Below are 108,616 nucleotides of genomic sequence, written 5' to 3'. Positions count from 1 at the left end.
ATATTGAATCGACATCAGGTGTCGCCGCTGGTGGTCGGACTGGTTTAACTTCCCTAACAGTAGCTGTACTGTTTATTCTCGCCGCTTTCTTTGGGCCGCTCGTTAGTGCTGTGTCAGGACTTTCCGCCATTACCGCACCTGCGTTAATCATTGTCGGTAGCCTGATGATGGGCAGCATCGCAAAAATTCGCTGGGATGAACTTGACGAAGCCTTCCCTGCGTTCTTGACAATTCTAAGCATGCCGCTTACTTCCAGTATTTCAACGGGGATTGCACTCGGTTTCATCAGCTATCCGATTCTAAAGTTAGCAAAAGGAAAATGGCGTGAAATTCATCCACTTCTTTATGTTTTTGCCATCTTATTCTTTATTCAACTCGCCTTTTTGCAGCATTAAACGGGAAAAACTCTCTATTATCAGATTCAGGGAGTGTCAGGCACCATTTATGCATATACTGTATAAAAACTAATTCAGGTGATCTAAGTTGAAAAAGCTTGTTTTTATTCGTCATGGTCAAAGTCTTTATAATCTTGAAAATCGTTTTACTGGTTGGGTGGATATTGATCTCACCGAAGATGGCTATAATGGGGCACGGGAGGCAGGAGAAATTTTAGCAAAGCATGGATTTACCTTTGACGTCGCTCATACTTCTGTTCTCAAACGTGCGATTCGGACGCTATGGATTCTGCTTCATGAAATGGATTTAGTGTGGATTCCCATCCAAAAATCCTGGCGGTTAAATGAAAGACACTATGGAGCCTTGCAGGGGATGAACAAAGACGAGATCATTTCACAATACGGAGAAGAACAGGTCAATGAGTGGCGGAGGTCAGCCAGTGTCCGGCCGCCAGCCATTTCTCAAGAGAAACACGCATGCGACCAATCCGACCGTAAGTATAGAGGAATCGGCACAGAAAATATCCCTCTAACAGAAAGTCTGCTCGATACCGAAAAACGCGCATTAGTTTATTGGCAGCAACAGATTGTTCCTGACTTAATAGAAAACAAACATGTCATCGTCTCCGCACATGGAAATACGTTACGGGCACTAGTAAAATATCTTGATCACATCCCTGATGATGGCGTGGCAAGTCTAAATATTCCCAACAGCATTCCGCTCGTCTATGAGTTGGATCATGACCTGAAACCAATCCGCCACTACTATCTGCACCATGATGGAGAAGTAGCAGACGGCACGATACCGCGACATATGGATTTGGATCATCCAGAAAACTACGACTGGATTGGTTAAAAATAGAAACGAAAACTAGAGACAATCATCCTGATACAAAAAAACATCTAAATTATCGCATGTAGTAAAAAGCGACGATAGGATGCAGGTTAGTCTTTAAAGCCCTGCGAAAAAAAAGAAGAAACCACGATTATCTTGTCTGATAGATTTCCGTGGTTTTTTCATTTATCGATATAAGGTGGGTGGATTAAAAGCTCCGCCTCCTCCGATTATTCCTTCATACTCATAAAGGGAGGCCTTGGATGGGCCCTTCGCTTCTTCAATATAGTTCACACATTATACATATAACATTTTTTTGACTAAAAGAATGAGGCAGAACGTAAAAAGGCAGAAAGTGTTTACTCTCCGCCCAACGTTTAAACCTAAATCTCAGAATTGTCATTCATATTTCTTAATTTCATGTTTAATAAAACACCCAGATACTATATGATTATTCTATATTTTAATTTGTAGGGTCTTCAGCCGGTTTAACGCATTCATAAGGCATTATATATTATGAAAAAAAGTCATCCGATACTCATTCAAAAACTAGCAATGGAGGGTGAAAAAAATGGGTCAGAAAACACTAAAGGAAGAATTACTTTTTGAAAGTTTACCAACGGCGGAAAAAGAAATCGCTTTAGATAGCAATCAATCTGAACTCCAAAAACAACTTTCAATTATTGAATTAACGACACGGGACTTGGCTATCGCCAAAACCATCCAACCATTTTTAAACGAACATTTGGATTTGATTGTAACCAACTACTACAACAGTATTCAATTAGAGCCTTCACTAAAAAAAATCATTAACGAAAATTCAACAGTAGAAAGATTAAAAGTCACTTTAAAGAAACATATATTTGAGTTATTTGATGGGAAAATTGATGATAAATTTATTTTGCAAAGAAATCAGGTTGCCCATGTTCATGTCCGGATTGGTTTAAAAACAAAATGGTATATGGCTGCTTTTCAAAGTTTATTTACAACTATCGTTTCCGTCTTACAACAGTATATTGCAGATTCGAACGAACTTTTAGAAGCCATTAATGTGGTATCTAAACTATTAAACCTTGAACAACAGCTTGTATTGGACGCTTACGAAGAAGAAATGGAACGAATCAAATTAGAAGAACAACAAAAGAAACAACTTCGAGAACGAGTTACACATACAGCCGCAGACTTATCTGTCATTACTGAGCAAACAAGCACTTCTGTATCCCAACTGACTCAAAAGACTGAATCATTGGTGGATTTGGCAACTTCAGGTGTTCGTTCAGCAGAGAATGTCCAAACTCGCTCTATGCAGGGAAAAGAGCGGATTGATCAACAGCAAGCACAAATGGATAATATCCTAGTACATACCCAAGATATTACATCGGAAATTAAACACTTAGAGGAAATTTCAGCTGAAATTAAAGAAGTTTTAGGTATTGTAAAGGGAATTGCTAATCAAACCAATCTTCTTTCTTTTAATGCAGCCATTGAATCGGCCCGGGCTGGAGAACATGGTCGTGGTTTTGCGGTGGTTGCAAATGAAGTCCGAAAATTAGCCGAACAAACGAAGCTTTCTGTTTCTAATGTGACCGAGTTAATTCAAAAAACAAATACACAAATAATAAGCGCCACCTCTAAGACCGTTCAAGTGAATGAACTGGTTCAAGATGGGTTCCAAAAGATGAATGAAATTGCTGATTTCTTTAACCAAATTTTAAATGAAGTGAATCAAAGCAAACAACAAAATAAACATATTGAGAACGAATTGGAATCTTTCGCCGGTTATTTTGAGGAAATCAACAGTGCGGTTGGCAACCTTGCCAATACATCTAAGGAATTAGCTCAAATCGTCCAAGATTTATAAGAAAAAGCGAAGGCGTCTTGCCGCTAGGGCGCTGGAGCTGGACATTTCTCAAAGTCAAAATGCTTTCTTATCCTTTTAAAAAATGGTCCATCTCATTTATCGACCGAGATGGACCATTTTTTATTTTTTATACCTACTAAACAATCGCTTCACTCGGCTGTTTTGCTTCATGACGCTGCTCCTTAATTAGGAAGCAGCCAATTAAACCAATCAGCGAGAACATGACGGGAATAATGAAACCGTAAAGGTATCCAATAGTAGAAGAAGCAAGTTGAAAATGGTCTAAAACCTTGCCAAAAATAATTGGCAGAAGGACGGCACTTAAAAAGCCGCCGGTATTGGCAAATCCTGATACGACACCGACTTCTTTGATATCAAAGGACTTCCGCACAACCGCAAACGTTAACGAGCTGGCACCATTTCCATATCCCATGACTAGAAAAATGATCACAAGCATAAAGTATGGCGGCTTGCCACTAAAGAGAAGAAAAGCCACCCAGCTAGAAAAAACAAACAGATGCACAACCAAATAGGGACGTTTAATAGAGTCCAGGCGGCTTGAAATCCAGCTTGTCAGCGGTGCGCCAATAATCGCCCCAAAGAGACCAATCATAATAAGCTGACTCGCATCCGACCGGGTCATTCCATACACATGCATTCCAAATGGAACAGCCCACGAGCCGATAAATCCAACATATGTACCCACAACGCCAAAATGGCAGAAGAATGTCGCCCATGCCTGACGCTGGGTAAACATACGCCGTAAGATCACAAGCGTCTTTTCCTTCTTTTTTTTCTGTATACCCGTTCCAGCAGCATCATGTCTAAATAGCAGTTTCGGCTTCCTCACCAGTACATAATAGAGAAGAATTCCGCACAAACATAACAAAATCCCGGTTGTTAAAAATGGGGCTCGCCAACCTGAAAGAGCAATCCATGCTGAAAATGGAACGGTTGCCAGTAGGAAACCAAAACTCCCGGATACAGCCGCAAAGCCAAGTAAGCCCACAAATTCCCTTACTTTAAACCATTGGCTCAAAATGATAACCAAATTGACCCAAATAGCCGCATCTCCCGCTCCCACTAATAATCTGGCAAGAAAAAGCACAAATTCATTCTGGGCCAGACTATAAATGAGTGTGCCTAGTCCATTAAGTAACGTCCCAACTACCAGGAACAGATTGGGGCCGTAACGGTCAGATAAAATCCCGATTGGAACTTGCAAACCTGCATATGCTAAAAATTGAATACTCGTCAGTAAGCCGATGGTAGAGGCAGTGAGGCTGAAATCGTTCATCAATTGATCTGTTATTAATCCCGGTGCTGTTCTTTGACTCACAATTAAAAAATACGCAAACAAAACCGTGGCAAAAACAACCCATCTATACCTGCTAATTTGTTTTTCCAATGTTCTCTACTCCTGTTAGCTTTTATCTTCATTACATTATACGTTATTTTCCTTATATGATTTTACTAATTTTTGATGGAGGCGTTTTCATTTATAATTTCTGAAAAATAAAAAAAAACGCTCTATCTTCGACAAAATTTGTAAGTATGAAAGACAAAAAGTGCAAATTTATAGTACAATAGGTAAAGATACCCATGTTTCTTTTATAACCTCTGTTCTAGGTCCAATTTGCACAAAGATAATGATAAACCTCAAATTTCATGAATAAGGGTGAGAGAGATGAAAGTAATCAATGGACAAAGCCTAGTCATCACTAACAACAAAAACAAACCACTCTATTTTTTTATTAAACAATTAATCGATAGTTTAGTTTGTCTTTGTTCATTAATCATCCTTTTCCCCTTATTGATGATGGTTGCTATTTTCATTAAGCTGGATTCTCCGGGTCCTATTTTTTACAAGCAGGAGCGGACCGGGTTGAATGGAAAGTCCTTTTTCATTTTAAAATTTAGGACGATGCAAATCGACGCTGAAAAGAATGGACCGCAATGGGCAAATCTAAATGATTCGCGAATTACAAGGGTTGGCTATTTTTTACGCAAATATCGGATTGATGAAATTCCTCAATTTATAAATATCATCCGCGGAGAAATGTCAATTATTGGCCCTCGTCCAGAGAGGTCCATCTTTATCAAGAAGTTTGAAAAGGATATTCCTGATTTCCGCAGGCGCCTTCAGGTAAAACCTGGAATTACAGGATGGGCACAAATTAACGGAGGATATGAGATTGATCCAAAGGAAAAATTAGAGTTGGATTTATACTATATACACCATTTTTCAATTTTACTAGATTTAAAGATTATCTTGAAATCAGTTCCCGTTATTTTATTCGCCAAAGGATGGAGATAGACAGTGAAGCGGATTCTTTTTTACGAAAGCCGTCCAGAATGGGGTGGAGCGCAAAAATGTGAGCTGGAACTTCTTACTGCGCTTGATCACGAATCGACAGCAACGTATTTTGTGACTTCAACGATCGGGCCGATGAACAATCGTATTAACGCTGCGGGTAAATCGGTGACGCTCATTCCCATCCACAATAGCGTAGATAGGATTCGAAAAGGACAAGTGAGAACCGGGGCATTTTTTTTCATATCGCAAGGATTCAATATGCTCCCACACTTCTTTAAGGTTATTTCCTTTATCCGAAAGAATCGGATTGATCTTGTCTATACGAGTCAATTCCGCTCCCAGTTAATCATGGGCTGGCTGGCAAAAATGCTAGGACGAAAGGTCATCTGGCATATCCATGGTGAAGAACAACTGAATAATCTCTTAGGAAAAATAAGTGTAGCCACTGCCGATCAAATAATTGTCGTCTCTAAAACGTTATCAGAGCGATACAAAGAACAATTCCCAAAACAACAGTTCAAATTCAACGTTGTTCATAATGGAGTTGACCTAACAAAACCTGAACGAAAAGAACCAAATCCTATATTTACTTTAAGTATGGTCGGAACGATTATTGAAGGAAAACGACAGGACCTTGCCATTTTAGCTGTAGCCGAGTTAATGAAATTGGGCTATACGGTTCAGCTAAATATTATCGGCGAAAAACCCACATGGCATACGGATGATTATAAAGATTCCTTGCATGAACTAGTGACTCACTTGAATCTCAAAAACTCCGTTAACTTTCTTGGATGGATGGAAAATCCATGGGAGCCATTAGTAAATTCAACTGTTTTTGTTTTACCCTCAGACACAGAAGGATTGCCGCTTTCCATTATTGAAGCCATGTCTCTAGGGCTGCCGTGTATTTCCACCAATGTGGGCGGCGTACCGGAATTAATTGAGGATGGAAAAACCGGTTTTATCATCCAGCCGGGGAGTATTGAAGAACTAGTCGAAAAACTAACGCTACTTCTCGAACATCCCGCGCTTTGTGAACAGATGGGACTGCAGGCACTAGAAAGGTACGAGAACCATTTTACGAAGAAATCATTTGTTAAAGGAGTTGCAGGTGTCATCAACACCATTGCCTAATGAAAATCCTCTATTGTCTAACTGGTGCGGATATTGGCGGGGCTCAGAAGCATTTACTTTATTTGGCTGATTGGTTTTCTAAAAAAGGACATGATGTCCATGTGGTTCTTGGTGAAGATGGTCCTCTCATAAACGAACTTGCAAATCAAAACATTGAGACCACTGTGATTCCGATTCCAAGAACCATCAAGTTATCGAAGGATCTCAGGGCGTTATGGAATTTGTTTCTTTTTATTAAAAAAGGAAACTATGATCTTGTTCACTCACACAGTTCAAAAGCGGGCATCATCGCCAGGCTAGCTGGTTTTTTAAATAGGATCGATAAAAATATTTTTACTGCCCATGGCTTTGTCTTCACAGACCCAACTTTATCAATGAAAAAGAAAAGCTTTTTTCTATTGCTTGAGAAGGTATTCAGCTTGGTATCTACCGATATCATCACGGTGTCTTCCTTCGACTTTCAGCAAGGTAAATCCCTCGGGATTAATGAGAGGAAAATGTCTGTCATCCATAATGGCATTCCCGATAATAACATTATTTCTTCTGCCGATTGGGAAAGCAAGCAGCAAAGGCTTCGCGCTTGTGATACAAAGGTCATTGGCTTTGTCGGCCGCTTTGCCTCTGAAAAGAATTTGGATATGCTCCTTAGAGTGGCTACACACTTTATCGGTCAAGATGTGAAGTTTTGGCTGATTGGCGATGGTCCGTTGTATGGTCATTATCAAAACGAGATTAAAAAGCGAAACCTCGAATCGATCATCAAATTAAAAGGAAATCAGGACAATGTCCTCGAATGGATGGATCAGATGCATGCCATGGTGATCACCTCCCATAAAGAAGGGCTTCCCTACGTCTTGCTTGAGGCCTGCGGCAGGGGACTTCCCGTCATCAGTACGGATGTTGGTGGGGTCAAGGAAGTAATCGACCCTATGGGAGCCAATAATTTCCTAGTTGAGATTAATGATGATGAAGCCATGTACCAGCTGCTTACTTCATTACTAGCAAATGACTTATATCGTGAGGAAACGGGGAAGTATTTAATAGAGATGGTGGGCAGGTTTACCGTGGAGCATATGTGCACAGAAACAAGTAAGGTCTATTTTGGCTAGGAAAAAGGAAAAAGGAAAACGATATCGTTTTCCTTTTTTATTAATTATTTGTTTGAGTTACCATCTCAAAAATCTTCATATCTTTAATCCAAACTTCGCTTACTTCTCCCCTTAAATCAATACCCCTTACAACAAAAAAGGGTCCTAAATCGGGGTGTTTTTCATTGGTACGCTTACTTATACTGGATATTTGTACCATTCTAGTATTATTTAATACAAAGTCAGTAACCTCTTTATCTCCGACTGTTTGGTCTTTAGAAGGATTTGGGTTTGCTTGTTCAGTATTTTGTGTGGTTTTCCCACTATTAGTGCTTTGAGGTGCCTTATCTATCTTTTTATTAGTTTGGGATGTCTTATTCCCTTTATCAGTACTTTGAGTTGTCTTTTTTTCTTTACTAGTACTTTGCGAGGTATGATCCGCTTGATTTGTGTTTTGAGATGCCTTGTTTGTTTGATCCGTACTTTGCGTTGTCTTCTTCTTTTGATCAGTGCTTTGGTTCTTTTCAGTTGCTTTATCGGTACTTTGAGTTGATGCAACTGCCTTCTTTTCAGCAGCATTCGACTCTTTCTCTTTCCCAAAACAGCCGCTTAAACCAATTAACGAAAACGATAACAGCAAAACTAAGACGATTTTACTATAACTCTTCACCATATTCCCCCCTACTAAAATTTTCTAACTAACTAGATTATAAACTTTGAACCCGCTTACATCAATGATAATTGATGACAGTCTTTTTAAATCGAGCGGTGACAGGCATCACTTTTTCCCATATAATGAAAGAAGTAAGAAGATTTTGGTTTTTGGAGGTAGTTCTTTGGTCCCGTTGTCGCTTAAAAGGAATGTATCTTATATGTTGATAGGAAATTTAATTTATGCATTATCCCAGTGGGGGATCATTATGGTACTAGCAAAATTAGGATCTCCTAAAATGGTTGGGGGATTTACGCTAGGATTAGCGGTAACAGCACCCATTATCTTAATCTTTGACCTTCAATTACGTTCTGTGTTAGCAACAGATACAAAAGAGGAATTTTCATTCCGACACTATCTTGCCCTTAAAGGAGTAAATAGTTTCCTAGCCATACTTGTGCTTGGAATCGTTATCATAATAGGTGGATATAAAGGCAAAGCTGCCTTTGTTATTTTTCTAGTGGGAGTAGCAAAACTGATAGAATCCGTTATTGAACTTCATTATGGACTATTTCAAAAACAGGAAAGAATGGACATAATTGCAAAATCCCTTATTATTAGGGGATGCACGTCACTATTCATCATTGCATTACTTATTACCATTACAAACAGTCTTTTGATCGGGGTAGCAGGCTTCTGTTTATCATGGTTATGCTTATTGTTTATTCTTGAAGTCCCAAAGGCAAAGAGAATGGCAGCTTCCCAGTCGTCCCCATTAAAACTCGTGTCGGTAAAAAAGCTTTTTCTTACCAGCTTTCCGCTTGGGTTAGTCATGATGATGATGTCTCTTTATACAAATATTCCACGGTATGCAATCGAACATGTGATAGGGACGGAAGCTGTCGGCTACTATTCTGCCCTATTTTATATTGTGACAGCAGGTAATCTAGTGATTAATGCCATCGGGCAAACGATTAGCCCGCGATTGGCCAATTATTTCACCAAGGAAGAGTACATACCATTTTCAAAGCTTTTAACGAAATTTGTCTGCTTTGGATTCATTTATGGGTCGGCTGGTGTCTTACTTACCCTTTTGATAGGGAAACAGGTACTTGGAATCATTTACACGCAGGAATATGTGCAATTCCAAAAGCTTTTTGTTTTACTGATGATCGCCGGGACATTGATGTATGCAGGTTCTTTTTTTGGATTTGCGTTAACGGCGATGAGGAAATTCTCAATCCAACCGATTCTTTCTATTTTATGGGTCATTTCAACCATCCTGCTAAGTTTCCTATTAATTCCAAGCTATGGATTAACAGGTGCGGCCATTGTGACCATTATTACAACTGCAATACAGCTTTTTACACTTGCGCTAGCAGTGATGTGGTATCTCCATCAAGCGAAGAAACAACATCAACTAACAGCCTATGCCTCTAACTAACGGAGTGATATCAATGACGAATCGAGTTCTTCATGTGTTTACTGCCATGAATGTGGGCGGCGCCGAAACCATGATTCTCAATTTATACAGAGCGATGGATCGGGAAAAAATTCAGTTTGACTTTTTAGTTCATTCGGACGAGGTGGGCTATTATGAAGAGGAAATCCTAGCCTTGGGAGGGAGGATTTTCAGGTTGCCTAACCCGCAGTTAAAAAATCTACGAGCCTATCAAAAGCAATTATTAGAGCTTTTAAGATACAACCAATTTTGTGCGGTCCATAGTCATACACATTCTTTTAGTGGTTTCATCTTACAAGCTGCTAAGAAGGCTTCCATCCCCATCAGAGCCGCTCACAGTCATACCACCTCTGATGGGAAAAAGGAGACACTTTTTCGAAGATTCTATCTATCATATATGAAGTGGATACTTCAAAAGAATACAACACATCGCTTTGGATGTTCTATCGCAGCTGGAGATTCACTGTTTGGAAAAAGTGCTGATACGATTGTTTTACCAAACAGTTTCAATCTTCAAGAATATGAACTTCGTTTGCTGGAAAATAGTTCCCAACCAAAAGATACCATTATAATTGGCCATGTTGGCCGCTTTGACACCGTCAAAAATCATCCATTTTTTTTAGAAACATTCTATCATTTTAAGAAAAAACATCCGAACTCTTCAGCCGTACTCGTAGGCGATGGTCCGGAAAAGGATAAGATTCAAGATTTGATTTATGAGTTTCAATTACAAGATTCCGTGAAGCTGCTAGGAATCCGCTCGGATATTCCAGAAATATTGAGCACATTCGATGTGTTTCTTTTTCCTTCCTTCTATGAAGGGCTAGGCAATGTTGTCATTGAAGCTCAAGCTGCTGGCATCCCCTGCTTAGTATCAGATACTGTTCCGAAAGAAGTCGATTTAGAAATGAGCCTCGTGACCTTTAAAAATTTAATGATTGGCGCAAAGGCATGGGCTGAGGTATTAGCAGAAATGAGTGAGATTAAAGAAAGACCAAGCTGGGATGAACGAAAACTCAAACTGAAAATGTTTGGGTATGACGTTACGGAAAACTCAAAATTCTTAGAGAAAATTTATAGTGGATCCTAATATGAAAATAATTAATTTTATTCTATTTACCGTCATATACTTTGCTGCTTCGATAGTGCTAATGGGGAATCAATATCGTCCTCTTACAACAGAACTGATCTATGTAAGATATGCACTCATTTTATTTAGTTTTTCCACCATCATCATCATTTATTTTAAAAAAAATGGATTAACCAATATTCGATTTCCTTCCTTTTTATCGATATATCTATTTATTATTTGGATATTATTTAGTGTATCAATTATTCTATCAGAAGTGATTCATCAATCATTTCCTTTTCAAGGATTGTTTTTTTTACTTTTTGTCCCTTTTATTTATTTTTCAGTCATGCCCTTTTTAACAAAAATAGGGGGTCCTGTGATTCACCAATCATTATTTGCCGCCAATTTGTTTTATTTATTAATCTCTTTTGTAACTACACGAGTGGAATACTTACCTTATTCAGGAGTTGCAGCAAATCCAAATGGCTTCGGACAAATAGCCGCAATCACAGTGATCTCTGGTTTTTTTATCCTACTATCTCTTCCTAAAAAAAGAAAACTAGCAAAGGTTCTGCTAATTTCAGTACTGATTCTCTCCCTTGCTAGTGTGACTCTTTCGTATAGCCGAACATCTTTTATCGTTGTAGGAATTATCACCCTTATCCTGTCTGTTCATACTATTGTGGTTAAGCGAAATTTCAAACCAATCCTTATTATCATCCTAGTTGGTTTTATTGGATGGTTTTCTCCTTTAAAAGAGATGTTTGTACATGGACTGCTAGAAAAATTCGCTTCGTTAATGGAAGAAGGGAATCTCTTTAATGGACGGACGGGTACATGGCAGGCAGTTGTTAAGGAATCTTCTTTATTCGGGAATGGACAAGACTATTTTGAAGGTTTTATTGAAGGGGCACATAACAGTCTAATAAATATTTTAGGGGTTAATGGAATTATTCCGGCACTTTTATTAACAACTTTTCTCATTTTGGTGATTTTATCAGCATTCCTTCATTATATTCAAAATAAAAAGGATACATTAGCCATTTTTCCATTTATTATCATTGTTACATTTACCTTGTTCAGCATGACAGAGGCAATGTTTGGATTAGTTGGAAATGGCATTACAATCGCATTTTATCATGTTGTAGGTTCATTGCTATTTAAGCAGGATTTAAAGACAGATTCCTGATTTTGATTGATTGTACGACTGCTTTTCATAACCAGTCGTATTTTTTTATTATAGAAAGGTCTTTCTTTTTTGACTTTTCTGAAAAAATATTATACTTCCTATTAAAAGGAATGGATAACGTATTTTAATAGACCAAAATGCAAAAAGCACCTGTATCAAGTTGATATCAGGTGCTTTTTTACTTGTGGTTTAGCTAGCAGGCCAAATCAGGTCTACCCATTCAGGGTGATCGATGAATGGATTGCGATTTCCTTGAATAGATTGAATGACATCGTTTCTGTGCTTTTCAAAGGCATCCGGTGGATCCATTTTGCTCCATTGAAGAAGGACAGATTTCTTGCCGTGGAATGGTGTTGGATACGTATTGACCTTATCAGCAAGTTCAAGATCAATCTCGCCTCCGTCACCTTCATAACGAACAGCCATGTACATAAGCATTCTGGCAATGTCACCTTTAACACGATTAGGTGGCTCAAACGAATCACCATCATATTTACATTCTGCACACTCACCTTGTGGATTGCCGCCATTATCAAAATCTAAATGGCCTCGTGTGCTGTTAACAGATGCATCCGCTGGGCGTAAATGGTGAATATCTGTTCCTGGTCCAACACTTGTCCCAAAATTACCATGAGATTTTGCCCAAACGTGCTCACGATTCCAGTCGTTGACACCCGAACCGAACGTTGTTTTTGCTTGTGAACGGCCCGTGTAAAGAAGAATCACGTTGTTTGGATTGTTTGGATCTTCATCTGTTTTCTTTAATGCTTCTGTAACTTGAGCATACGTTAATTTTGTTTGCGTTTTAATAATATTGTGTAACGCTAGCTTTAGATCAGCACCTGTTTTCCCAGCTGCAGCCTGGTAATAGGCTTCCACTTCATTCCCTGGTCCTGATACAGCGGTTACCGTTACAGTAAATGAAGCACTAACTGTCTTCTTGCCATCATTTGCTGTGACTGTCACGTTTACAGTACCTTCCGTTGCGGTTGGAATGGTTAAGGTAGAACCTTGAATGGTGCCTGCAGTTGCTGTGTATGTTAGAACATCACCATCTGGGTCGGAAAAATGGTCATTTAAATTAATCGAAACGGGTGATCCTACTTTAACTGAAACATTTGATAGTGCTTTTGCTACCACTGGAGCTTGATTCACTTTTGGTGGAGCTATAGGAGCCGGGATCACTTCTCCGCTTACCTTAGTAAATTTAATGTTAGACGTGTCTACACCGTCTTTGACTGTCCATTTTTGAACCTTTTCAACGCCTCTGATTTGACTGATATTCGCATTATCGATGACGACTTCTTTTACCTCATTGCCGCCTAGGTCAATCACAGCACTAGGTGTTGTCGGGCTAAGTGTAATCACGGTGTTCTTTAAGCCTGCGCCACTTAGCTTCGCATAAGAACCTTTTAATACAATACCTTCTGTAATCACAGAATCTGCGCTTACCGTAATATCAGCACCTTCATTGGTTACCGTTAACTTCTTCGTTTTGAAGCCGTTTAAGTTGTAAACTTTTGTTGATGCCGGCGGTGTAACTGGTGGTAAAATTTCGCCGCCTGCCGCTTTTAATTGTGTTTGAATGATTATTGGATCGTGGTCACTTGCACGTCCGTGTACTTCCATGAAACCAGAGTTAATGTGTAAAATGTCGACTGTTGTATTCGGTACCATATTGTTGGTAACCAGGATTTGGTCTAGTACTTGAGCATTACCTTGGTAAGAATAATTGTAACGCTCATTTGCAGGAACTTTGTCGATCATATCGGTCATTTCGTTCCCTTTAGCAATTGCTATGGTTTTCGTGAATTCAAAATCATTGAAGTCTCCTAATAAGACAACATTTGCGTTTGCGTCTTTTGCTTTCACATCTTTAACGAAGTTATTGACAATACCCGCAATTTTATGACGTTGAATTTCACTGCTTAATACTGGCGGCTGGTTTTTACCTAATAACGGTTGGTCTCCGCCTTTAGAGTTGAAGTGGTTGGCCACGACGATAATGCTTTGGCCTTGGAAATCAAATTGAGCAGCAAGTGGCTTACGGCTTGAATTAAACGCAGAGTTTGTTGGATCAATCCGTCCTGGGTTTAATGTTAATTTTCCGTTTGTAAAGCCAACTGCTTGTGTTGATGTACCTTTTGGTGCTCCTGTTGTTAAAGATACGCGGTCTTTATTGTAAAGGAAGGCAACACGAATGTTCCCGCCAGGTGCTCCACCATCTTGATTATTGACTGGTGCGATCTCTGCGTAAAGATAAGTTGGTCCTCCAAGAGCCTTAACCTTATCAATAATTTTTTGAGCACTTTGTGTTCCATCGACTATACCAGTATCTGTTTCACCGTTGTTATCTTGTACTTCGTTTAATCCGATAATATCAGGATTTTTCATTTTATTGACAATTGCATCGCCAATTTTTGTTACCTTATCGTCTGGAGTAACAGTTGAAAAGTTTTCAACGTTATACGTTCCAATTGTTAGCTTGTCAGCTGCTGGAGTAATTTTTGTTGCAGGGCGAACAATTGGTGTTTCCGTTAATTTTGGAAGTGTTGGTTCTTGCGTCATCACTTTAAAGTTGCTGTAACCGTAGTTGACAATTCCCTTAATGGCGCCAGTATAGTAGTCACCCATTTTTGCCCGGTAATTTTTATTTGCTGTAGAACCATTTCTTACATCGACACCAATACGATCTGGATTATAGTCATTATCTGAGATACGTAAACCGCCAGGATTGACGTTGGTTGGATACTCTTTTGGTACCACCCAAACTAATCCGTCTTTTTGCAGCGCAATAACTTTTCCGTCATCAACTTGGACATACATGCCTTCTAGGCTTTCCCAGAAATCAATCGCATCTTCTTCTGGATCAAACGCAGCAAATTGATCGTTGTCAATAATTTCTGGTGGACATATACGGTCAACCCCAAGCTTAATTGGTGCTGGAAGTGGAGCAGTTCCATTTTTCGTAATTGTTGTTGCTTCAATTTCAGTAATCGTTAAGTCTGTTGATGCTTTCTCGGCATAGCCTTCGCCGTAATATTCTGTTACTTTTCCTGTTACTTTTACCCGGTCACCAATGGATACACCGTGAGCGGATTTAAATACTAAGACACCATCAGAAGTGCTATTATCACCGTCACCTACTAGGTCTTGGATGAAGAAGCGACTAGTGCCATCAATATACGTAACAACACCTTCAATATCCGTTACGGTCTTCCCGTTAAAAGGTGAAGTGTGCGATTTACCTTGGATATCATAGATGTGAATCGCACCATCTTGGATCACATAATCAAAGGTTGCAACAGGACTATTGCTCATTCCTGCTTTAACGGCAACTGCTTTAATTGTCGTTGCTTTGTTAATCACGATTGGTTGTGTAAAAGCCGGGCTAGCAGTAGTTGGTACACTACCATCGATTGTGAAGTGAATCGTTGCACCAGCGGTACCCGATGCTAATGTAACTTCTGTTCCTGCTTTTACCATACCAGCTCCTGGAGTGGCTACAACAGATTGAACAATGCTTGTATCTTGAATAATGTCGCCTTCATTACGTGGAAGTAATTGGTACACTCCGTTAAATGCACTAAGGACTCCAGTAATTTCTTCATAGGTTGTACCTGTAATCAGCATTGTCGAGCTTGGCGGGCGAACTTGGAAGCTTGTCCCATCGGCATCTGTAGCTGTATAGTTGCCGCCGGAGAATGCACCGACTGTCACATTTTTTAGTTTTAAAAGTTTCGCTTCTTTACTTTCTTGCAAATCAGTTGCTTTTACTAGTTCAGCAGCCGGAACTGCTCCTGTACCAGTTACCACAATGTTTTCATGATTGGCTTCGATTTCAAGTAGCGTGGAATATTCCGTTAGTTTACCTGATACCGTAATTTTATTTCCTGGTTGAATCGTTGTGCTGTCAGTTGGTGTGTACGCCACAATTCCAGCTGTAGCATCTTGGAAGTAAATTGCTCTTCCTAAAACGGCTGTAACCACACCGCTCGTTTGAACGTTGGATTGTAAAGCCATATCCCTGACTTCCGCAATCGTACTTTCTTGTAAAATGGTATATGCAAATGTAGCGATATCGCTGTTATCTAAGCCAGCTTTAGTGCCAAGTGCTTTGATTGTTGTAGCTTTATCGATTTTAACTGGAGCTTTGTATTCTGTGCTTGTTGTGGTTGGCTCAGTGCCATCTGTGGTGTAGTAAATTTTTGCATCAGCTGTAGCTGTCGCTAAAGTAACAGTTGTTCCAACTGCTACTGCTCCTGCTGCAGGTGTTGCAGTTACATTGGCGACCTTCGTTTCTACTGGTGTCGAACCGCCATCCATGGTGTGAGAACCAAGGAAGGTAAATACATCCTTGCCCTTGTTTTCCCATTCAATTGCTGGGTCAAATGCGTCATCTGGATTACTATCACCAGAGGTAACAGAACTCTTACGAACCAGCGTTTGGTCAATGGTTTTTACTGTTGTTCCCCAATTAACCTTTTCGCCAATTTTTCCGATAACATCAATGATGGTTCCGTTATGCTTTAACACAACAGCGTCATCACCATTAAAGTTAATAACTGTTTTTGCTGCATCCAATAAGTTTGTTTTAGCCACGATTGCTGGATCAGCATCACTACGTGAAATAACAAAAGTGGTTCCATTGGCAAGCTTTGCGGACGGATCCGATGATAATGCCAATTTGAAAGTCGTTGTTGTTGCACCATTAGCGTATTGTTCAAGTGTGTATTCACTTAACTTAACGTCAGCGCCTGTCCCGTTATAAACTTCAATGGCTTTGTTAAAGCTGCTGCCTTCAATATATTCAGAGATGAATAGATCGGACGCTTTTGTAGCTGCTGTGACAGGTTGAATGTAGAAGTTTGGTAACACCAAACTGATTAACATTATGGCTACAAGCAACATGTTAAATTTCTTTTTACGATTTCTAGTCAAAACTGCACCTCCTGGTAGCATATGTTTCGATTATTTTCATATAGGTTAGTAAATTCTCCCAACTAGCAAGCTAGGAGAATTTACCCTTTACTATTTATTAATCTTCAAAAAAAGTTTCGCCTTCAACTGTTACGTTTGAAAGTTCGACCCCAGTGTTGCCTTTCAAAGTAAGGTTGCCTTTTACTGTTGCGTATTCAAGCTTGGCAACACCTGTTACATCAACGATTACGTTTCCGTTGTATACTTTTGGATTTGCTGCTGTTCCACTAAATGATGCAGCTGGAACTACTTGTGGAACTATGTTTACGATACGACCTTCCACTTGAGCATTAACCGTTTTGTTCGGTTGTGCTGCGATGTAGTCGTTAAACATTTCCCAATCTACGAATCCAGGCTCACTTACACGGCCTTCTCCGTAAGCTTTGGCAAACATTGTGAATCCATCTCCACCTTTAGCTGTAAAGATGTTTGTTGCCACATAATAGTGTTTAGTAAGGTCTAAGGCTGTGTAGCTTCCATCCTTACCCTTTACTACGATGGTTTGAATCTTTTGACCAACTGGTTTTGAGCTGTCATAAGTAAATTTCAAACCAGACACTTGTAAGAAACCGCCGAAGGCAGTTGGAGCATCCTTCACACTGTATTCAAGTGCTGCTTTAATTTCATCACCCTTTAAATCCATGATGCCTAAAGCGTTTCCGAATGGTAATACTTTGAATACATCTGCTAATGTAATATTTCCAGCCTTAAGCGTTGTCCGAACTCCGCCACCATTTTGAAGGGCAATGACAGTATCAGGATTGATGGTTTTTGCTTTTGCAAGCATACCGTCAGCAATGAAGTTACCAAGGTTTGTTTCCCCTGTACGTGCAGGAGGATTTCCACCTATTAAATCAACAGCAGCTGTACCAACTACGGTATTTTCCTTTGCCTGAATGGCAGGCTTGTATTTTGTATTTAGAATTTGAGCTGTCGCTGCATCTTCTGCGTACTTGCTAATATCAAGTAATTTACCAGCTGTTTCAGGAATGATTACTTTACCAGCTGCATCAAACGTTACATCCAATGTACCTAAGAACTTGTTGTATTCATTTGCTTGAACGATAACGGTTGGCTCATCGCCAGTTTTATCAAACACAGGGGCATCAAGCTTTGTATGTGAGTGACCGCCAACGATAACGTCGATACCCTCAACTTGTTTCGCTAATTCTAAGTCATTATCCCATACAACTGAATCATCGTAGCCAATATGTGTTAGGGCTATAATTTTATTAACACCTTGTGCTTTTAGGGCATCAACCGATTTTTGTGCTTCTGCGATATAATTTTCGAAGACAACACCGGCTCCAGGACTTGAAATCGTCGGTGTCTCTTCTGTTGTTAAGCCAAAGATACCAATTTTTTCGCCATTCACAACTTTAATGATACCGTTGTAAATCTGGCCGCCTGCAGGGTTATTTGTTGTTAAATCATTATGAAAACGAGATTTCAAATTAGCGTCATTCGTAAAGTTTACGTTAGCGCTGACAAATGGGAAGGAAGCCTCTTTGACAAAGTCAGCTAATACAGCCGTTCCCACATCAAACTCGTGGTTCCCAAACGTCATGGCATCATAGCCGGCTAAATTCATAAACTCTAAGTCTGCTAAACCTTTAAACTCATTGAAATACAATGTTCCTGAGAACACATCACCTGCATCAAGCAATAATGCACTAGGTTTTTCTGCACGAACAGACTTAATAGCGGTCATTTTTTTAGCCACATTAATATTATTCGTCGCATTATCAACGTTTGCATGTGTGTCATTTGTGTGCATAACATTCAATGTAAATTTCTCGTTCGTTTGTCCACCTAAAACATCGATATTGAATTCTGTTGTACCATTTACGGTAAATTCTTTTTGTAATTCATACCAATGATTTTCAGTGCCGAGCCAGATACCTTCCAGCACATAGCTTCCATTAGGTAATGTTGTGCTATAAATGCCATTTGCATCTGTTTTCATGTCATACCATTTTGTATGGTCGGAAGTGCGGACACTGAATATGACGTTTGGTAACACTTCTTTACCTTTCTTTAAAACACCCGTTACGTTCGGTGAAACGACGCCAGTGCCATCTTTTAGCACATCAATGTTCAATTGTAATAAGCCATTAACCGTGAAGTCTTTTTTGAGCTCGTACCATTTTCCTGCAGCACTGTCCCAAATTCCGTCAATGGTGTAAGTACCATTTGGAAGTTTTAATTCAAAGTTTCCATTTGCATCTGTTTTCGTGTCATACCAAATGACTTCGCCAGATTTTGTGTGGAGACTGAAAACAGTATTACTAAATGCTGCTGTTCCTTTTGTAAGTACTCCAGTTACATTGAAAACACCGGCAATATTGATGTTTAATTCAGTTGCCCCTTCAAGTTTTCCGTCCTTCATGGTGAACGTTTGATTGAGCTCATACCATTTCCAAGCTGCTCCGTCCCAAATACCATCTACTTGGTAGCTGCCATCCGGTAACTTAAAGTTAAATTTGCCGTTTTTATCTGTTGTTGCATCATACCATTTTCCATCTGTGCTATGGAGACTGAATGTAAGATGGTTCAATGTTTTCGAACCATTTTTAACATATCCAGTTAGATTCCAAGTGCCTTCAGCTGGATTTAGGCCATCGATTAGTAATTCATGTAATCCATCTACTAAACCATTTTTTATCGTAATAGTTTTACCTAGTGGATACCATGTTGGTGCAACCCAAAGACCTTCAATCTTGTAAGTACCATCTGCTAGATTAAAAGTAAATACACCGTTGGCATCAGATGTGTAATCATGCCATTGATTGGTTGTTGTATCTTTAAGGCTGAATGTGAGGTTTGCTAACGGCTCGCCTCCCAATACTACCTTCCCTTGACCAGCTACTGCACCTGGATCCGGCTGTGGTTCTTGAGTTGAAAGGGCTTCACCTTTAAACTCAATTTCGCCCATGCGGTTAGTTCCGCCAGCTGCAACTGTAGCTCCACCTATTGAGGTATCTGAGTTTTTTAACCATCTTACATGGACTAAATCTTTATCATTTACCTCTTTAGGTAATGCAACATTCGTTAAAACTCCACTTTTCCAGTCCCCTGCTACCACTACCGTAGCACCTGGAACATCCACCCATGTAGTGCTGTCTAAGCTATATTGAACCTTGAAATCTTTTGGTCCTGTACCGGATCCATACTGTTTAGATGATAGAGTTATATTTTGATGGCCCTTAGTTGATATGGACACCTTCCAAAATGAAGGATTAGCTGTCCAAGTATTAGCGTTCGGAACCGAAATCCCTGTTGTAGGGCCTCCCGCATATGCTGACTGAATGACCGCTCCTGTTGTGGACAATGCTTTGTCTAGATTCGCAGCTGTTCCTGAAGTTGCTATAAGGTTCCCCTTACTAAAATCCCACTTCGCCAAAGATACCGGCGTGGTGTCTGCGCTTACATTAAGTGGAATGATCAACGCTAACAGCATAATGGCTGTCAATAGCATGCTAATCCACTTTTTTGACCTATTGAATTGTCGATTCACAGATAAATTCCCTCCAATTCTAAGAATATATAATGTTTGAAATTAAGTGCTTGCTTCTAGTTGTAGAATTCCACTTCTTCCAAACCTTCCCTCACTTTCCATTAGGTATATATTACTATTACTAGTTTATAATTTTTTTTGTCATAATTCTACATAATTCTATGAATATCCCAAACTTTACATCAATTTAATAAATTTACACTCTGTTTCTACCATTTAAAGGTAAATAAGCAATTGTACCTAAGTACAAATGTGAAAGATTACACAATATATTCCTAGTAAAAACGGTGCCTGACATCACAATGGTGTCAGGCACCATTTTCTGTAAGGAAATCATACACAAAGAAATATTTAATAGCTCTCATAGAAAAACTGCCGCATCCAAAAGATGTGGCAGTTTTTTTAGACTCTTATTAAATTCAGCTTTTGATCAGGTTGAAGATAGGCAAGTAGCAGCAAGTCTGCTTCCACTACCCTCCCGACCACATTGACTCGCTCATCAGCGGGCAGGTCATGAAGCGTGATTTGGATCTCTCCGCGATAGCGGCCATAGTGGTCATTATCTCTGGTAATGGATCCGACTGGACGAGCACCAGTATTCTCAGGCACCACCGCCTCAGCACTTCGTGTATCCATCAACCGAAGAACGTCACGGGAAAAATCAGGACGGAGATGGAACTCCCCTTCTTGAAACCCTTCGACTCGAATCGAAACCCGACGATCACGGTCAAACTCCATTAATTTTTCTAAGAGGCCAACACTTATTTCTGGATCGCCGATGTACACATCCTCGACCCCAGCCCGGAACAATTCCAACGCCGCCATAAAGGGATCCACTTCACGATGCATTTCCAAGGTAGGCAGCCCTTCAAACAACGGACCACGTTTTTCTCCGTCTCCTGGAATATAGGCACTAACAGGGATGCCATATCGTTTATAAAGTTCATTTTGTGAGTCAAAAAACAATTCAGCTAATCCAGTTTCACGCCGTGGATAGAAATTATGCCATGCAATCAGCTGATTAGCTGTTAACCCGCCTTCCAGCAAGGCACGTACATCTTCTTCAAACAAAATGCTGGCATTCAAGGCAAGCTTGAAATCCTTCGCCAAGCTCAAAATCGTATCGTGATCAAAAAAGTCATCCAAGCGCAACCCCATTACCCCTAAGGATTTTAACTCAACTAAGCTAGCCAATCCCAAGTGTTCAGGTGTTCTTAACGATACATCCGCATAAACCTCTATTCCTGCTTCCTTCGCCGTCTGTAGCAGCTTTTTCGCGCGGCTGGCTAAATCCCCGGACTCTTCAGGAATGTGAAGCGAGGTAAATGCCCGCTTCACACCCATTTTTCCTGCAATAGCAATCCGTTCTTCTGCACTTGAATCATTCAAGTAAAAGGAAATACCGATCAATCAAATTCACCAGCCATTTCATCTTTGAAACCAAATAGATATGTGAAGGCAAAACCAGCCGCATAGGCGATCAATACCCCTGCTAAATAAAGCAGAACTTGACCAGTTACCACAAGGAAGGCAAGTGGTAAACCGGATACCCCTACAGCAACGGTAGCGACATGAAACGCTGCTTGAAAAGCACCGCCTACGCCAGCTCCTAAACAAGCCGTTAAAAATGGACGACCTAATGGCAACGTTACACCGAAAATAAGCGGCTCCCCGATACCAAGAATACCTGCAGGCAGTGCTCCTCCAATGGCTCTTCTTAAGCGAGTCTTTTTGGTTTTAAAGTATATCGCAAATGCAGCTCCTACCTGTGCTGCCCCACCCATTGCTAAGATAGGAAGAAGCGGGTCAATGCCCGTTGAGTTAATTAACTCAAGGTGTATTGGTGTTAATCCTTGATGTAAACCAGTAACAACGAGCGGCAGGAAGGTTGCCCCAAGGACAAATCCGGCAACTACACCGCCAACATCGAGTAATGAAGTTAAACCTTTTGTAATAATATCGGAAATGAAACCGCCAATCGGCATAAAGACAAGATAAGTTACAATACCAGTAATCAATAAAGCAACCGTTGGCGTTATAAAAAGATCAAGAGATTGTGGAACATAACGGCGTACCCGTTTTTCGACAAGGGCAATAAATATGGCCGCAAACAGAACGCCAATCAAGCCGCCTCGTCCAGGAAGCAACGGCGTACCAAACAATACGATTCCCGCAGCTGCTGGGTTAATGATTAAGATACCTGCAAGGCCCCCAAGTGCAGGTGAACCGCCGAATTCTTTCGCCGCATTGATACCAACGAGAATACCTAAGTAACCAAACAACCCGCTTCCTATTACTGTCAAAATCATGGCAATTTGCGAATCCGCCGCTAACCATCCAGCCTGGATAATCGCTTTTGATACACCTGTAATTAACCCTGATGCCACAAGTGCCGGGATTAAAGGAATAAAAATACTAGAGATTTTTCGTAAAAACAACTTAAATGGAGTGGCATTCTTTTTGTTTATTTCTGCCTTATTACTAGCTGCCTTCTCTTTTAAATCGATGCCACCTGAAGCATCTATTAATTTACCAAACTCTTCTGTCACTCTATTTACTTTTCCAGGTCCAAGAATAATTTGCAATGTCTCTTCTTCAACAACTCCAAGTACCCCGTCAATTTTCTTAATAGCCGCCTTGTTGACAATCGTGTCATCCTTCGGTGTAACACGTAGTCTAGTCATACAATGTGTGTAATGGCCAACATTCTCTGGACCTCCTAAAAGTTCCAGAATCTTTTCGGCTAAAATTTTATTCTCTCCTGCCATGCTAATTCCCCTCTTCTCTGTTGTTTTATGGTGTCATAATCTTCTGATTTATTTCTCCAGTCAACCTTGTTATGAAAAAAAGAAACGGAATGGTGTTCACATCACCCCCTGCAATATTATTTCCCTTCTTTAATAAACCGGATGGCTTCTCTTGTTTTATCTATCGAGTGAATCGTCTCATCATATTGAACGGTCGCCATCGATAAAAACAAAATGTCGATTAAATATAACTGCGCAAGGCGCGATGATGTGGCCGCACTTCGAAACGGCGCCTCCCCGGAATAAGCTGTAAACAACTTAATATCTGCTAGGGTAGAGACCGATGATTGTCCGTATTTCGTTAAACTAATCGTTTTAACGCCACGCTCTTTCGCTAGGGCCATCACTTTAATGACCTCGGGTGTTTCCCCTGAATGAGAGATTCCAAACACCACATCATCCTTATTCGCATTAGCTATTAAAGTAGCGACAAGATGCGTATCGGTAAAAGCGGTTGCATTTTTATGAATCCGTAGGAATTTCTGTTGTGCATCCTTGGCGATAATATTAGAAGCACCAATTCCAAAAAAATGAACATTTTGAGTAGGTAACAAGGTTTGTACAGCACGTTCCAATTCATCATAATTGATCATCTCTTCCGAATCACGGATGCTTTGGATACTATTGCTGGTTGTCTTTTGAACGATGGAGAAGAAGGATTCACCAGGTTCAATATCGCGATACCCTTGTTCAACAGGCTTCACTAAATCACTTGCAATTCTTACTTTTAAATCCTGAAACCCATTTAAGCCCAAGGACTTACAAAGCCTAATAACAGCTGCACCACTTGTATTTGCTTGAATCCCGATGTCATTGACTGTACTGTTTAAAATACTTTGGGGATTTTCAAGAATAAACTCCGCAATTTTCCGTTCCGAAGTCGGAAGCTGTTCAAGCATATTTTGAATCATTTTTAAACCGCCTGCTGCCACACAAAAGACCACCTTTTCATCCCATTCATTTTTCAACATTTTGGACTGCTTTTTTTACATACCCATTCGCTTCAGATAATAATGTTTCTGCTTCCTGTTTTGTTGTATCCGTCTTAATCATGACGATCGCCGTTTTGACTTGTAGATCTGCCTTTTCTAAAGTCTCCAAGGCCATCTCATAAGAAACCCCGGTAATTTTCTGGATGATTCCAATCGCCCGTTCCTTTAATTTTTGATTACTCACATGAACATCCACCATTAAATTTTCAAAGGCTTTCCCCAAAAGAATCATCGAGGAGGTAGAAATCATATTCAAAATCATTTTGTGGGCTGTCCCAGCTTTCAAACGAGTCGAACCAGTTAGTACCTCCGGACCGACAATCACCTCGATGCTTTGATCCGCTTCCTTACTAATCGCCGCATTTTTATTACATGAAAGGGCGACGGTTTTAGCGCCGATACTTCGTGCATAGCGAAGTGCTCCCATCACATAGGGTGTTCGACCGCTGGCAGCGATGCCAATAACCGTATCGTCATTCGTTAGTCCCAATGCTTTCAATTCACTAACACCGAGATCGGGATCATCCTCCGCTCCTTCCACCGCTTTTATAAAGGCACCTTCGCCCCCTGCCATAATACCTTGAACCATTTCTGGATCAGTGCTGAAGGTTGGCGGGCATTCGACTGCATCAAGCACCCCTAACCTGCCGCTCGTGCCTGCACCTAAATAAATAAGTCGCCCTCCCTTTTGAAAGGATTCAAATACAAACTGAACCGCTGCTTCTACATCTGGTAAGACATCCTTTACAGCTAGCGCCACTAATTGATCTTGCTCATTCATGATTCGTAATATATCCATTGGCTTTGCCGTATCAATCTTGATTGATTGTTGATTGCGCGATTCTGTTGTTAATAATTCAAGATTTTCTTCCATAGTATAGTTGACCTCCTATTGGTCTTTTCTACGCTGTAAGCGGTTACTCATATACTTATTATATTCTCTTTGAAATAACATTTCAATATTTTTATAGAAATACTGAAATGTTATTTTAAAAAATCTTTTTCCCTACTGTAACAGAACAATCTAACAAAGCGGATGGCACTAATCCAGTAAATAACGGCGGATGGCCGTCGCCACCCCTGCATCATTATTATTGCCCGTCACCTGATCTGCCAATAATTTCACTTTATCAGGTGCATTCCCCATCGCAATTCCTAATCCTGCCGCGGAAAGCATAAGGGCGTCATTATAGTTATCGCCAATCGCAACGGTATGTGAGATAGGGATACCTAACTGCTCAGAAAGCTTTAACAGTGCGGAGGCCTTGGTCACACCACTCGGAGAAATTTCTAAATTGATGAAATTGAAACTGCTGCTAATCTCCATATCCTCTATCTGTTCCCCAATCCGTTTGGAAAAATCTTCGAGTGCATTGCTATCATCAAAAACGGCTATTTTTGTAATCTCAGGTTGATTTTCCTTCAGATATTGGTAAAAATGCTCAATGACATGAACCTGGCATTTTTCCCGAAAGCTTTGACAGTTTTTGAACTCGCCGCCTGATCTTTTAAGAGAGGGAATATTATTTTCAATCCAGGTCTCATTCCATTTATTTACCTTTGGGACTAGGAGCGTATCCCCTTCATAAAAATGAGCATAGATCCCTTCCCTTTCGCATAATTCCCAGAAACTCAATAGAGATTCATGCTGGAAAACCGATTGTTCGCTAACCTCTCCATTCTCATCAAGCAGGATGGCGCCATTGTAAGCAATGATGGGCTCTCCCTTTAGGCCGATGGTATTGGCAATCCATCTTGTTGAAAGTGGGGAACGTCCGCTGCAAATAACCACCCTTCCCCCTCTTCGACGGTACTCTTGAATCGCCTCTATTGTTTCAATATCAATCTCTCTTTGATCGGTTAATAATGTCCCATCGAGGTCAGTCGCTAATAATGGATATTTCATTTTTACCTCTCCTTATGAAGTCATTTTTTAATATTATTATATTTTTTTTGAAATTATATTTCAAAATTGTTTTTCTATTTCCTATTTTTTCAATGAGTATGTTCGTTTATGTTAAATCAGGGCCTGGATTTAGATATAATGAAGGTAAGGGAGGTGCTTACCTTGCTTCAACCCGATCTCGCGGAAAAAATTGTCAAGGAAGTCCGGAAATTAATCGGTGAAGAAATCATTGTCGTTAACACAGATGGCCATATTATTGCTGGCACCAATCGGGAGAGAGTCGGTGCTTTCCATGAAGGAGCATTAATCACTTCACAAAACAGGAAAAAGCTGATCATCACAGAAAAAGAGATACCGCAATTAAAAGGGGTAAAGCCGGGAATTAATCTTCCTATCCTGTTTCAAAATGAGGTCATTGGTGTGATTGGGATTACTGGGGACCCTGAAACCATCACCCCATTTGGTGAAATCATTCGCAAAATGACGGAGCTGTTAATTAGTGAAAACTACTATGCCGAACAATTTGATTGGCACTCTCGAACAATCGAAACCTTCGTAATGGAATGGCTGCAAACAAAAGAGCCAAGTCCTGAACTAGTGGATAAAGCTCGAACGCTATCCATCAATCTTGAACTAGATCGAACGGCAGCCATTATTGAGTTTGACAAAAGAAACTATCCACTTTCAAGGGATGTTTGGTCCTCTATTTTGAAATCATTTTCTCAAAGTAAGCATGATGTCACAGCACGGTCCGGAAATGAACGAATCATTCTCTTAATCGATAGTTCCGCTACTGTTCATCCAACAACTATCAAAAAACGGCTGAATCATTTTTTGCAATTTTTAAAGAATACCTTTGGAATTTCCGCTTATGCAGGGGTTGGACAAAAAGGAGAAGGCAATCTGATACGCCATTCCTATGAGCAGGCCGAACGAGCGCTGAAAATTGCTAGATGTAAACGAGAGATTATATTCGATGAGGAATTAATGCTTGAAATGATCACTGAGGAGCTTCGTCCTGAGGTAAAATCAGCTTACATCCAGCGAACCATTGGTTCGATATTATCTGAAAGTGAATTGCTCGAAACACTAACAGAACTATTTAAGCAAAACCACTCCTTAAAAAACACGGCCCAATCCTTGCATATCCATATAAATACACTGCATTATCGCCTAAAAAAGGTCGAGGACATGACACATTTAAAACCAAGCAAGATTCACGATTTACTCTGTCTGTACCTAGCCATTCTTTTTTTAGAAGAACAGCCAATGCTTGAAAAATAATAGGCTTTAGCTACCATCTTTTTAGATAAACAACCAAAAACAGAATAATAATATACTTTTTTTTTAGATGTTTATCCATAGCAGGTAGACTTCTTTTTTTTTATACTTTAAACAGTATGAAAATAGTTTACGCAGCACGGAGAGGATGGGGGAAACAAAATGCTTATTAATGAAGTGAAAGAAAAATTGATTGCCATTGTGACCAATGCTAATTATGATGATTCCAAAACTGAACGATTAGTTTACTCCTATGATGCCACGCCAAACTTCCAGTCAATGCCGGATGCCGTTGTCAGCCCGAGGAACACAGAGGAAGTTTCACAAATCTTAAAGGTTTGTAATCAATATAAGGTTCCAATTGTGCCACGCGGCTCGGGAACGAACCTTTGTGCCGGAACATGCCCAACTGAGGGCGGAATAGTCCTGCTTTTTAAACATATGAACAAGATCCTCGAAATTGATGAAGAGAATCTAACCGTAACCGTTCAGCCTGGTGTCATCACGCTTGATATGATTCATGCCGTGGAAGAAAAGGGGCTTTTCTATCCTCCTGATCCAAGCTCGATGAAAATCTCCACGATTGGTGGCAACATCAATGAAAACTCTGGTGGTTTGCGCGGACTCAAATACGGAGTAACCCGCGATTATGTTATTGCACTTGAAGTGGTGTTGCCTAATGGCGATATTATTCGGACTGGCGGAAAGCTGGCAAAGGATGTCGCTGGTTATGATTTGACCCGTCTGTTTGTCGGCTCTGAAGGAACACTAGTTGTTATTACTGAGGCCACACTTAAATTGATTCCGATGCCAGAAACGAAAAAAACGATGCTTGCCCTTTACCAAGACCTATCCGCTGCCGCCAAGTCGGTGTCAGCGATTATTGCGAATAAAATCATTCCAACAACACTTGAGTTTCTTGACCAGCCCACCTTACAGGTAGTTGAGGATTTTGCCAAAATCGGACTGCCAACTGATGTGAAGGCCGTCCTTTTAATCGAGCAGGACGGACCTCCTGAAGTCGTCGAACGTGATTTAACAAGAATAGCCGATATTTGTAAGCAGGAACAGGCAGTCTCGATTCAAATTGCCGCTTCTGAAGCAGAAGCTGAAGCACTGAGGACTGCACGACGCACCGCACTATCTGCGATTGCCCGCTTAAAGCCGACGACAATCCTCGAAGACGCGACGGTCCCGAGGTCAGAAATTGCCAATATGGTGAAAGCCATCAATGAGATTACTGACAAATATCAGCTGACCATTTGTACCTTCGGCCATGCCGGGGATGGGAATCTCCACCCTACCTGTGCAACCGATGCCAGGAATCACGAAGAAATGGAACGAGTTGAAAAAGCCTTTGCCGAAATATTTGAACACGCGATTGCCTTAGGCGGAACGATTACCGGGGAACATGGAGTCGGCGCAATGAAAGCCCCCTACCTCGAATGGAAGCTAAAAGAAGAAGGAATCGCAGCAATGAAAGCCATTAAGCACGGGTTTGACCCTAATAATATCATGAATCCAGGGAAGGTTTTTGCCAAAGACAGCAAGAAACGCGTGGTGGTGACAAAATGACAACCATGAAAGAGCAAGAAAAGATCCAAGAGCAATTTAAAGCCCGAATGAACGAAGATGATTTGCTAAACTGTATGCGTTGCGGTTTTTGCCTGCCAACTTGCCCAACGTATATTGAATCAGGCTACAAAGAATCCCATTCCCCTAGAGGTCGAATTGCCCTGATGAAGGCGGTCGTCGATGAGGTGATTGAGCCGGATGAAGATTTTGAACGTTCACTCGAACTTTGTCTCGGCTGCAGGGCCTGCGAACCAGTCTGCCCCTCTGGTGTGAATTATGGTCATTTATTAGAAGATGCTAGGGATATCATCAATCAAAACAAGAAACACTCTTTACCAGCACGGATCGTCAGAAAAACAGTTTTTCAAGGATTATTTCCGCACCCAAACAGGATGCGCGGGACAGTAGGCTTACTGGGCTTCTATCAACGCTCCGGAATTCAAACGATTGCACGAAAAATTGGTTTTTTGGGACTTTTACCTGAAAGTTTGGTGACAATGGAAAAAGTACTGCCCAAGGTGCCGACGATGAAAGAGATGAAAAATCGTCCTGAATATCTTCCGGCAATCGCTGAAAAAGTTAACCGGGTAGCTTTTTTCAGCGGCTGTTTAATGGATACGATGTTCCTAAAGACAAACGATGCCACCATGAAATTGCTACAATTAGCCGGCTGTGAGGTCGTTATTCCACAGAATCAAGTATGCTGCGGAGCCTTGCATGGACACAGCGGCGAAAAACAAACCGCCAAGGATCTGGCTAAAAAGAATATCATCGCCTTCGAAAACTTAAACGTGGACTATATCATTACCAACGCTGGCGGTTGTGGCGCATTCCTAATCGATTATGATCATTTACTGAAGGATGATCCTGTTTGGAAAGACCGAGCCAAAGATTTCAAGGAAAAGATAAAGGACATTTCCGAAGTATTGGTAGCAGTCGACTTTCATCAAAAGGTGAAATTAGAGCTCCCGCCACAGGTTATCACCTATCAGGATTCGTGCCATCTAAGAAATGTGATGAAAACAGCATCCGCACCAAGAACCCTTCTTACAGGGATTCAAGGTGTGGAATATAAAGAAATGAAAGACGCCGACCGCTGCTGCGGATCTGCCGGAATTTATAATATTGTCGAGTCGGAAATGTCGATGGTGATGCTTGACTACAAAATGGTTCAAGCGAAATCTTCCCATGCGACCACCATTGTCACCGCTAATCCTGGCTGCTTGTTACAAATGCAGCTGGGAATTGAAAGGGAAGCGCTATCGTCAAAAATGAGAGGGGTTCATATTGTGGACCTATTAATTGAGGCTGTAAAACAAGCATAAAAAGAGGCTGTCCCAAAGGTTCACTGAAAAGTGATCTTTATTGGGACAGCCCTTTTTCACCACTAAATTAATTTACTGCCCTCCATTACTTTAGCTAAGGCGATAGCAATTCATCTTCATCTGAACATGGGTACGAACGAAAAATGATTTTCCATTCTCAGAAATGTTACTGGCATTATTCTTTATTAGAAAGCAGCTCCGATACACTTACGAATTGATACCCTTTTTCCTTAAGGGCTGGCAGAAAAATTTTTAAAGCCTCAACAGTTTGGCTTCTGTCACCACCGCCATCATGAAGGAGAATAATGTCCCCATTCCTGGCATGCCGAATGACATGATTGGCAATGACTTGTGCACCAGGTAGGGACCAATCCTTTAATTCCTGATGATAGGACCAAAGCACGACTTTATATCCTTGTCTTTTTGCCTCCTGTAGTAAGTCATTGTCTAAATATCCTCCTGGGGGCCGGAACAACTTAGGATGGTTTGGCTGGTACTTTTGGATAATGCGTTCAGCCTGAATGATTTCAAAGTGCATCTGTTGAAAGCCAACTTTATTTTCATACGGATGTGTCATCGAATGATTGCCCAATTCATTACCGGCCTCGACAACTTGTTGGACAACCTCCGGATATCGCTCCATTCGATTTCCAATCTGAAAAAATGTTGCGTTGGCATTATACTTTTCCAGGACGGCCAGAACCTGTGGTGTATAGATAGGATTTGGTCCATCGTCAAACGTTAAAGCGATGACCTTTTTCTTAGTAGTGACATCCCAAACAACCTGCCCGGTTGGCTCTACTTGCTTTCGCTTGATCATCCCTGCATTTGCATTCGTGTAGATATTGGTATAGAAACAGATGAATACAATAACGAAGAGCACCCATTTCATCACTTTAAAGCCCCTTTATCAATCCTTTTCTTACCGAGAACGTAAGTCTTTATATTTTGCACCATTATGATGATTACTATGTTGAGATATTGCTCAATTTACCATTTATATCATTTCATCTTCTACCATATCTCTGGCTCAGCAGACAAGAATCTTTGACGTTGATGGTTTGCCCGTCCGTCACGTCCTATCTTTAAGTATCCGGGTTAACATCTTGATTCCAATATGGTACGGTATTGATGTTTCAGAATAATATATAGAGATTTCAATCTAGCGGTTTTTTGGAGGAATATTATGTCATTCTTTGATTTTTTAAATAATAAATGCATAATCTGTAAGCGGAAAGTAAAGCCTCTAAGAAAATACATCGATGACAAAGGAAGGGTAATCAAGGTCTGCATTCCTTGTTCAGAATATGCTGAGCGGAGAGCCTATCGAGTCAAAAAATAATGAATAAATATAATGAAAGCTCCTTGACACGGTCCGGTTTTTTTACTTCAATTCGAATATTTCAGAATTTATTGAAGTCCTTCTTAGTGCACTTATACGTTCAGAATTTATTGATATTCTGATTAGCCAAGAAAAACCGAAGGAATTCCCTCGGTTTCTTTTGGAAAGTTGATTATTCTTTTATTGCGGCATCAACAGTAGTTTCTTCAGCGTTTTCTACAGCTGCTACTTCTTTTGTTGCTTCTTCAGATTCAACTTTAGTTGCTTCGTCTGTAGTTTCTTCAGCTGCTACTTCAGTAACTTCTTCTTCTGTTGTTTTTTCAGTTACTACTTCAGTACTTTCGTCTGTCACTTCCGTAGTTTCCTCAGTTACCTTTTCAGCTTCCTCAGTTACTACATCTTCAGAAACTTCTTCGCCAGCTAGGACAGCGGAGTTTGCTGCGGCATGAGCTTTTGCAGCCTCACTTGCATGTACGCTCGCTTGAGATTTTGCTTTGTTAGCAGCAGAAGGATTTACCTTTGCTTCTTTCTCAGCATCTGCTTCAGGAGCATCCGCTTCATCGTCCTCATTTGTTTTTACTACTGCATCAGTAACAAAATTGACTTTCTTGGAATTGGAATTAGAATCTGAATCATCAGCAGCATCTTCTTTATCCTCATTTTTTACTGCAGAATCAGAATCAAGATTTGCAGTTTTTTCATCTTCTTTAACTGCCACTTCATTATCGTCAACTTTTACAGCAACATCGTTTTCAAGAGCAGCTGTTTCTTTCGTTTCAGAATCTGAATCAGTATCATTAGTTACCTCATTAGGGACAACAGTAACTACTTCTTCTGCAGGTTCTTGTGCTGGAGTTTCTTCAGTTATTACTTCTTCTGTTATCACTTCTTCAGCTTGTTTTCCCTTACCATGAACCGCTGAATTTGGAGCAGCATGCATTTTTGCTGTCTCACTGGCATGCACACTCGCCTGTGATTTATTAACCTTTTCTTCTTTAGACTTCACAGTTTCTTTCGCTTCTACTTCTTTCTGTCCCTTTATAGCTGGTACCGCACAATGGGCAGACTTTTCTTTTTCATTTTCTTTTTCGTTTTCTTTTACATTAGCTTTTTTATGTGCTTTTTCGTTTTCTTTTACATTTTCGTTTTCGTAATTTTCACTTTTTATATGAACGCTATGTTCTGTTTTTGCTTTATCATGGCCTGCTGCTTCAGTTAAATGGCCTCCGGTAAAAATTCCAAAAGACAATGCTCCTGTCAGTACTAAAGATTTAACAACATTATTCGGATTAAGGTAGTGTTTCATTATTTAATTCGCTCCTTTAATTATCGTGTTCCGTGGCTTTTTGCTGCGGTAAACGGTTTATAAAAAAGGAGCTTCCTGCGGCGGTGGTGCAGGCGGCGCATTCACCCATTGGTTATTTAAAAATGCATCTCGAGAGAGGTAAGGCTGGACAAGTTTGATTTCATAGTATTTATTCCATTCAAACCATTTTTCCATCAAGCTTAATGTGCTTAATCCGCTGCTGATCCGATCATTTGAATGACCTCCAGAACCGTTCGTCCTTTGCGTTGAGTTAATCTCCTGGCTCATCTTTGGAATTTCTCCCTGACTAGCAGGGTCCTGTCCCTGTTTTTGCGGCTCTGATTCAATGAGTTCAAAACTATCTTCCTTTTTTGTACTTGATACGTGTGGCTTGAACGCATTAACCAATCCCGCCGATTGGCCTTTGTTTTTAACTTCAATATGAGCATTAGGCAATGAATCAGAATTCCCGGATTTATTTTTTGGAGCCGCCTTATTCTTTCCTAACCCACTATTATTTTCCTGTCTCCCGTCTACTTTTTCTGACAAGGAAGATTTAGCTTCCTTCTCAGATTTTTTTATCGCAGACCGCATGTTACCTTTCGCCTGTTCTGGCAAATCTCTCGCTGCTGCTTTAGGTTTCTGGGAATCTGATCGTTGAATTGAACCGTTAGATGCCGACTGTTTTGCCCTAGCTTGATTTTTAACAGCTGGTTCAGGTAACACCACAGTTTTTTCTATGGATTTTGCATTTTTGGCTTTTGGCGAAACGTTAGTTTGTACAGCTTCGTTATCATTTTTTAATGAGCTATTTGCATGTATTGACGCTTTTTGAGAATGCTGCTGTCCACTTAGTTCGTTCTTTTCGGCAAAGGCATTGCCCGGTAAAAACACGGCCGCTCCAACCATAAGACCTGTTATAAGAATATAGCGGAAGTGCAAGATGTCACCCCCTTTCATCTCATCGTAATGTTCATGAACAGCATTCGAGGTAATAAGACATTTTTTGGCCGTTTTCAACTCTCCCACTAGAAAACGATGCTATTCACCTAAGAACACCTGATTCAGATGGCCCTTCTTTTTGGTACTTTTTATTAATTTCTGACTATTTTGGACTATTCGATAGTTTATTGAAAACCAAGTTCATTAATTTTAAAAACTGATTATTAGTAAATATTTCACTGATGTGGATAGTAAATTGCTTATTATCGAACGACTTCAAAATAATAAATTATAAAAAAAAGGAGCACTGCCACAAAAAAGTGGAGAGCTCCATTTGATATAAACGATTCTACCTATTCTTTATTTCTTTTTCTTCACATTAATATACAATTTTCCGTCAGCTGCTTGTCTTGACTCATTACCATAGGAATCCACAGCCTTCACCTCAATGACGGCACCGTCGGCAACCATGTCCTTCGTAGCGGTGTAATATCCGACATAATATCCTGGTGACACCTCCATCATTGGAAGCTCTGTTGCATTTGCTAGTTGCGATGTTTTCGTTTGTGTCAACGGCATATGAATGAAGAAAGATGTTTTCAAGCCAGGTTCACTCGTGAACTCAATCTTTACACTTTCGCCTTTCTTCAATTCCTTATCTTCAGAAGGTTTTACATTTTTAATCAATGGTGGCGTGTATTTCACGTCAACTTTTAACGATTTTTCCGTCGTGTTTCCTGCCTTATCCTTGGCCAAAACCTTGATTTGATTGATTCCTTCATCCAGCATAATTCTGGCGGAATAGGTTCCATTTTCAACTTTTGCTGTTGTTCCATTGACAAGGACAAAATTTAAATGATCATCTTTCACTTTTCCTTTAACCGTGACCGTTTCCATATTCATTTTACTTCCATCTGTTGGTGTATCAATGGTTAATTCCGGCGCTTCGGCATCAAAGGTTACCGTAACTGGCGCAGATGCATCCGTCATCCCTTGGGACGTGGAAGCCTTAGCCGTTAATTGATTCTCACCCTTTTTGAGTTTCACGTCAACAGCATAGCTGCCATCATCCTTTGTATTAACGGAAGCGACTTCTTCGCCTTTATTAAATATATGAACCTTTGTCGTTGGTGCAGCTTCACCTTTCACAGTTACTGTTTCAACGTTCGTGAACGTTCCATCAACAGGAGAGGTAATCGATGGTTCTGTTACTTCATAATCAACCACGGCACGAATCATATAATTACCCTCAGCTTCTGGAGAAGGTGTCCATGCGCCACCAACTAGCTGCCAGCTTCGTTTCGCATTTGGACCATTCTCATCTGTTGCTAGACCAGGAGAGCTTGTATTTGCTGCAGCTTGGATGTAGACCATATAGAAATCTCCTTCAACAAGGATACCATGGCTGTTCAAATCCACTTTTGTCCACTGACCATTTCGAAGTGCAGTAGCATCAAATGGACCGGCTAGTTTTTTACCAGGTGCACCGTCAGGACCTGAAGCATCATATACGGCTACTTTGAAGGCAGTGCCGCCTGGAACTGGCCATTCTGAAGTCCAGAAGCGGAACAAGCCGCCTGTCACTAATGCCTTTTTCTGCCCTTTTGCTAATGACATTTTTACAGCCCAGCCATTTCCGGCATCGTAAAAAGCTCGCGCATTTTCCGCAGTGCCATCGTCATAACCAATCTCACTTGGGAAACCGATGAAAGGCTTAATATCGAAATTTTTCTCAATATTTCCTTTAAGTTTAATCGTTGCTTCCTGACTATAATAGTGAGGTGCAATGACTTTAAGCGTATAATCCCCTTCATAGGCAGTGATCGTAAAATGCCCGTTTGCATCCGTTTGGACAGGCTGAACAGCTGCATCTTCAATCACATAAACAGTCGCCCCAGCAACTGGCTGTCCTGATGCCTTATTCTTGATCGTTCCTGAAACAGTTCCCTTCGCTTTTTCCTGAAGTGTAAAGTTCGCTGTTGCTTCTCCGTCCTGTGCAATCGTTACTGATTTAGTTTGCGAGTGATAGCCATAGCTTTCAGCAATGACCGTAAATGTTCCTGCTGCATGTGTCATCTCAAAGCTTCCATTAGCCGGATTGGTGGTTACAGAACGACCGGATTCCACAACCGTTACTTGAGCCTGCATAGGTAATTGCATTGGAGCAGCCTTTTCAGTGGTTGCTTCCTTTTTCACCTCAGGCATCATCAGAGTGAACTTATCCGGATTGACCTTTTCCTTTTTAACAGAATCAGTTGCAGACTCCTCTTTTTCAGTAGTGACGTCCACCTCTGCTTTTTGTGGTGCAGCAAGTGGTGTATTCGATAGACGAACATCATCTAAATACCAGCCAAGTTTTGTTACACTGCCATCTGTTTTTAGGTTGAAGGCAATGTAAATTCTTTGGCCCGCATATTCACTTAAATCGACTTGACCGTCAATCCAACCATTTGACACATCATTGACACGAAGCTTTTGAACCCAGTTTACCGCATCTGTTGAAACATAAACATGGCCGAAATCATAGTTTCTCTCAAGTTCGTACCATTGCTTGAATTGCAGGTAGCTGCTTCCTTGCGGTAAATCAATTGGCGGCATCTGTAAGGAAGCATTTGCGTTGCTCGCATAGGCTCCGCCAAGATTGGTCGCATAGACTTTCTCACCAGAGAAGGCCTTGCTAGGGCCGCTCGTTGGCTTACCCCACTGCCATGAATCATTGGCCCCGTATGAAGACCATCCGCCCGGATTACTTTCAAAATCTTGCACATAACCGACTGTAATTCCCGGAAGCACGGTGATCCGATGTTCACTCACCGTTTCATTTCCACCAAAGTCAACTGCTTTCCATTTGTAATTGAATGCATTGCCTGAAATCTCTGCACCAGGAATATTCACGCGGTACGTTCCATTTTTATAATCCCCGCTAGTCCGTTCGGCAGCAACAGTCGTCCATGAACCATTTTGCTTTTGATATTGTAACGATACATTTGTTACACTAATATTGTCGGCAGCTGAAGCTTCTAACGTTAGCGGCATTCCTGCAAAAACCGTGGCAGGTTGGGAATGCGTTAACACCGGTGCTTCACTGTCGGTTCCATCTTTTGTTACTTGGCCTTTCAGTTTCCCTAAACCAGAAACAACAGAAGATACGGCATCAAATACATTCAATAATCCTGAGCCATAACCGTTATTTGGTGATGTTGGGTATTTGTTGTCTGTTAAAGGAATAGCTGATGTTTGTAAAATTCTTTCTAAATCATCAACCGTTAAACTTGCATTTGCTTGCTTTAGTAAGGCAACTGCCGCTGATACATGCGGACCAGCCATCGAGGTTCCATTCCAGCCGCCTTCATAGCTGCCGCCAGGGACGGAAGAACGGATATTGACACCAGGTGCTGCAATTTCTGGTTTGATTTCCCCATATGGAGATGGTCCAAGTAAGGAAAAGCTTCCAAGTTTGTTGTTAATATCGGTAGCTCCTGTCGCGAAGGATTCTGGATAGTTAGCAGGGTTGGCAACAGATCCAGGACCTCCAGGATTACTTAACGTTGTATTTCCAGCAGAGAATTCTGGGAAGATTTCTGCTGCTTTCCATGCCCGAACCATTGGACGGTACCACTCATCAAGTCCAGGACCTCCGCCCCATGAATTATTAATAACATCTGGTGCCTTATCAGGGTTTCCACCTGGGGCAATCATCCATTCGCCAGCTCTTAACAAATCTGCATCTGTACCGCCAGCTGCTGTGAATGCCTTTGCCGCAATCCACTTTGCACCTGGTGCGACACCGATGATATTGGAACCATTTGGCTCTGAACCAACCATCGTTCCTGTTGTATGTGTTCCATGCCCGTGGTCATCATATGGTGTAGTTTGACCACGAGTTGCATCAAACCAGCTATACGTATTATCCGCTTGACCTGTTGCTGGATTATAACCGCGATATTTTTCCTTTAATGCCGGATGATTCCATTGCACTCCGGTATCAATCGAACCAATGACAACCCCGCTGCCATCGATCCCCATTTCCCAAACTGCAGGGGCTCCTACACGATCAATATTCCATTCGATCGAATTGGTTCCTGCTGCCGGTTCTTGTACAGCTGTACCTGAGGATTTTTCCGGAACGAACAATTGTCTTGTTTCGTTCGGGAGGATTTTTTCAACCTCTAGAAATGCTGCTGCTTTTTCCATTACTTCTTGTGTTGCTGTAACCGCAATCGCATTCACGATATAGTAGGAATGAACATCCTTGGCCTTTCCAGCCTTCACTTGCTCTTCAAGAAACGCTAACACGTCAGACTGTGTTTCTTTTGCCGTTGCTTTTAACTCGGAAACAATTGTGTTTCGCTTTAATGATTTTGTTTTTGCAGGTGTCGCCTTCTGCTGCTTGGCTTTATCCTCAGCTGCCTTGGCAACTTTAGCTGAATCCACCTGCTCTTTCATTTTGATAAGAAAGGTAACTTTATCTTGATCAGCAAATTGCTTGTACAACGAATTCGTTACTTTTTGCTTTGGTGTTGGCAGCTCATCCTTGGCTGAAACACTTACTCCTTTTGTAGCAGCGTCAGCATTCATTTGCGGTTGCAAGAGCAACGGCAATACTAGAATGGCTGTAAGTAGAATCGATAACCATCGGCGTTGTTTTCTTTTCATCCTCTTACCCCCCTAAGTATTTTCCTTCATCAATGAATCTACTACCCTCCTTTCTCGTGCACACTATATGTCAATAACTAGGTGCTACTTTAAAAATAGCCCTTTAAAACTGGCTTTTGTGTCGAATCTCGTCATATAAATTAGAATATTCAGAAATTGATAGTTTAGTTGTTATTGGGAAAATTGGAAAATTAGTCCGAAGTAATGTCGACAGTGCTTGTTTCATATTTCAGCTATATCCTTTTTACTAGTTCCACCATCTTTTTCGAGGATAATATTCCATTTTTTTCTAAAAATAATTCAATGGTCCTAGTTTAATTGATACATAGAAATGGACAAATTTTCACATTCAGTAATTTAATAGTTTTATTTTCCCCACTTCCACATGAAATACGTAAATGCCATTCTACACGTTAATGAATGCCAGGGTAGTGACTAAAAGGACCGCTGTACGCGGCGGCGGAGAAAGCAGGGCATATAGTGACCAAAACAAACAACCGCAAGCCCCTACATTCATGTATGGGGTGAGGTTGTTTGTTTTTTTTAGAACAAATGTTCCTAAAATATTGGAATTAGTTTGGGGTTTTTGATATAATAGATATATGAAAAGTCTAATCCAGTATAAAAGCAATAATAACGTAGTATATTCCTGCAAATATCATGTAGTTTGGTGTCCTAAATATAGAAGAAGTGTCTTAATAAACAGAGTAGATGAAAGGCTTAAATCTATTATTTTTGAAGTTGCAGAAGAAACTCATTCTGAAGTGATTGAAATGGAAATCATGCCTGATCACGTTCATCTCCTTGTTGAATGCGATCCCCAGTTAGGAATTAATAAACTCATTAGAATGATGAAAGGAAGAAGTTCTCGGTACTTACGCAGTGAATTCCCGTGGTTAAAAAGTAGAATCCCTTCCCTTTGGACGAATAGCTATTTTGTTTCCACTGTAGGTGGCACTACACTTGAAGTGGTGAAACAGTACATAGAAAACCAAAAAGGAGTGTAATCCCATGGCAACATCAAAAGATAGAACCCCTTCTTTTGTGGCGACGATTCGATTGAAAACGAATTTGAAGGAAGAGAAACAGCTTTTGGTGTTGTCTGATTGTGCAAGGCTGCTATACAATGCCTGTCTTGGCGAATGTTTGAAAAGACTTAAGATGGTTCAAGGAACGGAATTATATAAGGAAACTTTCAACTATCAAAAACATCAGAAGCAGATGTAGAAAAACGCAGAGGTAATTTTAAATATCTCAATGAGACATTTGGATTTACGGATGCATCCATCCAATCCTTTGGGACAAAAACGAAAAATGATTCTAAATTTATTGCAGAACATTTAGGAACTCACGTATGCCAAAAAGTATCTACCCGAGCTTTTAAAGCCACTCAAAAATATGCATTTAAACGTGCCAAAAAGGTGAGGTTTAAACGGAAGGGTGAGTTTGTAACAGTAGAAGGGAAAAATAATAAAACATTTCTTACGTATTCAAATGGATATGTTTTCGTTGGTAAAAACCTTACATTGAAATGCTTATTAGATCCGAAAGATAAATGGATGCAGTATGCTTTAAAACAGAAAATAAAATTTTGCAGAATTATAAAAAAGGAGGTTAAAGGGAAAAACCGTTTTTATGCCCAATTAATTTTGGAAGGAAATCCATATCAGAAATATGAATTAGGAAAAGAGAATATAGGACTGGATATTGGCCCTTCTACGATTGCGATTGTTGGGGAATCGATAGCAGAATTAAAAGAGTTTTGCGAAGAAGTGGTTTTGATAGATAAAGATAAAAGAAGAATAAACCGCAAAATGGACAGGCAACGTAGAGCCAATAACCCTAGTAACTATCAAAACAATGGAACGGTAAAAAAAGGGAAAAAGAAATGGGTTTACTCCAATCGCTATCTCCATACTCGTTCAAAGCACCGAGAATTGGAGAGAAGGATCAAAGAAGTAAGAAAGCAGCTGCATGGACGAGACACGAACCAAATCTTACAACGCTCATCCTCTATACAAACAGAAAAATTGTCGTATAAAGCCTTTCAAAAAATGTTCGGGAAAAGTATTGCTAGAAAGGCACCAGGTATGTTTTTAAACAGCTTAAAAAGAAAAGTGAAATCTCGCGGCGGAGATTTCCGGGAATTTCCTACCTACTCCACGAAGTTATCTCAAACCTGTCACTGTGGAATGATAAAGAAAAAACCACTCAAAGAAAGATGGCATAAATGCGGGTGCGGGGTAGTTGCCCAACGTGACCTATATAGTGCATTTTTGGCTAGATATGTAACCAAATCTAATCGTGTAGATATCAAAAATGCAAAAATGGATTGGATTCAATTTTCCTTTGTTTTGGATAAGTGTGTTTCGAATTTGGAAAGAAGGAAACCAGAAAGAAAGCTCATTTCAACATTTGGTATATAAACCCTTTGAGATGGCAGGCTAAATCTCTCGGTGCAGACGTACCCCGAAACAGTCAATAAGTTGTGAGTGGTGAGGGAATCCGAGCCCATGTAAATAGTCCTGTTTCGATTATTTGCATTAGAACGATTTCGGCTGTTGAAGCCTTTTAGACCAAAGTAAAGTTCATTTTCTAGATTCATTCTGGAGATTGGAAGAGCCCAGGTTATTTAAAGGTGGAACCCCCTTCATTTATGGATGGGGAGAGCGTCAGTATTTTGCTACGTTTGAGGTAGAAAGTGGAGATAGGATAGAATTTGAGGTAATGGTTACTGAATATGGCATGCTTGTTGAAGGGGACAACGGACAGCTGGCCTTCCAAGGCACAAGATATCATGGCTTTATTAGGGCCAATAAAAACATCAGAATTCGTTAATTGAACTCATTTTAGCGACACCATTAAAAAGAGCTCCTTTTATTATTTTAGGAGCCCTTTTTCTTGATTTTTACCTGCAAAAAAACGGATATGTGCCATTTTGGCCAGGTTATCTGCCGTTTTTCGATTCTATGTGCCGTTTCATCCACAACACCCATTTTCATCTTTAAGCTAATCATTCACGATTTTTTTTCATACGCTTAAAAACAACATCGTACATATCGTTTCCATAATGTAACGATCTCTTCACACGAGAAATGGTTGCTGCACTCGCTCCGACTTCTTCTTCAATTTTATGATAAGTACTGTTATTATATAAAGATTTCGCTACTTTAAATCTTTGAAAGATTGTATTCAACTCCTTCACAGTGAATAAATCATCAAAGAATCTATAGCACTCCTCTTCCGTTTCTAATGTTAAAATTGCTTCAAAAAATTCATCTAAATCTTTTCCACGTAATTGATCTATTAGCATAAGCCTACCACCACTTTCATTAGAGTAGCCTGTACCGCACAAAATCCACTTCTTATGTCGAAGGATAAGAAAACTCTTCCACAATAGCATTCCACTTTATTCCATTAATTATTTCACAGAAAAATACGTTCACTCCGAAACAATGAATGGCAAATATATCAACCTAGAAATCTATTGTAATAAGAGCATAAAGTATTATATCACTATTTTAATATCATTAATCCCATCCTTATATTAATAATTAGTGGCGGATTTTCGTCTAAAATATGGACTATATCAGAATAATTTCATTAATACAAAAAGCTGGCATTCACCAGCTCTTTTATCCGTAATTTCTGTAAATTACCAATATTTAATGCTAACTAGCTTTTTTGTATTCTTCCACTTGTTTTTTGTCATTACCCATAAATCCTAAAGCAATATGAATGACCGGAACGATCAAACTAAAGATTGCGAACGGTAAATAGTGAAGCGTAGATACACCTAAAGTACCTGTGATAAACACACCACTCACTCCCCATGGAATTAATGGATTCACAGCAGCTCCGGCATTCGCTAAGATTCCAGATAGATTTTTCGGCTCTAAATGAATGGCCTCATATTGTGATTTAAATGCTTTTCCAGGCAAAATAACGGATAAATACTGCTCTCCTAAAAGAACATTGATCCCAATTGAGCTTAATGCCGTCATTAGCATCAAGTTTCCTTTCGCACTTACCACGCCCGAAATTCTTGAAATGAGCTTTTCAATAATTTTAATTTCTACTAATAATCCGCCTAATGCTAAAGCAAGAAGGATAAGAGAAACAGACCACATCATGCTTTGCATTCCACCACGAGTAAGCAATTGATCTACCGTCTTGACGCCTGTTTTGGAAACAAATCCATCCTGCATATAAGCAGCAATTTGGCTAAAGCTAGTATGCGGGTGGTAACAATAAATGATCCCAATGGTAACGGCGATACTAAGTAATAACGTCGGAATAGCTGGCACTTTTTTTATTGCACAGATAAATAATACTAATACTGGAATTAAGGTAAAAACTGAAATGGTGAAAGATGAATGAAGTGTTTGAACGAGTTCGTCGATTTTATTCCCTGCTGATCCTGACGCCCCGTGTCCCAAAATTGCGAAAAAAATAAGAGATATTATAAAAGCTGGAATAATGGTTCTCATCATGCTGCGAATATGGTCAAATAAATCTACTTCGGCAATAGCAGCTGCTAAGTTCGCTGTATCAGACAATGGGGAAATGTTATTCCCTAAAAAGGCACCTGAAATAATGGCACCTGCAGTCATTGCTGGGTTAAAGCCCATCATTTGTCCCATTCCTAATAAGGCAATACCCACAGTGGAAATGGTTGTAAAGGAGCTGCCCACTGTTATCCCTACCAATGTACAGATGACAAAAACAGAAGGTAAAAAGAATTTGGCAGACAAAACTTTAAATCCGTAGATCATAATGGTTGGAATGGTTCCTGCTGCAATCCATACACTAATTAAAATCCCGATTAACATAAATATGATGATCGGAATTAAACCCGGTGTAATTCCATTTTGAATGCCATCATGAATGGTCTCCCAAGAAAAACCTTTCAATTTTGCAAATAACACAACCAATCCGATGGCAATTAAAATCGGCACTTGAGGAGGTACACCTAAGGCTATGATGCAGGTTCCTATAATGGCTAATAAAACGACTAAAAGAAAGATACTTTCTTTTAGAGTGACCTCTTTTTTCATTTTAATAAGCTCCTTATGAGTCAAATGTTATAGAATTCTACCTTTCTATATTTGTGAACGATTGAGCAATTAACATCTGAACTCTATAGTAGACAAACTATTAAAGATAGATAGAGGGCATAAACAATGCTTTGGATAGTATAATGAATACTTTCAACTTGTTCCAGCGGATGTTTATGCCCTACTTTATTCACCTAGCTATTAAACGATTAACGTACTGCAACCTCAACTTTTGCATTTACTTCCATTTCACTGTAGATTCTTTCTAATTTAGATTGCATGGCTTTTTCGATCTCACAAGCATATTCTTCAAATACATCTTTATCATGAGCGTATGGAGATAGCGCACTAGCACGTAGTACCGTAACTTTGCCTTCGCGATCCCATTCTCTTTCGCTAAATCCAAGACTCTTCACAAATGGAAGTGGGCTGTTGCCATAGTCTGGAATAGCGAAGTCAGTATGAGAAGTAATAAACTCATTATCGTACAAGCCGCCTTTCACATAAGAAGCCTGATCGAAAAAGTCATGGTTTAATTTGTTCATTTTTTCTAAATCGGTATTGCCTACTTCATTGAATACATAGTCAACCATATTGAAATCTGGTCTTGTTAATGGATACAGACGGATTGTTTTATCGCCCACTTTGAATTCTTTTCCATATAAGAAGTGGTAGAAACGATAAGCTCCTTCAATACTTGCACCGATTAATTTACCATAACCAGTTACATTTAGCGGTAATACTTTATGGGCTGTCCAAACAGCTGCTGCGGTAGCACCTGCTTTAGATCCTTCTAACATATAAGCACCTAATAAAGCCGGAATATCTGCACCTTTTTCAAATACATAGGTTGCAAAGTACGAAATGGCATCGCGCATTCTAATATCTTTGATGACAATTCCACCTGCAGAGTAAGGGATATATCCCATTTTGTGTGGGTCAATGGTAATTGTTTCAGCTTGATTCATTGCTTTAAAAGAATCATAGATTTCTTTTGTTAACCATTCACATGGCTCAGAGAAGATGTTGTGTTTAGCATATACTTCATCGATTTTTTCCCATTCGATAAATTCGTTATTTTCATCTAAGAAAATAGCACGAGCATAACCACCATAAGCAGCATCTACGTGAATGTAGAAATAGATGCCTTCTTTCGCTAATTTTTCACGAAGTTCTACCATTTTATCAATACGGTCTACTTGACCTTCTTCCGTTGTACCAATAACGCCAACTACACCTAGAACAGGAATTTGTTGTGCTGCCAATTCACGAATTTTCGCTTCTAATTTGTCAATGTCCATGCGATAGTTGTCATCAACATCGATTTGTTCTACACAGTCAAGACCAACACCAATAATATCAGCCGCTTTTAACCAAGAATAGTGTTTAGTTTGTGGGATTAACCATTTCCCTAATTTTTGTAGTTGTTTACCACTACGTGCAGAATGAGCTTTAATTTCATCCATTTTTTCAGGAATTTGATCGAGAATATCTAGAATTTCTGCTGTAGGCATATTCAGTAATTCCCATTCAGATTTACCTGCAACATATTCAGGAGCTACTTCTTTAATCGCAAGTGGTAATGATTTAATGTTACGTGCATACCATAGGCCCTCTAAGTTCGCAATGGAACCATCTGCGCAAATATGACCCCAGCTTTTCCCTTTTACATAGCTCATAAGTGTAGCAAATTCATGTCCCACTTCTTCTTCCATTTGAGAAGTACCTGGTGAAGATTCATATGCTACGTTATTACCATTCCATAACATGGCTGCTGAATAAGCGATGATCGCAGGCATTAAAGTTTCAGAGTTCATATGTCCCCAGAAACGACCAGCAGAATGCCAAGGTAGTGAGTTCGCACGTAGTTTAGAAGATAATAGATTGAACACACTGCGCATATGATCAGCCGTTTCTTGGAAACTTTTAGAGCTTTTGTCTTGAGGTGTAATCACAGGTAAGTCTTGTGGCATATAGTTTTGTCTCCAACCAACATGCTCATCGACCATTTTTAATAATAATTCTTTAAATAAATCTGTATTTTCCCCTTTAACTCCTAAGAATAATGCTTTTAAATTAATATCTGGCATTTCGTATCTCATTTTCAATTCCTCCATTACTTCATTAATTTTTATTCATTAATTCGCTTGTTTTAAATATTCCACTTCGTGATCTTCTTTCTTCCATTCTGGTTTCTTACATTTGTTAATGATCAGAGCGATTCCAATCATAACGACTGTAGCGATCACTTGGAATGCTACGTAACCTGTATACTGACTTGGTTTTAAAATGGATGGTGGAATCAAACTTACAATAATCGTAAGGACGATACCTGCCATAGAGAAAAGAGAGACAAACCACATTAATCCATTTCCCTTACTACCTAATCTAAATGGTCTCTTAATATTAGGCATGTTATAGCGTAAGCGAATGGCTGAAATAGCAATTAAAGCATATACGATACAATATAGAATCGTTGTCGTAATGGTAATAATCAGGAATGCACTATTAATATCTGGAACGACTACATATAAGAAAGATACTAACGAAATAACAATGGCTTGAATCATGACAAACGTAATCGGGATGTCTTTCTTGGTTCTCTTTTGGAAGAACTTTGGTAGATTCCCTTCGTCTGCTACTTTAATCATAGATTTACTTGGTCCAAGTACCCATGCACTAAGCTGCACTAAAACACCAATTAAGATCATTAAAGAAATGATGTTTACAAAGATCGTTGGAATTCCTAAGTCTTGACAGAAAATCATGTATGGTTGTGTAATATTAGCTAACTCTAGCTTACCTTTCGGAACTGCGTTAGAAACGGTTAAACCAGCAATAATATTAAAGATGACTAACAAAATAACAGAAGAGATAACCGCGATTGGATAGTTACGTTTAGGATTTTTAATATTATTGGCATGTACAGATGAAATCTCTACGCCTGCAAAAATAAAGATAATCCCTGATAAATACGTAATGCTTCCTAAGTCTTTAAAATTGGGTACTAAATCACTTGGCTTAAAATGTCCTAAGTAACTGTTTGGCTGAATTCCATTTTTGATCATGTGAATAAGACCTAAACCAACGAGAAGAACAAATGGAATATATACACCTATTACAGCGCCCCAGTTACCAGCGATTTTTACCATATCAAACTTGAGGTTTAATAACGTTACACCCCAGTATGAAATTAAGATGACTGCAAAAATAAAGTAGTTGTTTGAAGATAATTCCGGTTTATTAATAACGTAGCCTAGTAGGACACCAACAGTTGATGAAACCATTACCATCCCAAAAAACATTTGAACCCATAATAACCACGAGGTAACAAATCCCCATTTATCACCTAATGCATTTTTAACCCAAACCTGAGGCCCACCCTCTTCAGAAAATCCTGTCGAAAGCTCAGCCGACATTAACGCAATCGGTAACGCAAATACAACCGCAGCAATTAGCATATAGAAGATTTGCGTCCACCCTGTAATAGCAAGTGTTGGTACACTACGTACAGTACCAAAGAATGCCATGGTAATTCCAATTAACCCAAATAGCGTTAATTTGTTTGTCTTAGCCATAACAATATCCTTCTCTCCCGTATTTAATTTTTATAGAATAATAAACTGATTGAATACGCTAATTTCCAATGGAATAGCTCACTTTAAAAATTAGGGTATGAAAACATGTTAGCTGATACGAAGTTTGTAGATCTGATAGAATCATCCCTTTCTTCAAACAATGCTGTTATTTTGTAGAATACATCCAAAAACAACATGAATAATATTCATAAAATAAACATTTGTTTTGTTGAAAATCCATTATTAAAACTAGGATCCCTACTTGTGAGGCGCTTCACATTTCAACTTACGACGTCAGTCTACTCCTGTATTTTTGTTTTGTCAACATCACAAAAACCATTGATTTAATAGCATTTGTTACAAAAAATCAAAAACTTATTATTCAAAACTTTAAAGGTTTTATGCTTTTATCAATTGAAGCATAAAAGCTTTTACTTTAAAAAGTTAGATTAAAAATTATTAATATTAATGAATAATAATACAAAATTAACATAGTTGCGCTTTCCTATTTTTGGTTTTTATTCATATGGTTGATACACCCCTTATGGGACTTTTCATTCGATATATCAGTACCTTCAGGTTTTTGTTCCTACTGCCCAAAAGTCGCAGGATTAATAAGTACAGCTAAATCCATAAAAAAAGGAAGAGTGGACTTTCTCCACTCTTCCTTCAAAAAATACCTAACCAATATTTGGATTGTTATACTAAAAAAGTAATTTTTCCTCTTCTCTTACACCTGGATGCCAGTCTAACATATGGAAAAACGCTTGATTGGCAATGGGATCATTTATACAAAATTCATCCACGTCTAAACGAAGTTTATTATCATTTCCCAAGTGCTCAGTTACATTTTTTAACAATTTGCTATATCCGATTAAACGTCTAGGTGTAATGATTGGACTTTCCCGAAAAGGAATTTCACTTTCTTGTTCACGAAAGTTTAACAATTTTTCTTGGATATTTTCACGTTCAGCATCTCTTCCGTTCACTACTTTCACTTTAACAAACAAACCATTTCCGATCCCAACTGCTCGACTCCACAAAGAGATCCAGTTATCATATTTGATATAGTATCTCCCTTGATAGTAACTTTTGATCATTGGAAGTAAAATGTGAATTCTCGGATGGTACCTATCGCCTTTTTTCACAATATCCAGCATCCTAAAATAACCGAGACTGGCTTGTTGAATAGACTTATACTTAAACAACCGATTGAAGCCAATTAACATCTTGTCTAAGATCTGATTAATCTGTTCCATGGTTATATTTTCCAAGCCCAAATCGACCAATAACCAATTCACTTGCTGCTTTTTATTTACTTCTGTTATCACTTGGTGATTTAAGTATGCTAATTCCACTGCTCGTTCCCATGATAGAAGCATAATTAATCCTTCACTTCCACTTCATAACGCTACGTTTTTACAGAGTTTTATTCTCCTAATTTTACTAGGCTGTAATTCTTTTTACCTTTACGGATAATGATAAATCTTCCATCGAATGAATTTTCTACTGTAACATCCGTATTCACATCTGTTACTTTGTCTCCGTTCATCGAAATGGCTCCGCTATTAATATCTTCTCTTGCTTGGCGTTTAGAAGGCTCAATTCCTAATTCCACTAACCAATCGACAATATTTTTTGATTCCTTTGAAGCATGGAAAGTCGGCATGTTTTTAAAGCCTTGTTCAATTTCATCTGCTGTTAATGCTTTAACATCCCCGCTAAATAGTGCCTCTGTAATTTTTAATGCTTGATGCAGTGCATGCTCACCATGAACAAATTTCGTCATTTCTTCTGCTAACACTTTTTGTGCTTCACGTTTATGTGGCTCTGTTTGAACCTTCACTGCTAATTCGTCAATTCGATCCTTTGTTAAGAAGGTGAAGAATTTCAAGTATCTGATGACATCGCGATCATCTGTGTTCACCCAGAACTGGAAGAATTCAAATGGTGTAGTTTTCTTAGGATCTAACCAGATAGCTCCTCCTGCTGTTTTACCAAACTTCGTACCATCTGCTTTTAATAGCAATGGAATCGTTAATCCAAAGACTTTTGCTTCTGGTCCTTCTTTTCTACGAATAAGGTCGATACCACTTGTAATATTTCCCCATTGGTCACTACCACCAATTTGCAGGCGTACGCCTTCTTCTTTGTATAAGTGATGGAAATCCATTGATTGTAAAATCTGGTATGAGAATTCTGTAAATGAAATCCCTGTATCTAAACGACTAGCTACAATATCTTTCGCTAACATATTATTGACGCTAAAGTGTTTCCCGTAATCGCGTAAAAAGTCAATAATGTTTACTTGATGTGTCCAATCGTAGTTATTTACCATTTTCACGCTGCTTTTTCCGCCAAAGTCAAATAGCTTTTGCATTTGTGCGGTTAAAGCATCAACATTATCCTGTACTTGTTCTAGTGTTTGAAGTGTTCTTTCTGTTTGACGTCCACTTGGATCACCGATTGTTCCTGTAGCCCCTCCAATTAAAATAACTGGATGATGTCCAGCTAGTTGGAAACGCTTCATCATCATAAATGGAATTAAATGTCCAATATGCATACTGTCGCCAGTTGGATCTACGCCGCAGTACAAAGAGATCTCTTGCTCTTCTACTAGCTTACGTAATTCTTCTGCATCCGTTTGTTGGTTAATCGCATCGCGCCATTCCAATTCATCAATGATGTTCATGTCTTTCCAGCTCCTCTAATTTGTAAGTTTTTCTCACCTTAAATAGGTAAGAATATAAAAAAAAATCGCCCCTTATCTACAGTTGTAGACGAAGGGACGATTTTTTAATCGCGTTACCACCCAAATTGCACAAATAGGACGATGCCTATTCATACCACTCTTAGCAATAGTATCGATTGCCAATCCGCTTAGCATTACCTAAGTTACTCCAGAGTGTAATTCACAGGTTTGTTTGTGCTAGGTTTCATCAACCCCTAGCTTTCTCGATAACAGTGACAACCTGCTACTGGGCTCTTTCAATGTATTTGATATATTAGATTGTAGCAATTATAGTAAATTAAAATTACATTGTCAACGTCTATACATAAACATTATAAAAGTTTTAAAAATGTTCACATTTTGATTCTTACTTTTCATTGTCTGAAAAGTTCGGTACCCACAATCATAAAAACCTAAATTAAAATATAGGGAGACCGGATTCACAGTGAATCCGGCCTCAAAAATGATATAAGTAAAAAGATTGGTACACGACAATAAGGAGTGGAATGGTCTCATCCTATTTCTTCATCCGGGCTTTTCTTTTTCTAGTGGAAAATAAATAGGTAAGCAGCAAGGCGATGAATGCCCCGAAGCCATCAATTAATACATCCTTAAAAGAAGCAGTTCTGCTCGGTACTAACGACTGATGCCATTCATCTGTCATTGCATACAGAAAGGTAAAAAACCAGGAAAGGAGATAGGGATATCGAAAGTTCCTAAGCACCTGAAAAAATAAAAAGGCAAGAATTCCAAACGCCGTGAGATGAGCAGCCTTTCGAATGATAAAATTTAGCACATCTATAAATACCCACCCTGCATTAGGTGAATGAATCACGTCATGTTCAAAAGCAAACAACTTAAAGATGACTCCAGCTGTACTTTCCCCTGTAAAATATGGCAGCTGAGTGAAGAAAAAGATAACAGCCATCCATATAATTAACGCGAACACCCAGAATCTTTTTGATTTTGCCATCCAATCCTCCTCGAATTACATTCTGATTTGAAAAATATACCTTTTCTAATCAAGATTATTTTCTTCAGCATACCACAAACAGAGGATGTATCAGTAATAACTTGAATCCATTGAATAGACGATGTGTTTAGGCATCAGGGCCCATAACGGTTGCTAGTTTAATAGAATCCACTTCAATCATGAGGAGGCCCTCTGCTGAAAATAACATGCCATATTTACCGTTTCGACAAAAACTACAATGATTTTGGGCGTGACTACCACAAGGTTATGATAAACTCTGACCAAATTCCCTTTTAATAGGGGAATGAATGTCACTAGGAATCTTTAGGAAAGACTGACCATTTGTTTCCATCTTGAATGATCCTGCATCCCGGATACTGTTTCTGTAATCTTCTAAGTATCGTATTGTCTATCATTTCACTTTCAGTCAGTGCTTCCTCTTTTCTTTTCACTCGTTCCTCCCCAACCACTTCCAAAAAACCCATGGAGGGAATATAAACAAGGCTTTTCTTTGCTCCGACCTGCATCATTACCAACTCCTCTGTACCCATACTAGTTAGCCAAAGAAATGAAATATCCTTGTGACAAATTTAGGAATAATATCGATAATGAACATGCGCTATCCCTCATCGAGGCTAGGCACGAGATAAAGGCTCAAACTTTTTTCCCTTGTCTTTTAAAAATACCTGAGCCGCCGTCTCGCTTATACACTATATTCACTTAAAATTTAGCCGAACCCCCTGCTAAAAAACAGAAGGAAAAAATGTTAAAAAATAGAATATAATTATAGTAAGTATACACTTATCCAATTGGTGTACGCTTCCTAATAAATTTTTTAGAAAGAGGAGCAATCTTTATGAAAATTCCTTGGCTTCCCGTGCTTATTTTATTGATGGGCATAATCTACATTTTCATGATTCCTGATAGCCCATTTTCTGTTAAGATTCTCTTCAAACTTATCCCTATGTTGTTGATTATTAGTTACGCTTACTTACAATTTCCCGCAAAAAAGTCAATTCCCCCTTGGATTATCTTACTCGGATTGTTTTTCTGTATGCTGGGTGATGGCCTGATTCGTTGGTTTGTAGTTGGTTTAAGCGCCTTTCTCATCGGCCATCTCTTTTATATGACAGCTTTTCTGTGTAAATGGAAATTTTCCAAGTCTCGCTTGGCTATGATTTTACCACTTGGTTTATACGCTTTTCTGATCGGCAGAGAGATTATTGCTGCATTGCATCAAGAAGGAAACAATGCCCTCATTCTTCCTGTTCTCATTTACGTCATCGCGATTTCTTTAATGGCTTGGGCCGCTATCATGACTGGTAACAAGTGGGCAATAATTGGAAGCATTTTGTTTGTTGTGTCCGACTCGATTTTATCCTGGAATATGTTTGTTTCCAATATAGCCTTTGCTGGTCCGCTCATAATGATAACCTATTACAGCGCACAATTTCTTATTGCCCGCAGCCTTCGAGCATTCGCGCCGGATACCAGTAAGACAATCATAAGAACAAATGTCCATTTGTAAAAAGAAAGTCAGCAAGTGGGAAAGCAACGATGTTTTACCGAATGGAATCAATTATTTCAATTAGCTAGGTAGGAGGAAAAATGATGAAAACTGTTTATGATTTTGATGTAAAGATGACCAATGGCGAGGAGAAATCATTACAAGACTTCGAGGGTAAGCCCTTAATAATTGTCAATACAGCCAGCAAATGCGGTTTTACTCCTCAATTTAAGGGACTTCAGAAATTATATGATAAATACAAGGATCGTGGATTGATGATATTAGGGTTCCCATGTGCCCAATTCAACAATCAAGAATTTAATCAAATAGAAAAAACGACTCAGTTTTGCCAGGTTAATTACGGTGTAACCTTCCCCATCTTTGCAAAAGTTGAGGTAAATGGCCACAATGCAGAGCCCTTATTTACATTTTTAAAAGAAAAGAAAGGCGGTCTCCTATCCAATAATATCAAATGGAATTTCACAAAATTTCTTATCGACCGTAATGGTCAAGTTGTTGAACGCTATGCACCAACAACAGATCCACGCAATATTGAATATGATTTAGTAAAATTATTGTAATCACTAAGATGATGCTTTGAAAAAAAATTCAGTGTTATTATTTTGATTCGGGTCAGTGAGGTTTGACCCCTACCATAAATCAATCAATGGAGGGCTCGTACATTTACCGTGCGAGCCCCTTTTTTCTCTTTTCGGTCAATGAAGAGCCCGTTCATTTACCGCTTGAGCCTCATTTTTCTCTTTTCGGTCAATGAAGAGCCCGTTCATTTACCACTTGAGCCTCATTTTTCTCTTTTCGGTCAATGGAAAGCCCGTTCATGAACCAAGCCAGTCTCATTTTTCCCTATTAGGTCACTTAAAGCCCTATTCTTTGCACCAAAAAAGCCACCTAATCACCTTGAGTGTGAGGCTGCCTCTATGGAAAACCCAACACTTGCATTATTAAAACAAATCCTATAGTATAATCAATATTTTATATAAGCATTTAATGAATTCAAAGGGGTTGTAAATCTATATGGAAAGTACACGTTCTGTATGCTTTCCAATCAAAGAAAGAGGCAATCATATGGAGACTGAATTCATCATCAACGAGATGTGTCCCAACGATTGGGAACAAGTTAAATCTATTTATCTCGAAGGAATAAATACTGGAAATGCCACATTTCAAAACGAAGCACCATCTTGGGAAGACTGGAATAATAACCATCTCTCGGAATGTAGATTCGTAGCTCGTTTAAAGGGAAGTGTGATAGGATGGACAGCGTTGACTCCTATTTCTAGTAGATGTGTATATTCTGGCGTGGCAGAAGTAAGCGTGTATGTTAGTGATAACGCAAGAGGGTTAGGAGTTGGCAGTGAATTATTAAAAGCTTTAATTGAAAAAAGTGAACAACAAGGCTATTGGACCTTACAATCAGGAATCTTTCCAGAAAACATTCCTAGTCTAAAATTACATCATAAATTTGGTTTTCGCGAAGTCGGCCGTAGAGAACATATTGGAAAGATGAACGGAGTTTGGCGCGATGTCTTATTGCTAGAAAGAAGAAGTAAAATAGTAGGAATTGATTAAATGTATTGTCCGTGTCCATTAGATTACTATTGTTCAGGTGACAGCAAATCTGTCACCTCTGAACAATATGAACCCTAGATAAGAGAAATTCCAATATAAATAGCAGTTCCCCACATAATACATGCCGAAATTTTATTTACTATTTCTAAGAAACCTCCTGATTGATCCATTTTTCCTGTTATCCTGCCAGCCATTCCTAATCCAGTAAACCACATCCACGAAACCAATATACAAACAGCAGTAAAGGCGATTTTTTCGACTCCAGCATATTTTAAAGAACTTGTGCCAATCACCCCAACAGTATCGAGAATCGCATGTGGATTGAGTAATGAAACAGACATGGCAAAAGCAATTTGTTTTCCAGGTGTAAACAAAACACTTTGTTCCTGGTTAACCGTAGAAGATTTACTCCTCCAAGTAACAAAGCCCATATAAACTAAAAAGAAAATACCGGCAACAAATAAAGCTGTTTTGATCCAATAGGATCCAAGAACCACAACCGACACACCTAAGACTGCTAATGTTATCAGCAATGTGTCACAAATGGATGCAGTAATGATAACGGGCAATGCCCTCACAAATTTGGGCTGAATCGCACCTTGATTGAACACAAAAATATTTTGTACTCCTAAAGGAAGGATTAAGCCAAGGGCTAAAATAAAACCATGAAATATTGCTTCTACCATGTTTCTCCCCCTCGTATATCACCTAGTAGTCACAATGTTAAGCGAAATATTGATCTGACTCAACCTACCACAAGTCATTTTTATGTTACTTTTTAGATTCATTCCACCTCTTACCATCTCTTTATCAGTGAATCTTAGGGTTCTATCAGCGGATTTTTTTCTATCAACTAATATAAGAAAGAAACAATCTTTTAGAATTGAGCTTGATGTAAATGATCCTAACCCTTTAATAATCGAGATAAACAAAAATCCCCTTGCCTACCTCTGTAGACAAGGGGATTTTTAAAGTTGTACTACTGAAAAATATGAAGAACACTGCCTTTTATTGTTTCAATGCAATCCAGACACTCTTTACTTCTGTGTAATTGTTCAATGCATAGGACCCCATTTCTCGTCCGATTCCAGATTGTTTATAGCCTCCAAATGGTGATGCTGCATCAAAGGCATTGTAGCAGTTTACCCAAACCGTACCGGCACGAAGACGATTCGCAATATAATGGGCTTTTGACACATCTTGTGTCCATACACCAGCAGCCAGTCCATAATTCGTCTGATTAGCACGATCAATCAATTCATCCAAATCCTCATATGGCAGTGCTGAAATAACAGGGCCAAAAATTTCTTCTTTGGCAATGGTCATTTCGTCACGAACATCGGCAAAAATGGTTGGGGACACGTAATAGCCTTGCTCAAATGGATTCTCACCGCCAACTAACAATTCGGCTCCTTCATTTACCCCTTTTTCAATATAGCTAAGAACGCGGTTTTGCTGCTCAATCGAAACTAGTGGGCCAATTTCCGTGTCCGCATGCAAACCGGCACCTTGCTTAATTTTTTGTGCATGGCTTACCATATCGGCAACGACATTGTCGAATTGCTTCTTCTGGATAAAGACCCTTGAACCAGCACAGCAAACCTGCCCTTGATTAAACATGACTCCGTTTAATGCGCCTGGAATGGCTTGGGTGAGGTCGGCATCCGGGAGAATGATATTCGGCGACTTGCCACCAAGCTCCAGTGTAACTCGTTTCAGGGTTTTAGCTGCCTTTTCCATAATCAGCTTCCCGACTTCTGTGGAGCCGGTGAAAGCAATTTTATCAACAAGCGGATGATCGACCAGCGGCTGACCAGCTGTTTCACCATAGCCAGGGACAATATTAATGACCCCAGGCGGGAATCCTGCTTCTTCTATTAATTCTGCTAGGAACAATGCGGATAGAGGCGTTTGTTCCGCGGGCTTCAATACAACCGTACAGCCAGTTGCTAGCGCTGCACCTAGTTTCCACATCGCCATTAACAACGGGAAGTTCCAAGGAATAATTTGTCCGACAACCCCAACAGCTTCATGGCGAGTATAATTGAAGAATGGTCCATTTACAGGTATCGTCTGACCAACAATTTTGGTCGCCCACCCCGCATAGTAGCGCATATGCTCGATTGCAAGTGGAACATCTGCTGCCGTTGTTTCACGAATCGGCTTTCCGTTATCTAACGTTTCTAATTGGGCAAGCTCCTCTTTATGCTGTTCCATTAAATCTGCTAATTTGTACATAAGTCGGCTGCGCTCAGCTGTGCCCATTTTCGACCATGACCCCTCGTCAAAGGCTTTTCTTGCAGCTTTTACAGCACGATCAATATCCGCTGTTTCAGCTTCATAGACAGCGGCAAGCACTTCACCAGTTGCTGGGTTATACGTATCAAAAGTTTTTTGAGAGAGACTTTCAACAAATTGACCATCAATGTACAGCTTCTTTTTCCCCAGTAAAAACTTTTCTACCTTTTCTTTTAGACTGACTGTTACTTGACTCAAATGTTATTCCTCCCTTTGTTTATGTACTTCTTAAACGGAATTGATAGCGTTTTCAATTCCACTTTCAATCTTATCATTACCAAAAACTAGTATTCAACTAAAAGATATCCAAATATTCAAATAATTAACGACACCATTTTTAGACATTTCTCTACTAGCTCGAATCTCTCTGCTTAAAGTAATAATTCGGCAATAATATACCTGGTTTCGTAGGACGAAGAAGATGAATAAATTTTTCACCAAACATAAGTTCATTTATCATATTTTAACTCTTGAAAAAAACAAAAAAATACGCCCTAACTCACGACTAAAGTCACGAGTGTGCGGGCGCCAATCACTAACTGTTCTGGCAGTTTAAGAATCAGGTGAAATTAGGAAATACCATCAAATAAATATGCTCCCGAAATGGGCTTACTTGATTTTGTCGATTTGTGTATTTACTCCCGTAATCGCATGGACGACCTCGACCACCTCTCGGCTTTGTGTCTCCATGCTGACATTCAACTCTTTCGTTTGTTGAAGAACATTCTCTACTTCTAGTTTTATTTCCTGACCATATTCGGCTTGTTTATTGGTCGCTATCGTCATTTGTTGAACCATTTCCTTAATACTCTTGATATTTCTGACAATTTCTTCTGAAGTAAGTACCTGTTCTTTAGTTGCGATTGTGACAGAGTTGGACTGGTTTGTAACATTTTCAACGGCCACTACGATTGCATTCCCTTCCTTTGCTTGTTCAGTAGTAGCAATAGAAATTTGTTGGACCTGCTCTTTTATATTCATAATCCCTTTTACGATTTCCCCTGCAGTGACGGATTGCTCTTTAGTGGAATAAGTCATTTCGGATGCTCGTTTTGCAACATTCTCCACCGCTAGTGTAATAGATTTGCTATTCTTTGTTTGATTTTCTGTCGCCCTCGCCACTTGGTTCATTTCCTCTGTTACTTGTGCAATACCATCAGTAATTTTCGTGATAGCTTGTTTCGTTTTCATCGCCAATTGATTCCCAATTTCAACTTTGTTAGCCTCTTCTTGAATGGAGGTAACAGCCACCGCTGTTTCAGCTTGAATTCCGTTAATGAGGACAGCAATTTCTTTTGTGGCTTGCGCAGAACGTTCTGCAAGTTTTCGAACTTCATCTGCCACTACGGCAAATCCCTTTCCATGATCACCTGCACGTGCTGCTTCAATCGCGGCATTAAGTGCTAACAAATTGGTTTGATCTGCAATCTCATCAATGACCTCGATAATGCTGCCGATTTCTTCCGAACGCTTCCCAAGTCTTACCATTACATCGCTTGTTTGGATAATCACCTGAGAAATCTCTTTCATTCCATTCAATGTTTCATTGAGAGAATTCGTTCCTTCAAGGGCATCATGTTTCACAGAGTTGCTAAGTTGGTTGACTGTTTGCGCGCTGTCCGCCACTTGCTTAATGGAAACAATCATTTCATCAACCGTATGAGAAGCTTGGTTTGCCTCCACCGTCAAGTCATCTGAATGTTCACTAACACCCTTTATCGATTTGCTCATTTCTTCAATTGCGGCAGAGATTTGTTCCACACCTCCACCGGCATAATTTACGTTTGCAGCAACTTGTTCGATAGAGGCCATCATTTCTTGAATCGCGGAAGAGGTTTCCTCTGTGGAAGCAGATAAATGATTGGCACTTCCTGCAACCAGATTAACAGAAGTGCTCATTTGTTCCACGGCAGCAGAAATTTCATCAACACTAAAAGCTGTTACCTTGGTATTCCCTGCCACTTGCTGAATGGAAGTAACCAACTCGCTTACCGAATGGTTTGCTTTGTTCATAGAAATATCTAATTCTCCTGAACTGAATACCGTTTGATCAATTGACTTTTTAATCTCAGCAATAGAATGTGTGGTGGTATCAACATTTTGTACTACCCCAGAAACAGACCTTCTAATGAGTCTCGTAATTAGAAAGGCTACTAATATACTGAAAAAGGATACAATAACAGATACAATCATCATTTGTTTGATGGCATTAGAAGAATTCTTCTCTGCATCCACGATGATCGATTCCGTGTCCTTTTGGATCCCCTTTTGAAGTTGATCGAGAGATAGGTTGGTTTTTTCTCCAAGAGGTGTTAATACTTCCATCTGTTTATGAAGCGCACCGTAATTCCCGGTTAACGAATTGGAAATGAATGCGGGAATAGCAGCTGTGTATTCCTTAAAGTTAGTATTGAAGTTTGCTAATAATTTTTTATCTTCAGGTTGATTTACGTACTTTTCCATTTCTGCTATATGTATTCTGATCTTTTTGATATCATTATGTACATTTTTTGCCATTTTTGTTTTATCTTCAACATTATGTTCAAAGGCATGCTTGGTAGTATAAAGACTTATTCTGGTAACTTCTTCTTTTAAGTTTCCGATTAATTCACCCGCAGGCACTTTAGACGTTCCTAAAATGTGCAAATGAGAATTTAGTTGGTTTATGTTTTGATAGGAAACAAACGTGATAGATGCGAAGAATAAAATGATAATGAGATAACTTCCCCACAGTTTCATCCCGATAGATACTTTCAAATAACCAGCGCTAAGTGCTTTTCGCCACTTTCCTGATGTTTTCTTCTTAGACCACATGTTTTTCCTTCTCTCTTTTATAATATATAATAAAAATATACACCTTTTGACCTAGTGGATTTCTTTATTTAAATAAAATTTACAAGAGATTAACATTAAGGAAATATAATAATTGTTGTTAAAGCCGTTAAAGATTATGCTGATCATATAAGAGAGATGATCAAAGCCTACGGTAACTTTTCTGAATATATTCAAGAACTTCACTGCTTTAAACTTTAGCTGAGTGGGGGTCTGTTACCTAGGACATTGTATTATAGGAGGTTTTTTTTTGAATAACGAAATACGGAAAGAAGCAGAAGAGTTTATTCGCACTTGTTATAGCGAATTAAATAAAACTGATCAAGAACTAGAATGCAGGCTCAAACAGATTAACAAGGAGTTCCAAAACCAAGGCTATTATGAACATACAGGCGAGGAACTAGAATATGGGGCAAAATTGGCCTGGCGCAATAGTAATCGTTGTATCGGAAGATTATTTTGGGAACAATTACATGTCATCGATAAGAGACAGATAACGACAGAGGATGAGGTGATCGAGGCTTTATTTGAGCACATAAAGAATGCAACGAATAAAGGTCGTATCCGTCCTACAATCACTATTTTCCCACCAAAAATAGCTAATAAAAAGGTCCGGATATGGAATCATCAATTAATTCGCTACGCAGGTTACCAGACTGAACAAGGTGTTTTAGGGGATCCCCAATCCATAGCTTTTACAGAAACTTGTATTCAACTAGGTTGGGAACCGAAGTTCGGTAAATTTGATGTTTTACCCTTAGTTATCCAAATGAATGACAATCGTCCACGATTAGTTGAAATTCCAGATAACCTTCTTCTTGAAGTTTCCATTCGCCATCCTCATTACGAGTGGTTCGAAGACTTACAACTTAAATGGTATGCCGTACCCTTTATCTCGGAGATGATGCTTGAAATTGGTGGCATTCATTATACGGCAGCTCCCTTTAATGGTTGGTACATGGGCACTGAGATCGGTGCACGAAATTTGGCTGATGAATCGCGTTACAATATGCTTCCTCAGATCGCCTCTTTAATGGGCTTGGATGTAAGAAGTAATCTTTCGTTATGGAAGGACAGGGCCTTACTAGAATTAAATACAGCTGTCTTGCATTCTTATAAAGAAGACGGGGTTAGTATTGTTGACCACCATACAGCGGCACAACAGTTTAAAAAATTTGAAGAAATAGAGATGGATTTAGGACGATCAGTTACTGGTAATTGGGCTTGGCTCATCCCGCCATTAGCTCCTGCTACCACACATATTTATCATAAACCATATAAAAATGAGATTAAAAAGCCTAATTATTTTTACCAACCTGCACCCTATTAGGAAACAGAATTCGCAAAACGATCTCTTGACCTAGACGAATTTCAATATGAAGGTGCTGTACCAAAATTTCACACCTCAAAACAAATGGCAGGATTTATGATAGATCTTTATGATAATAATAAAGTAGTTGGAATTGTAGATGGGTATACCTATGAATATGAACTTAGAGATCCTATATTTAACTATGCGGTAAGAAATACGAAATGAAAAAAGAGACTAATTCAATTTAGCTAAGCGATTTTGACTGAAGATAGCGTAATTTCAACAAAGTTAATGAGAGATTCGATACGAGGTGTAATCATGAAACAAGAAATTGCATTTATTCAAAGAGAAGATTTAAAGGTAAAGCCTGATACTGCATCACTTGGTTTCGGGAAGTATTTCAGCGATTATATGTTTGTAATGGACTATCATACGGACATCGGCTGGAATGATCCTCGAATCATTCCTTACGCACCATTAACACTCGATCCAGCTTCGATGGTTTTTCACTATGGACAAGCCATCTTTGAAGGATTAAAAGCCTATAAGACAGCAGATGGCACCATCCAGCTCTTCCGCCCAGAAAAGAACATGAAGAGATTGAATGAATCATGTAACAGACTTTGCATTCCCCAAATCGATGAGGATTTTTTATTACATGCCATAAAACAATTAATTGTAACGGAAAAAGATTGGATTCCTGATGGTGAAGGAACCTCTCTTTATATTCGCCCGTTTATCTTCTCAACGGAACCCTATCTCGGTGTACGGGCTTCTAAACAATATCAATTGCTTGTAATCCTTTCCCCGGTAGGAGCTTATTATGGGAACCAATTAAGCCCTGTAAAAATCAATGTGGAAGAGCAATACGTCCGGGCTGTAATTGGGGGCGTTGGCCATGTAAAGACCGCTGGCAATTATGCCGCCAGCCTAAAGGCACAAGAAAATGCTGAGGCAAATGGTTTTGCCCAAATCCTTTGGTTAGATGCAAAAGAGAATAAGTATGTTGAAGAAGTTGGTAGTATGAATATTTTCTTCAAGATCAATGGTGAAGTGATAACACCAAGATTAAATGGCAGCATTTTACCCGGTGTGACACGTGATTCCGTAATTGAATTATTAAAATATTGGAATATTCCTGTAAGCGAAGTGAAAATTTCAATTGAAGAGGTTTTTGCAGCACATGAGCGAGGAGAACTGGAAGAAGCCTTCGGATCAGGAACAGCTGCCGTTATTTCACCCGTTGGTGAATTAAATTGGAACGATCAAACAATAACAATAAATGATCAAAACATCGGCCAACTCTCACAGCGTCTCTATAATGAAATGACCGGAATACAACTCGGAAAAAAAGAAGACCCTTTTAACTGGACAGTGAAAGTGGCTCAGGTTGAAGTTTAATAGGTAATTCAATCATGAAAAATCAAGTATTCAACGAACCGATTCAATAGATAGAGGCAAACCATGACTGGCGCTACTCCGCCTCTTTTCTTCAGAAAAAACGAGAACAGGAAAGCCTCCCGTTCTCGTTTTTCAGCTCTATTATGCCATTGCATCCAGACACTCTTTACTTCTTTGTAATTGTTCAATGCATAAGAGCCCATTTCACGTCCAATTCCAGATTGTTTATAACCCCCGAATGGAGATGCCGCATTAAATGCATTGTAGCAGTTTACCCAAACCGTACCTGCACGAAGTCAATTCGCAATATAATGGGATTTTGACACATCTTTTGTCCATACCCCTTTTGCCAGGCCAATTTTGTGGTGACTGGCAACATCATAAAGTAAAATGGAAGATATAATGTAAATTTGGAAAAGGATTGGTTACATGATTGCCTCCATGCAAGATCTGATTAACCTGCTAAAAAGCAATAATCTCAAAGATCGAAAAAAAGCCATCGATGGATTACAAAATTGGAATTTCCAGTTGGAAATGGATGATGTTATCCATTTGCTGGAGGAAGCAGGGAAAATATGGCCGATAAGTGATGAAGACTGGGACGATCCATCCCTTGCCTTAGTTCAAGCTGCATGCGTTTTTATCCATGAGGACATGCTTCCCGTCTTCGAAAGGAACATCTTCAAGTATTCCTATCAGGCTATCAACCTAGTCTTAAGCGGACTTATAATCCTGAACTCGGAATCGGCTACATTATTATATAAAAAAACCTTTAGTAAACTGTATTTCCAAGCATCCTTCATTCCAGCCTATGAAGAAAGAAACCTTATTTTTGAACAAAAGGACCGGACAATGACCGCGATTGAAGCATTGGTGGAAAACAATATTTACCTTCATCCATGGTATGAATGGTATTATCATTTTCTTGTCACAATGGGCTTGCAACATCAATACATCACCAGCGAGGATGTACCGTTAGACAAGGACTTTATCATTGAAAAGCTGCAATCACTTTTCGATGAATACCTGGAATACGACAAAGAATACACTAAAGAATACGTTTACGAAGCGTGGAAGACCCCTTATTTCCAACTGCGCTTTTATATAAAAAATTATCTCACGATCTATAGCGCCCTTTGCTCGGATCAGGAACTCCTCAAGCTTCAATTCATCCTAAACTGGAAGGACGACCGCTTGAAACTATATTACATTGAGATCTTGTGGAAACGAAATCTAGATGCCGATTCTGTCACCCCAACTATCCAAGAAATCCTTGTTGGTAACGATGGTTCTTTAGAGGCATTTAGGATTATTGAAAAAAACAAACCGGAGTTATTGCCGACCGACCCATCCTATCAAAAATATTTTGTCAAAGAAATTGCTGAGCTCATTTTTTACAATAGCCCTAACGGTGTTGAAAGGCTTCCCGATGAAGTGGAAATTATGGGGACGTTTGACGAAAAGGATGTTATTTACGGTGGCGAACTCACGTATTATGTGGTTCGCTTCAAATCAGCGGACCCAGCCTTTGCCCATAAAGACTGGATGCGGATGCTTTTGGGAGCTTATTATACGGCCAATATTCCTACCACGTGGGTGCCGAATGGTCTTGATGATGAATACACAGATTTCATGCCCTGGAGAGAGAAATCATTTAAGGAGCACGTAGAGGATTTTCGTGCACACCTTGCCGAAAAGCATGGGACAAACGAAAAAGATGAGGTTTTCTATCAATCTACACCAAAATTTAACCGCCGCAACAATACAATCACCATCCTGTCCTTTGTACTATTTTTACCATTAATATGGGTGAACGATTGGTTTACTTTCGGCTTACTTTTGCCACCTGTATGGCTGTTGCTAAACTATCTTCATGCGAAAAAACTAGAAAAGAATATCATCATTCAAATACGTGGCTACTATTTAGATTACTACTGCTTCGATGACGGCACATATGTCTATCTGAGCGATATCGCCAACGTCAAGCTGGAGAAAAATACCCTTTCTAAACCAGAAAGATTTTTAAAATTCCCATTAAGAAAGTGGCACTATATCTTTTATGACCATGGTGGTAATGCAATCTACAGCATCCCAAGCCATTATCTTATAGAGGAATATTTTATCCCTATCTTCAAAAATCAGACCGCCCATCTCTCCCAACCGCCAGTACTCGAATGGGAAAATGACTGAAACAATGTAGAAAAGGCAGATTTTCAAAAAGGAACCTATCATTGTGACTGAAACAGGGTTGTGCTTATAGTAAGCATAACCCTGTTTTGCTAAGTTTCAATTGCTCACTGGGGAAAGTTTGTGACTACAAAACAAGATTACTGATTTCAAACTTCTCAGGCAGGAAAATCAAAGAAACGGATTGTAGAAGCGATTTCCATCATGAAAAGTCACATAAAGTGATAATAGTAAAATGAATGCGAATAGGATTAGCGTTAATACATCGATTTTTTGAAATGGGCGTGCTCTGTACCAGGTACGCTTTTTGTTTTTTCCAAAGCCGCGCAGTTCCATGGCATTGCTAATAACTTCGATCTTATCGAGACTTGATAAGATGAGTGGTACGATTATCGAAGCGGCGTTTTTAATCCGCTTGGGCAGTTTTTCTTTGCGTGACATATCAATCCCGCGAGCTTGCTGGGACATAGAGATATTGCGAAAATCCCGTTGAATATCGGGAATGTAACGTAACGCAAGCGCGATAGAATAGGAAATTCGGTAGCTGATGCCAATTTGATTTAAGGATGCCGCAAATTCACTCGGATTGGTGGTCACGATAAACAGAATCGCCGCAGGAATGACGGTAAAATATTTAAGCGTGACATTTAATTGATAAAAAAGTTGCTCGAGTGTGATCGTATAGCGCCCGCTAATTTCAAACAACACATGGCTTGTCCCATAGATCTTGACCCCTTCTTGCGGCGAAAAGACATAGATTGCAAGATTATTTATCATGAGAAATAACAAAATAAACAAAAGGACAAAGGCGACTTCCTTTAGTTTTACCTTTGATACGATAAAAACACAGATACTAAATAGGAAGAGGAAGGCCAAAATTCGCGTATCATAAGTAAGCATCGCGATCGATGACCAGATAAGGAAGCAAATTAGCTTAGTGACACCTGTAAGCCGATGGATTGGCGATTGTCGGTCAATATACGAAAGCATTTCTACTGCCATTTCTGCCTCACCTCTCTGTCATAAGCGATAAATCGATTAACAAACTCTTTTGGTTCGCTTATGCCCACCCGAGTTGCCAATTCAAATAAGGAAGTTTCCTTTAAGTTCGCCTCTTTGATGAGTTTGGAATCCGCCAGAACATTGACTGCCGTATCATCTGCTATTTTGGCCCCGCCTGCAATCACAAGCGCACGCGGAGTATATTCAAGCATGAGATGCATATCATGGGTAATCATGATAATCGTGACCCCCTGACGATTTAGTTCCACCAAAAACTCCATAATTTCGGAATAATGACGGAAATCTTGTCCCGCTGTAGGCTCGTCAAGAATGATCACCTCCGGCTCTAATACTAAAATGGAGGCGATGGTTACCCGCTTTTTCTGGCCAAAGCTTAACGCCGATATCGGCCAGTTACGGAATGGATACAGCCCACAAATCTTCAGTGTTTGCCAAACGCGCTCTTTTATTTCGGCTTCTGGTACACCGCGGATAACGAGACCAAGCGCCACTTCATCATAGATCATCTGCTTAGAAATCATTTGATTCGGGTTTTGCATGACCATTCCAATCCTTGAGGCACGCTCTTTAATGGTATCTTCGCTAATATCTTTACCACGGTAATAAATTCGACCTGAGCTCGGCTTTTCAAAACCACAAATCAATTTGGAAAGCGTCGATTTTCCGGCGCCATTTTTTCCGACGATACTGACCATTTCACCCTTTTCAATCGAAAAAGAAACACCACGAATCGTTTGTTGTTTTGGTGTATAGCCAAAAGTGATCTCCTTTAATTCCAAAATCGATTCTGTTCCTAACTTAGAATGAGGGGGATCGACTTTTTCAAACCAGTCTATGAGTTGATCTTTGCATCCATCCACTTGAAAGGAATCGATATGAGTGGGCTGCATTTCTGATGTGATAGCACAGCCGGCATATTTTGCTGCTTTCACATATAAAGGCTCGCGGATGGAACATTCCTCCAAAACGGGTGAGGCTAATAGTTCATCGGGAGTCAAATCACTCACAATCCTGCCGTTATCCACAACGATGATGCGGTCAACTGGACAATGTAAGACATCCTCTAAGCGATGCTCGATGATCACGACGGTTTTGTTTGTATCTTGTTGAATTCGATCAATCAGCTCAATCGCATATTTTCCTGTCGCTGGATCAAGGTTTGCCAGTGGTTCATCAAATAAAAGAATCTCTACCTCATCCACCATAACGCCAGCGAGGGAGACCCTCTGCTTTTGTCCTCCTGATAGATGATGCAGCGAGGAGTCCAAATAATGCTCCATTTCGACCATTTTCGACACTTCGGCCACCTTAGCAAACATTTGTGTTTGTGGGATACAATCATTTTCTAGCGCAAAAGCGATATCCTCGGCCACCGTAAGACCAATAAATTGACCATCAGGATCTTGGAGAACCGTCCCGACTTTTTTTGATAAGGAAAAAATGTCTAACTCCCTTACATCCTCGCCCATGATTTTCAAGCTGCCTGATACTTCCCCTTTATATGAAAAGGGAACAAGGCCATTGATACAATGGCCAAGTGTGCTTTTTCCAGACCCTGAAGGACCGACTATTAAAACCTTTTCCCCTTCATAGATCGTTAAGTTGATCTCATGTAATGTTGGTTTCGCCTGACTTCGATATTGAAAGCTATAATTTTGAAATTGAATAACTGGTTTTTTCATATATCTTCTCCTAGTAAATCAGTACATTTGTGTCTAATTAATCTTCCTTAATCAGACTGCCACTTTGACTGCGGCTTTTGGCATAGATAGCAAGTAGCAGCGTACCAAGGACGGCAACTGTCACCATGTTTAATCCGCCAGCAACAATCCCTTGTAAATAGACTTTATTCGCTGGTTCGGCATAAATGAGAACATCCAAGGATGGAGCAATCAGGAACCAGCCTATCGCTTGGGCGACGATTTGTATCACGTTAAAGAGTATGATTTTTTTGGTAGTAAATACACCTGCTTCAATATTGATTCTCTTCGCCGCAAGACCAATTAAGAAGCCAACGAATCCAGAAACGATTACCCAGCTCCACCAAGGAGTTCCGTAGAAGATGGCATCCTTTAAGGCATGGCCGATTAAACCTATCAACCCACCGGCAATCGGTCCGAAAACAACGGCCATTAACGCTAAAAATCCATACGATGTGTCAAAATTTGTATTTGGCACTCCTGTTGGAATCGATGCAAATCTACCTAAAATGACGAATACGGCTGACCCAATCCCAATTGCCACGATGGTTTTTATTGATAACTGATTTTTTTTCATTTTCTCAACCCCCAAAGTATTTTTGTAGACTATTTCATAAAAATTGTGTTTTTAGCTAATTTCAGACCCCATAAAGTCATGTCATAGGTGTAAAATTCCACTTTATCAGCGACTTTACCTGATATATCAGCGAATACTTCATTTTATCAGCGACTCTATGAGTTTTATCAGCGATTCTAAGAAAACAGCATTCTATTAGAAATGAGCATTTTTATAAAATTAATTGTATACAATTTTAGGTATTTTGCGAATAGATATTTTCCAGGTTGCACCCGTTTCGATATGGTAGGCATTGGCAAAGGATCCTTGGTTAATCGCGACACCAATTTTATCGAGTGAATTCACATAAAGCAATGGTTCGCCTAAATGGATGTCTGCGAATGTTCGACCATACGTCATGATATTTTTATAAACTTGGCGGGTATCATTTTCAATCGTCACCTCAAAGGAATCTCCATATTCAGCCCCTAACTCTTTGAAGAGGACACGATCAATATTAGTCCATAAATTACCGAAGCGAATATCAAGAATGTCGATATGCCCTGTAAGAACATGATTGGTAATGCGCGGATTCGCTTTAGGTAATTCGACAACAGAATCAACAGTCACCTTAGGACCTACTTGCTCAAATGTAATTAAATTGGAAGCAAGTCTTGCCCCAGTATAAGCATAGACATCACGTCCGTGAAACGTATACGACTCTCCTGAGCGTGGTAAACGATTGATTGTTTCATCAATAATTCTCACTTCTTCTATTCCAATACTGTTTTTGAGATGGGTGAGCGTGCCATTATCAGGAGTAATAATATAGTGGTTCAACGCTGTTTTTGCGACAATACTCCTGCGCTCCGATCCCACACCCGGGTCAACCACAGAAACAAACACCGTTCCTTCCGGCCAGTATGAAACTGTCTGATATAATCGGTAGGATCCTTCCCAAATATGATACTGGGGAATGTCATGGGTTAAATCAAAAACCCGGATTGTTGGGTTCACGGAAATGGCCACACCGTACATAGCACTGACGGCACCGTCACTTGTACCAAAATCTGTTTGTAAAACGAGATGATTATTCATTATATTTTCCTCCTTCTTTTTATATTCTTGCTTGGTACTCCTCGAAAAAGTTCTCGCATTTCGTTCGAAGTATCGCATCTGAAAATTACTGACATAGTCAAAGAAATAAAATCCGAATAATTAAAAAAACCACGCCCCTATCTATTTCAAGAAAATAGATAAGGACGTGGTTTATATCCACGTGGTACCACCTTAATTTACTGTTTGTTCACACAAAACAGCCTCTGCAAGTACGAGAGCTTAATTGTTGCTCGTTATACTGTGGTATGGATAACGAGTACCAAATCTCGTCGGAACCTACTACGATCTATTATTAACTTCCATTAGATCTTTTCAGCACGAAGCTCTGAGGCCATTGTTCAGATTCGTATTTTTGCTTCTTTTCAGCTACCGAAGCTCTCTGCGTAAAATAACATAATCCTACTTTTCCTCTTCAACGCTTTAAATCGTGTATATGATTTAAAATTTAATCAAATTATATTCTGTAAAATCAAAATAGTCAAGCGAAAATCTAACAAAATTGAAATAGTTTTGTTTCGTTAGGAACGGGATGAAGCTATGGGCATAAGAATCTTTCACAACGAGATGCTCCCCTACTTATGTATTCCTATAAATCTTCATATCTTCTTCTATCATGTCGATGGATGATTAGAAGAATGATCATTTCTAAACTGCCTTGGGGTTAAACCTGTGTATTTTTTAAAGATTTTTATAAAATAACTTTGATCGTTGAAATTTAGCCACATGCTGATGTCTGAAATCGAATAATTTGTTAAAACTAACAGCTTTTTGGCTTCGTCTACTCGATGTCGTTGGATATATTCGCTTACAGGTATACCCACTTCTTTTTTAAAAAGCGATGATAAGTAATTGGGACTTAAACGACACATTTCAGCAAGATGATCAAGGGTAATGTCGCCATAAAGATGGTTATATATATAATGTTGACAAGCGGTTATCGGTGCAGAATATTTCTCTTCATTTAACCCGTGCACACGATGGGTAAAATCACTTATGGCTTCTTCCGTTAATTTCAATATTGCTTTTAAGTTTCCTAATTCCTCGAGTTGTTGAATATAAAAATCACTTAAAGTAAAGGCCGTTTCCTCGTTTAAGCCCCCTTCAATGGCAGCTCTGCAAACAAGGGCAATGCCCGTTATCATTAAATTTTTTTCACTTCGTAAGCGATTCCGTCTCGACAATAACCCTAATTCTGCTTCACCGACAATGGAGTACTCGAAGATATCCTTTAATTTATCGATACGTCCGTTTTTGACATAATCAAGTAAAACCCGTTCATATGAAAGATTGGAATGAAAAATGAAATTCCTTCTTCCTTTTGAAAGCTCAAGGTCCAGATTCTCTGATTCAATGATGACGAGGTCCAACGCTTTGTTGTTTTCTAGGACAAACATTTTATCTAACGTTTTATGATAAATCAAATAATAAACCATTAAACTAATTGTTAGGAGTTGATGATGATCAATAATGGGGATGGATTGATAGTATTCAATGAGATCCCTTTTAATGACGTTACCTTTAAAAGCATCCATGATCTTGGTAATATTTTCATCGGATATTGCTGACTCAAGGGCAGGTCCAACAATAATGGTACCTAAAAAATGATTTGTTTTTTTAAGATTAACAAAGAAAAAGTTCAAATTTGAATTCGAAAAGAAGATAGGATAATCATTTGGATCCTCTTCATAAGTATATACACTTATCTGTTCCTTGAACGGGACATAATAGGGATTACTCCGTAGGTCACTGCTTGAAAATTCGTATTCGAACTCACCAAATTGATTAATATAATAAACAGGTATTTGATGAACTTCAGAAATAAGCTGACAAATATAGTGTAAATCTTCTTTGGATATATCCATCTATTTCATATACTCCATTCACTTTTTGAAATCGGTTACACTATTTATTATTGACAATAAAAAAATACTATTATCCGTATGATAATACAATAAATATTCCTATATAAGCAATAAAATAGTGGATGTAAGAAATCTAAAACAAAGGGGAATTGAACATGGAATTAACAAACAAAATTGCTGTAATTACTGGTGCAGGAAGTGGAATCGGAAGAGCAAGCAGTTTGAAACTTGCTAGTAACGGGGCAACCGTTGTCTTAGTTGATTTCAATAAGGAAACAGGGGAAGAAACATTAAAACTTGTGAAAGAGCAAGGTGGAGAAGGCATCTTCGTTCAGGCTGATGTATCAAAAAGTGAAGATGTACAAAATTATGTAAATAAAGCAGTCGAAACATATGGACGTATTGATATATTTTTCAATAATGCAGGTATTATCCAAAAGTTCGCACCTTTCACTACAGTAGAAGAATCCGAATTTGACCGGATTATGTCCATCAATGTAAAAGGGGTCTTCCTTGGATTGAAATATGTGCTAAAAGTGATGGACGAGCAAGGAAGCGGATCGATTATTAACACGGCTTCGACTGCAGGAATTCGTCCTGAACATAGTGTAGCTGTCTATTCTGCAAGCAAACATGCGGTTATCGGTTTAACGAAAGGTGCTGCATTAGAATATGCTAAAAAAGGAATCCGTATTAATGCGCTTTGCCCAGGCGGTGTTCAAACAGCTTTAACCGCTAGTGTTGCTGATCAGTTTGCAAAAGGTGGTTACATCCCAGAAGAGTTTTCAAATATGAGAATGGGCCGTTATGCTGATCCGAACGAACTCGCTGAAATGGTTGCTTTCTTAGCATCAGAGAAAGCAAGCTATATAACCGGTTCCGTTGTACTTGTAGATGGTGGTTTAACTTTATAGGCTACATCGAGTAGGGGTCGTCATTTCTGAGGACATTCTTGTGATACGATGATAAAATAAATGGTAAAGAAGGTGCTTTCCATGATGAATATGCGGCTTAGAATATTTATTAGAAAACTTAGCTCCGCGCAAATGTATACGATGAAGCATTGCGTCAGGAGCTTAATCAGGAAGCATCATGTTTCCTCTATTCATCGGCTAATAGCTTGCTAAAAAAGTGTAGGATTACTATGCTTATTTGCGTATGACTATTTGCCGATGGATAAAAGATTAAAGGGCCATAGACAATGCTTTGTCTATGGCCCTTTGTTTTGGATATTTCAATACGTTTTCTCCGTATTGAAATGATATTTGTTGGATCTTTCTATGCAGCAAAACCACCAAAGCAAAGAGCTAGCGTCTAGTGACGCTTTCTCTTTGCTTTTTTTATTATTAGGAAATGAGGAAAAAAGATGAGTTTACTTGAAGTCAGAAATTTAACACACAGCTTTTTAGACAAACCATTATATGATAAAGCAAGTTTTGATTTATACAAAGGTGAACATATGGGAATTGTAGGACAAAATGGCGCAGGGAAAAGTACGCTTATTAAAATATTGATGGGAGAAATCATTCCAGATAGCGGAATGATTAATTGGCATCCTACTATTCGTATTGGACATCTTGATCAATATGCCGAAATCAATGGAACCAAAACAATTATTGACTATTTGAAATCAGCATTTGCCAATTTATTTGAACTAGAAAAAAAACTGAATGATCTCTATCAAGAAATGGCGATTACAGGTAGTTACAATCGAATGGATCAAGCGGCAAAATACCAGGAGAAGCTTGAAACGAGTGATTTTTATTTAATAGAAAGTCACATCGATAAAGTGGTTTATGGCTTAGGAATTAATGCAATTGGCATCGATCGCCCCATTCAGGAGTTGAGCGGCGGCCAGAGAGCTAAAGTGATTCTAGCAAAGCTATTACTTGAAAAGCCCAATGTTCTATTATTGGATGAGCCAACAAATTTCCTCGATAAAGAACACGTGGATTGGCTTGCCAATTATTTATCAGTTTTCGATGGCGCTTATATTGTTGTATCCCATGACTATGATTTTTTAGAAAAAATATCTTCTTGTATATGTGATATTGAGTTTGGAACAATCAAAAAGTATGCGGGGAAATACTCAGATTTTCTTCGTCAAAAAGAGCATTTGCGAGAAGATTATACCCGACAATACGTCGCTCAACAAAAAAAGATCGAAAAGACGGAAGAATATATTCGAAAAAATATTGCTGGAATTAATACCAAGATTGCTCAAGGACGTCGGAAGCAGCTTGCAAGAATGGAACGAATGGCTCCACCAGGCTTCACTCATAAACCGACCTTTAACTTTCAGGAAGTTTCACTTTCCGCACAGGTGGCTCTCAGGGTACATGATCTTGAGGTCGGCTATGGTAAGCCCCTTTTACCAAAATTGAATTTCTCTGTTTTAGGAGGAGAAAAGCTTGTGATGGCAGGCTTTAACGGAATTGGAAAATCGACATTACTAAAAACACTCGTTCAACGTCTTTCAGCTGTCGCAGGTAGTTTTCGGTTTGCAGAATCAGTAAAGATTGGTTATTTCGAACAAGATTTAACATGGGAGGATGGAGCAAAAACACCTCTCCAAATTATCTCAGATTCTTATCCTAACTTGGGCGTGAAGGAAATTCGCAGTCGATTGGCTCAATGTGGTGTAAAGAATACTCATACAACCCAAGCAATTGCAACACTAAGTGGTGGCGAGCAGTCAAAGGTGAAATTATGCCTGCTCACCCTCTCGTCTTGTAATTTTCTCATCTTGGATGAACCAACCAATCATTTAGATTTGGAAACAAAAGAAGCTTTACAAAAAGCATTAATTCACTTTAAAGGCAGTGTATTACTTGTTTCTCATGAAGAAAAATTTTATCAAAAGTGGGCGAATCGTTTTCTAAATATAGAGGATTGCATAAAGTGAAGCTCCATTTTTTCATATTTTAGACAGTTAAAAGTCCCTTAGACGTAAGGGACTTTTTTCATTGTGGGACAAATCCGTTCAATTACAAAACTTCCGATGGAAAAGAACTTACTCCTACCCAACGATTAGGAATTACTGATCCTTGCCCTCTCTTCTTTTTTTCAAAAATAACTAGAACACCCTAAAAAAACCTGCCGAAACTAATAAACTGATAATTTTGGGCCTTACAGGCACTAAAATCAACCAATGTTGCCCAAATTAAACCTTTCATAAACCCTTCCAACTTCAGCCCCTGCATCATTCTTTATGATTGATGGCTTTAAATCTCTTAATCTAGTAATCGTTTCTTTGTTTTTGTAACCAATTTGCTCAAGAATAGAGGCTACAATATTGGGCCAGACATCTTCTGAACCATTCAACACTTTAAGGGCAAATCCAAGTCTTTCATTTTTTAAACCGAAGCAATACACACCCTGAGCTCCCCCTTTTGCTACGATATTTTCATCTTGGAGTAAAAGGGAACATATAAATTGTTTTGAAGCAATCATGAAAGGATGTTCATTCATAACGCTAGTCATTTCAATTACTGCTTTTTGTAGAATGGAGTCCTCAATTAAATCAGGGCAAGCTAATTTTAAGTACGTAATTGCCATGTTTCTTAGTGGAATCGCAAACACAGGGACACCACATCCATCTTTTCCAATGGTAATCTCGGAAATTGGTACTTCAGATAATGTTGAAAGGATTTTTAAAATTTGTTGTTGCAGCGGATGATCCACTTCCCAATAGCCTTCAATAGGATACCCAAACTCCCGACAGATTGTGATAAAACCCATATGCTTACCTGCGCAGTTATGATAAAGTCTCCTTTTAACCCTGTTCTCTCTTAACATTTCCTCTCTCGGTTTCACATTTAATGGATATGCATGAGGACAAAACAATTCGTCTTCATTGACAGGTAATTTCTTTAACATCGATTCGAGTGCATCTATATGATAGGTTTCTCCTCTATGGGACGCTGTAAACAAGGCTGCTTCTTCCCTTGTCAGACCATATTTAGTTATTACATTCGCTAAAAATACAGGAATAGCTTGGATTGGTTTTGCTGCAGATCGATAATACGTGTAATGATCCTGATTTCCCACCTGGTATGATGTTTCTAATCGATCATTTACCCCACAAACCATTCCAATGTGAACATTTTCAACCAATCCAGCCCTTGTTTCTTCCACTAAGGTTACACAATTCAACTCATTCATCTCCTCGTTGCAAAATAGAAAACCCGCTGACTACTCAATATTTAATAGCAAATTTTGTGCCTGAATGGCTGCTCCCAGCACAACCCCACGATCACTTAACTGTGAATAGACGATTTTCACACTTTCTTTTATTGGCTCCCAAATATACAATTCACATTTTTGTTCAATTACTTCTTTTATTTCAGGCAGTTTTTCGATGGTATTCCCACTCAGAATAATTACCTCAGGGTTGTACAGACATAATATATTGCTGATTGCAAGAGCTATATAAGTCGATGTTCGATCCAATATATTGATGGCCCATGATTCTCCATTTCGGTAGGAATCAAATACATCATCAATCGAACCTATCTCTTTCACTTTCCTACTATCCGTAAGAATTGCACCTTCTGATATATAGGTTGCAAGACACCCTACCTTCCCACAGTGGCAGACATTCCCAGTTGGATCAATAACCGTATGACCAATTTCACCAGCATTATTTGTTTCTCCACGGTATATTTCACCGTTTAGAATGATGGCCGACCCGATACCAGATCCAATCCCGACTAGGACGGCATTTCGAGAATCCTTTGTCATTCCCTTAAAATTCTCTGCCACTATTTTCATTTTCAACTCATTATCAACAATGACATCGAATTGGGTGAGTTGTTTCAGGTCATCAGCCAGGTTTACATTTTTCCATTTAAGTTGATCTGAAACCATTACAACGCCTTTTTTGTAATCAATTAATCCCGGTAAACCTACTGCAATTCCAATAATTTTTTCAGTAGGAATACGATTTATATCAATCAATACCTTCAAATTCAAATTTACTTTATCCAGTGTTTCATTGTAATCTTCAAATGCCTCTCTCTCTACGCTCTCCCAAGCAACAATTTCCCCAACGTAATTGACGATGCCAATTTTTATGATTAACTTATCTAACTCTATCCCGATTGTATATAGAACATCATCACATACATCAAGTAATGCAGCTTTTCTCCCTACTCCAGAAGTAACTAATTCCGTTTCTCTTACATACCCTTGTATATGTAATTCATTTACAATCCTCGTTATAGATGTTGGACTCATACCAATTACTTTTGCAATTTCCATTCTTGAAATAGGCGATTGATTTCTGATGATTTCAAGGACTAAGTTTTTGTTTTGTTTTTTCATTAAAAGTTGATCTTGTTTCTCCATTTATTTACCTTCTTTTTGCATTATTTTGACTTGCTACTTAAAAAATCATGTTGGTTCTCACTTTAGAAAGAACGAACATCATTCTTTAAATCCACCATCCTAAAGAGAATCCTTTAACTAGATTCTCTTCATAGGATGTGCTTTTAAAGCTGAAAAACAAGTCCAGGCCTAATTAACTATTATACGATTCTTTTTTGAATGTTTTAATAAATTCTATCGCCTCAGAGATATCTTTGACCGGGCTCGTGCCAACCTCTCTTTCAATCGTTAAATATCCGTTAAATTGAATTTCTTGTAAGGCTGCAAAATATTTTGGATAGTCGACCGCACCTTTACCTAGTCGCACTTCTCTAAAATACTCACCAGAAGCAACCATTTTAGCGATTTTTTCATGATCTGTACCACCACCATAGCCAAGAGCACCATAGACATCACTAGGATTTACTGGTTTTAATCGTATCCCATCCTTGACGTGGGTATGGACGATATAATCCTTGAGCAGCTTCACACCTTCAACAGGATCATCACCAGTGACCATTACCATATTTGCCGGGTCGAAATTTACTGACACTCCATTTGTACTTAAGCTATCTAAAAAGGACTTTAATCTTGAGGCGATTTCAGGGCCCGTTTCGATCGCAAAGTAGGCATTCATCCTTTTGGCATAAATCCCCAGCTCCTCACAAGCAAGTTGCATGGTTTCATAAATAGGACTTTCCTTTTCCTCTGGGATAATGCCGATATGTGTGGTCACGATATTTGTCCCTAGTTCCATCGCAAGATCCAAAATCCGTTTTGATTTTTCAATTTTCTCCTGATTTTGTTGGTAATCCTGGAACCCATGACCGCCTAAATCACCACAAAGTGCAGAGATCTCTAATCCTAATGACTCGATATACGATTTTAACTCCTTTCGTGTGGTCGTGCTTAAATTCCGAGGATCCATTTCACCGGCGACAGCATAAATTTGAACACCATCGGCGCCCATTTCTTTGACTGCCTTTAAGCCTTCACGAATGGGTAATCGGAGACTATCAACTATCACTCCAATTTTATTTGTCACTTTTACATTATGCATGAGTTAAAATGTCACCTCGCACTTCTTTTCTGAGGCTTCATAGATACCAGCTAAAATTTTCATGATTTCAACACCGTCTTCAACCGGGGCTTCTGGTTTTGTTCCCGACAAACAGCTAGTCACAAAGGAATCAATTTCATTTTGAAACGCATTTGAAAAATCAAACGTTAGCTGATCAATCTGTGGAGAAATATTAAGAATTGTGTCATTTTCTTCACTGATCAATACTAACTGCGGCTCTAATTCAGCACCGCCTTTTGTTCCAAATAATTTCACTTGTATTTCATCTTTCTTAGCATGCAGGGTAAAAGAAACATCTACTAGCAAGGAAGCACCGTTCTCGAATGCAATGAGAGCATTGGCTAAGTCTTCAACCGTATTTTTGTCTTTATCATAGTCAGCCGCCTTATAAAAGCGTAAATTCTCTACATTTCCACGATTTCCAAGTTGACGATAAGTGTTCCCTGAGATAGACTTCACTTTTGGGCGTCCCATTAAATACCAACAAATATCAATGATATGTACTCCAAGATCAATTAATGGGCCGCCGCCAGAGCGTTCTTTATCTGCAAACCACCCGCCAGGATTTCCAAGACGGCGTAAGCATGACGCTTTGGCATAATAGATTTCTCCTAATTTCCCATTATCAATAAAGGATTTTAAAACTTTCGTGTTCGTTGCAAATCGTCTCACAAAGCCAACCTGTAATGTTTTTTTATATTTACGCGTCGTCTCTTCCACCTTTAATGCTTCTTCCACCGTCATCGACAGTGGCTTTTCTACTAAAACGTGTTTGCCGCCTTTTAAGGCAGCAATTGAAATTTCAGCATGGGTATTATTCCAGGTACAAATACTTACCGCATCCACATGAGGGTCATTAAAAATTTCCTCCAAAGAGTCATACACCTTTTCAATCCCGTACTTCTTTGCTTTTTCTTCCGCTCTTTCTTTTGAATAATCATAGACGCCGTATAACAGTGCATTTGGGTTGTTCGCATAAGATTGAAGATGCATATCGGAAATCGATCCAGTTCCAATCACACAAACTCGTAAGCTATCCAACATTCATTCATCCTCTCCGCTTTATTATAGATTACTGCACTTTGTCACTCCTATGCAGTGTTATAAATTACTTCACTTCATCCCACAATCGTCTTACATTATCCATCCCTATTTTTGAACCAAGTTTGCAATCTTCCATTCCTTCAAACTCAACCGTTAAGTAACCATCATATCCTGAGTTTTTAACTAATTTCATAATCTCACGAATCTTTAAATCGCCGTGGCCGACAATGGCTCCACGCAAATAGTTTTCATTGACTGTCCTGAACCAAACTCCGTCCCCTGGGTTTTCATAGTAAGGACGAATATAAAAATCCTTAAAATGAACAGTGGCCGCATATTTTATATTTTTCTTAACTCCTACAAGTGGATCTTCATCGATACAAAGAAAATTCCCAACATCAAGTGTCGTTTTAAAATTTTCACGGTTTACTGCATGAATAACACGTTGGACACGATCACTAGATTGAACATTGAAACCATGATTTTCAATTGTTGTCGTAATGCCGAATTGTGCTGCATAATCAGCAATCAGCTGGCTGCCTTTTACTAATTTTGAAAAATGCTTATCAAAATAATGAATCGTCATTTCTTCTGGTTGTAAAGTAAATGCTGTGACATCATGACGCATAATCTTAATCCCTAAACGATTCACGATATCAACATGTTTTTTTAGACGTTCCACTTCCTCATTGAATGCTTCCTCAGATTCCTGGACAAAATTTGCCGGCAAAGAATAAGCTGACAACTCAATACCTGCTGTTTCCGCTTTTTTCTTTATTTGATCAGCTAATTCTACATTATCTACAACAGTAAAACCGTATGGTACGATTTCCATATGTTCTCCACCGTTGTCTGCAATCCATTGGATGACATCTAATACCGTCATTGTTTCTTCTCTTAGCTCTCTTACTAAACTATACGTACTTAATCCTACTTTCATTGATATCCACTCCTACTATTATTTTTAAAATCTACGATTCTATTAAATGACAAGCAACGAAATGGTCTGCTGTTGGTCCTTTTTTAACTGGAGGTTCCGTTACTTTACAAATATCCATAGCAACAGGGCAGCGTGTATGAAATCTGCAGCCAGTTGGAGGATTAACTGGACTAGGTAAATCTCCTTGTAAAATAATCCTTTCTCTTCTTAACCTCGGATCTGGAATCGGGATGGAGGACAATAATGCTTTTGTATAGGGATGCTGTGGGTTAGAAAATATCTCCTCTTTTGGTCCTGACTCGACAATGGTTCCTAAGTACATAACTCCGATATGATCACTTATATGCTCAACAACACTTAAATCATGAGATATGAATAAATAGGTTAACTGAAATTCGGCTTGTAAATCCTTCAATAAATTTAGGATTTGTGATTGGATCGAAACATCTAATGCAGAGACTGGTTCATCAGCGATAATCAACTTTGGCTTCATAATGAGTGCCCGTGCAATTCCAATGCGCTGTCGTTGACCACCGCTGAACTCATGGGCATATCGATGCGCATGGTACTCACTTAAACCAACGACTTCTAAAATTTCAGATACTTGTTTATTCCGTTCAGCCTTTGATAACTTCGTATGAATAGCGAGTGGTTCGCCTACGATATCGCGAACCTTCATTCTAGGATTTAGCGAGGCATATGGATCTTGGAAAATCATTTGTACTTTTTTCCTCATTGCTTTTAACTGAGATTCTTTCCTTTGCGAGATTTCTTCTCCGTCAATCCAGATTTCACCCTCACTCGGTGCAATTAACCGCGAAATCAGTCTCCCTGTCGTTGATTTCCCACAGCCACTCTCGCCAACAAGGCTAAACGTTTTCCCTTCTGGAATCAGGAACGACACATCATGAACGGCTTTTAATAGTTTCTTTTTTCCAAACATGCCATCAGGAATGGAAAATGACTTCCTTAGCCCAGATACCTTTAAAAGAGTATTAGACACAAATGTCCCCCCTCTCCTCTTTGTATAGCCAACAACTACAAGACCTACCATTTTCTAATTTCAGTTCAGGCGGCTCTTCCTGATAACAGATAGGCATGACATTGTTACATCTTGGAGCAAATTTGCACCCTTTTGGTAAATTACTTGGATCAGGGACATTTCCTTTAATGGAGTCCAGTTTCTCCTTTTTTTGACCAAGCTTTGGTACAGAACCAATTAATCCCTTTGTGTAAGGATGTTTTGGACTTTCAAATAACTCGAATACATCTGCCTCTTCAACAACTCTTCCAGCATACATAACCACCACACGATCACACATCTCGGCTACAACACCTAAATCATGAGTAATCAAAAGGACAGACATATTTTCTTTTTGTTGAAGCTGTTTCATTAAATCCAATATTTGTGCTTGGATGGTGACATCAAGTGCCGTCGTCGGCTCATCTGCTATTAACAGCTGAGGATTACAGGATATGGCCATTGCAATCATGATTCTTTGCCGCATACCACCGGATAACTGATGTGGAAACTCGTTGATGATTTCTTCTGCTCTTGGAATGCCTACTTTTTTTAAAATAGAAACGGCATGCGCTTTTGCCTGTTTCTCTTTTAAGCCTAAATGTAAGCGAATAGGCTCCAGTAACTGTTCCCCAATTTTCATCACGGGATTTAATGATGTCATCGGTTCTTGGAAAATCATCGCTATTTGTTTTCCACGAATCTTTCTCATATCACTCTCAGATATATTCGTTAAATCCTGATCATTAAATTGAATCCTGCCACCACTTATTTCTCCACTCGTCCCTTTAAATAGTTTCATGATTGATAGTGATGTTAAGCTTTTTCCACTCCCAGATTCACCGACAAGCCCGAGAACTTCACCCTTATTAATGTGAAAGTTAACACCGTGTAAGATTTTTAATGCTTGTTTATCCTTCGTGAATTCGGTTTCAAGCTTTTCTATCTGTAGCAGCTTCTCCATCCGATCGAACTCCCTTATTCATTCTTCGTTTTTGGATCCAACACATCTCGCAAGCCATCGCCCACTACATTGAATGCCAACACGGTTAAAAAAATGGCAATACCTGGCATCATAACTACATGTGAGGATGTCCCTAGATAATCACGTCCAAGACTCAACATCGCTCCCCAATCCGGTGTTTCAGGACTCGCGCCTAGACCAAGGAAACTTAAACTAGAGGCAGCTAAAATCGCTGTTCCGATTCTCATCGATATAAATACGATTAAGCTGCCAAGAGTTTCAGGAAGAATATGTTGAAACATAATCCTAAAATGTGAGGATCCCATTGATTTGGCTGCCTCTACAAATACCGTTTCTTTTGCCTCAAGGGTGGCTCCTCTTACCAGTCTCGCAAACGATGGGACACTAAAGATAGATACCGCTATCACCACATTATTTAAGCCCGGACCTAAGATGGCGACAATGGCAATCGCTAATAATAAATCGGGAAAAGCAAACATCACGTCGCTTGACCTCATGATAAAGCGATCTAACCAACCACCGAAATATCCACTTATAAGTCCTAGAATTGTGCCAACGATGGCTCCCAAAAATACAGAAAGAAAGCTGACACTCAGCGAAATTCTAGAACCTACTAGTAAGCGGCTAAAAATATCGCGGCCATATTCATCGGTACCTGCGAAGTGTTTACTACCAGGTCCTTGCAACATGGAACTATAATCGGGTTTATAGGGATCATATGGTGCGATGTAAGGCCCAATAACTGCAATGATAATCAACAATAGAATAAAAAAACTTGCCCACAATGCTGTCTTCTGCCTTTTCCAATTCTTCCAAAACTCTTTGAGTGGTGAATACTTTTTTTCTGTGATGATGGTGTTGCTCTGATTTACTGTCTTAGATAATTCCATGACTACCCTCCTCTAAGCAACGTAGCGGATTTTAGGATTGAGAAAACTATAGAGAATATCAACTAATAAATTGACAAGTATAAATTCAAGGGAAAACAGTAATAGTTCCGCTTGTATAACCGGGTAATCCCTAAAGGCAATCGAATCAATTAATAAACGACCCATCCCAGGAAAACTAAAGACCGTTTCGACTACTACAGATCCGCCTAATAAAAAGCCAAACTGGAGACCTGCAATGGTAACAACAGGAATTAACGAGTTTCTTAATGCGTGTTTTGGAATGACAACAGACTCCTTTAATCCTTTCGCACGTCCAGTGCGAATAAAGTCAGCTTTGAGCGTTTCTAACAATGATGACCTTGTAAAACGGGCAAGCATGGACATGATTCCTGCACCTAACGTTATCGAAGGTAAAACATAACTTTTCCACCCTTCTGCTCCGCCGGTTGGGAACCATCCTAGTTGAACGGAAAAAATTTGAATGAGGATTAACCCTAACCAAAAACCAGGTAAAGAGATTCCGGAAACAGCCGTAACCATCCCGAAATAATCCGGCCATTTATTTTTAAATACGGCCGATAGGGTACCTATCAGTAAACCAATGACCAAAGCCCAGACCATGCTAAATAATGTCAAATAAATGGAGGGCATAAATCGATCAATAAATAAATCCATTACTGGTAGGCCGGTTTTTAGTGATGTACCTAAATTACCGTGAAATAAATGGTTCATATAGGAACCATATTGTTCCCAAATTGGTTTATCGAGACCAAGCTCAGCTCTAATGATGGTTACCTCTTCTAACGTCGCATCCTTGCCGGCAACTAACCGTGCAGGATCGCCTGGAATTAAGTGAGTGAAAAAGAAGATTAAGATCGAAACGATGAATAGGATAGGAATCATTTCAAGAATTCTTTTAATAATATATTGGAGCAAAGCAGATAACCCCTTTCTAAGAAAAGCGCAAGCGTCCGTTTAGCGGCGTATGGAGTGGAGTTCTTCGACTGAGATAAAGGAAACACGGAGAGCTTAAGCGATCCGATGTTGACTTATCGTAGGGAGAAGAGCGAAGTCCACTAGCCGCTGGGCGCTGGAGCTGGACAATTCTCAAAGTCAAAATTTTATGCTTTCTTATCTTTTAGAAAAGCTGATGGTGCCCAGAGCTATACATCTATCAAAGTGCAAAGATATACTTTCTGATAAAGAAGGAAGCATCAGGAACCATCCCTCCGCCTCCTTTTTGATTTACTTAATATGTGCGTTAGTTACATCAATTCCGCCATCAGGAGAAATGGCCACACCTTCAACATTTGTTCTCTTACCTGCTAAAATTTCATCAACGCCAAGGAAAATCCAAGGAGCATCTTTGTAGATTGTAGACTGAATATCACCATAGATTTCTGCCTGTTTCTCTGGATTTGCCGTTTTATTAACTTCCTCAATCCATTTGTCTACCTGCTCATTTTTATAATAGGCAGTATTGGCTCCATTTGGAGGGAATGAACCTCCGTAGAATAACGGCTTCGTTGCATTGGTTGTATCAGAAGGATAGGCTGACCAGCTTACGTACCACATCTGTAACTTTGCTTCTTCAGGTGTTTTTGCCCCGAAGATTTGGTCTGATAGGGTACCTTCTTCCATTGATTTAATTTCTAGGTCTACACCTATAGCTTTTAGTTGCTGCTGGATAAACTGCATACCTTTCATGGTATCGGAGTTTGTATTCCCCCATATTTCCGTTTTAAAGCCTTTTTCATATCCAGCTTCTTTTAACAACTGTTTTGCTTTTTCGATATTTTGCTCATACACTTCCTGCTGTTTATAATAAAGTGTTTTACTAGGAATAGCCGAGTCTAACGGCAACCCAAATCCGGCGTTAACAACATGAATAAAATCTTTCTTACTTACTGCATAGTTTAATGCTTGGCGAACACGAGGGTCATTAAAAGGTTTTTTCATCGTGTTAATCGATACATATCGAGCGATAGTAGAAGGGATTTTTTCAACCTTAATAGCATCATTTCCCTCTAACTCTTTTATGTTTTGACTTGGTAATGGATAGATGACTTGAGCTTCACCAGTTTTTAACATAGCTACACGTGAGCCATTTTCTGGAACCGGTTTATAAGTGATTTTCTTTACCCGGTCCGCTTTATTCCAGTAATCGTCAAATCGTTCAACTGTTAAATGATCTCCCTGAACCCATTCAACAAATTTAAACGGGCCCGTACCAACTGGGTTTTTACCTATTTTATCTTTTCCTTCTGCTAGCAGCTTAGGACTAAGAATCTTCGCTGATGAAAATCTTGTTAACATTCCAGCATAAGGTTCTTTTAAAGTTACCTTCATTTCATAATCATTGATAATCTCAATGTTTGTTATAAGATTAAACCCGCGGCTATTTAAACGGAGGCTATCGTCCTTCATGATTCTTTCATAGTTAGCTTTCACAGCCTCAGCATTAAATGCTTCCCCATCATGGAACTTTACACCTTGCCGAAGTTTAAATGTGTATTCCAAGGCATTTTCACTGACACTATAATCTTCAGCTAATTTTTTGATTATTTTCCCTTCTGAATCAAATCCCAATAGGCCTTCAAGCATAGCTGACTGTACAGAGTTAGAATTGGTATCTCCTGTATTATGTGGATCCATTGATATGAAGTTTTCATTGACAGCGATAACCATTTCTTTGTCACCTTTTTTGCTACCGTCCTTCTTTTCCCCACCACTTTCTTTACTAGAACATCCAACTACCAACACTGTCGAAATAACAACTAACAACAGCATTTTCCAAAAATGTGCCTTGATCAATTGATTTCCCCCTTTGTTTTTTGTTTTTTTCAGGTGTTTTGTTCTTGGTGGAACCCTTCTCTGCTATATCCCTGAGTAAATATGATTATAATTACTCCTATCTCCCCTTGGATTAAGAATCATAGATAAGAGTAATCTTAAATCCTAGCAATAATTTTGTTCATGGTATTAACAAATGTTATAAAAAACTAATATTTTTCTTTATTTTTTATTAGATTACCCATTAATTTCTCCAGTGATGAAATTAATAGGACAAAAAAATATTGATTCCTCTAATGAACATTTTTTGCTAGCTTTTTATTCTTCTAGATAAATTCAGATTTATTTTAAAATTCAAAATCATTATAACTTCTAATGAAATCGTTTTCAACATCTTTTTAAATAATTTATAAAATGCTCCTAATTACTCTTATTAACAAACTCTTCCAACATTGTTGGTGTTTTAGGGGTTAGAGTCTCAAGTTGACTATGGAAGAGAAACAACCATCGCTTCGACGGAGACAATGACAGACAACCATATCTGTGCTAAACTACTGTAAATAACCGGAATAAAGGATGATAGACATGAGGTCCTTCATGACAAATATTCTAAATGCTAAGCTACAGAATCCTACATCCACGAAAGAGTTTATTCTGTATAACTACGATATTCTATATGAGAGATTAAAACTCGCTTCTTATATGTTTATTTTTTCCTATCCTGTTTTTTTCATCATTGACTTTTTTATATTAAATAAACATAGTAACTCCACTTATATAGTTATCCTTTCATGTGTGCATATAACAAACCTTGCCATCTCCCTTATTTGGATGATGATTTACCACCGCGGTAAGAATGTACATAAGAACTGGATTGTGAATAGCTATATCCTTCTCTATTTATTAATGGGTGCCATTACTTCGATTAATAGTCAGTTGTTTACCGGAAATATTTACGCTTACCTTTTTACCTTGTTTGGGGTCGCCGTAACCTTCCCCGTTCATCCCAAAAATCTATTATTCTCATTTTCAGGTATACACTTATTGTTTGTTATCGGTTTAATCCTTAATGAACAAATTGACTTTTCGTTATTAATGAATCTCATAAACTCAACTAGCGCAGCTGTCATTTCGTACATGATCGCCCTAACCTTCTATACGTTCCGAAAAAATGATTTTTTAAACAAATGGAAACTAGGTAGGAATGAGGAAGGTTTTCGCAGATTATTTCATATGAATCCAAATCCGTTAATCCTTACAAAACTTGCAAATGGTGAGATTTTACTTATGAATCATCAGGCCATCAACTACTATCATCTAGAAGGGACAAAAACGGATGCCAGTTTCCTGTTTAGCGATTCTACGGAAAAAGAACACATATTAAACAGGCTGCTAGAGCTGAAAGTCATTAAAAACTATGTGACCGAGCAGCAAATCACACCGAAAATAAAGAAATGGTCAATCCTTCAATTCGAGTTGGTCGATTACTTAGATGATACCTGTATTTTAATTGGGGCAACGGATATTACCGACATAAAAGAAAAGGAAGAGGAGCTTTCAAAGTACGCTTCGATTGATATGCTTACAGGGGTAAGGAATAGAAGAAGCGGCATCGAGCTATTGCAGAAACAATTAGCCGAAGGACCCCATGCCCAAGAATTTATTCTCTGCTTTATCGACATTAACGATTTAAAAAAAGTTAACGACCATTATGGTCATTCAACTGGTGATGACCTGATTAAGACATTCTGTGAAACCATAAACTATCATATTGATAACAACGATGTCCTATTCCGTTTCGGCGGAGATGAATTTATCATTCTATTTTTCAAAAAGCAAATGGCGGCGGTTCAGCAGGTGTGGGACAACATCAGGATGGAGTTCCAGGCTATAAATAAATTAGGGCAAGAGCCCTACCAAATCTCTGCAAGTCTGGGATTCTACCACTATAAACCTGGAACTCCTATTACAGTGGAGGAAATCTTTGAATTGGCTGACCAAGAAATGTATAAAAATAAGAATATATATAAAACACAACACAAGAACCTATCTAAGACGTTCGAATAATCTAAAAACACCCCACAGAGAAAAACAATTCCTGTGTGGGGTGTTTTGTATTGCTGGACTGTGTCAGGCACCCGGCGAGCGATTCTCAAAATCGTAATCTATTAGAACCGGAGCAACCCTTGCATTCTTTAAAGCTGGAGTGTCTGGTCTTGCAATTTGATAGACTGACGCACCAACGATTTCGGCCGTTTCTTGTAGTTTATTCTTGTCAATTTTATCAATAGTATCTGCCGGGGTATGATACCATGGCTCAAGCGGCGAGTGAATGAATAACGCTGCCGGAATTCCAAGTTCATGGAACGGCTGGTGGTCACTGCGTCCTAACTTGCCATATGGAATCGCTTCGGCTGCAGCTGTTCTTGCACCTGCAGCCGCACCAAGATCGGTTACTAAATTTTTCTTCCCATCAATTGTATACATGATTAATCCGCCTGCAGGGTTATTACCGCCCGCATCTTTGCTTCCCACCATGTCCATTTGGAAATGCGCAACGATTCGATCCGCTTCTTCCTCACTTAATGTGCTTGCATAATGATAGGATCCCAACAGTCCTTTTTCCTCTGAACCAAAGGTAACAAAGCGAAGCTCCGTATCAATTGGCATATTGGCCATTACTCTAGCAAGTTCAAGAACTGTTGAAACACCAGATGCATCATCATTTGCCCCTGGTCCGCCTGGTACAGAATCATGGTGTGCTCCAACCATGACAACTTGGCCAGTATCCTTGTTTTTATTTGGCTTCATCTTGGCAATGACGTTGTAGGAAGTTTTTTCAATATAACCTGAACCCGTTACTTTAACATGGGCTGAAACAGGGCCATTCTTTAATTGCTCTACTAACGCAAGACCTTGAGCTCTCGTAATGGTAACAGCAGGTATATTTTGACCTGGATCTGCGACACCAACATTATTGGCGGTTCCGGTATTATTATATAAAATGACCCCGACGGCCCCCTTTTCCAATACATTTTTGACTTTGTCCACAAAAGGGTTAGTACCGCGTTCAATCAGGGCAATTTTCCCTTTTACGGTGTCAGGCACCGTACCAGGGAGTGCAAGACCAACATTCATCACTTCTGCCGTTACCTCTGCACTATAGGATCCCGAGAAAACGTAGGGATTTAGTGATTCACCGTTAATAACGAGCGACCCAACTCGAGGGCCCTTTACTGTGTCATAAATTTTAAAAGGCTGAAGCTCCGTCTCATAGCCATACTTCTCAAACTGGCTTTTTATGTACTGAACTCCTATTAACTCTCCTTCCGTCCCTGCCTCACGCGGTTGTGCCGATAATAATGCAATCGTATTATACATGTTATCCGCACTAATCTTCTTGATAATTTTGTTGTCAAAAGCCGTGGCAGATTGCGCGTTCGGTGCCGCAGGAGGTCCTTGTGCGTATACTCCATTAACACCTAAAACTATCCCTGCCGTTAATAATACCGCCATCGTTTTTTTCCTAGTCATTTAACCACTCCCCTAGCAATGTAATCGCTTTCAATTATTAATCACTTTAGTAACTTGGTAAACTATTAAAGTGTTACAAAATAAGAGGATATTCTCCATTTCAATTACTAAGTTCCTAGAAAAGAAACAACCTTTTGTAAGCACATGCTGATAAATGGTGAAAAATGAAATAAAGACAGGAGGAAATGCCCACTACTTATGCCTCAATAGGCCCACTTCACCTTCTTTGTGACCGAGATCAACCTTTTTTCCATTTTCAGTCACATAAAGACCTGCAGACAACCCTTTGAGCCATAGGATATAAGCAAGGGTGTTCCTTCTGGAAAAGAACCATGAAGAAAGTGATAGGGGAAAAGACGCCAATCAATGAGGTATATACTATATGATAATGAACAAGAGGCTGTCCCGAAAAGTTATTGTAAAATAACTTTTCGGGACAGCCTTTTCCCACATGCGAAGAAATTCATTTAATAATTCACGATTAAGAACCTAGCAAAAACAATTCACAGCCCTGTCAATTAATATAGCTTGAATCTATTATCCAAAAATAGTAAAATCAATTGACAACTTTTTAGTTTTTTAATAGATAGATTCTTGCTAGTCTAGCAATGGAGGAATAAATAAAAATGAAGAAGCGCAAATGGAAAACTATTGGTTTTAGCCTATTGGGAATTGTCGTTCTTGCCGTCGCTGTTCTTGGCTATGAGTACTATCAGCTACAACCAAAAAACCACTTCAAATCGGTCCCCGTTGTCAGCTCAGGGAAAGCCAGTGGTACCACCCCTGCCAACGAAACAGTCGAGGTAAAAGAACCCGTATTTAACTTGTTATTGATTGGTTCGGACGAAAGAAAAGGAGAAAAAATCGGCCATTCTGACTCAATGATGCTTGTTCACGTGGACATTAATAAGCACAAATATAATGCGATGAGCATTCCACGCGACACCCGTGTTTTTTTAGATGGCTATGGATATACCAAGCTCACGAGTGTTCAATACATTATGCAAGCAACAAAAGGGAGCCAGCAAGGGGTTGAAGCAGCCGTCCATGCCGTCAGCGAGTTAACTGGCGTTCCCATCAACTACTATGTAGAAACCAATTATGGCGGCTTTCAAGCAATGGTCGATGCCATTGGCGGCATTGATATGGAGGTTCCATATCAGGTTACCTTAACACATCCCTGGTTTAGAGAAAATAAGAATAAGGTCATAAGCCCGGGTACCCATTTTTTTGATGGAAAAATGGTTTCAGAGGTTGTACATGAACGCTATTCCTTAGCGGACGGTGAATATGGCCGGCAAAAACTACAAGAAGAAGCATTAAAAGGGATTGCCAAAAAAGCACTTAGTCCAACGAACATCACCAAACTGCCTTCTTTAGTAAAATCGATTCCAGACTTTGTCACAGCCACTAATATGACAACATCGGATATGCTTAGCCTTGGTTTAGCAGCTAAAGATTTCAATCCTGACACCCAGTTGTCCTACCTTCAAGTACCAGGTGAATGGAAAAGGCTTTATGATGACATCTTAAAGGCAAATAACGATCAGTTAGTCATTGATCAGAAAAAAATTAAAGATTTAGTATCAGTTAATTTTTAAAGAAGCTCGCCGATCGTGGATGATTTCTATTTTCGACAAATTTCGCATAGAACAAAAGATCAGTCAAATGATATAATTCAAAGTATCCAATAATAGGGGAGCAATTCCATGAATTATAAAGAACTTCATTTAATAGACCATATGGATGAATTACGTAAGAGATTGATCATTTCAGCCGTGGCTTTTATCCTATTTCTTGTTCTTGGGCTCATCTTTGCCAAAAACATTTATAATTTTTTTATGGGTAACCTTGGCTACAAGCTAATGGTGTTAGGACCAAGTGACATCATCTGGATTTTTTTTCACTTGGCCACTGTCATTGCAGTTGCCGGAACAATCCCCGTACTAGCATGGCAAATATGGTTATTTGTAAAGCCAGCCTTGAAACCGTTTGAAAGAAAGGCTGCATTGTCCTATATACCCGCCTTATTTTTGCTTTTTATCGTAGGGCTTATGTTTGGATACTTTTTTATCTTTCCAAACATCATGACCTTCCTTCTAAAAATGGGAGACGGACTTATGATTCCCTCATTTACTGCAGAAAAATATGTTGGTTTCTTAATTGATATGACTTTACCCTTCGGTATTGCTTTTGAAATGCCATTAATTTTAATGTTTTTAACAACCCTGGGCATCTTAAATCCCTATAAAATTGTTAAGCTACGAAAATATGCCTATTTTATTCTAGTTATTATTGCTTCGATGATTTCTCCTCCAGAAATCATGTCTCATCTATCAGTAGCGGTGCCGTTGATCCTCTTATTTGAAATAAGTATTCTCTTATCTAAAATTGTCTATAAAAAGAAGCAAAAACGTATGGCTTTGTTAAACACGGAAGACCTTGAGTAAATGATAGAGGCCAGATTCGACAATGAATCTGGTCTCTTTTTTTTATTTACCTTTCTTCCCTTTTTTTTCCTGAAACCTCCTCCCTGCTAAAAAGCTAAGCCATCAATCCCGGCTCAGTTTCTCTTTTTATGAAGAACCCTTTCATCCTTCCCAAATATCTGGATAGTGCCTGTCACAAGGTTCTGTATCTCTTATCTTCTATTCTCTTTAAAAAAAAGCAAAAATGCATGATTCTGTTAAACGCAACCGGACATAACCAGGTACCCCAAACAAAAAATGTTTCATTTTCCTTTTTTCGGGGTAAATAGGGATAAGTCGACAAGCTGTCGATCAACAAAAATCGATTCAAGGAGATGAGAATTACAATGCAAACGAAAGCTCTCGTTTTTGAAAGGAGACCATTTTCTAAGGTACACTCAATTTTGACAAGTCAAGGATTTACATTGATTGGAATAGACCAATCTGTAAAGTACAGAGTACCATTGCGAGATACTTCCACTGAATCAACCTATTGGTTAGAGATTCCTGTTGATCAAAACGCTGGCGAGCCAAACCAGGCCAAGCTCGGAAAACCATCTTTGTATGGGGAAAAAAGAATTCCACGACCTGTCAGAGAAGCAGCCGAAAGTAAACTTTATGAAATTGCAGATTATTTGAGAAATATTATAGTAAAAAAGGTGGTCCATCTCCCTAACCATAAACAATTAAACAATTCAATGGTGCCGAATGTGGATGAGATGATGCGGCTTGGGAAGGAAATGGAGTCAATGCAAACAAACGCTGAACTAGAAGCAAGTGGGTGGATTCCTGACCCTATCCAATATGAACCGAAGAGTTAACAGTTGTAACCGACAATAACAATTTTTATAATAGACACTAATAAAAAGCCAATCTCTTAAGGGAAAGGAGAAAGGATTAATGAAGAAAAGTCATGAAGCACATTCTCCCAAGCCAAAGGAAAGGCAATATCGCAAAATTCAGCTATATCAACAGACAAAATGCAAACAATTAGCTACCAAACTGCTTTTGTCCTACAGGTATTTAGTAGGTTCAACTGCACGCAAACTATCACGATATCTCCCCGATTTATATGATGACTTATTTCAGGTTGGACAAATGTCACTCTTGCGGTCGCTTGAAAGGTATGATCAAAAACAGGGCTCCCCCTTTGAAGCGTACGCAAGGAAAAGCATAAAAGGAGCGATGATGAATTATCTGCGTGATAAGGCTTGGATCAAGCCTATGCCCCGCTGGATGAAAGAAAACTGGGTGACAGTTCAGCAGGCCATCGATGAATTAACCGTGAAAAAAGAGAGATCACCCAGCCTTTCAGAGATCGCCGATTACTCCAACCTATCAATGGACGTTACGGAGAAGGTCCTTGCTGGACAAGCCAACGCTCATGTCGCATCGCTTGATGCCCCGCTTAAAAATGAACATGAAGTGATTACTCTTTCAGAAGTGATTGGAGCCGACGCCAGGGAATATCAGGCAGTTGAAACCTTTATGGATCTAAGCCTAGCTTGGTCACAGCTTAGTAAAAAGGAACAGCAGATCCTGCATCTGAATTTAATCGAAATGGAGTCGCAGCGAACCATCGCCAATCAGTTAGGTGTGTCACAGATGACCGTCAGCCGCATCCTGAAACAAGCCTTAGTAAAGTTGAAACAAGGACTAGCTTATCCCTTCTCCACAATAAATGCGTAAACTTCAAAACCGGTAGGTCGATCAAGGCCCTGCCGGTTTTTACATGGTTGTTTTTCTTACTCATTTCGTAATAATTCCTCTTTCATCCAACGATTGTTTAGAAATCACTTCAGCCGGCATCCTTTCTCGATTTTCTCCCCCTTCATTACTTTAAAAGAATGTCGACTACTATTTCCCTATTTTAAAAAGAACTAGATGGTGCTTAGTAACAGATTTTATAAAAATTTTTTCTCGCGCCTGTCCTTTTTGCCTATTTTTTAATAAATAAAGGGTGAAAGGAGGTGAGTGACAATGGCACAAGCGTTATTAGAAGGAACGAAGCTTCGATTGGTGTTTGAAGCGGGCATGGATAATGAAGGCAATCCGATCCTAAAGACCAAGACGTTCAACAATGTTAAAAAGGAAGCATCTGTTGACCAGTTGTATCAAGTAGCACATGCAATTTCCGTGTTATGCAATGAAATGCTGTACAAAGTAGAGCGCAATGACAGCTTAGAAATTATAGCCTAATAGTTAAGTAAAATATGGAAGCGATAGGAGGTGAGAAAAATGGCAAAAACATTAGAGTTGCAGTTTGGCACGGAGTTTGGCAAGACTGCTCGATTGTCGCTGGACAACCCAAAAGAGCCAATTGACGAGGAAGTCGTAAAACTTGCGATGGAACAAATTATTGCAGCAGATGTTTTCACAACCGCTAGTGGCAAGTTTGTCGCTGCAAAAGGGGTAAGAGTTATCGAGCGCAATGTAACCGATTATGAACTTGTTTAATAACAGAGGGGCCGGATTCATATGCTGAAGCCGGCCTCTTTTGTATAGAAAAGGGGCCGAGCGCCGAAATAATGGATCAGTTAATCTTGTCTGAGAAAATTGAGTTTTAAAAAGAAAGGAGTGCATACTCATGGATCAATTCATTCCAATCATCAGTGAAGTAGGATTCCCCATCGTTGTGACCCTTTATTTGCTTTATCGGATTGAGTCAAAGCTTGATATGGTAGTCCAGTCGATTCAGAATCTTCCTGAACGGATGAAGGAAAGAACGTAGCAAGTAGCATTGCCTACCCCGTAGTCAGACAATAGGCACTAACTTATTGGATAATGCGGGGTAGGAAATTCATATTCCTGACAGAAAGCAAACTTCATCATAACCAAATAAACTCTGCTCACGTATGAAAAGTGAGTGATTTTTGATGTTGGACGTGGGGAAATGTTGACACGTAACGACTCAAGCCTTATCTCATTTTTTTAGAAAGGTAAAATGCTGTTAGGAAATTATTGTTATTCCCCTTTGCATACATTCCCCAGCGTGGTAAATAATAGGAACTAATCTTTTCTGAAAGGGGCAATCATATGAGTGAACAAAATGACAAAAATCAAATGACGCGCCGTCAGTTTCTTCGTAAAGGTAGTTATGTAGCCGGTGGGGCAATTGGCGGGGGAATCATCGGTGGATTCATTACCCAACAAATAATGAAACCGACTACGAATATTACTGATAAGGGGCATAAGGCTGGTGAAGGACGCTATACGCAAGCTTTAATGTATTTTTCAAACCCCGAAGATTTTAAAGTCCTTTCCCAAGCATGTGAGCGAATCTTCCCAACGGATGATCTCGGTCCAGGTGCGATTGATTTAGATGTTCCTTATTATATTGACCATCAATTGGCGGGAGCTTGGGGTAATAATGCTCGAGATTTTATGTTGGGGCCTTTTTATCCAGGAATAGAAACTCAAGGTTTTCAATCACACCTAAAACGAAATGAAATTTTCAGCCAAGGAATTGCCCGAATACAGTCTGTTAGCCAGGAAAAATATAAGAAAAATTTTATTGATTTGACGGATAAAGAACAGGACGATGTGTTAACTGCTTTTGAAAAAGGTAAAGTGCCAATGCAAGGGGTTACCTCAAGTGATTTCTTTACTTTATTGCGTATCGGGGTGTTAGAGGGAGTATATGCTGATCCGTTATATGGCGGTAATCGCGATATGGGTGGATGGAAGATGAAGGGATTCCCTGGCAATCAAATGAGCTATTTAAACCAAATTGAAGCAAAGGACTTTTTGGATATTAAACCTGTTAGTCTTCATTCACATATGCCTCAGCAAAAAAAATAGAATCCATTATGACTTATATTTTAGATAGGGAGGAAATATAGAATGGTAAATACATTACCTAAAGTCGATGTGTTAACAGTCGGAGTTGGTTGGGCTGGGGGTATTATTGCAGCTGAATGTGCAAAAAGTGGCTTAAAAGTAGTCGGACTAGAAAGAGGCGGAGATCGAAACACACAAGATTGGAGCATGATCCATGACGAATTAAGATATGCCATGCGCTATGACCTGATGCAGGATATGTCAAAAGAAACGATTACCTTTCGCAATAAACTAGACCAACGGGCATTGCCCATGAGACAATTGGGCTCTTTCCTATTAGGTCAAGGAGTTGGCGGGTCTGGAGTTCATTGGAATGGGCATACTTTCCGGTTTCTTCCGTACGATTTTGAAATTAAAACAAAAACAATCGAAAAGTATGGAGCATCCAAAATTAAAAGTAATTATTTCATCCAGGATTGGGGCATTACATACGATGAGTTAGAGCCCTACTTTGACAAGTTTGAAAAAACCTGTGGAATTTCCGGCGAGCCAAATCCACTTGGTGGGAAACGGAGCAGCGATTATCCTACACCACCGATGAAAAACACGGTTATTACCAGTAAATTTAGGGACACGGCCAAAAAACTTAATCTACATCCCTTTGCACTTCCATCTGCTAACTTATCTGAGTCGTATAAAAATCCGGATGGAGAAACGATTAATGCTTGTCAATATTGTGCATTCTGTGAACGTTTCGGCTGTGAATATGGGGCAAAAACATCTCCAAATATAACGGTCATTCCAACTGCGAAAAAAACAGGGCAGTTTGAGTTAAGACCTCACTGCAACGTTGTCGAAATTATTCATGATGGGAAGAAGGCAACAGGGGTAAAATATATTGATACCATTAAAGGTGAAGAAGTAATTCAACCCGCCGATGTTGTGGTACTAACGAGTTATGTAATGAATAATGCCAAACTATTATTAGTATCTAAACTTGGCCAAGCCTATGACCCAGCAACAGGAAGAGGAGTAATCGGGAAAAATTATTGCTATCAGATTAATCCTGGTACAACAGGATTCTTTGAAAATGAACGGTTTAATTCCTATATGGGTGCTGGCGCTCTTGGCCAAGTAGTCGACGATTTTAACGGAGATAATTTTGATCATAGTAATCTTGACTTTATTCATGGCGGTACCCTTGTTGTAAGTCAATCGGGATTTCGTCCAATTGCAAGTAATCCAGTACCGTCAGGAACACCGTTATGGGGTAAAGAGTTTAAAGAGAAATCGATAAAATATTATACGAGGACAATTAATGCCGGTTTTCAAGGAGCATCCATGCCACATCGAAATAACTATCTCGATTTAGATCCGACGTTTAAAGATGCTTACGGTGTACCTTTACTCAGAATGACCTACAATTTCACTGATCAAGATCGTAATTTAGCCGACTACTTAGATAAACAAAGTGATCGAGTGATGAAGGAAATGGGCGCTGATTCGATTATGAGTGCTGCAAAATTGGCAGACTACAACATTGTTCCATACCAGACAACACATAATACAGGTGGTGTTATTATGGGAAATGATCCATCGATATCAGCGGTTAATACCTATTCACAAATGTGGGATGCTGATAATGTATTTGTCGTTGGCGCTTCCTCCTTTCCTCATAATAGCGGTTACAATCCGACCGGAACGCTAGGAGCACTTGCCTATCGAGCATCAGAGGGAATTATTAAATACAGCAAAACCGGTGGTCAGCTCGTTTAGTAACCGAAAATGGAGTCCCGTGACACCTTCTTCTATGGAACTACAATTCATTCAAAGCCCAAAACAAACATAATAAAGGCGGTGTGAGCAAAGCCGCGCTTCACCTAAATCGTGTGAAAAACGTATATTTTTCATTATAATTTAATAAGATAATTTATTTTTGCGGCGCTCCGCCCCTTTCCAAGGAAAGGAGAATGCACATGTTTCAATCGATTGGAATTCCAGGTTTAATAATAATATTAATCATAACACTTATTGTATTTGGACCAAGGAAGCTTCCTGAAATCGGGGCTGCCTTCGGAAAAACATTATCAGAGTTTAAAAAATCAGCCACAGGGATCATGAATTCTGACGAACCAGAAGTACATGCTAAGAAAAAGACTAGTGAAGACATTCAGGCTGTAACGGAACCGATGGAAAAATAAAGGAGTATGGATGGTTGAATCTACATTTATACTCTCAAGGGGAATCTGCAGAGGAACACATGAAGAACGAAGCAACGGCTCTTCTCACGCGAGAAGGGCCTTGGGTAAAATTTACTTAAGTACTTAAAAGGATGAGAGAAAATGATTTAAAGGAAGGATGGTTACATTCCTTTTGATATTAGGAAATCGAGATTAAACAAGGGCTGAGCTAATCCAAACACAGCCCTAGTTACTAGAATCTCCCCTACTCAAATCGTTCCATTTGGAATCGTAGCATCTTTCAGATGTGTTTCTAGCTCATCTTGACAAGTATCCTTCTCCTCCTCTGTCCATCCAAGAATTTCTGCCATTATCTCGATGACAGCCTGTTTCCACTCGTGAACCCATTGAATATCAAAAAATAATGCCCCGGTTCGGCGGATAAAAAAGTCCACTGGTTTGACTGTCATTTCTTCCTCTAAAGCATAAACAATTTGAACATACACCTCTAAGGGCAAACCGAATTTATTATTTTGGTCATAGGTTTTTGCTTTCTCAAAAATAACATCAATATTGGAACCGTAGCGATGAACTAATTTTTGGTATTCGTCTTTTGCGAATCCACATAACTCACCATCTTTTTCCTTCGCCTCAATGAAGGAAACAAATTTGCTATAGCCGCCAAAATGTCCACCTGAAATAGGTAAATGCTTGGTTTGGCAAGCTTTAAACGGATGCCCTACTTCACTCTGTAATGGCTTAATGATTAAGTCTACCACGGTTTCCGCCATCTTTCTGTACCCGGTAAGTTTCCCCCCGGCAACCGTAACTAATCCTGAATCAGATACCCAAATTTCATCTTTTCGGGAAATTTCAGAAGGATCCTTTCCATCTTCATAAATCAACGGTCTTACCCCTGCCCAGCTTGATTCAATATCATCCTCCTTAATCTCTACCTTTGGAAACATATAATTAATCGCTTTAATAAGATAAGAACAGTCATTCAAGGACACTTTTGGGTGAATCGGATCATTTTCATAAAAGGTGTCTGTTGTGCCCACATACGTTTTTCCGTCTCTTGGAATGGCAAATACCATGCGACCATCTGGTGTATCAAAGTACACCGCCTGTTTAAGAGGAAATCTTGTTTGATCAATAACCAAATGAACCCCTTTTGTGAGCCGCATTTTTTTCCCAGTCAACGAATGGTCTTTCTCTCGTAGTGAATCTACCCAAGGACCAGAAGCATTAATGATTTTTTTGGCGTAAATCGTGTGAATCGTCCCATTTAATAAATTTTCCACTTTAGCACCGATCACTTTTCCTGCTTGATAAAGCAGTTCAATGACCTTCGTATAGTTGACTGCTTTGACACCTTTTGCAACAGCTTCCTTTATGACTTCAATCGTCAAGCGTGCGTCATCGGTACGATATTCCACATAATAGCCGCCGCCTTTTAATCCATCTCGTTTAATAAGCGGCTCTTTCTGAATGGTATCATCTGGAGAAAGCATCGTTCGTCTTTCCCCTTTTTTAACACCAGCTAAAAAGTCATAGAGACGTAGTCCAATTGATGTGGTAAACATTCCAAATGTCCCACCCTTATGCATCGGCAGGAGCATCCATTCTGGCGTTGTGACGTGTGGACCATTTTCATAGACAATCGCCCGTTCCTTTCCTATCTCCGCCACCATTTTTACTTCGAATTGTTTTAAATAACGCAGTCCACCGTGAACAAGCTTCGTCGAGCGGCTCGATGTCCCACCAGCAAAATCCTGCATTTCTACTAAGGCCGTTTTCAATCCCCTTGTTGCAGCGTCTAATGCGATTCCACAGCCTGTAATTCCGCCACCGATGACAAGCACATCAAATTCCTCTGTAGCCATTTCCTTTAAAAGGGTACTCCTATTTAAACCTGAAAATTTTAACATTTTCACTATGATTACCTCCTATGGGGACGAAAACCTATCCTAAGTATCAACTCCCTACCCAATCCTAGACTGATACAAGATAAGCTGATTCATTTTTGCGGAGCTCCTTCTCTTTTCCTTAAAAGAGACCCTAGCAACACAATGGTTCAAATGCCACTGATTTCTATGGTCTCTCTGGTCTCTCCTGCCAAGATATTAACTTAAGTGAATGACACCATAGATTGCTACTATTTAAAAGCCCTAGCGGCGATTACGGCTTTTTTCCAACCTGTATAAAGATTTTCTCTTACCTCTTCATCCATATCAGGTGTAAATGCTTGATCCATATTCCATTGGGTAGCAATTTCTTCTTGGCTTTCCCAATAACCAACTGCTAAACCCGCTAAATATGCAGCACCTAATGCTGTCGTTTCTCTAATTTCTGGACGTTCGACTGGTACATTTAACACATCGCTTTGGAATTGCATTAAGAAGTTATTGGCAACTGCTCCACCATCCACACGCAATGCTTTAAGCGAGATACCAGAATCTGCCTCCATAGAAGTCAATACATCCTTAGTTTGGTAGGCAAGGGATTCTAATGTGGCACGGACAAAATGTTCTTTCGTAGTACCACGTGTTAAGCCAAAAACAGCTCCACGTACATCACTATCCCAATAAGGTGTTCCTAGACCAACAAATGCTGGAACGACATAAACACCCTCTGTTGATGCTACACTATCAGCATATTTCTCGCTCTCTGCAGCATTCCTAAACATACGCAGTCCATCGCGAAGCCATTGGATGGCAGACCCGGCAACAAAAATACTTCCTTCTAATGCATATTCTACTTTTCCGTTAATCCCCCAAGCAATCGTCGTTAATAAACCATGCTCAGATTTAACGGCTTGTTCACCGGTATTCATCAACATAAAGCAACCGGTTCCATAGGTATTTTTCGCCATTCCTTTTTCATAGCATGCTTGGCCGAATAATGCTGCTTGTTGGTCACCGGCTACCCCGGCAATGGGCACATTGCAGCCAAAGAAATGATAATCCACCGTTTCACTGTATACCTCAGAGGATGGGCGGACTTCTGGAAGCATGGAAGCAGGGACAGAAAGAATATCTAATAATTCTTCATCCCATTTAAGGTCATGAATATTGTACATCAATGTTCTCGATGCATTGGAGTAGTCTGTTACATGGGCTCTTCCACCAGAAAGTTTCCAAATTAGCCATGTATCAATTGTTCCAAAAAGCAATTCTCCACGCTCTGCTTTTTCTCTTGCACCTTCGACGTTATCTAATATCCACTTCACTTTTGTACCTGAGAAATAGGCATCAATTAATAATCCCGTTTTATCCCTAAATAATGGATCATAGCCCTTTGATTTTAATTCTTCACAAATCTCTGCCGTTTGGCGAGATTGCCAAACAATCGCATGATAAACCGGTTGCCCTGTTTCTTTATCCCAAACTACAGTTGTTTCCCGTTGGTTTGTCATACCAATTCCCGCAACTTGTTCTGGCTTTACGTTAGCCTCCGTTAAACAAGAAGCCATTACTGATAAAATGGAACCCCAAATTTCATTTGCATTGTGCTCGACCCATCCTGGCTTTGGAAAAAATTGTTGAAACTCCTGTTGAGCTACATGGACAATTTCTCCTTTTTTATTAAAAAGTATGGCGCGTGAACTTGTTGTACCTTGGTCTAATGATAAAATAAATTTTTCCATCCTAGATCGCTCCCTTTTATATAGATTATGCACTAATCTTTTCCATAGCTGCAACGAAAAAAGCCATACAAACAAACAGGAATCGTCATCACCGTTCCCGCCTGTTTTTATGGCTATTTCTTCTTACTTATAGGGCTGATTAAAGCTTCAGTTCGCTTTATTACTGGATTTTTTTCGATTACTGGCCACCGGCACCAACAGCGTTCTTTCCTGTTGATTTAACTTTATACATTGCTGTATCAGCACTCTTTAATAAGGATGAAGGGGTATCACCATGTTTAGATACTGCAATACCAATACTCGCCGAAATCATTAAATCCTTTACCTCTAGCTGTAACAGTCCTAAAATATCCTTCGCTTTTTCGCTCGATTTTTCTTGGTCAGCCCCAATTAACATGACAATAAACTCATCACCACCAAGCCGACTGACAAACGTACAATCATTCGAGAACCCTTTTAATCGTTGTGCTACTTCTTTTAATATGTTGTCTCCCTCTACATGACCATATGTATCATTCACCTGTTTAAATCCGTCCAAATCAATGAACATAAGGGAAACGGATTGGTCGCCAAGCAAAGACTCAGATAGTTTTTCCATAAAGTAATGCCGATTTGGAAGGCTTGTTAGAGAATCATACAAAGCCAATTGTTTTAATTTTTGATTCAAAATTTGTAACTGTATTTGTTTGTCTCTTAGTTTTTCCGATAATAATCCAACGCCAATCGAACATAAAAAAGTAACGATGGCAACACCCAGATGAAGGGCCAATTCTTGGTTGACTAATTCTGCCATTCGAAGGTATTTTTCATAAAAAAACCAAAACATGTGATAGATATTAACGGTCACTGCAGCAAAGAGTCCACCAGCAAATCCTAAATAATAGGAAAAAATAAAGCATGGAAATAGCAACAAGAACCAAACCATATCATCAATATAAAACATATCCAATCGAGCCAAAAAACCCGGGCTGATCGTTAATACAATGCACAGCCCTATGATAAACTTTGGTATTCTCCCAAAGGATTTCATATTTAAACTTAACATCATGGATTCCTTTCCCCCTTGATCAAACCTCTTTATCCCCTATCCACCAAATGAAGTTCACCTTTTTTATCTAAAAATTGATTGATATCTTTAGCAGTCATGGGTTTAGCATAATAAAAGCCTTGAATTTCATCGCAACGCATTTCACTTAAGATGTTCAACTGTTGTTCATCTTCTACACCTTCTGCGACAACTCTCATGCCGAGGGAATGAGTTAAGGAAATGATGGAATCGATTATAGCAACATCTTGTTTATTTTCAAAAATACCACTTATAAAAGAACGATCAATCTTTAAGAAATCGATTGGGAGCAATTTCAAGTAGCTCAATGACGAATATCCTGTACCAAAGTCATCCAAAGATATACTTACCCCTAATTGCTTCAATTGCTTCAATTTTCCAATCGCATCGTCGATATCATATAAGGCGATTCTTTCCGTTATTTCAAGATTTAAATACTCGGGAGACAAATCGGCCTCATTTAATACATGTTTAATCATTTTTACAAAATCATCCTGTAAAAACTGTTTGCTAGATATATTCACACAGACATGGATCTTTGGATAACCGTTCCTATCCCATTCCCTGTTTTGTTTGCAAGCCGTTTCTAAAACCCATTTCCCAATGGAAATAATGATCCCTGTTTCTTCAGCAATAGGGATAAATTCAATCGGAGATACTTCTCCAAGAATTGGATCATTCCACCTTATTAAAGCTTCCATCCCAGAAATGTTATTTGTAAAAAGATCTAATTTTGGCTGATAAACGACTTCAAGATTCTTTTGCTCCATTGCTTTTCGTAAACGTTGTTCAAGTTGAAGCCTCCGATTGGCTTGTTTTCCAAAATCGGAAGAATAAAGTTGATATTGATTTCCTCCAAATTCTTTCGCAAAATGCAAAGCGGAACTTGCCTTTTGTATCACTTCCTCCAAAGAGTCATCCCTTTCGAATTTGGCAATCCCAATACTTGCAGCAATTCGGATTTCCTGATTGACAAGACAAAAAGGTTCCGAGATGACTTCCAATAAATTACGAGCAAAATTCTGTGCCTGCTTCTCATTAGAATCTAGCAAAGAAATAATAAATTCGTCTCCTTCAGCTCGAATTGCCTTTCCATTAGGCCTTAGCTTTATAGATTCTATTATTCTTTTTGAAACCATTTTAACCAGTTGATCACCAACTTGATGGCCAAAGGAATCATTGATTAATTTAAACCGATCCAAATTTAAGCACATGATGCAAACGGGAATTCCTAAACTTTTAGATAGATTAAAGTCTTTTTTTATTTCCTTATTTATGTAATGTTTATTAGGAAGTCCTGTTAGAGAATCGTGATAAGCCAAGTATTCAAGCTCATCCTTTGTCTTCTTTTTCTCTGTTACATCTAAAGCAATTCCAATGATGGCTAAAGATCCATTGATAGAGCTTAAAGTAGCTTGAATTTCAAGGTACTTAGTTGCTTCACCTTGATCTGTTATTTGGATTTCATCGATAAAAAACGATTCTTGTCCCACTATTAATTTTTGAAAATGGTTAACGATACGGTTCCGATCGGCCTCTTTCATATAGTTCAGTAAACTTGTTCCAAGTAATTCTTTTTCTGTTAAACCAAGAAATTCGGTAATCCATTGATTAACATAAACAAGTTTGTGATTTTGAATCATAAACACGCCAACTAACGCTTTCTCGACCAGACTTTTATACCTTTCTTCTGATTCTTTTAAATGGAATTCTAGTTCCTTTTGTCTTGTAATATCAACGTTTGTCCCGTCATATCTTTCATGCTCCCCGTTCTCATTAAAAACAGGCAACCCCTGGTCAAGTATCCAACGGACCTCTCCATTGGGCCGTAAAATGCGGTACTCGTATTGATAGCCCTCTGAGTTTTCCCATTTATTATCAATTTCATCAGCAATAGACAAATCATCAGGGTGAATTGACTTTCTCCAAAATTGATTGTTTCGTAATTCCTTTTCACGGGACAATCCATAAATTTTCTCGATTCCTTTGGATAAGAGTAAACTCTTCCTGTTAGTTATCGACCAAACTCCGATATCAAGATTATGAAAAATACTTTCCAGTAAATTTTTAGTATGATTTAATTCCTTTTGTTTTTGCCGATTCCTTTTAACAAGAATCCCGATAATAATAGATACAAGTAAATTGATGGTTATCATTTCAAAGAGGAGGATCATTTCATGTTTCGTGATTCCATTTTCTTGGAAGGATTCGTCGGATAGGAAGAATAATGAAGAAGCGACAATGGCCAATCCTCCATATTTAGTTCCTTTGTTATAAACAATCAATAAAGTGGGGATAAGATAATAAAACCAAAGAACATTATGAAAATACTGATCGTCTAGATCAAAGCAATTAAATAAGGGCGGGAACAAATAGAGTCCGATTAATACGATCCATGTTTTTAATGAAATTCCCCCATACTCCTTTGATGGAAAATTTATCAATTTATTCACCTACCCTTGAATCATTTAATAAATGGCGATTACTACCTTTTTTATATTAGCATATTTTGTCGAATATTGGAGCATAAACAAATAAATGAAACATACTCCAATTTTAACTAATTGTTTTTCTGCTTTTATTTAAAAAGTCTTGTTATGATGATTTTTTTAAAACGAAAAGTAGCTCAAAGATAATTTGCCAAGGTAGGAATTAGAACGTCTATCAAATTTCTTTTATTTAACAGATCCATTTAATTAAAAAACTCCTATGTAGAAGACTTGTTTGTTTAAGAGAACAAAACAAGTTCAACAACCTCTACAATAGGAGCTTTTTTATTTCGAATAGATTTTTTCCTAAAAAGTTACTAGATGAAAATTTTTAAAATATACTTAAGTCCCAGCTATTTGCCAGCTGTTTTAATAACATAGCACCAGCTACACTGGTCCCAAACTCATCGATGGCTGGCCCATAAATGCCTATCCCGCATCCATTAATAAACGGCAATTCTTCCATTCTTACACGCGGTGGAACTGTTGCCATAATTCCCCCAGAAACTCCACTCTTTGCTGGCAGACCAATAAAAGCAGCAAATTTACCTGAAGCATTGTACACTCCACAAGTCAGCATTAAACTTTTGGCTAACCTGGCTATCTTTTTGGGGAGAATTTGTTCCTTACGGATCGGATGATATCCATCATGGGCTAGAATCAATCCTATTAAAGCGATGTCTTCTGTATTTACTTCTAAGGAACATTGTTTTAAATAAACCTCTAATGCTTGTTCAACCTCTATTTCTAAATAACCCGTCTCTTTTAAATAATAGGCTAATGCTCTATTTCGATATGCTGTTTGCCATTCCGATTGGAAAACTTCTTCATTAAATGTCGGACGTTTCCCCACCATTTTCTCCATTAATTCACATAAAGACTCTAATTTTTCTTTTGTTGATACACCCGGAAGGAGGGAAGAAACTGTTATAGCCCCAGCATTGATCATGGGATTAAAAGGTTTTCCCGGCTTATGCATTTCTAAGCGAACGATCGAGTTAAAGGGATCACCAGTTGGTTCTAAATCCACCCTTTCTAACACATAGGAAATATCATGATGCAAGCACACAGCTATAAAGCTAATAACTTTGGAAATGCTTTGCAAAGTAAAAACGACATCCCAATTACCAGATTTCATTATTGTCCCATCTGGTCCTATTATGCAGATGCCCAAATGCGATGGATCCGCCTTTTCCAAAACAGGAATATAAGATGCACATCTTCCTTCAGAAGTAAATGAACGATAATGTGTTACCCATTCATCCAAAACATTCGTATATGGGTCCTCTTTTTGTCGGTGTTCTTTGTCCTCTATTCTGGTCACTTCCATATTTTTTCAACTCCTTACTCTTTAGGTTTGCTGCTATGTTTCACTTCTCTATCTCCAATTGTGTAAAAGGAATATCGCACAAAGATTTAGTAAAAGCCTTTCCAACTTACATTTTATATTAATTTTAAATTTAGACCATAGAACAGAAAAAATACTACAAAAAATAATAAAAAATTTCCCGATGCCACTGGGGGATATTGTCCTATAGTGCTCTTCTATTAGACCGTTTCCCAGTATGACTGGGTGATATTGTCCAATAGAGCTCTTCTATTAGACAATTTCCAGGTGCCACTGGGGGATATTGTCCTATAGTGCTCTTCTATTAGACCGTTTCCCGGTATCACTGGGTGATATTGTCCTATAGAGCTTTTCTATTAGACAGTTTCCAGGTGGCACTGGGGGATATTGTCCTATAGAGCTCTTCTATTAGACAATTTCCAGGTGCCACTGGGGGATTTGTCCTATAGTGCTCTTCTATTAGACCGTTTCCCGGTATCACTGGATGATATTGTCCTATAGAGCTCTTCTATTAGACCGTTTCCCCGTGGCACTGGGGGATATTGTCCAATAGAGCTCTTCTATTAGACCGTTTCCCCGTGGCACATGGGGATTTTGTACTTTTGTGCTTCTTCTAATCTCCTTTGTTTTATTTTATCTATTGTAGGAGGAAGCATTTCTATTGCGATAAAATAAGGATTAAGATTAGTAAGTTTCATTCTTCAAATCAACAACTTACATATACACCCACATACCACAGGATGTGGTTGAAATTCGAATTCATGAAAAATAATAAATGAACTATATATTCAACCGTTTTTTATCAACTCGTCGTTAATTCATTATTTTCAAGCCTACAGTGTAGTAAATCACATCATTTAACCATTCATTTTGTAATAATAATTGTATTAACCCTAACATAGTGGAACAATAGGTGGAAATAGCCCACTTGAATGATTCCGAAAACATAAGGCTTACTATCTACGGAAAAGTCTGGGTAGTGACAGGAACTTGATATAACAGTATAATAGTCGTGGCACTAAAATAAGGGCAAAGTCACTGAAAAGTGATGACGCAAAGCTATAGGGGCTTCTGTTATTGTGACAAAGCCAGCCAGCTACCATCAATAGGAAAAGGGGAATAATTGATGTCAAAAAAAGATTGGCTTACGCCGGAAGAAGTTATGAATCGAAAAAAGAGGAAAAAAGGAATTCTATATGGCTCCATAATGATTGGCACTATAATCCTTAGTACCTTCGTGACATTTCTAGCTAACAAAATATAATGGTTTATGACGCTGATTGAATTACTCAATCAGCGTTTTTTACTTTTGCTGCGAAGAATACATAAAAATGCTTAAATGCTCCTTCAATTTATCTTAACATGATGGCTTTCAGGTCTGTTGCTTGCATTAAAGATACTTTTTAAAACCCTGTACGTTCTGCTACTTTAAATTAGATCGCTTGAATCTCTTTACCATCATTCTCTTTTTTAAAGGTGAACTTCCATTTGACAAGACTAGCAACAAAATAGAAAATAGATAGAATTAAAACATAGGTCCAGATTTGAGAGACAATTGGTGTATTCCAGATACCTAAAAAGTAAAGCAACGATGGAATAGTTAGCGTTACCCATGACAGTACAAATGCAACGATACCAATGTATTCATCAATTTTCTTTTTAAGCGTATTAGATAAAAAGAAAAGAAACCATAAAAATGCCCACATTCCCCATGTTAATGCACTGACCACATCATGAAAGTGGATAATAGATGTAATGGTATACACAACCGCAATAATAGCAACCCATAGGCAAAACCAACCGAGACCGTTGCCCTCAAGCCCCTTCAATACGGTTACCCCCACATATAAATAGGTTAAGCCAAATAAAAAAATCGCCGCTATATTATAAAGATCCCAATTATTTTGATTCGAAACCATGAGTAAATAAAATGGAATAATGATTTGAATGGCTCCTACGAAAATATTAAAAATCCCAACACTCTTTGCTTCAGCCTTCCCTAATGACATTAAGCTGTTTAGAAATAAAACGGCACCTGAAAGAAATAAACCAACATAACTCATATCAATCGTTGTGAAAAGCCCTTTTCACAACATTCCCCTCCTTTTAAAAAAGAAAAAGCAGTTTCTCTTCTCTATTAAGAAGAGAAATTGCCTTTTCAACCAATATTAATAAACCCATACGTACAATCACATTTGCCCGGTTGCTCTTTAAGGGCATTAAATACTTTTTTATCATGTAACAGAACGCGAACGTCTTCATACTTACATTAATAGTTCCAAAGTAACTATAGCATACGTTGTGAACAAATGTTAAGCTTCCTTTGAAAAAATGTAAACTTAATTTTTACCACTTTCCCCATAATCGCCCTTTGCTGAGTGGCATCTGCTCCCGACCTACAGTTCGTTTTTCCTTCACTCAAATATTAAACTGCCTATCATGGAATTAAGAAAAGCGCAAGCTTCCTTTGCGCGGCGTATGGACTGGAACACTTTGACTGAGATAAATGTAAACTCGCCGACTGGCAAGCCGTTAGGCGAAGACAGAGGCGTAGTTGAATTTATGCGTTCAGAATTTAGGAAATAAATTCTGATTAGCTAAAGGAAACACGGAGAGCGATAGCGATCCGATGTTGACTTATCGTAGGGAAAAGGGCGAAGTACACTAGCCGCTGGGCGCTGGAGCTGGACAATTCTCAAAGTCGAAAATTTTATACTTATCTCATCAAAAAAACCGGGCAATAAACCGCCCGGTCCTCTTTTGTTAAGCGAATGTCCGATCACTTTTACTTGGACATTCTTAGATTATCTACATAACTTCACGAACGATAGAAACCAGCTTTTAAGCCGTAACGGCTGAAAAACTTCTTGCTACATCTGCAACTTTTGCTAAACCTTCCGCAATAATAGTTTGCGCTTTGTCTGGAGCTGCATTATGACCTTCAATAATGACTTCATCAACGATTTCCATACCGAATACGCCGCCAAAAACATTTTTCATATAAGTTGCAGCCATTTCCATTGGTGCAGTCTCTGGAGTTGAGTAAATGCCGCCGCGTGCACTTAGAATAACAGCTTTTTTGTCAGTCATTAAGCTGACTAATTGGCCATTTTCGTTATATTTGAATGCGAAACCAGCTGCATATACATAGTCGATAAATGTTTGTAATTTAGCAGGGATCGTTAAGTTCCATAGTGGGAATGCAAATACAACTACGTCTGCTGCTGATAATGCATCCATTGCTTTTTGTTTTGCAGCTAAAATACGTTGTTCAACGTCAGTCATCGCTTCGCCTGATTGCATTTTACCAAAAGCGTTGAATAAATCTTGACCAAAGTAAGGCATATCTTCTGCAAATACATCGTAAGTTGTTACATTTACACCTTCTAAGTTCTCCATGAAAGTTTCATACATTTTACTTGATACAGCTTCTGAAGCTGGACGGTTATTTGCTTTTACGACTAATATGTTCATTATATTATAAGTCTCCTTTAATTATCTTAGTTGCGAGTATCTCAGATTCATAATATATGAAACTCGAATAAACGTCAACTAAAATACACTTTTTGACTTCTCCCCATGGATAAATCCAGGGGATTCTTTTTTAAACCTTCATCAAAG

82 protein-coding genes, 3 pseudogenes, 1 riboswitch and 2 other annotated features are annotated in these 108,616 nt (G+C 39.1%); of the genes and pseudogenes, 37 read left to right on the top strand and 48 right to left on the bottom strand.

Translation table 11 applies throughout. The annotated features are described in order from the left end of the window. From RTR43_RS03585 to RTR43_RS03575, 3 genes and pseudogenes are all read left to right on the top strand, one after another. Positions 1–395 (top strand): annotated as a pseudogene (locus tag RTR43_RS03585) (solute carrier family 23 protein); the annotation flags it as partial. An 88-nt stretch (positions 396–483) separates the two neighbouring features. Next, entirely contained in the window at positions 484–1,251 is a 768-nt protein-coding gene (gene gpmA / locus RTR43_RS03580; protein ID WP_312469710.1) for a 2,3-diphosphoglycerate-dependent phosphoglycerate mutase, read from the top strand. Between the two features lie 550 nt (positions 1,252–1,801). Then, on the top strand, positions 1,802–3,091 hold the full coding sequence (locus RTR43_RS03575) for a protoglobin domain-containing protein (protein WP_312469709.1): 1,290 nt from the start codon (positions 1,802–1,804) through the stop codon (positions 3,089–3,091). A gap of 136 nt (positions 3,092–3,227) precedes the next feature. Here RTR43_RS03575 and RTR43_RS03570 read toward each other — a convergent pair whose 3' ends face one another. Further along, entirely contained in the window at positions 3,228–4,499 is a 1,272-nt protein-coding gene (locus tag RTR43_RS03570; protein ID WP_312469708.1) for an MFS transporter, read from the bottom strand. A 279-nt stretch (positions 4,500–4,778) separates the two neighbouring features. Here RTR43_RS03570 and RTR43_RS03565 point away from each other — a divergent pair, with 279 nt between their 5' ends. From RTR43_RS03565 to RTR43_RS03555, 3 genes are read left to right on the top strand one after another with little or no spacing between them, the layout of a single operon-like run. After that, positions 4,779–5,408 (top strand): sugar transferase, encoded by a 630-nt coding sequence (locus tag RTR43_RS03565; RefSeq protein WP_312469706.1) that lies wholly within the window; start codon positions 4,779–4,781, stop codon positions 5,406–5,408. 3 nt (positions 5,409–5,411) lie between these two features. Beyond that, the gene (locus RTR43_RS03560; RefSeq protein ID WP_312469705.1) at positions 5,412–6,542 is read left to right on the top strand and encodes a glycosyltransferase family 4 protein; all 1,131 of its coding nucleotides are present in this window, start codon (positions 5,412–5,414) and stop codon (positions 6,540–6,542) included. Next, the gene (locus tag RTR43_RS03555; RefSeq protein ID WP_312469704.1) at positions 6,542–7,651 is read left to right on the top strand and encodes a glycosyltransferase family 4 protein; all 1,110 of its coding nucleotides are present in this window, start codon (positions 6,542–6,544) and stop codon (positions 7,649–7,651) included. The genes RTR43_RS03560 and RTR43_RS03555 overlap by 1 nt, the downstream gene beginning before the upstream one ends. A 40-nt stretch (positions 7,652–7,691) precedes the next feature. Here the strand turns inward: RTR43_RS03555 and RTR43_RS03550 are convergent, their stop codons facing one another. After that, positions 7,692–8,303, bottom strand: a complete 612-nt coding sequence (locus RTR43_RS03550; protein WP_312469702.1) for a hypothetical protein — start codon at positions 8,301–8,303, stop codon at positions 7,692–7,694. A 61-nt stretch (positions 8,304–8,364) separates the two neighbouring features. On the opposite strand from RTR43_RS03550, the gene RTR43_RS03545 reads away from it, so the two are divergent. Genes RTR43_RS03545 through RTR43_RS03535 form a run of 3 tightly spaced genes read left to right on the top strand, consistent with a single transcriptional unit; the run spans position 8,365 to position 12,005 of the window. Continuing rightward, on the top strand, positions 8,365–9,726 hold the full coding sequence (locus tag RTR43_RS03545; RefSeq protein WP_312469804.1) for a lipopolysaccharide biosynthesis protein: 1,362 nt from the start codon (positions 8,365–8,367) through the stop codon (positions 9,724–9,726). A gap of 13 nt (positions 9,727–9,739) precedes the next feature. Further along, positions 9,740–10,834: a glycosyltransferase family 1 protein gene (locus RTR43_RS03540; RefSeq protein ID WP_312469700.1), complete on the top strand. Its 1,095-nt coding sequence runs from the start codon at positions 9,740–9,742 to the stop codon at positions 10,832–10,834. A 1-nt stretch (position 10,835) separates the two neighbouring features. After that, entirely contained in the window at positions 10,836–12,005 is a 1,170-nt protein-coding gene (locus RTR43_RS03535; RefSeq protein WP_312469699.1) for an O-antigen ligase family protein, read from the top strand. A gap of 189 nt (positions 12,006–12,194) precedes the next feature. On the opposite strand, the gene RTR43_RS03530 is transcribed toward RTR43_RS03535, so the two are convergent. The 7 genes from RTR43_RS03530 to RTR43_RS03500 form a co-directional block, all read right to left on the bottom strand. Continuing rightward, on the bottom strand, positions 12,195–16,946 hold the full coding sequence (locus RTR43_RS03530; protein WP_312469698.1) for an endonuclease: 4,752 nt from the start codon (positions 16,944–16,946) through the stop codon (positions 12,195–12,197). Positions 16,947–17,043: 97 nt separating this feature from the next. Beyond that, a complete protein-coding gene (locus RTR43_RS03525) occupies positions 17,044–20,502 on the bottom strand; it encodes a 5'-nucleotidase C-terminal domain-containing protein (RefSeq protein ID WP_312469697.1) in 3,459 nt (1,152 codons plus the stop codon). 402 nt (positions 20,503–20,904) lie between these two features. Further along, positions 20,905–21,912 carry a MupG family TIM beta-alpha barrel fold protein gene (locus tag RTR43_RS03520; RefSeq protein WP_312469695.1) on the bottom strand — a complete coding sequence of 336 codons (1,008 nt, stop codon included), beginning with the start codon at positions 21,910–21,912 and terminating at the stop codon, positions 20,905–20,907. Beyond that, on the bottom strand, positions 21,909–23,270 hold the full coding sequence (locus RTR43_RS03515) for a PTS transporter subunit EIIC (protein WP_312469693.1): 1,362 nt from the start codon (positions 23,268–23,270) through the stop codon (positions 21,909–21,911). The genes RTR43_RS03520 and RTR43_RS03515 overlap by 4 nt, the downstream gene beginning before the upstream one ends. 116 nt (positions 23,271–23,386) lie before the next feature. Next, positions 23,387–24,241, bottom strand: coding sequence for a MurR/RpiR family transcriptional regulator (locus RTR43_RS03510; protein ID WP_312469803.1), 855 nt, complete (start codon positions 24,239–24,241; stop codon positions 23,387–23,389). A gap of 25 nt (positions 24,242–24,266) precedes the next feature. Next, positions 24,267–25,175, bottom strand: a complete 909-nt coding sequence (gene murQ / locus RTR43_RS03505; protein ID WP_312469691.1) for an N-acetylmuramic acid 6-phosphate etherase — start codon at positions 25,173–25,175, stop codon at positions 24,267–24,269. Between the two features lie 168 nt (positions 25,176–25,343). Then, positions 25,344–26,207 (bottom strand): Cof-type HAD-IIB family hydrolase, encoded by an 864-nt coding sequence (locus RTR43_RS03500; protein WP_312469690.1) that lies wholly within the window; start codon positions 26,205–26,207, stop codon positions 25,344–25,346. Positions 26,208–26,369: 162 nt separating this feature from the next. On the opposite strand from RTR43_RS03500, the gene RTR43_RS03495 reads away from it, so the two are divergent. The 3 genes from RTR43_RS03495 (at position 26,370) to RTR43_RS03485 (ending at position 30,388) form a co-directional block, all read left to right on the top strand. After that, positions 26,370–27,491 (top strand): CdaR family transcriptional regulator, encoded by a 1,122-nt coding sequence (locus RTR43_RS03495; protein WP_312469689.1) that lies wholly within the window; start codon positions 26,370–26,372, stop codon positions 27,489–27,491. A gap of 159 nt (positions 27,492–27,650) precedes the next feature. Further along, positions 27,651–29,063, top strand: coding sequence for a glycolate oxidase subunit GlcD (glcD, locus tag RTR43_RS03490; protein WP_312469688.1), 1,413 nt, complete (start codon positions 27,651–27,653; stop codon positions 29,061–29,063). Beyond that, on the top strand, positions 29,060–30,388 hold the full coding sequence (locus tag RTR43_RS03485) for a (Fe-S)-binding protein (protein ID WP_312469686.1): 1,329 nt from the start codon (positions 29,060–29,062) through the stop codon (positions 30,386–30,388). The genes glcD and RTR43_RS03485 overlap by 4 nt, the downstream gene beginning before the upstream one ends. Before the next feature lie 175 nt (positions 30,389–30,563). On the opposite strand, the gene RTR43_RS03480 is transcribed toward RTR43_RS03485, so the two are convergent. The 4 genes from RTR43_RS03480 to RTR43_RS03465 all read right to left on the bottom strand — a co-directional run bounded on the left by RTR43_RS03480 (position 30,564) and on the right by RTR43_RS03465 (position 38,634). Beyond that, the gene (locus RTR43_RS03480; RefSeq protein WP_312469684.1) at positions 30,564–31,280 is read right to left on the bottom strand and encodes a polysaccharide deacetylase family protein; all 717 of its coding nucleotides are present in this window, start codon (positions 31,278–31,280) and stop codon (positions 30,564–30,566) included. Positions 31,281–31,902: 622 nt separating this feature from the next. Continuing rightward, positions 31,903–33,036, bottom strand: coding sequence for a hypothetical protein (locus RTR43_RS03475; protein ID WP_312469683.1), 1,134 nt, complete (start codon positions 33,034–33,036; stop codon positions 31,903–31,905). Between the two features lie 57 nt (positions 33,037–33,093). Continuing rightward, positions 33,094–34,056 carry a hypothetical protein gene (locus tag RTR43_RS03470; protein ID WP_312469682.1) on the bottom strand — a complete coding sequence of 321 codons (963 nt, stop codon included), beginning with the start codon at positions 34,054–34,056 and terminating at the stop codon, positions 33,094–33,096. 282 nt (positions 34,057–34,338) lie between these two features. Then, on the bottom strand, positions 34,339–38,634 hold the full coding sequence (locus RTR43_RS03465; RefSeq protein WP_312469681.1) for a S8 family serine peptidase: 4,296 nt from the start codon (positions 38,632–38,634) through the stop codon (positions 34,339–34,341). A 602-nt stretch (positions 38,635–39,236) separates the two neighbouring features. Here RTR43_RS03465 and tnpA point away from each other — a divergent pair. The 4 genes from tnpA (at position 39,237) to RTR43_RS03445 (ending at position 41,472) form a co-directional block, all read left to right on the top strand. Then, complete coding sequence (gene tnpA, locus RTR43_RS03460; RefSeq protein ID WP_312469680.1) at positions 39,237–39,641, top strand: IS200/IS605 family transposase; 405 nt, start codon at positions 39,237–39,239, stop codon at positions 39,639–39,641. 4 nt (positions 39,642–39,645) lie between these two features. Beyond that, the gene (locus RTR43_RS03455; RefSeq protein WP_312469679.1) at positions 39,646–39,861 is read left to right on the top strand and encodes a hypothetical protein; all 216 of its coding nucleotides are present in this window, start codon (positions 39,646–39,648) and stop codon (positions 39,859–39,861) included. 194 nt (positions 39,862–40,055) lie between these two features. After that, on the top strand, positions 40,056–41,060 hold the full coding sequence (locus RTR43_RS03450) for a zinc ribbon domain-containing protein (protein ID WP_312469678.1): 1,005 nt from the start codon (positions 40,056–40,058) through the stop codon (positions 41,058–41,060). 187 nt (positions 41,061–41,247) lie between these two features. Beyond that, positions 41,248–41,472 carry a DUF2500 domain-containing protein gene (locus tag RTR43_RS03445; protein ID WP_396954526.1) on the top strand — a complete coding sequence of 75 codons (225 nt, stop codon included), beginning with the start codon at positions 41,248–41,250 and terminating at the stop codon, positions 41,470–41,472. A 175-nt stretch (positions 41,473–41,647) separates the two neighbouring features. Here the strand turns inward: RTR43_RS03445 and RTR43_RS03440 are convergent, their stop codons facing one another. The 8 genes from RTR43_RS03440 to RTR43_RS03405 all read right to left on the bottom strand — a co-directional run bounded on the left by RTR43_RS03440 (position 41,648) and on the right by RTR43_RS03405 (position 51,503). Then, positions 41,648–41,947, bottom strand: a complete 300-nt coding sequence (locus tag RTR43_RS03440) for a YerC/YecD family TrpR-related protein (RefSeq protein WP_312469677.1) — start codon at positions 41,945–41,947, stop codon at positions 41,648–41,650. A 358-nt stretch (positions 41,948–42,305) separates the two neighbouring features. Continuing rightward, positions 42,306–43,691: a Na+/H+ antiporter NhaC gene (gene nhaC, locus RTR43_RS03435; RefSeq protein WP_312469676.1), complete on the bottom strand. Its 1,386-nt coding sequence runs from the start codon at positions 43,689–43,691 to the stop codon at positions 42,306–42,308. Positions 43,692–43,900: 209 nt separating this feature from the next. Further along, positions 43,901–45,793, bottom strand: a complete 1,893-nt coding sequence (gene tdc / locus RTR43_RS03430) for a tyrosine decarboxylase (RefSeq protein ID WP_312469802.1) — start codon at positions 45,791–45,793, stop codon at positions 43,901–43,903. Between the two features lie 36 nt (positions 45,794–45,829). Continuing rightward, the gene (gene tyrP / locus RTR43_RS03425) at positions 45,830–47,269 is read right to left on the bottom strand and encodes a tyrosine-tyramine antiporter (protein ID WP_312469675.1); all 1,440 of its coding nucleotides are present in this window, start codon (positions 47,267–47,269) and stop codon (positions 45,830–45,832) included. A gap of 704 nt (positions 47,270–47,973) precedes the next feature. Beyond that, positions 47,974–48,651, bottom strand: coding sequence for a protein rep (locus RTR43_RS03420; protein WP_312469673.1), 678 nt, complete (start codon positions 48,649–48,651; stop codon positions 47,974–47,976). A 47-nt stretch (positions 48,652–48,698) separates the two neighbouring features. Then, on the bottom strand, positions 48,699–49,961 hold the full coding sequence (gene tyrS, locus RTR43_RS03415; RefSeq protein ID WP_312469672.1) for a tyrosine--tRNA ligase: 1,263 nt from the start codon (positions 49,959–49,961) through the stop codon (positions 48,699–48,701). Positions 49,962–50,050: 89 nt separating this feature from the next. After that, positions 50,051–50,270 (bottom strand) — a binding site (T-box leader). A 247-nt stretch (positions 50,271–50,517) separates the two neighbouring features. After that, the gene (locus RTR43_RS03410; RefSeq protein ID WP_312469671.1) at positions 50,518–50,973 is read right to left on the bottom strand and encodes a VanZ family protein; all 456 of its coding nucleotides are present in this window, start codon (positions 50,971–50,973) and stop codon (positions 50,518–50,520) included. A gap of 314 nt (positions 50,974–51,287) precedes the next feature. After that, positions 51,288–51,503 (bottom strand): hypothetical protein, encoded by a 216-nt coding sequence (locus RTR43_RS03405; RefSeq protein ID WP_312469670.1) that lies wholly within the window; start codon positions 51,501–51,503, stop codon positions 51,288–51,290. Positions 51,504–51,829: 326 nt separating this feature from the next. Here RTR43_RS03405 and RTR43_RS03400 point away from each other — a divergent pair, with 326 nt between their 5' ends. The 3 genes from RTR43_RS03400 (at position 51,830) to RTR43_RS03390 (ending at position 54,070) form a co-directional block, all read left to right on the top strand. Next, positions 51,830–52,501, top strand: a complete 672-nt coding sequence (locus RTR43_RS03400) for a lysoplasmalogenase (protein WP_312469669.1) — start codon at positions 51,830–51,832, stop codon at positions 52,499–52,501. 83 nt (positions 52,502–52,584) lie between these two features. Continuing rightward, the gene (locus RTR43_RS03395) at positions 52,585–53,061 is read left to right on the top strand and encodes a glutathione peroxidase (RefSeq protein ID WP_312469801.1); all 477 of its coding nucleotides are present in this window, start codon (positions 52,585–52,587) and stop codon (positions 53,059–53,061) included. A gap of 505 nt (positions 53,062–53,566) precedes the next feature. Further along, positions 53,567–54,070 carry a GNAT family N-acetyltransferase gene (locus tag RTR43_RS03390; protein WP_312469799.1) on the top strand — a complete coding sequence of 168 codons (504 nt, stop codon included), beginning with the start codon at positions 53,567–53,569 and terminating at the stop codon, positions 54,068–54,070. 74 nt (positions 54,071–54,144) lie between these two features. On the opposite strand, the gene RTR43_RS03385 is transcribed toward RTR43_RS03390, so the two are convergent. The 3 genes from RTR43_RS03385 to RTR43_RS03375 all read right to left on the bottom strand — a co-directional run bounded on the left by RTR43_RS03385 (position 54,145) and on the right by RTR43_RS03375 (position 59,182). Then, entirely contained in the window at positions 54,145–54,756 is a 612-nt protein-coding gene (locus tag RTR43_RS03385) for a LysE/ArgO family amino acid transporter (RefSeq protein WP_312469668.1), read from the bottom strand. Positions 54,757–55,078: 322 nt separating this feature from the next. After that, entirely contained in the window at positions 55,079–56,566 is a 1,488-nt protein-coding gene (locus tag RTR43_RS03380) for an aldehyde dehydrogenase family protein (protein WP_312469667.1), read from the bottom strand. A gap of 411 nt (positions 56,567–56,977) precedes the next feature. Continuing rightward, positions 56,978–59,182, bottom strand: coding sequence for a HAMP domain-containing methyl-accepting chemotaxis protein (locus tag RTR43_RS03375; RefSeq protein ID WP_312469666.1), 2,205 nt, complete (start codon positions 59,180–59,182; stop codon positions 56,978–56,980). 268 nt (positions 59,183–59,450) lie between these two features. On the opposite strand from RTR43_RS03375, the gene RTR43_RS03370 reads away from it, so the two are divergent. From RTR43_RS03370 to RTR43_RS03360, 3 genes and pseudogenes are all read left to right on the top strand, one after another. Then, a complete protein-coding gene (locus RTR43_RS03370) occupies positions 59,451–60,530 on the top strand; it encodes a nitric oxide synthase oxygenase (protein ID WP_312469665.1) in 1,080 nt (359 codons plus the stop codon). Then, a pseudogene (locus tag RTR43_RS03365) lies at positions 60,531–60,737 on the top strand (SDR family NAD(P)-dependent oxidoreductase); the annotation flags it as partial. It abuts the gene before it with no gap. Positions 60,738–60,830: 93 nt separating this feature from the next. Continuing rightward, the gene (locus tag RTR43_RS03360; protein ID WP_312469663.1) at positions 60,831–61,913 is read left to right on the top strand and encodes a branched-chain amino acid aminotransferase; all 1,083 of its coding nucleotides are present in this window, start codon (positions 60,831–60,833) and stop codon (positions 61,911–61,913) included. 152 nt (positions 61,914–62,065) lie between these two features. Here the strand turns inward: RTR43_RS03360 and RTR43_RS03355 are convergent. Next, a pseudogene (locus tag RTR43_RS03355) lies at positions 62,066–62,272 on the bottom strand (aldehyde dehydrogenase family protein); the annotation flags it as partial. Positions 62,273–62,342: 70 nt separating this feature from the next. Here RTR43_RS03355 and RTR43_RS03350 point away from each other — a divergent pair. Continuing rightward, positions 62,343–64,103, top strand: coding sequence for a hypothetical protein (locus RTR43_RS03350; protein ID WP_312469662.1), 1,761 nt, complete (start codon positions 62,343–62,345; stop codon positions 64,101–64,103). A gap of 168 nt (positions 64,104–64,271) precedes the next feature. Here the strand turns inward: RTR43_RS03350 and RTR43_RS03345 are convergent, their stop codons facing one another. From RTR43_RS03345 to RTR43_RS03325, 5 genes are all read right to left on the bottom strand, one after another. Beyond that, positions 64,272–65,102, bottom strand: coding sequence for an energy-coupling factor transporter transmembrane component T family protein (locus RTR43_RS03345; RefSeq protein WP_312469661.1), 831 nt, complete (start codon positions 65,100–65,102; stop codon positions 64,272–64,274). Beyond that, a complete protein-coding gene (locus tag RTR43_RS03340) occupies positions 65,093–66,805 on the bottom strand; it encodes an ABC transporter ATP-binding protein (protein ID WP_312469660.1) in 1,713 nt (570 codons plus the stop codon). Before RTR43_RS03340 ends, RTR43_RS03345 begins: the two co-directional genes overlap by 10 nt. Before the next feature lie 37 nt (positions 66,806–66,842). Further along, entirely contained in the window at positions 66,843–67,400 is a 558-nt protein-coding gene (locus RTR43_RS03335) for an ECF-type riboflavin transporter substrate-binding protein (protein WP_312469658.1), read from the bottom strand. 219 nt (positions 67,401–67,619) lie between these two features. Then, positions 67,620–68,477 carry an SAM hydrolase/SAM-dependent halogenase family protein gene (locus RTR43_RS03330; RefSeq protein WP_312469657.1) on the bottom strand — a complete coding sequence of 286 codons (858 nt, stop codon included), beginning with the start codon at positions 68,475–68,477 and terminating at the stop codon, positions 67,620–67,622. Positions 68,478–68,634: 157 nt separating this feature from the next. Further along, positions 68,635–68,923 (bottom strand) — a binding site (T-box leader). 186 nt (positions 68,924–69,109) lie between these two features. Further along, positions 69,110–70,360: a helix-turn-helix domain-containing protein gene (locus RTR43_RS03325; RefSeq protein ID WP_312469656.1), complete on the bottom strand. Its 1,251-nt coding sequence runs from the start codon at positions 70,358–70,360 to the stop codon at positions 69,110–69,112. Positions 70,361–70,515: 155 nt separating this feature from the next. Between RTR43_RS03325 and RTR43_RS03320 the strand changes: the two genes are divergently transcribed. Together RTR43_RS03320 and RTR43_RS03315 are read left to right on the top strand one after the other, a co-directional pair. After that, a complete protein-coding gene (locus RTR43_RS03320; protein ID WP_312469655.1) occupies positions 70,516–71,274 on the top strand; it encodes an SDR family NAD(P)-dependent oxidoreductase in 759 nt (252 codons plus the stop codon). 452 nt (positions 71,275–71,726) lie between these two features. Continuing rightward, a complete protein-coding gene (locus tag RTR43_RS03315) occupies positions 71,727–73,265 on the top strand; it encodes an ABC-F family ATP-binding cassette domain-containing protein (protein WP_312469654.1) in 1,539 nt (512 codons plus the stop codon). A 239-nt stretch (positions 73,266–73,504) separates the two neighbouring features. Here the strand turns inward: RTR43_RS03315 and RTR43_RS03310 are convergent, their stop codons facing one another. The 10 genes from RTR43_RS03310 to RTR43_RS03265 form a co-directional block, all read right to left on the bottom strand. Beyond that, positions 73,505–74,515, bottom strand: coding sequence for an asparaginase (locus tag RTR43_RS03310; RefSeq protein WP_312469653.1), 1,011 nt, complete (start codon positions 74,513–74,515; stop codon positions 73,505–73,507). Positions 74,516–74,554: 39 nt separating this feature from the next. After that, entirely contained in the window at positions 74,555–75,709 is a 1,155-nt protein-coding gene (locus RTR43_RS03305; RefSeq protein ID WP_312469652.1) for an ROK family transcriptional regulator, read from the bottom strand. Between the two features lie 172 nt (positions 75,710–75,881). Continuing rightward, a complete protein-coding gene (locus tag RTR43_RS03300) occupies positions 75,882–76,787 on the bottom strand; it encodes a sugar phosphate isomerase/epimerase family protein (protein WP_312469651.1) in 906 nt (301 codons plus the stop codon). Between the two features lie 3 nt (positions 76,788–76,790). Next, positions 76,791–77,849 carry a Gfo/Idh/MocA family protein gene (locus RTR43_RS03295; protein WP_312469797.1) on the bottom strand — a complete coding sequence of 353 codons (1,059 nt, stop codon included), beginning with the start codon at positions 77,847–77,849 and terminating at the stop codon, positions 76,791–76,793. 67 nt (positions 77,850–77,916) lie between these two features. Then, entirely contained in the window at positions 77,917–78,792 is an 876-nt protein-coding gene (locus tag RTR43_RS03290; protein ID WP_312469650.1) for a sugar phosphate isomerase/epimerase family protein, read from the bottom strand. 31 nt (positions 78,793–78,823) lie between these two features. Further along, a complete protein-coding gene (locus tag RTR43_RS03285) occupies positions 78,824–79,795 on the bottom strand; it encodes an ABC transporter ATP-binding protein (RefSeq protein ID WP_312469649.1) in 972 nt (323 codons plus the stop codon). Next, a complete protein-coding gene (locus RTR43_RS03280; protein ID WP_312469648.1) occupies positions 79,788–80,777 on the bottom strand; it encodes an ABC transporter ATP-binding protein in 990 nt (329 codons plus the stop codon). The genes RTR43_RS03285 and RTR43_RS03280 overlap by 8 nt, the downstream gene beginning before the upstream one ends. Positions 80,778–80,791: 14 nt before the next feature. Next, positions 80,792–81,688, bottom strand: coding sequence for an ABC transporter permease (locus tag RTR43_RS03275; RefSeq protein WP_312469647.1), 897 nt, complete (start codon positions 81,686–81,688; stop codon positions 80,792–80,794). Positions 81,689–81,700: 12 nt separating this feature from the next. Further along, positions 81,701–82,624: a nickel ABC transporter permease gene (gene nikB / locus RTR43_RS03270; RefSeq protein ID WP_312469646.1), complete on the bottom strand. Its 924-nt coding sequence runs from the start codon at positions 82,622–82,624 to the stop codon at positions 81,701–81,703. A 309-nt stretch (positions 82,625–82,933) separates the two neighbouring features. Then, positions 82,934–84,478, bottom strand: a complete 1,545-nt coding sequence (locus RTR43_RS03265; protein WP_396954528.1) for a glutathione ABC transporter substrate-binding protein — start codon at positions 84,476–84,478, stop codon at positions 82,934–82,936. A gap of 600 nt (positions 84,479–85,078) precedes the next feature. On the opposite strand from RTR43_RS03265, the gene RTR43_RS03260 reads away from it, so the two are divergent. After that, positions 85,079–86,548, top strand: a complete 1,470-nt coding sequence (locus RTR43_RS03260) for a sensor domain-containing diguanylate cyclase (RefSeq protein WP_312469643.1) — start codon at positions 85,079–85,081, stop codon at positions 86,546–86,548. A 63-nt stretch (positions 86,549–86,611) separates the two neighbouring features. Here RTR43_RS03260 and RTR43_RS03255 read toward each other — a convergent pair whose 3' ends face one another. Beyond that, entirely contained in the window at positions 86,612–88,015 is a 1,404-nt protein-coding gene (locus RTR43_RS03255; RefSeq protein WP_312469642.1) for a M28 family peptidase, read from the bottom strand. A 626-nt stretch (positions 88,016–88,641) separates the two neighbouring features. Here RTR43_RS03255 and RTR43_RS03250 point away from each other — a divergent pair. The 10 genes from RTR43_RS03250 (at position 88,642) to tatA (ending at position 96,464) form a co-directional block, all read left to right on the top strand. Next, positions 88,642–89,616 carry an LCP family protein gene (locus RTR43_RS03250; protein WP_312469639.1) on the top strand — a complete coding sequence of 325 codons (975 nt, stop codon included), beginning with the start codon at positions 88,642–88,644 and terminating at the stop codon, positions 89,614–89,616. A 108-nt stretch (positions 89,617–89,724) separates the two neighbouring features. Then, entirely contained in the window at positions 89,725–90,465 is a 741-nt protein-coding gene (tatC, locus tag RTR43_RS03245) for a twin-arginine translocase subunit TatC (protein WP_312469637.1), read from the top strand. A 365-nt stretch (positions 90,466–90,830) separates the two neighbouring features. Continuing rightward, on the top strand, positions 90,831–91,304 hold the full coding sequence (locus RTR43_RS03240; RefSeq protein ID WP_248734414.1) for a hypothetical protein: 474 nt from the start codon (positions 90,831–90,833) through the stop codon (positions 91,302–91,304). Between the two features lie 79 nt (positions 91,305–91,383). Further along, positions 91,384–92,172, top strand: coding sequence for a sigma-70 family RNA polymerase sigma factor (locus tag RTR43_RS03235; RefSeq protein ID WP_312469635.1), 789 nt, complete (start codon positions 91,384–91,386; stop codon positions 92,170–92,172). A 291-nt stretch (positions 92,173–92,463) separates the two neighbouring features. After that, positions 92,464–92,682, top strand: a complete 219-nt coding sequence (locus tag RTR43_RS03230; RefSeq protein ID WP_312469633.1) for a DUF1659 domain-containing protein — start codon at positions 92,464–92,466, stop codon at positions 92,680–92,682. A gap of 39 nt (positions 92,683–92,721) precedes the next feature. Beyond that, entirely contained in the window at positions 92,722–92,940 is a 219-nt protein-coding gene (locus tag RTR43_RS03225) for a DUF2922 domain-containing protein (protein ID WP_312469631.1), read from the top strand. 130 nt (positions 92,941–93,070) lie between these two features. Beyond that, on the top strand, positions 93,071–93,214 hold the full coding sequence (locus RTR43_RS03220) for a YvrJ family protein (protein ID WP_248734410.1): 144 nt from the start codon (positions 93,071–93,073) through the stop codon (positions 93,212–93,214). A gap of 305 nt (positions 93,215–93,519) precedes the next feature. Next, positions 93,520–94,284 carry a gluconate 2-dehydrogenase subunit 3 family protein gene (locus RTR43_RS03215; RefSeq protein ID WP_312469628.1) on the top strand — a complete coding sequence of 255 codons (765 nt, stop codon included), beginning with the start codon at positions 93,520–93,522 and terminating at the stop codon, positions 94,282–94,284. 42 nt (positions 94,285–94,326) lie between these two features. Then, positions 94,327–96,039 (top strand): GMC family oxidoreductase, encoded by a 1,713-nt coding sequence (locus RTR43_RS03210; RefSeq protein WP_312469626.1) that lies wholly within the window; start codon positions 94,327–94,329, stop codon positions 96,037–96,039. Positions 96,040–96,239: 200 nt separating this feature from the next. Further along, the gene (gene tatA / locus RTR43_RS03205; protein ID WP_312469623.1) at positions 96,240–96,464 is read left to right on the top strand and encodes a twin-arginine translocase TatA/TatE family subunit; all 225 of its coding nucleotides are present in this window, start codon (positions 96,240–96,242) and stop codon (positions 96,462–96,464) included. A gap of 248 nt (positions 96,465–96,712) precedes the next feature. Here the strand turns inward: tatA and RTR43_RS03200 are convergent, their stop codons facing one another. The 5 genes from RTR43_RS03200 to RTR43_RS03180 all read right to left on the bottom strand — a co-directional run bounded on the left by RTR43_RS03200 (position 96,713) and on the right by RTR43_RS03180 (position 104,977). Further along, a complete protein-coding gene (locus tag RTR43_RS03200; RefSeq protein WP_312469795.1) occupies positions 96,713–98,374 on the bottom strand; it encodes a glycerol-3-phosphate dehydrogenase/oxidase in 1,662 nt (553 codons plus the stop codon). Between the two features lie 227 nt (positions 98,375–98,601). Next, on the bottom strand, positions 98,602–100,092 hold the full coding sequence (gene glpK, locus RTR43_RS03195; RefSeq protein ID WP_312469621.1) for a glycerol kinase GlpK: 1,491 nt from the start codon (positions 100,090–100,092) through the stop codon (positions 98,602–98,604). A gap of 178 nt (positions 100,093–100,270) precedes the next feature. Then, entirely contained in the window at positions 100,271–101,140 is an 870-nt protein-coding gene (locus RTR43_RS03190) for a GGDEF domain-containing protein (RefSeq protein WP_312469619.1), read from the bottom strand. Between the two features lie 29 nt (positions 101,141–101,169). Then, on the bottom strand, positions 101,170–103,602 hold the full coding sequence (locus RTR43_RS03185; RefSeq protein WP_312469617.1) for a sensor domain-containing protein: 2,433 nt from the start codon (positions 103,600–103,602) through the stop codon (positions 101,170–101,172). 376 nt (positions 103,603–103,978) lie between these two features. Beyond that, positions 103,979–104,977: a glutaminase gene (locus RTR43_RS03180; protein WP_312469615.1), complete on the bottom strand. Its 999-nt coding sequence runs from the start codon at positions 104,975–104,977 to the stop codon at positions 103,979–103,981. Positions 104,978–106,013: 1,036 nt separating this feature from the next. After that, a riboswitch (cyclic di-GMP riboswitch) is annotated at positions 106,014–106,099 on the top strand. 22 nt (positions 106,100–106,121) lie between these two features. Between RTR43_RS03180 and RTR43_RS03175 the strand changes: the two genes are divergently transcribed. After that, positions 106,122–106,259 (top strand): hypothetical protein, encoded by a 138-nt coding sequence (locus RTR43_RS03175; protein ID WP_312469613.1) that lies wholly within the window; start codon positions 106,122–106,124, stop codon positions 106,257–106,259. Between the two features lie 169 nt (positions 106,260–106,428). On the opposite strand, the gene RTR43_RS03170 is transcribed toward RTR43_RS03175, so the two are convergent. Both RTR43_RS03170 and RTR43_RS03165 read right to left on the bottom strand, forming a co-directional pair. Next, complete coding sequence (locus RTR43_RS03170) at positions 106,429–107,058, bottom strand: AmiS/UreI family transporter (protein ID WP_312469611.1); 630 nt, start codon at positions 107,056–107,058, stop codon at positions 106,429–106,431. A gap of 778 nt (positions 107,059–107,836) precedes the next feature. Continuing rightward, a complete protein-coding gene (locus tag RTR43_RS03165; RefSeq protein WP_248734404.1) occupies positions 107,837–108,469 on the bottom strand; it encodes an FMN-dependent NADH-azoreductase in 633 nt (210 codons plus the stop codon). Positions 108,470–108,616 lie beyond the last annotated feature (147 nt).

The organism is Neobacillus sp., from assembly GCF_031988165.1.
Classification (GTDB): domain Bacteria; phylum Bacillota; class Bacilli; order Bacillales; family Cytobacillaceae; genus Neobacillus; species Neobacillus rhizosphaerae.
Note: the sequence above shows the minus strand (reverse complement) of the source record. Positions and strands in the feature narration are given on the sequence as shown.

What these genes read in the sequence shown, in the direction of transcription:
- RTR43_RS03305 (WP_312469652.1), bottom strand. Translation starts at nt 75,709, where the DNA reads ATGGAGAAACAAGATCAACTTTTAATGAAAAAACAAAACAAAAACTTA.
- glpK (WP_312469621.1), bottom strand. Translation starts at nt 100,092, where the DNA reads ATGGAAAAATTTATTTTATCATTAGACCAAGGTACAACAAGTTCACGC.
- tatA (WP_312469623.1), top strand. Translation starts at nt 96,240, where the DNA reads ATGTTTCAATCGATTGGAATTCCAGGTTTAATAATAATATTAATCATA.
- RTR43_RS03280 (WP_312469648.1), bottom strand. Translation starts at nt 80,777, where the DNA reads ATGGAGAAGCTGCTACAGATAGAAAAGCTTGAAACCGAATTCACGAAG.
- RTR43_RS03515 (WP_312469693.1), bottom strand. Translation starts at nt 23,270, where the DNA reads ATGGCAGGAGAGAATAAAATTTTAGCCGAAAAGATTCTGGAACTTTTA.
- RTR43_RS03540 (WP_312469700.1), top strand. Translation starts at nt 9,740, where the DNA reads ATGACGAATCGAGTTCTTCATGTGTTTACTGCCATGAATGTGGGCGGC.
- RTR43_RS03420 (WP_312469673.1), bottom strand. Translation starts at nt 48,651, where the DNA reads ATGCTTCTATCATGGGAACGAGCAGTGGAATTAGCATACTTAAATCAC.
- RTR43_RS03475 (WP_312469683.1), bottom strand. Translation starts at nt 33,036, where the DNA reads ATGAAACACTACCTTAATCCGAATAATGTTGTTAAATCTTTAGTACTG.
- RTR43_RS03325 (WP_312469656.1), bottom strand. Translation starts at nt 70,360, where the DNA reads ATGGATATATCCAAAGAAGATTTACACTATATTTGTCAGCTTATTTCT.
- RTR43_RS03265 (WP_396954528.1), bottom strand. Translation starts at nt 84,478, where the DNA reads ATGCTGTTGTTAGTTGTTATTTCGACAGTGTTGGTAGTTGGATGTTCT.
- RTR43_RS03500 (WP_312469690.1), bottom strand. Translation starts at nt 26,207, where the DNA reads ATGAAATATCCATTATTAGCGACTGACCTCGATGGGACATTATTAACC.
- RTR43_RS03275 (WP_312469647.1), bottom strand. Translation starts at nt 81,688, where the DNA reads ATGGAATTATCTAAGACAGTAAATCAGAGCAACACCATCATCACAGAA.
- RTR43_RS03240 (WP_248734414.1), top strand. Translation starts at nt 90,831, where the DNA reads ATGCAAACGAAAGCTCTCGTTTTTGAAAGGAGACCATTTTCTAAGGTA.
- RTR43_RS03575 (WP_312469709.1), top strand. Translation starts at nt 1,802, where the DNA reads ATGGGTCAGAAAACACTAAAGGAAGAATTACTTTTTGAAAGTTTACCA.
- RTR43_RS03315 (WP_312469654.1), top strand. Translation starts at nt 71,727, where the DNA reads ATGAGTTTACTTGAAGTCAGAAATTTAACACACAGCTTTTTAGACAAA.
- RTR43_RS03250 (WP_312469639.1), top strand. Translation starts at nt 88,642, where the DNA reads ATGAAGAAGCGCAAATGGAAAACTATTGGTTTTAGCCTATTGGGAATT.
- RTR43_RS03220 (WP_248734410.1), top strand. Translation starts at nt 93,071, where the DNA reads ATGGATCAATTCATTCCAATCATCAGTGAAGTAGGATTCCCCATCGTT.
- RTR43_RS03190 (WP_312469619.1), bottom strand. Translation starts at nt 101,140, where the DNA reads ATGATGTTAAGTTTAAATATGAAATCCTTTGGGAGAATACCAAAGTTT.
- RTR43_RS03235 (WP_312469635.1), top strand. Translation starts at nt 91,384, where the DNA reads ATGAAGAAAAGTCATGAAGCACATTCTCCCAAGCCAAAGGAAAGGCAA.
- tatC (WP_312469637.1), top strand. Translation starts at nt 89,725, where the DNA reads ATGAATTATAAAGAACTTCATTTAATAGACCATATGGATGAATTACGT.
- tdc (WP_312469802.1), bottom strand. Translation starts at nt 45,793, where the DNA reads ATGAGATACGAAATGCCAGATATTAATTTAAAAGCATTATTCTTAGGA.
- RTR43_RS03455 (WP_312469679.1), top strand. Translation starts at nt 39,646, where the DNA reads ATGGCAACATCAAAAGATAGAACCCCTTCTTTTGTGGCGACGATTCGA.
- RTR43_RS03385 (WP_312469668.1), bottom strand. Translation starts at nt 54,756, where the DNA reads ATGGTAGAAGCAATATTTCATGGTTTTATTTTAGCCCTTGGCTTAATC.
- RTR43_RS03535 (WP_312469699.1), top strand. Translation starts at nt 10,836, where the DNA reads ATGAAAATAATTAATTTTATTCTATTTACCGTCATATACTTTGCTGCT.
- RTR43_RS03390 (WP_312469799.1), top strand. Translation starts at nt 53,567, where the DNA reads ATGGAGACTGAATTCATCATCAACGAGATGTGTCCCAACGATTGGGAA.
- RTR43_RS03200 (WP_312469795.1), bottom strand. Translation starts at nt 98,374, where the DNA reads ATGTTAAAATTTTCAGGTTTAAATAGGAGTACCCTTTTAAAGGAAATG.
- RTR43_RS03465 (WP_312469681.1), bottom strand. Translation starts at nt 38,634, where the DNA reads ATGAAAAGAAAACAACGCCGATGGTTATCGATTCTACTTACAGCCATT.
- RTR43_RS03215 (WP_312469628.1), top strand. Translation starts at nt 93,520, where the DNA reads ATGAGTGAACAAAATGACAAAAATCAAATGACGCGCCGTCAGTTTCTT.
- RTR43_RS03230 (WP_312469633.1), top strand. Translation starts at nt 92,464, where the DNA reads ATGGCACAAGCGTTATTAGAAGGAACGAAGCTTCGATTGGTGTTTGAA.
- RTR43_RS03395 (WP_312469801.1), top strand. Translation starts at nt 52,585, where the DNA reads ATGAAAACTGTTTATGATTTTGATGTAAAGATGACCAATGGCGAGGAG.
- RTR43_RS03545 (WP_312469804.1), top strand. Translation starts at nt 8,365, where the DNA reads ATGATAATTGATGACAGTCTTTTTAAATCGAGCGGTGACAGGCATCAC.
- RTR43_RS03345 (WP_312469661.1), bottom strand. Translation starts at nt 65,102, where the DNA reads ATGGCAGTAGAAATGCTTTCGTATATTGACCGACAATCGCCAATCCAT.
- RTR43_RS03360 (WP_312469663.1), top strand. Translation starts at nt 60,831, where the DNA reads ATGAAACAAGAAATTGCATTTATTCAAAGAGAAGATTTAAAGGTAAAG.
- RTR43_RS03175 (WP_312469613.1), top strand. Translation starts at nt 106,122, where the DNA reads ATGTCAAAAAAAGATTGGCTTACGCCGGAAGAAGTTATGAATCGAAAA.
- RTR43_RS03225 (WP_312469631.1), top strand. Translation starts at nt 92,722, where the DNA reads ATGGCAAAAACATTAGAGTTGCAGTTTGGCACGGAGTTTGGCAAGACT.
- RTR43_RS03300 (WP_312469651.1), bottom strand. Translation starts at nt 76,787, where the DNA reads ATGCATAATGTAAAAGTGACAAATAAAATTGGAGTGATAGTTGATAGT.
- RTR43_RS03335 (WP_312469658.1), bottom strand. Translation starts at nt 67,400, where the DNA reads ATGAAAAAAAATCAGTTATCAATAAAAACCATCGTGGCAATTGGGATT.
- RTR43_RS03290 (WP_312469650.1), bottom strand. Translation starts at nt 78,792, where the DNA reads ATGAAAGTAGGATTAAGTACGTATAGTTTAGTAAGAGAGCTAAGAGAA.
- RTR43_RS03440 (WP_312469677.1), bottom strand. Translation starts at nt 41,947, where the DNA reads ATGCTAATAGATCAATTACGTGGAAAAGATTTAGATGAATTTTTTGAA.
- RTR43_RS03330 (WP_312469657.1), bottom strand. Translation starts at nt 68,477, where the DNA reads ATGAATAATCATCTCGTTTTACAAACAGATTTTGGTACAAGTGACGGT.
- nhaC (WP_312469676.1), bottom strand. Translation starts at nt 43,691, where the DNA reads ATGAAAAAAGAGGTCACTCTAAAAGAAAGTATCTTTCTTTTAGTCGTT.
- RTR43_RS03180 (WP_312469615.1), bottom strand. Translation starts at nt 104,977, where the DNA reads ATGGAAGTGACCAGAATAGAGGACAAAGAACACCGACAAAAAGAGGAC.
- RTR43_RS03375 (WP_312469666.1), bottom strand. Translation starts at nt 59,182, where the DNA reads ATGTGGTCTAAGAAGAAAACATCAGGAAAGTGGCGAAAAGCACTTAGC.
- RTR43_RS03255 (WP_312469642.1), bottom strand. Translation starts at nt 88,015, where the DNA reads ATGACTAGGAAAAAAACGATGGCGGTATTATTAACGGCAGGGATAGTT.
- tyrS (WP_312469672.1), bottom strand. Translation starts at nt 49,961, where the DNA reads ATGAACATCATTGATGAATTGGAATGGCGCGATGCGATTAACCAACAA.
- RTR43_RS03170 (WP_312469611.1), bottom strand. Translation starts at nt 107,058, where the DNA reads ATGAGTTATGTTGGTTTATTTCTTTCAGGTGCCGTTTTATTTCTAAAC.
- tnpA (WP_312469680.1), top strand. Translation starts at nt 39,237, where the DNA reads ATGAAAAGTCTAATCCAGTATAAAAGCAATAATAACGTAGTATATTCC.
- RTR43_RS03350 (WP_312469662.1), top strand. Translation starts at nt 62,343, where the DNA reads ATGATTGCCTCCATGCAAGATCTGATTAACCTGCTAAAAAGCAATAAT.
- RTR43_RS03400 (WP_312469669.1), top strand. Translation starts at nt 51,830, where the DNA reads ATGAAAATTCCTTGGCTTCCCGTGCTTATTTTATTGATGGGCATAATC.
- RTR43_RS03405 (WP_312469670.1), bottom strand. Translation starts at nt 51,503, where the DNA reads ATGATGCAGGTCGGAGCAAAGAAAAGCCTTGTTTATATTCCCTCCATG.
- RTR43_RS03565 (WP_312469706.1), top strand. Translation starts at nt 4,779, where the DNA reads ATGAAAGTAATCAATGGACAAAGCCTAGTCATCACTAACAACAAAAAC.
- RTR43_RS03260 (WP_312469643.1), top strand. Translation starts at nt 85,079, where the DNA reads ATGACAAATATTCTAAATGCTAAGCTACAGAATCCTACATCCACGAAA.
- RTR43_RS03485 (WP_312469686.1), top strand. Translation starts at nt 29,060, where the DNA reads ATGACAACCATGAAAGAGCAAGAAAAGATCCAAGAGCAATTTAAAGCC.
- RTR43_RS03410 (WP_312469671.1), bottom strand. Translation starts at nt 50,973, where the DNA reads ATGGCAAAATCAAAAAGATTCTGGGTGTTCGCGTTAATTATATGGATG.
- RTR43_RS03210 (WP_312469626.1), top strand. Translation starts at nt 94,327, where the DNA reads ATGGTAAATACATTACCTAAAGTCGATGTGTTAACAGTCGGAGTTGGT.
- glcD (WP_312469688.1), top strand. Translation starts at nt 27,651, where the DNA reads ATGCTTATTAATGAAGTGAAAGAAAAATTGATTGCCATTGTGACCAAT.
- RTR43_RS03555 (WP_312469704.1), top strand. Translation starts at nt 6,542, where the DNA reads ATGAAAATCCTCTATTGTCTAACTGGTGCGGATATTGGCGGGGCTCAG.
- RTR43_RS03320 (WP_312469655.1), top strand. Translation starts at nt 70,516, where the DNA reads ATGGAATTAACAAACAAAATTGCTGTAATTACTGGTGCAGGAAGTGGA.
- RTR43_RS03340 (WP_312469660.1), bottom strand. Translation starts at nt 66,805, where the DNA reads ATGAAAAAACCAGTTATTCAATTTCAAAATTATAGCTTTCAATATCGA.
- RTR43_RS03165 (WP_248734404.1), bottom strand. Translation starts at nt 108,469, where the DNA reads ATGAACATATTAGTCGTAAAAGCAAATAACCGTCCAGCTTCAGAAGCT.
- tyrP (WP_312469675.1), bottom strand. Translation starts at nt 47,269, where the DNA reads ATGGCTAAGACAAACAAATTAACGCTATTTGGGTTAATTGGAATTACC.
- RTR43_RS03550 (WP_312469702.1), bottom strand. Translation starts at nt 8,303, where the DNA reads ATGGTGAAGAGTTATAGTAAAATCGTCTTAGTTTTGCTGTTATCGTTT.
- RTR43_RS03480 (WP_312469684.1), bottom strand. Translation starts at nt 31,280, where the DNA reads ATGAAATGGGTGCTCTTCGTTATTGTATTCATCTGTTTCTATACCAAT.
- murQ (WP_312469691.1), bottom strand. Translation starts at nt 25,175, where the DNA reads ATGGAAGAAAATCTTGAATTATTAACAACAGAATCGCGCAATCAACAA.